This window comes from Granulicella sp. L60 (assembly GCF_009765825.1).
Classification (GTDB): domain Bacteria; phylum Acidobacteriota; class Terriglobia; order Terriglobales; family Acidobacteriaceae; genus Edaphobacter.
This window is the reverse complement of the sequence record NZ_LMUR01000011.1, coordinates 57,672-173,014: the sequence shown is the minus strand read 5'-3', so window position 1 is coordinate 173,014 and position 115,343 is coordinate 57,672. Positions and strand designations below refer to the sequence as shown.

At 57.1% G+C, this 115,343-nt stretch carries 81 protein-coding genes, 1 tRNA gene and 4 pseudogenes (2 of these 86 cut by a window edge); 38 read left to right on the top strand and 48 right to left on the bottom strand.

Annotated features, from left to right (window positions below):
- Both GSQ82_RS07005 and GSQ82_RS07000 read right to left on the bottom strand, forming a co-directional pair.
- A protein-coding gene (locus tag GSQ82_RS07005) for a cell wall metabolism sensor histidine kinase WalK (RefSeq protein WP_158791582.1) crosses the window boundary here: on the bottom strand, positions 1-220 show its start. Its footprint begins 1,151 nt before the window's first position; the window shows 220 of its 1,371 coding nt (coding positions 1-220); the start codon lies at positions 218-220; the stop codon falls past the left edge of the window.
- A gap of 15 nt (positions 221-235) precedes the next feature.
- A complete protein-coding gene (locus GSQ82_RS07000; RefSeq protein ID WP_158791581.1) occupies positions 236-940 on the bottom strand; it encodes a winged helix-turn-helix domain-containing protein in 705 nt (234 codons plus the stop codon).
- Positions 941-1,126: 186 nt separating this feature from the next.
- Here GSQ82_RS07000 and GSQ82_RS06995 point away from each other — a divergent pair, with 186 nt between their 5' ends.
- Together GSQ82_RS06995 and GSQ82_RS06990 are read left to right on the top strand one after the other, a co-directional pair.
- On the top strand, positions 1,127-1,513 hold the full coding sequence (locus GSQ82_RS06995; protein WP_158791580.1) for a response regulator: 387 nt from the start codon (positions 1,127-1,129) through the stop codon (positions 1,511-1,513).
- A 67-nt stretch (positions 1,514-1,580) separates the two neighbouring features.
- The gene (locus tag GSQ82_RS06990) at positions 1,581-3,377 is read left to right on the top strand and encodes an ATP-binding protein (protein WP_158791579.1); all 1,797 of its coding nucleotides are present in this window, start codon (positions 1,581-1,583) and stop codon (positions 3,375-3,377) included.
- 189 nt (positions 3,378-3,566) lie between these two features.
- On the opposite strand, the gene GSQ82_RS06985 is transcribed toward GSQ82_RS06990, so the two are convergent.
- Together GSQ82_RS06985 and hemW are read right to left on the bottom strand one after the other, a co-directional pair.
- Complete coding sequence (locus GSQ82_RS06985; protein ID WP_158791628.1) at positions 3,567-4,598, bottom strand: low specificity L-threonine aldolase; 1,032 nt, start codon at positions 4,596-4,598, stop codon at positions 3,567-3,569.
- Positions 4,599-4,659: 61 nt separating this feature from the next.
- Positions 4,660-5,901, bottom strand: a complete 1,242-nt coding sequence (hemW, locus tag GSQ82_RS06980) for a radical SAM family heme chaperone HemW (protein WP_158791578.1) — start codon at positions 5,899-5,901, stop codon at positions 4,660-4,662.
- A 100-nt stretch (positions 5,902-6,001) separates the two neighbouring features.
- Between hemW and GSQ82_RS06975 the strand changes: the two genes are divergently transcribed.
- Entirely contained in the window at positions 6,002-6,787 is a 786-nt protein-coding gene (locus GSQ82_RS06975; protein ID WP_158791577.1) for a thioredoxin family protein, read from the top strand.
- A gap of 74 nt (positions 6,788-6,861) precedes the next feature.
- Positions 6,862-8,883, top strand: coding sequence for an ABC transporter ATP-binding protein (locus GSQ82_RS06970; RefSeq protein WP_158791576.1), 2,022 nt, complete (start codon positions 6,862-6,864; stop codon positions 8,881-8,883).
- A gap of 519 nt (positions 8,884-9,402) precedes the next feature.
- Here the strand turns inward: GSQ82_RS06970 and GSQ82_RS06965 are convergent.
- On the bottom strand, positions 9,403-10,071 hold the full coding sequence (locus GSQ82_RS06965) for a YdeI/OmpD-associated family protein (protein ID WP_158791575.1): 669 nt from the start codon (positions 10,069-10,071) through the stop codon (positions 9,403-9,405).
- Here GSQ82_RS06965 and lpxB point away from each other — a divergent pair.
- Genes lpxB through GSQ82_RS06945 form a run of 4 tightly spaced genes read left to right on the top strand, consistent with a single transcriptional unit; the run spans position 9,976 to position 14,067 of the window.
- On the top strand, positions 9,976-11,346 hold the full coding sequence (lpxB, locus tag GSQ82_RS06960; protein ID WP_371417175.1) for a lipid-A-disaccharide synthase: 1,371 nt from the start codon (positions 9,976-9,978) through the stop codon (positions 11,344-11,346). The genes GSQ82_RS06965 and lpxB overlap by 96 nt on opposite strands.
- A gap of 45 nt (positions 11,347-11,391) precedes the next feature.
- Positions 11,392-13,380 (top strand): M1 family aminopeptidase, encoded by a 1,989-nt coding sequence (locus GSQ82_RS06955; protein ID WP_158791574.1) that lies wholly within the window; start codon positions 11,392-11,394, stop codon positions 13,378-13,380.
- 58 nt (positions 13,381-13,438) lie between these two features.
- Positions 13,439-13,684, top strand: coding sequence for a type II toxin-antitoxin system Phd/YefM family antitoxin (locus tag GSQ82_RS06950; protein ID WP_158791573.1), 246 nt, complete (start codon positions 13,439-13,441; stop codon positions 13,682-13,684).
- A complete protein-coding gene (locus tag GSQ82_RS06945; RefSeq protein WP_158791572.1) occupies positions 13,681-14,067 on the top strand; it encodes a type II toxin-antitoxin system VapC family toxin in 387 nt (128 codons plus the stop codon). Before GSQ82_RS06950 ends, GSQ82_RS06945 begins: the two co-directional genes overlap by 4 nt.
- 3 nt (positions 14,068-14,070) lie before the next feature.
- Here GSQ82_RS06945 and GSQ82_RS06940 read toward each other — a convergent pair whose 3' ends face one another.
- The 6 genes from GSQ82_RS06940 to GSQ82_RS06915 all read right to left on the bottom strand — a co-directional run bounded on the left by GSQ82_RS06940 (position 14,071) and on the right by GSQ82_RS06915 (position 21,335).
- A complete protein-coding gene (locus GSQ82_RS06940) occupies positions 14,071-15,315 on the bottom strand; it encodes an ABC transporter permease (protein WP_158791571.1) in 1,245 nt (414 codons plus the stop codon).
- Positions 15,316-15,320: 5 nt separating this feature from the next.
- Positions 15,321-16,577: an ABC transporter permease gene (locus GSQ82_RS06935; RefSeq protein ID WP_158791570.1), complete on the bottom strand. Its 1,257-nt coding sequence runs from the start codon at positions 16,575-16,577 to the stop codon at positions 15,321-15,323.
- A gap of 119 nt (positions 16,578-16,696) precedes the next feature.
- Positions 16,697-17,296: a 3-hydroxyacyl-CoA dehydrogenase NAD-binding domain-containing protein gene (locus GSQ82_RS06930; RefSeq protein ID WP_158791569.1), complete on the bottom strand. Its 600-nt coding sequence runs from the start codon at positions 17,294-17,296 to the stop codon at positions 16,697-16,699.
- The gene (locus tag GSQ82_RS06925) at positions 17,293-17,478 is read right to left on the bottom strand and encodes a hypothetical protein (protein ID WP_158791568.1); all 186 of its coding nucleotides are present in this window, start codon (positions 17,476-17,478) and stop codon (positions 17,293-17,295) included. Before GSQ82_RS06925 ends, GSQ82_RS06930 begins: the two co-directional genes overlap by 4 nt.
- Before the next feature lie 38 nt (positions 17,479-17,516).
- A complete protein-coding gene (gene malQ / locus GSQ82_RS06920; protein WP_158791567.1) occupies positions 17,517-19,112 on the bottom strand; it encodes a 4-alpha-glucanotransferase in 1,596 nt (531 codons plus the stop codon).
- A gap of 249 nt (positions 19,113-19,361) precedes the next feature.
- Positions 19,362-21,335 carry a peptidylprolyl isomerase gene (locus tag GSQ82_RS06915; protein ID WP_158791566.1) on the bottom strand — a complete coding sequence of 658 codons (1,974 nt, stop codon included), beginning with the start codon at positions 21,333-21,335 and terminating at the stop codon, positions 19,362-19,364.
- Positions 21,336-21,709: 374 nt separating this feature from the next.
- Here GSQ82_RS06915 and GSQ82_RS06910 point away from each other — a divergent pair, with 374 nt between their 5' ends.
- A complete protein-coding gene (locus tag GSQ82_RS06910; RefSeq protein ID WP_158791565.1) occupies positions 21,710-24,199 on the top strand; it encodes an ABC transporter permease in 2,490 nt (829 codons plus the stop codon).
- Between the two features lie 1,940 nt (positions 24,200-26,139).
- Here the strand turns inward: GSQ82_RS06910 and GSQ82_RS25625 are convergent.
- Positions 26,140-26,382 (bottom strand): annotated as a pseudogene (locus GSQ82_RS25625) (BON domain-containing protein); the annotation flags it as partial.
- A gap of 223 nt (positions 26,383-26,605) precedes the next feature.
- Between GSQ82_RS25625 and GSQ82_RS06900 the strand changes: the two are divergent.
- Positions 26,606-26,682, top strand: a tRNA-Met gene (locus tag GSQ82_RS06900).
- 86 nt (positions 26,683-26,768) lie between these two features.
- Here GSQ82_RS06900 and GSQ82_RS06895 read toward each other — a convergent pair.
- The 6 genes from GSQ82_RS06895 to GSQ82_RS06870 all read right to left on the bottom strand — a co-directional run bounded on the left by GSQ82_RS06895 (position 26,769) and on the right by GSQ82_RS06870 (position 33,992).
- On the bottom strand, positions 26,769-28,499 hold the full coding sequence (locus GSQ82_RS06895) for a site-specific integrase (RefSeq protein ID WP_158791563.1): 1,731 nt from the start codon (positions 28,497-28,499) through the stop codon (positions 26,769-26,771).
- A gap of 13 nt (positions 28,500-28,512) precedes the next feature.
- Positions 28,513-28,758: a helix-turn-helix domain-containing protein gene (locus GSQ82_RS25620; protein ID WP_158791562.1), complete on the bottom strand. Its 246-nt coding sequence runs from the start codon at positions 28,756-28,758 to the stop codon at positions 28,513-28,515.
- 208 nt (positions 28,759-28,966) lie between these two features.
- A complete protein-coding gene (locus GSQ82_RS06885) occupies positions 28,967-30,133 on the bottom strand; it encodes a Fic family protein (RefSeq protein ID WP_158791561.1) in 1,167 nt (388 codons plus the stop codon).
- A 159-nt stretch (positions 30,134-30,292) separates the two neighbouring features.
- Complete coding sequence (gene mobF / locus GSQ82_RS06880) at positions 30,293-32,614, bottom strand: MobF family relaxase (RefSeq protein ID WP_254061480.1); 2,322 nt, start codon at positions 32,612-32,614, stop codon at positions 30,293-30,295.
- Between the two features lie 12 nt (positions 32,615-32,626).
- Complete coding sequence (locus GSQ82_RS06875; RefSeq protein WP_158791559.1) at positions 32,627-33,310, bottom strand: hypothetical protein; 684 nt, start codon at positions 33,308-33,310, stop codon at positions 32,627-32,629.
- 118 nt (positions 33,311-33,428) lie between these two features.
- Positions 33,429-33,992 carry a TetR/AcrR family transcriptional regulator gene (locus GSQ82_RS06870; protein WP_158791558.1) on the bottom strand — a complete coding sequence of 188 codons (564 nt, stop codon included), beginning with the start codon at positions 33,990-33,992 and terminating at the stop codon, positions 33,429-33,431.
- A 108-nt stretch (positions 33,993-34,100) separates the two neighbouring features.
- On the opposite strand from GSQ82_RS06870, the gene GSQ82_RS06865 reads away from it, so the two are divergent.
- Positions 34,101-35,510: an amidase gene (locus tag GSQ82_RS06865; protein ID WP_158791557.1), complete on the top strand. Its 1,410-nt coding sequence runs from the start codon at positions 34,101-34,103 to the stop codon at positions 35,508-35,510.
- Positions 35,511-35,570: 60 nt separating this feature from the next.
- Here the strand turns inward: GSQ82_RS06865 and GSQ82_RS06860 are convergent.
- From GSQ82_RS06860 to GSQ82_RS25610, 3 genes and pseudogenes are all read right to left on the bottom strand, one after another.
- A pseudogene (locus GSQ82_RS06860) lies at positions 35,571-36,137 on the bottom strand (LysR substrate-binding domain-containing protein); the annotation flags it as partial.
- Positions 36,125-36,427: a LysR substrate-binding domain-containing protein gene (locus GSQ82_RS25615; protein WP_371417177.1), complete on the bottom strand. Its 303-nt coding sequence runs from the start codon at positions 36,425-36,427 to the stop codon at positions 36,125-36,127. The pseudogene GSQ82_RS06860 and the gene GSQ82_RS25615, both read right to left, overlap by 13 nt.
- 47 nt (positions 36,428-36,474) lie before the next feature.
- Positions 36,475-36,651: a LysR family transcriptional regulator gene (locus GSQ82_RS25610; RefSeq protein WP_158791554.1), complete on the bottom strand. Its 177-nt coding sequence runs from the start codon at positions 36,649-36,651 to the stop codon at positions 36,475-36,477.
- 307 nt (positions 36,652-36,958) lie between these two features.
- Between GSQ82_RS25610 and GSQ82_RS06850 the strand changes: the two genes are divergently transcribed.
- Both GSQ82_RS06850 and GSQ82_RS06845 read left to right on the top strand, forming a co-directional pair.
- Positions 36,959-37,291 carry an NAD(P)H-binding protein gene (locus GSQ82_RS06850; RefSeq protein WP_158791552.1) on the top strand — a complete coding sequence of 111 codons (333 nt, stop codon included), beginning with the start codon at positions 36,959-36,961 and terminating at the stop codon, positions 37,289-37,291.
- Positions 37,292-37,902: 611 nt separating this feature from the next.
- Positions 37,903-39,867 (top strand): S9 family peptidase, encoded by a 1,965-nt coding sequence (locus GSQ82_RS06845; RefSeq protein WP_158791550.1) that lies wholly within the window; start codon positions 37,903-37,905, stop codon positions 39,865-39,867.
- Positions 39,868-40,298: 431 nt separating this feature from the next.
- Here GSQ82_RS06845 and GSQ82_RS06840 read toward each other — a convergent pair whose 3' ends face one another.
- The 5 genes from GSQ82_RS06840 to GSQ82_RS06820 all read right to left on the bottom strand — a co-directional run bounded on the left by GSQ82_RS06840 (position 40,299) and on the right by GSQ82_RS06820 (position 53,260).
- On the bottom strand, positions 40,299-44,069 hold the full coding sequence (locus GSQ82_RS06840) for a carboxypeptidase-like regulatory domain-containing protein (RefSeq protein ID WP_158791548.1): 3,771 nt from the start codon (positions 44,067-44,069) through the stop codon (positions 40,299-40,301).
- A 325-nt stretch (positions 44,070-44,394) separates the two neighbouring features.
- Positions 44,395-47,415, bottom strand: coding sequence for a M14 family zinc carboxypeptidase (locus GSQ82_RS06835; protein ID WP_158791546.1), 3,021 nt, complete (start codon positions 47,413-47,415; stop codon positions 44,395-44,397).
- 112 nt (positions 47,416-47,527) lie between these two features.
- Entirely contained in the window at positions 47,528-49,552 is a 2,025-nt protein-coding gene (locus tag GSQ82_RS06830; RefSeq protein WP_158791544.1) for a prolyl oligopeptidase family serine peptidase, read from the bottom strand.
- A gap of 94 nt (positions 49,553-49,646) precedes the next feature.
- Entirely contained in the window at positions 49,647-52,262 is a 2,616-nt protein-coding gene (locus tag GSQ82_RS06825; protein WP_216847035.1) for a M14 metallopeptidase family protein, read from the bottom strand.
- Between the two features lie 542 nt (positions 52,263-52,804).
- The gene (locus GSQ82_RS06820) at positions 52,805-53,260 is read right to left on the bottom strand and encodes a RidA family protein (RefSeq protein WP_158791542.1); all 456 of its coding nucleotides are present in this window, start codon (positions 53,258-53,260) and stop codon (positions 52,805-52,807) included.
- Positions 53,261-53,480: 220 nt separating this feature from the next.
- On the opposite strand from GSQ82_RS06820, the gene GSQ82_RS06815 reads away from it, so the two are divergent.
- Both GSQ82_RS06815 and GSQ82_RS06810 read left to right on the top strand, forming a co-directional pair.
- Positions 53,481-54,281, top strand: a complete 801-nt coding sequence (locus GSQ82_RS06815; protein ID WP_158791540.1) for an SDR family oxidoreductase — start codon at positions 53,481-53,483, stop codon at positions 54,279-54,281.
- A 99-nt stretch (positions 54,282-54,380) separates the two neighbouring features.
- Positions 54,381-54,974, top strand: coding sequence for a TetR/AcrR family transcriptional regulator (locus GSQ82_RS06810; protein ID WP_158791538.1), 594 nt, complete (start codon positions 54,381-54,383; stop codon positions 54,972-54,974).
- On the opposite strand, the gene metH is transcribed toward GSQ82_RS06810, so the two are convergent.
- The 4 genes from metH to GSQ82_RS06790 form a co-directional block, all read right to left on the bottom strand.
- Positions 54,963-57,698 carry a methionine synthase gene (gene metH, locus GSQ82_RS06805; protein WP_158791536.1) on the bottom strand — a complete coding sequence of 912 codons (2,736 nt, stop codon included), beginning with the start codon at positions 57,696-57,698 and terminating at the stop codon, positions 54,963-54,965. The genes GSQ82_RS06810 and metH overlap by 12 nt on opposite strands.
- Entirely contained in the window at positions 57,695-58,798 is a 1,104-nt protein-coding gene (locus GSQ82_RS06800; RefSeq protein WP_158791534.1) for a homocysteine S-methyltransferase family protein, read from the bottom strand. The genes metH and GSQ82_RS06800 overlap by 4 nt, the downstream gene beginning before the upstream one ends.
- Positions 58,799-59,194: 396 nt before the next feature.
- Complete coding sequence (locus GSQ82_RS06795; protein ID WP_158791532.1) at positions 59,195-62,737, bottom strand: TonB-dependent receptor; 3,543 nt, start codon at positions 62,735-62,737, stop codon at positions 59,195-59,197.
- Between the two features lie 63 nt (positions 62,738-62,800).
- Entirely contained in the window at positions 62,801-65,209 is a 2,409-nt protein-coding gene (locus GSQ82_RS06790) for a multicopper oxidase domain-containing protein (RefSeq protein ID WP_158791530.1), read from the bottom strand.
- Between the two features lie 778 nt (positions 65,210-65,987).
- On the opposite strand from GSQ82_RS06790, the gene GSQ82_RS06785 reads away from it, so the two are divergent.
- From GSQ82_RS06785 to mobF (GSQ82_RS06745), 9 genes are all read left to right on the top strand, one after another.
- Positions 65,988-66,812, top strand: a complete 825-nt coding sequence (locus tag GSQ82_RS06785; RefSeq protein ID WP_158791528.1) for an alpha/beta fold hydrolase — start codon at positions 65,988-65,990, stop codon at positions 66,810-66,812.
- Between the two features lie 90 nt (positions 66,813-66,902).
- Positions 66,903-68,429 carry an ATP-binding protein gene (locus tag GSQ82_RS06780; RefSeq protein WP_158791526.1) on the top strand — a complete coding sequence of 509 codons (1,527 nt, stop codon included), beginning with the start codon at positions 66,903-66,905 and terminating at the stop codon, positions 68,427-68,429.
- 44 nt (positions 68,430-68,473) lie between these two features.
- Positions 68,474-68,905 (top strand): hypothetical protein, encoded by a 432-nt coding sequence (locus tag GSQ82_RS06775; protein ID WP_158791524.1) that lies wholly within the window; start codon positions 68,474-68,476, stop codon positions 68,903-68,905.
- 383 nt (positions 68,906-69,288) lie between these two features.
- Complete coding sequence (locus GSQ82_RS25605; RefSeq protein WP_158791522.1) at positions 69,289-69,693, top strand: DUF4118 domain-containing protein; 405 nt, start codon at positions 69,289-69,291, stop codon at positions 69,691-69,693.
- 168 nt (positions 69,694-69,861) lie between these two features.
- Positions 69,862-70,491 carry a hypothetical protein gene (locus GSQ82_RS06765; protein WP_158791520.1) on the top strand — a complete coding sequence of 210 codons (630 nt, stop codon included), beginning with the start codon at positions 69,862-69,864 and terminating at the stop codon, positions 70,489-70,491.
- A gap of 132 nt (positions 70,492-70,623) precedes the next feature.
- Complete coding sequence (locus GSQ82_RS06760; RefSeq protein WP_158791518.1) at positions 70,624-71,151, top strand: hypothetical protein; 528 nt, start codon at positions 70,624-70,626, stop codon at positions 71,149-71,151.
- A 64-nt stretch (positions 71,152-71,215) separates the two neighbouring features.
- The gene (locus tag GSQ82_RS06755) at positions 71,216-71,434 is read left to right on the top strand and encodes a helix-turn-helix domain-containing protein (protein WP_158791516.1); all 219 of its coding nucleotides are present in this window, start codon (positions 71,216-71,218) and stop codon (positions 71,432-71,434) included.
- Between the two features lie 236 nt (positions 71,435-71,670).
- Entirely contained in the window at positions 71,671-73,476 is a 1,806-nt protein-coding gene (locus GSQ82_RS06750; RefSeq protein WP_254061473.1) for a type IV secretion system DNA-binding domain-containing protein, read from the top strand.
- A gap of 2 nt (positions 73,477-73,478) precedes the next feature.
- The gene (gene mobF, locus GSQ82_RS06745) at positions 73,479-76,169 is read left to right on the top strand and encodes a MobF family relaxase (RefSeq protein ID WP_158791512.1); all 2,691 of its coding nucleotides are present in this window, start codon (positions 73,479-73,481) and stop codon (positions 76,167-76,169) included.
- Positions 76,170-76,262: 93 nt separating this feature from the next.
- On the opposite strand, the gene GSQ82_RS06740 is transcribed toward mobF (GSQ82_RS06745), so the two are convergent.
- From GSQ82_RS06740 to GSQ82_RS06705, 8 genes are all read right to left on the bottom strand, one after another.
- Positions 76,263-81,611, bottom strand: coding sequence for a hypothetical protein (locus GSQ82_RS06740; protein WP_158791510.1), 5,349 nt, complete (start codon positions 81,609-81,611; stop codon positions 76,263-76,265).
- Positions 81,612-81,763: 152 nt separating this feature from the next.
- Positions 81,764-82,135, bottom strand: coding sequence for a hypothetical protein (locus GSQ82_RS06735; RefSeq protein WP_158791508.1), 372 nt, complete (start codon positions 82,133-82,135; stop codon positions 81,764-81,766).
- Between the two features lie 160 nt (positions 82,136-82,295).
- A complete protein-coding gene (locus GSQ82_RS25600; protein WP_158791506.1) occupies positions 82,296-82,763 on the bottom strand; it encodes a very short patch repair endonuclease in 468 nt (155 codons plus the stop codon).
- Complete coding sequence (locus tag GSQ82_RS06725; RefSeq protein WP_158791504.1) at positions 82,763-84,331, bottom strand: DUF262 domain-containing protein; 1,569 nt, start codon at positions 84,329-84,331, stop codon at positions 82,763-82,765. Before GSQ82_RS06725 ends, GSQ82_RS25600 begins: the two co-directional genes overlap by 1 nt.
- 18 nt (positions 84,332-84,349) lie before the next feature.
- On the bottom strand, positions 84,350-85,591 hold the full coding sequence (locus GSQ82_RS06720; RefSeq protein ID WP_158791502.1) for a type II restriction endonuclease: 1,242 nt from the start codon (positions 85,589-85,591) through the stop codon (positions 84,350-84,352).
- 6 nt (positions 85,592-85,597) lie between these two features.
- A complete protein-coding gene (dcm, locus tag GSQ82_RS06715) occupies positions 85,598-86,899 on the bottom strand; it encodes a DNA (cytosine-5-)-methyltransferase (protein ID WP_174243048.1) in 1,302 nt (433 codons plus the stop codon).
- Positions 86,900-86,958: 59 nt separating this feature from the next.
- A complete protein-coding gene (locus GSQ82_RS06710) occupies positions 86,959-88,056 on the bottom strand; it encodes a hypothetical protein (RefSeq protein ID WP_158791500.1) in 1,098 nt (365 codons plus the stop codon).
- A gap of 77 nt (positions 88,057-88,133) precedes the next feature.
- The gene (locus tag GSQ82_RS06705) at positions 88,134-89,261 is read right to left on the bottom strand and encodes a restriction endonuclease (RefSeq protein ID WP_158791498.1); all 1,128 of its coding nucleotides are present in this window, start codon (positions 89,259-89,261) and stop codon (positions 88,134-88,136) included.
- A 558-nt stretch (positions 89,262-89,819) separates the two neighbouring features.
- Here GSQ82_RS06705 and GSQ82_RS06700 point away from each other — a divergent pair.
- The 5 genes and pseudogenes from GSQ82_RS06700 (at position 89,820) to GSQ82_RS06680 (ending at position 94,094) form a co-directional block, all read left to right on the top strand.
- A complete protein-coding gene (locus GSQ82_RS06700; RefSeq protein WP_158791496.1) occupies positions 89,820-90,806 on the top strand; it encodes an ArdC family protein in 987 nt (328 codons plus the stop codon).
- Positions 90,806-91,054, top strand: a pseudogene (locus GSQ82_RS06695) (hypothetical protein); the annotation flags it as partial. The gene GSQ82_RS06700 and the pseudogene GSQ82_RS06695, both read left to right, overlap by 1 nt.
- 165 nt (positions 91,055-91,219) lie before the next feature.
- On the top strand, positions 91,220-92,137 hold the full coding sequence (locus tag GSQ82_RS06690) for a tyrosine-type recombinase/integrase (protein ID WP_158791494.1): 918 nt from the start codon (positions 91,220-91,222) through the stop codon (positions 92,135-92,137).
- Positions 92,134-93,117: a tyrosine-type recombinase/integrase gene (locus GSQ82_RS06685; RefSeq protein WP_158791492.1), complete on the top strand. Its 984-nt coding sequence runs from the start codon at positions 92,134-92,136 to the stop codon at positions 93,115-93,117. The genes GSQ82_RS06690 and GSQ82_RS06685 overlap by 4 nt, the downstream gene beginning before the upstream one ends.
- Positions 93,114-94,094: a tyrosine-type recombinase/integrase gene (locus tag GSQ82_RS06680; RefSeq protein WP_158791490.1), complete on the top strand. Its 981-nt coding sequence runs from the start codon at positions 93,114-93,116 to the stop codon at positions 94,092-94,094. Before GSQ82_RS06685 ends, GSQ82_RS06680 begins: the two co-directional genes overlap by 4 nt.
- Before the next feature lie 108 nt (positions 94,095-94,202).
- Here the strand turns inward: GSQ82_RS06680 and GSQ82_RS06675 are convergent.
- Both GSQ82_RS06675 and GSQ82_RS06670 read right to left on the bottom strand, forming a co-directional pair.
- Positions 94,203-94,445, bottom strand: a pseudogene (locus tag GSQ82_RS06675) (hypothetical protein); the annotation flags it as partial.
- Positions 94,445-95,437, bottom strand: a complete 993-nt coding sequence (locus GSQ82_RS06670; protein WP_158791488.1) for an ArdC family protein — start codon at positions 95,435-95,437, stop codon at positions 94,445-94,447. The gene GSQ82_RS06670 and the pseudogene GSQ82_RS06675, both read right to left, overlap by 1 nt.
- A gap of 547 nt (positions 95,438-95,984) precedes the next feature.
- On the opposite strand from GSQ82_RS06670, the gene nikR reads away from it, so the two are divergent.
- Complete coding sequence (nikR, locus tag GSQ82_RS06665) at positions 95,985-96,443, top strand: nickel-responsive transcriptional regulator NikR (protein WP_158791486.1); 459 nt, start codon at positions 95,985-95,987, stop codon at positions 96,441-96,443.
- Positions 96,444-96,450: 7 nt separating this feature from the next.
- Here the strand turns inward: nikR and GSQ82_RS06660 are convergent, their stop codons facing one another.
- Positions 96,451-98,832 carry a carboxypeptidase-like regulatory domain-containing protein gene (locus tag GSQ82_RS06660; RefSeq protein ID WP_158791484.1) on the bottom strand — a complete coding sequence of 794 codons (2,382 nt, stop codon included), beginning with the start codon at positions 98,830-98,832 and terminating at the stop codon, positions 96,451-96,453.
- Between the two features lie 318 nt (positions 98,833-99,150).
- On the opposite strand from GSQ82_RS06660, the gene GSQ82_RS06655 reads away from it, so the two are divergent.
- The gene (locus GSQ82_RS06655) at positions 99,151-100,227 is read left to right on the top strand and encodes a HoxN/HupN/NixA family nickel/cobalt transporter (RefSeq protein ID WP_158791482.1); all 1,077 of its coding nucleotides are present in this window, start codon (positions 99,151-99,153) and stop codon (positions 100,225-100,227) included.
- A 153-nt stretch (positions 100,228-100,380) separates the two neighbouring features.
- Here GSQ82_RS06655 and GSQ82_RS06650 read toward each other — a convergent pair whose 3' ends face one another.
- From GSQ82_RS06650 to GSQ82_RS06640, 3 genes are all read right to left on the bottom strand, one after another.
- On the bottom strand, positions 100,381-101,307 hold the full coding sequence (locus GSQ82_RS06650) for a LysR substrate-binding domain-containing protein (protein ID WP_158791480.1): 927 nt from the start codon (positions 101,305-101,307) through the stop codon (positions 100,381-100,383).
- A gap of 10 nt (positions 101,308-101,317) precedes the next feature.
- Positions 101,318-102,517: a chloride channel protein gene (locus GSQ82_RS06645; protein WP_254061479.1), complete on the bottom strand. Its 1,200-nt coding sequence runs from the start codon at positions 102,515-102,517 to the stop codon at positions 101,318-101,320.
- Between the two features lie 119 nt (positions 102,518-102,636).
- A complete protein-coding gene (locus tag GSQ82_RS06640) occupies positions 102,637-104,061 on the bottom strand; it encodes an FAD/NAD(P)-binding protein (protein WP_158791476.1) in 1,425 nt (474 codons plus the stop codon).
- 173 nt (positions 104,062-104,234) lie between these two features.
- Between GSQ82_RS06640 and GSQ82_RS06635 the strand changes: the two genes are divergently transcribed.
- Complete coding sequence (locus GSQ82_RS06635) at positions 104,235-104,942, top strand: hypothetical protein (RefSeq protein ID WP_158791474.1); 708 nt, start codon at positions 104,235-104,237, stop codon at positions 104,940-104,942.
- Positions 104,943-105,144: 202 nt separating this feature from the next.
- Here GSQ82_RS06635 and GSQ82_RS06630 read toward each other — a convergent pair whose 3' ends face one another.
- The gene (locus GSQ82_RS06630) at positions 105,145-105,363 is read right to left on the bottom strand and encodes a hypothetical protein (RefSeq protein WP_158791472.1); all 219 of its coding nucleotides are present in this window, start codon (positions 105,361-105,363) and stop codon (positions 105,145-105,147) included.
- 157 nt (positions 105,364-105,520) lie between these two features.
- Between GSQ82_RS06630 and GSQ82_RS06625 the strand changes: the two genes are divergently transcribed.
- Positions 105,521-105,742 carry a helix-turn-helix domain-containing protein gene (locus GSQ82_RS06625; RefSeq protein WP_158791470.1) on the top strand — a complete coding sequence of 74 codons (222 nt, stop codon included), beginning with the start codon at positions 105,521-105,523 and terminating at the stop codon, positions 105,740-105,742.
- Between the two features lie 70 nt (positions 105,743-105,812).
- Here the strand turns inward: GSQ82_RS06625 and GSQ82_RS06620 are convergent, their stop codons facing one another.
- Positions 105,813-106,220, bottom strand: coding sequence for a helix-turn-helix domain-containing protein (locus GSQ82_RS06620; protein ID WP_158791468.1), 408 nt, complete (start codon positions 106,218-106,220; stop codon positions 105,813-105,815).
- Between the two features lie 178 nt (positions 106,221-106,398).
- Between GSQ82_RS06620 and GSQ82_RS06615 the strand changes: the two genes are divergently transcribed.
- Positions 106,399-106,761: a DoxX family protein gene (locus GSQ82_RS06615; RefSeq protein ID WP_158791466.1), complete on the top strand. Its 363-nt coding sequence runs from the start codon at positions 106,399-106,401 to the stop codon at positions 106,759-106,761.
- Between the two features lie 345 nt (positions 106,762-107,106).
- Positions 107,107-109,356 (top strand): P-loop NTPase fold protein, encoded by a 2,250-nt coding sequence (locus GSQ82_RS06610; RefSeq protein WP_158791464.1) that lies wholly within the window; start codon positions 107,107-107,109, stop codon positions 109,354-109,356.
- Between the two features lie 168 nt (positions 109,357-109,524).
- On the opposite strand, the gene GSQ82_RS06605 is transcribed toward GSQ82_RS06610, so the two are convergent.
- Both GSQ82_RS06605 and GSQ82_RS06600 read right to left on the bottom strand, forming a co-directional pair.
- Positions 109,525-110,793 (bottom strand): AAA family ATPase, encoded by a 1,269-nt coding sequence (locus tag GSQ82_RS06605; protein ID WP_158791462.1) that lies wholly within the window; start codon positions 110,791-110,793, stop codon positions 109,525-109,527.
- Positions 110,794-110,813: 20 nt separating this feature from the next.
- Positions 110,814-111,452, bottom strand: a complete 639-nt coding sequence (locus GSQ82_RS06600; protein WP_254061472.1) for an SOS response-associated peptidase — start codon at positions 111,450-111,452, stop codon at positions 110,814-110,816.
- Positions 111,453-111,600: 148 nt separating this feature from the next.
- On the opposite strand from GSQ82_RS06600, the gene GSQ82_RS06595 reads away from it, so the two are divergent.
- The 3 genes in view from GSQ82_RS06595 to GSQ82_RS06585 are tightly spaced (each overlapping or abutting the next) and all read left to right on the top strand, a layout consistent with a single transcriptional unit that may run on beyond the window.
- Entirely contained in the window at positions 111,601-112,374 is a 774-nt protein-coding gene (locus GSQ82_RS06595; protein WP_158791460.1) for an ATPase domain-containing protein, read from the top strand.
- Positions 112,338-113,861, top strand: coding sequence for a DNA polymerase Y family protein (locus GSQ82_RS06590; protein WP_158791459.1), 1,524 nt, complete (start codon positions 112,338-112,340; stop codon positions 113,859-113,861). The genes GSQ82_RS06595 and GSQ82_RS06590 overlap by 37 nt, the downstream gene beginning before the upstream one ends.
- On the top strand, positions 113,854-115,343 hold the beginning of the coding sequence (locus GSQ82_RS06585) for a DNA polymerase III subunit alpha (RefSeq protein ID WP_158791457.1). The gene runs 1,744 nt beyond the window's last position; 1,490 of the gene's 3,234 nt are visible here — the first part of the coding sequence; the start codon lies at positions 113,854-113,856; its stop codon lies beyond the right edge, outside the window. Before GSQ82_RS06590 ends, GSQ82_RS06585 begins: the two co-directional genes overlap by 8 nt.

The following is a 115,343-nucleotide window of genomic DNA, read 5'->3' as shown; positions in this document are numbered from 1 at the left end:
CGACCGAGCGCTCCGGGATGGCCGCGGTAGAGCTTTCAAGCAGCGCAATCCCATTCCGCACTGAGCGGGTAAACAGAAATGCGTTGATCGCCGCCCAACCCAGAACCAGCAGAACGCCGAGGATCCATCCACGCGGAGTAAACCAGACCCGCATCAGTGCGACGAACGCCAGCGCGATCGTCATCCTGAGGAAGAACGAAAAAAAGAGGCCACGCGTCACGGAGTACTCCTGCGCCTAGGCCGAAACGGTCTTCGGAATCTCGAAACGATAGCCTGCGCCACGCATCGTCTTCAGGTAGCGCGGAGTCTCAGCGTCAGCCTCGATCTTCTCGCGGATGCGCCGCACATAGACGTCCACCGATCGCGGTGTGACGAAACGTGCATCGCCCCAGACCGCGTCCAGAAGATGATCGCGGCTGAACACCCGTCCTGGGTGGCGGGCAAGATAATCCAGCAGCCGGAACTCCGTTGCGGTCGTCGTAACCAGCTCTCCGTTGACCCGAAGCTGCATCGCACTCGCGTCGATCTCGACGTTCTCGAACTTCAGCAGCGAAGGCGCGGTAGGGCGTTCGAAGCGGCGCAGCACCGCCTTGACCCGTGCCACCAGCTCGCGGGTAGCAAACGGCTTCGTAATGTAGTCGTCGGCCCCCATCTCTAGGCCCTGTACCCGGTCGTTCTCAGCCGCGCGCGCAGTCAGAAAGATGATAGGAACAACCGACAGCGTCGGGTTCTGCCGCAGGCGCCGGCACAGGTCGAGACCGTCTCCGCCAGGAACCATGATGTCCAGCAGAAAGAGTGCGGGCGGCTGCCGTTCGGCGTCGCTAAGTATTTGATTGATAGCAAGATAGGGTCGAACCGTAAAGCCTGCGCTCTCTAGGTGATACTGAACCAGGCGAGAGATATCCGCGTCGTCTTCCAATACAAAAATCGTCTGACTCAATTCGTGGACCTCGAACTTGCGCTTGACATAGTTAACGTCAGGTTAGCGCACTGTGATCAAAAGATTGCGAACGTACGATGAATCATAAAGCTCAGAACAAGTTAGCGCCACGCTCGTATATTCTAAAGTAACCCTGCCGATGACACCGGGCCCCAGGCAGGGACCAAGCTGCGGAAGAGAAACTGCGTGACCGACCCCAGGCAAGACAAATCGAATCTGGTCCTGTGCGTCGATGACGAGGTCGTCGGCCTGCACGTTCGCAAGCTCCTGCTGGAGCGTGCCGGCTATCGCGTCCTGACAGCGCCCAACGGCCCGGCAGGCCTCGAGATCTTCGCCTCCGAGCCGATAGAAGTCGTCGTACTCGACTACTCCATGCCGGGGATGCACGGCGGCGAGGTGGCCGTCAGAATGCGCCAGGTCAAGCCCCTCGTCCCCATCCTCCTGCTCTCAGCCTACGTCGGTCTGGCGCCCGAAGTAACCTCTCTCGTAGACCTGTATATGACCAAAGGCGAGGGAGCGCCGGTCCTGCTCGAGAAGCTGGAGATCCTGCTTCAGCCTGCAAACACACGGTGAGCGCCATACCTCGATCCAAAACAAGATCCGAAACAAGAGACAAGACAAGACGCGAGACAATCAGCCTGTGAATCTGAGCCAGTTCAACAACGTATTGCGCCAGGTCTTTCTTCTCCCCGTGATCGCCCTTCTGGTGGTCGCCGGAGCGCTCTACCTCCAGATTCGCGGCGCAAACGCCACCGTCAACCTCATCCAGGAATCAGACGCACGCATCTCGCAGGCCACCCTGATCTCCAAACTCGTCGCTGAAGAGGAGTCCGGCCTCAGGGGCTACGAAGCCACCACCGACAGCCGCTTCCTCCAGCCCTTTCTGGACGCTCAGTCCCACGCGGATATGGAGGTCCAACGCCTGAACGGCCTCGCCGGCGCTGACGCCGAAGAGAAGCGCTCCCTCATCGACCTCCGTAACGAACACCAGACCTGGCAGGATGCCTTCGCCCTTCCTCTGGTGTCCACCGTGCGTGCCGGCGGCCAGACCAGCGACGTCGATCTCAACATGCACGGCAAGGAACTGATGGACGAGGTACGGACCGACCTCAACGACATCATCCGCGACGCCGAGGCCAGCCGCACCCGCCGCATCGCGCTCTGGCATCGTCAGGTCCACACCATGCTCGTCTTCCTGCTCCTGCTCGCGCTGGGGATGGGTCTTCTCATCGGCCTCTTCACCCGCAGCCGCCTGCACGCCGTCTCAGACGCCTACCGCACCACCCTCGACCGGCTGGGCAGACGCGCCGAAGATCTCTTCCAATCCGAACAGCAGCTTCGCACCACACTCGACTCCATCGGCGACGGCGTCGTCACCTGCGACGCCGAAGGCCAAGTCCAGATCATGAATCCCATCGCCAGGGAGATGACAGGCTGGAGCCAGGAAGACGCCGCCGGACGCCCGCTCGAAGACATCTTCCACATCGTCGATGGCAAGACCCACGAGCCGATAGAGACCCCCGTCGCCAAAGTCAAACGGCTGAACCGGATCGTCCCCATGGCCAACCACACCGTCCTCATCCGAAGAGACGGAAGCGAACTCGACATTGCCGACAGCGGCGCGCCCATTCGCGACAAGAGAGGCGAGACCACCGGCATCGTACTCGTCTTCCGCGACATCACCATGGAGCGCAAGACCCAGGAGGCGCTCATCGCGAACGAGAAGCTCGCCGTCGCCGGCCGCCTCGCCGCCACCATCGCCCACGAGATTCACAATCCCCTCGACTCAGTCTCCAACCTCCTCTACCTCATGCGCAATGGAGCCACCGTCGAAGAGTCCGGCCGTTTCATGGATATGGCCGAGCAGGAGCTTGCGCGCGTCACCCAGATCAGCCGCGCCATGCTCGGCCTCTATCGCGAGTCCAAAGCCCCTGTAGACGTCGAACTGAAAGAGATACTCCATGAGATCCTTCTTCTAATGGAACGCAGGCTCAGCGACACCGGCGTAAACGTAGACACCTACATGACCGACGCCGTCCACGTAGCCGCCTTCCCCGCAGAGCTGCGGCAGGTCTTCACCAACCTCATCACCAACGCCGCAGAGGCAGCCGGCAAGGGCGGCGAGATCAAGATCAGCCTCTATCCCAACGCATCCGAGTTCGATGCCACCGGACACAAGATGCAGACCGGCGCGATGGTCCGGATCGCAGACAACGGCCCCGGCATCCCCGACGACGTGCAGCCTCACCTCTTCCAGCCCTTCTTCACCACCAAGGGCGAGCACGGCACCGGCCTCGGCCTGTGGGTCAGTCGCGGCATCATCAACAAACACGGCGGCACCATCACGCTTACCAGCGACACCAGCGCGGAGGGCCACGGCACCGTGGTCAGCGTATTCCTGGCCACGGACCCGAAGATCAACGCAGGCGGCGACTAAACAGTCTCCACCCGCGTTCTACCCTGCAGAATCGCTAGAGCCGTTTCGCTATTGCTATAGAGCGACGAATCAACTAATTTAGCCCAACTAATTTAGAAGGTCGTCATTCTGAGCGTAGCGAAGAACCCCCGTATTGTGTCTTTGCCCTTGCACTTGCTGTTGTTCTTGCTCTACACCAACAAGAAACGGTTACAGAGCCCTAAGCTGTTCGGAGATGATCGTAGCCGCCTGCTCGCACATCGCACGATCCACGTCATAGTGCGTCACAAATCGCACCGTCTTCGGACTGATGGCGCTCGCCAGCACGCCCCTCTGCTTCAACCCCGCAACGAAAGCCGGAGCATCGCCGCCCTCACGAAGAGTGAAGATAACAATATTGGTCTGCACCCCTTCAAGATCGATCTCAGCCACCTTAGGCTCCGCCGCCACCGCAGCCGCCAGCAGTCGCGCATTAGCATGATCGTCGCCAAGACGCTTCGGCATCTCATGCAGCGCAATCAACCCCGCAGCCGCCAGAATGCCCGCCTGACGCATCCCACCGCCCAAAGCCTTACGATGTATGCGCGCCTGCTCAATCGCCTTCTTACTTCCCACCAGCATCGAACCCACCGGCGCGCCAAGCCCCTTCGACAGACAGAACATCACCGTGTCGAAACCACTGGTCAACTTCTGCACGCTGATCCCAAGCGCAGTAGCCGCATTAAAAACACGAGCCCCATCCAGATGCACAGGCAGTCCAGCCTCGCGTGCTCCCGCCCAGATCTCTTCAAACACAGGCAGAGGCGTCACCGTACCGCCAGCCATGTTGTGCGTATTTTCCAGCGAGATCAGCGCAGTCTGCGCACGATAGTAGATCTTCGCTCCAATCGCCGGCTGAATATGTCCCCACGTCAGAATGCCCCGCTCCGCCGCAACCGTACGCGCCTGGCAACCGGAGAAGGCCGCCATCATCGCCATCTCCCAATCCAGCACATGCGAGCGCGCCTCACAAATTACCTCCCGGCCATGCTGCGTATGCAGACGAATAGCGATCTGATTGCCCATCGTCCCCGTAGGAACAAAGATCGCCGCCTCGCGTCCGAACACCTCCGCAGCATCCCGCTCCAGCTTATTGATCGTCGGGTCTTCACTGTAAACATCGTCGCCGACCTCGGCGGAAGCCATTGCCTCGCGCATGGCTGGTGTAGGACGGGTAACGGTGTCGCTGCGCAGATCGATCATCATGGTTCAGTTTTCTCCTGAGTTAAATCCCGACAAATGGTTAAAGTTATGGTTGAAGATTTTATGCAGCAGAGGGGATAAGCAATCGACTAAATACCTCATTCGACACCAGCCGGCCCCGCGTCGTCAGACGCATACGATCAGAGTAAAGCTCAAGCAGCCCCGCATCCTGAACTTCGAGCAGAGCAGGCATCGCCGCACGAAGCATCGCATCACCAAACTGATCCCGAACCCGATCGAGATCGACGCCCTCATTCAGCCGAAGGCCAAGAAAAAGCGACTCCTCAAACGCCGCCTCCGCTCCGATGTGATCGACATCCGAGCAAAAAGAAGAGGAAGAAGACACCCCCTGCGACGAATCAAACAATCGCAGCGGCCCTCCCTCCACAACAACACCAAGATATGTCTCCAGATCGTCCGTATTCGCAAAACGCGCAGCACCCTCCGCCGTCAACAACATCGAGTGCGCATCCACGCCAAAACCCAGGTAAGGCTGACGAGTCCAATACTTCAGGTTATGCCGCGAGCGATGTCCACTCCTCGCAAAGTTCGAGATCTCATACTGCCCCACCCCAGCATCATCAAGCGTCAAACAAGCCTGCTCATACCATCCCGCCGCATCGTCCTCCGACGGCACCGCCGCAGCCCCATAGCGCGTTCCCTGCTCCAACATCTCTCGCCCCAGTCGCGAGTCCTCATCCACCTCAAGCAAATAAACGCTCACATGCGGCACTTCGCTCGCAATAGCCTGATCCACCGAAAACTTCCAGCTCTCTTCCGTCTGGTGCGGCAGCCCGGCAATCAAGTCAAGATTGATCTCGCCAACCCCCGCCCTGCGAACACGCGCAATCTCTGCCTCGCACTGCTCCCGCGTATGCAGCCTGCCAACCGCAGCGCTCTCGCGATCCACAAACGACTGCACACCAAAGCTGATCCGGTTCATTCCCTGCCGCTGCAGCTCATCAAGCGTCTCATCCCCAAGCTGACCCGGAGCACACTCAAGCGTGATCTCCGCATCACGCGCCACATCAAACTCCCCGCGCAGCGCATCGAAGATCTGCCGGAACTGCGTCGCCGACAACAAGCTAGGCGTACCACCGCCGAAGTAAACCGTATCCACCGAACCGCCAAGCGATGCGGAAATCCTATCAGCACCAGCTCGCACCGCACGCATCTCCTCGCAGAGCCGATCGACATAACGCGGCATCCGTTCCGCACCGAACGCTCCCGAAGCGAAGTTGCAGAACGTACACTTCGCCTTGCAGAACGGAATCGAGATGTAGATGCCCACAGCATCGCTCATGCGGATCAATGCGCCTCATCCCTATTCTTTCACGAAGATTCTTCCCTTCGCGTGTAACCGATCACCCCAGGTTGTATCCAAATCAACAGAGGTTACTCTGATGTTCGCACTTCGCCCCCACGCCTCATCTCTTGCAGTCTTGGCAATGTGCGTCTCACTCTCGCCCGTAGCCGACGCCCAAACACCCACTCCTCAACGCACCCCCGTACTCGTGGAGCTCTTCACCTCCGAAGGCTGCTCCAGCTGCCCGCCAGCCGATGCCCTTCTGGGCAAGCTCGCCGCCCAGCCCATCGACGGCGCCGACATCATCGTCCTAGGCGAACACGTCGACTACTGGGACGGCGAGGGCTGGCACGACCGCTTCTCTTCCCCGCAGTTCACCCAGCGGCAGAAAGAGTACGGCCAGCGATTAAATATCGACTCCATCTACACACCCCAGATGGTCGTCGACGGCACCGACCAGTTCGTAGGCAACGACGCCTCCCATGCCCAAACCTCAATCCAGCACGCCCGCCAGACGCCCAAGCTCCATCTTGTACTCTCGCGTCCCACCGTCGCTGGCAGACGAGTCTCATCCTCGCTCTCATCCGCCAGCCCCATTCCATCGGACAAAATCCGCGGCGACCTCTACGTCGCCCTCGTCGATCCCACCGACACCACCGAGGTGCGCGGCGGCGAGAACGGCGGCCGCACCCTCCACCATGCAGGCGTAGTCCGCACCCTCCAGCGCGTCGGCAGCCTCAAGGATCTCTCCACCGGCAACCTCTCGTTCAACCTCAGCGCCCCGGCAAACGCAAACCTCTTCCAGATGCGCCTTGTCGCCTTCGTTCAACAGAGCGGACCAGGCGCAGTGCTCGGCGCAGTCGCTACAAACATCACCCCTTAGCCGCTAGCATCAATTCAACGCACCTTCAAACGGAGTCTTACGCCCGCCTGTAGCATCTAGAATATAGACAGCACATGGCAGACGATAAAAAACCGAAGCCCCCCGGGGAAGAGCCCGCGAAGAAACCTGCGCAGGACGACGAGGTCCTCGGCAAAGCCTACGACGGCCGTCTCATGCGCAGGCTCCTCACCTATCTGCGTCCGTATAAACTGCAAACCGCACTCTCCGCCCTCGCCATTCTCTTCAAAGCCGGAAGCGACGTCATGGGCCCTTACCTCGTCAAGGTCGCCGTCGACACCTACATGACCGACGACACCCCGCGCAAGTTCTCCTGGCTCGCCCGTCATCTCAGCCCGCGCCCCATGACCGGCATCACCCAGATCGGCCTCCTCTACCTCGGCGCGCTCCTCTTCACCTACGTGCTGGAGTTCCTGCAAACCTACATGATGCAGTGGACCGGCCAGAAGATCATGTTCGACCTGCGCAGCCAGATCTTCCGTCACCTGCAGCGCATGCAGCCTGCCTTCTTCGATCGCAACCCCGTCGGCAAACTCGTCACCCGCGTCACCTCAGACGTCGATGCCCTCAACGAGATGTTCACCTCCGGCGTCCTCGCCATCTTCGAAGACGTCTTCGTCCTCAGCTTCATCGTCATCATCATGCTGCGCATGAGCTGGCCCCTCGCCCTGCTCACCATCGCCGTCATCCCAATCATTCTCTACGTCACCAAGATCTTCCGCCGCCACGTCCGCGACAGCTATCGTCGCCAGCGCGGAGCCACCGCACGCATCAACACCTTCACGCAGGAGTACGTCTCCGGCATGTCCGTCGTCCAACTCTTCAACCGCGAAAAACGCGCCTTCGACGACTACTCCGCCGTGAATGCCGAGAACAAGCAGGCCTGGACCGACGCCATCTTCGCCTACGCCCTCTACTACCCCATCGTGGAGTTCCTCAGCTCCATCGCCATCGCACTCGTCATCTGGCGCGGTGGCTGGGCTGTCTTGCGCAACCAGCAACACGGCGCAGCGCTCCTTCACTCCTTCTTCGGCACCGTCACCCTCGGCGTCCTCATCGCCTTCATCCAGTACGCGCAGCGATTCTTCCGCCCCATTCAGGACCTCAGCGAAAAGTACAACATCCTGCAGGCAGCCATGGCAGCCAGCGAACGCGTCTTCCGCCTCCTCGACACCGAACCCGAGATCGTCTCCCCCGCTCATCCCATCCCCGGCGACGCCTCAGGCCGCGTCGAATTCCTCAATGTCTGGTTCACCTACCAGACCCTCGACGAAGCTCAGGCCGCACGCGTCGCCTCCGCCACCGACGACGAGCTGCGCGGCTACGCGGACATCGAATGGATCCTCAGCGGCGTAAGCTTCATCATCGACCCCGACGAGACCGCCGCCATCGTCGGCCACACCGGCGCCGGCAAAACCACCATCACCAGCCTCATGATGCGCTTCTACGACATCCAGCGCGGCAGCATCCTAGTCGATGGCGTCGACGTGCGTGAACAGAACATGACTGCACTCCGAAAGCGCTTCGGCGTCGTCCTTCAGGACCCCTTCTTATTCGCCGGCACCATCGCCGACAACATCCGCCTCGGCTCCAAGTGGATCACCGACGAACGCCTCGAGCGCGCAGCCGACGAGGTCAACGTCGGCGACTTCATCCGCACCCTCCCTTTGAAGTTTGCCGAACCCGTGCGCGAACGCGGAGCCACCCTCTCCACCGGACAGAAGCAGCTCATCAGCTTCGCCCGCGCCCTCGCCCACGATCCCGGCATCCTCATCCTCGACGAGGCCACCTCCTCGGTCGACACCGAGACCGAGCTCCGTGTCCGCCTCGCACTCACCCGCATGATCACCGGACGCACCTCCATCCTGATCGCGCATCGTCTCTCCACCATCCAGCGCGCCGACACCATCCTCGTCATGCACAAAGGCCAGCTACGCGAACGCGGCACCCACCAGCAACTGCTCAACCTCCGCGGCCTCTACTGGAAGCTCTACCAACTCCAGTACCGCGACCAGGAACTCGGCACTGGCGCAGACGCAGCCGCCTCCCTCCCCCTCGAACCCCTCACCGCCGACTAACCAGCCTGAAGAATCTGCCCCTCACGTTTCTGGGCTCTCAAAGTTCTCGCTTCGACATACCCAAGGCTCTCGCTCCTGGATATAGTGCAAAGGCTTTTGCGTCTGAGGTAACCCAGTTCTCTAGGCAATATCGACATATAGCCTGAGCGTAAGTGATGGATGGATAGAGAACGTGTCATCCTGAGCGTAATTGATGGATTAATAGAGAAATCGTCATCCTGAGCGAAGCCTCTCGCAGTTTCATCGCGAGAGGCGCAGTCGAAGGACCTGCCATTGACTCGACGTGCCAATACTCTCTCCTCATCTCGCACCACATCCAGACCACTTCCGCATCGTTCTATAGGTTGATACGACCTACCCCTCGGCCTGCTTCTGATGAGGTACCCCAAAGCTTTTGCTTCTGAGGTACCCCAAGGCTTTAGCCTCGGGCCTCCCCGCCCCCCGCCACGAAACGGGGCTTTAGCCCCTGGGGTATGCCTTCCTCTACTCTGCCAGCATCCAAAAAGCAATCAGACACACCTAGCCCTTCGCCACCCGCAACGCCTCCTCCACCATCTTCTCCACTCGCCGCTCCCGAGCCTCCGGGCTCTGGTAATAAAACACCCCCATCAGATGCCCGCGCCTCTGCGTCACCGTCATCGCCTCCCACCCCCGACGCGCCGCAGGCACCCTGCGAAACGCCGCCTCAATCACCGGCGGAGTCACCTTCTCCCCTTCCATCGTCAGCAGCAGTCGTTCCGCCATCTGCTCCACCCGCCGCTGTCGAGCCTCCTCCCCCTTCACCCCGTTCAGCCACTTACCCACCTCGCGCTGCAGCGAATCGCTCTGCTCCCCAAACCACCTCGCCAGCGCCTTCTCCCGCTTCAGCAGCCGTTCAAACTCGACCGGCAGCTCCGCCTCGCGCTCCTCCAGATCAGGCTCAATCGCAAAGTCCACCATCGCCCCCACCTTCGCTCCAGCCGCCTGCTGCATCTTCTTGTTCACCAGCACAAAGTACCCATCGCGCACCGCGTCAGGAAACAGCGAAGTCCGAAACACCTCGCCTCCAACCTCCACCTTCACCCGCAGCCGCACCTTCTGCTTCCACGCCTTTTGTATATCGAACGGCAGACGAGCGATCACCCACCCCAGCCCATTGCTCGCCGGCTCCAGCACTGCACGAAAACGCTTCACCGCACTCGCAGCCATGCACCAACCTCGAGAAAAATCTACACTAAGTCTATCGACGCCCGATCCAACCCGCGCATCTTTCTCTCCGCCGGCGAAGCCAGTGGAGACCACTACGGCGCCCAGATCATCACCGCCCTCCGCACCTCACTTCCCGGTACAGATTTCTTCGGCCTCGGCGGCCGCGAGATGGAAGCCGCCGGTCTCCAGCGCATCGTCCGCGCCGAAGACGTCGCCCACATGGGCATCACCGAAGTCGTCCGTCACATGCCCTACATCTACGGCCAGTACAGACACCTCGTCGCCTCCATCAAAGAGCGCCGCCCCGACATCGCCGTCCTCATCGACTTCCCCGACGTCAACTTCCGCCTCGCCCGCGAACTAAAAAAACTCGGCATCCCCGTCCTCTACTTCGTCAGCCCGCAGCTCTGGGCCTGGAAGCGCTCCCGCCTGCGCTGGGTGCAGCAGCGCGTCGACCGCATGATGGTCATCTTTCCCTTCGAAGAAGACTTCTACCGCGCCCGCGGCGTCAATGCAGCCTTCGTCGGCCATCCCCTCGCCGAACTTCCCAAACCAGCCATCACCCGCGAAAACTACGCCGCCCAAAATAATCTCGACCCCGCCAAACAATGGATCGCCCTCCTGCCCGGAAGCCGCCGCAAAGAGGTCGACGCCAATCTCCCCGTCCTCCTAGAGACCGCCTCCCGTCTCAACGCCGATCACAAATACGAGTTCCTCCTCGCCGTAGCCTCCACCCTGGACAACGACTGGATGCACTCCCAAACCACACGCAACAACGCACCTCCGTCGCCCAACCTCCACCTCGTCCCAGACGCCCGCGAAGCCCTCCACCACGCCCGCGCCGGCATCGTCGCCAGCGGCACCGCAACCGTCCAGGCCGCCGTCATCGGTAACCCCTTCGTCGTCGTCTACCGCGTCTCCCCGCTCACCTTCCACATGGCAAAACGCCTCATCGAATACCCCGCCGAAGTCCCTGCCCAGACCGACGCCGACGGCAATCTCCCCATCGCCATGGTCAACCTCATCGCCGGTCGCCGCATCGTCCCCGAACTCCTCCAAAGCCGTTTCACCGCCGAAAATATCCTCGCCGCCCTCGATCCTCTCCTCTCAGACACCCCCCAGCGCAGCCAGATGATCGCCGATCTCGCCGACGTCGGCCGCATCCTCCGCCCAACCGACGAATCCAGCTCCATCCGCCGGGTTTGCGATGCCGTCGAAGAGCTTTTGGCACAGAACCGTCAGCCTCGTGGCCCAAACTCCGCACGCAGCGTCTAATAGGTCGATAGCTGTACCATGATGGTCTGAGGAACTTTAGCCTGCATGCGCGCTCTATTTAATCTTCGAAACCCGGCAGCAAAGCTGCTCCCGATATACCTGCTCACCGCGGCCACCACGGCCATCTGGGCCGCCCCCGTCAGGCCGCAGATGCAGATTACCGCCTACGTCATCAGCGCCGACCTCGACCCCGCCGTCAACCGCCTCACCGCTACCGCCGACGTGACCTTCACCGCGCTCGAAGACCTCACCACCCCCACCTTCGAACTGAACAACGGCCTCCAGATCACCAAAGCCACCGACGCCAAAAACCAGCTGCTGGAGTCCGAGCGCCTCACCAACAACAGCACCGTCCGCTTCAACCTCGCCACACCGCTCGCAAAAGGCTCCAGCACCACCTGGCACTTCGAGTACTCCGGCGCGCTCAAAGGCTCCGACACCAGCCCCGTCGAAGGTATCAAGATGGCCGCCATCGAAGACCCCATCAGCATCCTGCTCTATCCCGGCCGCTGGTTCCCCATGACCGGCCTCTTCACCGACCGCTTCACCGCCGAGATCCGCGTCCGCGTCCCCTCCGACGAGCGCGTCATCGGCAGCGGAAGCGGCGTCGCCGCCCAGAAGAGCCTACCCGGCAACCGCACCGAGTACACCTTCAAGTGGGCCAAACCCGGCTTCCCCGGCACCATCATCGCCGGCAAGTTCATCGACCCCATCGTCGCCGGAAATATGCGCGTCTACGTCACCGAAAAACACAAAGAGTTCGCGCAGGACTTCGCCCGCACCGCCGAACGCGAGTACCTCTATATGTCAGGTACCTTCGGCCAGCCCGAATCCACCCACATGAACCTCGTCGAACTCCCCGACGACGCCGTCTCCGCCGCCTGGGCACCCGAGATCGCCGCCATCGCCGGAGGCCGTATCGCCGCCCGCAACGAGCAGCGCCTCCTCTCCAACACCATCGCCCACCAGTGGTGGGGCAGCCAGGTCTCGCCCGCCACCCTCAACGACGCCTGGATCACCAACGGCATGTCCCGCTACGCCGAGTTGATGTACCTCGAAGACTCCGCCGGCAAGAACGCCTTCCAGACCGCCGTCACCGACATCTCCGCCGGCGCGCTCGCCTACGACACCGAACCCCTCACCACCATCGGCCGCCTCGATCCCTTCTCCCCACAGTTCCAATCCATGACCCTCGAAAAGGGAGCCATGGTCTTCCACATGCTCCGCTGGGAGATGGGCGACGACGTCTTCGTCAAATTCCTGCGCGCCCTCCTCACCCAGTACGCTGACAAGTCCATCCGCAGCTCGAACGTCGAGACCCTCGCCCAAAGCGTCTCAACCCTCGAGCTCCAGGCCTTCTTCGCCCAGTGGCTCGACGGCACCGGCGCACCCGCCTTCGCAGACAAGTACACCGTCTTCCGCCTCGGCGACAATAAGGGCTTCCGCACCGTCGGCGCCATCACCCAGGACCTCGACCTCTTCCGCATGCCCGTCGAGCTCCGTATCGAGACCGACGGCAAGACCGAGATCCGCCGCGTCGACGTCTCCGGAACCGACTCCCAGTACTCCATCGAAACCTTCGGCCGCCCCCGCCGCATCAGCATCGACCCCGAAAACTGGCTGCTCAAAAGCACGCCCGACCTCGCCGTTCGCGTCGCCGTCCTGCGCGGCCAGCAGCTCGTCGCACAGGGAGACCTCACCGGCGCACTCATCGAATACCAGAAGGCCCTCGACTCCAACAAGAACAGCTCGCTCGCCTCCTACCGCATCGGCGAGATCTTCTTCATGCAGCGCAACTACCAGTCCGCCGCAAACTCCTTCCGCGACGCCCTCCGCGGCGACGGCGACCCCAAGTGGGTCGAAGTCTGGAGTCACATCGAGCTAGGTCGAATCTTCGACGTCACCGGTCAGCGCGACCGCGCCGTCAACGAGTACCGCCTCGCCGTCCAGACCAACGACAACACCCAGGGCGCCGTCAACGAAGCCCGCGCCCTCATGCAAAAACCCTACAAACGCGAGAACACCGAAAACTAAGTAGCATCTTGACTGGAGATAGACTAAACTAACTGAACTTAGTTCACTGAGTACTCCCATGAAAACGATCAACATCCACGAAGCCAAGACTCATCTATCGAAACTCGTCGAAGACGCCGCACAAGGTGAGTCCTTCATCATTGCCAAGGCAGGTAAACCGATGGTTAGGGTCATCGCCCTCGATACGCCCGTGGGTAAAAAAATACAGCGGCTGGACTTCATGAAGGGACAGTTTTCAGTGCCGGACGACTTTGACCGGATGTTCGAAGAAGAGGTCGAGCAACTGTTTTATGGCCAAAAATGAAGTTGCTTCTCGATACGCACCTTCTTGTATGGGCCATATCCACATCAAAGCGGCTCTCTCCAAAGACCCGCGCTCTTATCGAAGACCCAGACAATCAGCTATTTTTTAGTGCCGCCAGTATCTGGGAACTTGCCATCAAACAGGGATTGGGAAAAGAAAACTTCAGTATCGATGCCCGCATCATGCGTCGCGGACTACTCGACAATGGCTACTCCGAGCTGCCGATATCGAGCGATCACGCAGTAGCAATCGACACCTTACCGCCGATCCACAAAGACCCCTTCGACCGCCTTTTGATCGCTCAAGCCACAGTTGAAGGAATCACCCTGCTGACAGTCGATCCCATAGTGAGTCGCTACCCCGGCCCCATCCGCAAGGTCTAGCACCTACTCGTACCTCAGCGCCTCAATCGGGTCCATGTTCGCAGCTTTCATCGCCGGAATCATCCCGCTGATCGTCCCTACGATCACAAGAATCACCGTCGCCACCAGAACAGTATTCGCCGAGATCAGTAGCTGAATATCCCCATTCTCCGCATGCGAAGCCAGCGCACTGTAAAACGTGATGCGCCCAACCCCCTTCGCCACCGCATAGGCCAGCGCGATCCCGCCCACGCCCCCAACTCCCGAAATCACCAGCGCCTCCGCCAGAAACTGCAGCAGGATATGCCGCTTCCGCGCCCCCAGCGCCTTCTCCACGCCGATCTCCTTCGTCCTCTGCTGCACGCTCACCAGCATAATGTTCATCAGCCCGATGCCCGCGATCCCAAGCGTCAGCGCACCGATAAACAACAGAAGAACCTGCAGCCCAAGCGAGATAATGCGAAACTGCGCCAGCTGCTCCATAATGTTCGCAACAAACACCGCGCGCTGATCCGACGCCCGATATCCATGCGCCGCCGCCAGCGTCTTCCGCAGCGCGCTCTCCACCACCTTAGGCTCCCCCTTGTAGTCCATCCAGATGCCGTCGAGGTACTTCGTGTCCTTGATGTCGCTCATCGTCGTGAACGGCACATGCACCCCGCGGTTGATGTCGTTGTCCTCGCCACCCTCCTGCATCTTCGGCGCCAGCACCCCAACCACTTCGAAGCCCACGCCATTCAAACGAATCCTCTGCCCAATCGGATACTGTCCCGAGTACAGCTTCGTCTTCGCCTCCGATCCGATCACCACCACATGCGCGCGCGTCTGCAGATCCGCATCCGTCAGAAGCCTTCCCTCGCTCACCTCCATCTTCAAGATCGACTGCAGCTCCGGCGTCACCCCATCGACGTCCCACGTATAACTATGCAGATCGTTCTGCACCGGCACCGTCTTATCCACATTCGGCGACACGCGCAGAATCCCAGGCACCGTCTCCTGAATCCGCTCCACATCATCCATCGTCAGTCGCACCTGCACGCCCGCCTTCGAGCCACCCGCCTGCTCGCTCGTCCGCCCCGGAAACACCCCGATCATATTCGTACCAAACTGCGCGAAGATATTCTCGAACGCCTGCCCAAATCCCGCCCCATACGCCAGCAGAAGCACCACCGTCGCGATCCCCCACGCCATGCCGATCACCGTAATCGCCGTGCGCCGTCCATTGTGACGCATCGCCTCAATCGCCTGGCCGAAGATATCTCTCCACATGGTCTCTACTCCTTCCGCAACGCTTCTACAGGCTGCAGCATGGCGGCCTGCCGCGCCGGATAGATCCCCGCGACAATCCCGCAGAGCGTGAGCGTCACCAGTGCCATCGCCGCCGACCACGGCACCAGCCGCGGAGGATCGAAGCCCATATCGTTATTCCCCACCGCCGACCCCAGCGCAGCCATCAGCGCCGCCGCACCCGCAATCCCGATCAAACCGCTCAACCCCGTAAGCGTCAGGCCCTCAAGAAAAAACTGAAACAGGATGCTTCGATTCGTCGCCCCCAGCGCCTTGCGCAGACCGATCTCCCGTGTCCGCTCCGTCACCGTCACCAGCATGATGTTGATGATGCCCACCGCACCCAGCGCCAGCGTAACGATCCCCACCCCGCCCAGAAACACATCCATCGCCGTAAAGATCAGCCCCACCATCCGGTTCGACTTGATCGTGTCCCACTCTTCAAACGCCTCTTTGGCCGCCGGACTGAACCCATGCCGCTCCGCGATCACACGATGCACCTCAGCCTTCGCCGTCTCATTCAACTCCGGGATCGTAGGCTGGTACTGAATCAACGTAACCGCGTCCTGCGGAACATTCTCCCCCGTAATCGGAAACAACTCCATCATCGTCGACAGCGGAATATAGATCCTCTGGTTATCGCCGTCATTATTTCCATGACCGATCTTCGCCGCCACGCCGATCACCTGAAACCGATAGCCGTTCAACGTGACGTACGCACCCAGCGAAGGATGCCCCGGAAACAGCAACCCCTCCATCTTCTGACCAAGCACCACCACCTGCCGACGCTGCTCGACGTCAGCCTCGTCGAGAAAACGCCCCTGTACGATAGGCAGATTGCGGATCTCGGTATAGTTCTTCTCGACACCGTCCACCTGCCCACCCGCACTCGAAAACTCGCTGACCTGCTTGATATCGTTCCGGCTCAGCAGCGACGTCACATTGCGCACATGTCTCGCCTGCGTTCGAATCGCCGCGGCATCGCTGAGCGTCAGCTTATAAGGGCGCATCCCAATATGCTGCTCCGGCAGCACCGGAACATTCCCGCCCCACAACATAATCACGTCGGTCCCAAGATCAGCCAGCCCACGACGCTGCCCCGACCGAAACCCCTCGCCAAGCCCGATCAGCAGAAGCAGCGAAGCCACGCCCCACGCGATCCCGAACATCGTCAGAAACGATCGCAGCTTATTCGCGCCGATTGACTGGAATACCTGAGCGAAGATTGTATACAGAGCGCGCATGGCAGTAGTTGGACGAAACCTCTCCGCAGTGGTCTACGCAGAAAGCCACCCAACAGTTCCCTGCCCATCGTTTAATCGCTCAGTAATAAAACTTCCGCACCAAACAGAACCGCCGCAACCTACCCCAACACCCGAGCCGCATTCTTCACCAGCGCCGGCACATCCGGGTCAGCCTCCCGCCGCGCATCCAGCCCCAGCCTGCCCAGAAACCCCTCCATCGCAACCAGCGTCCCCTCCGCCGCAGCCACCGGATACAGCAGCCGCACCACCGGAGCCACCACCGCGCCCCCACGCAGCAACTCGCCCCGCACCGCCACGCATCGCTCCGGGCGATACACGCACGAAGCAAGATCCGTAATGCTCAGCGCATAGCTCGGCGTACACAGAATCGTCTTCGGCGGCGCCATGCGGTCCACCATGCTGAAGATCTCCAACTTCGACTCCAGCTCATCCGGCACAAAGTCCACCGCCACATCCGCCCCGCGCACCGCATCTTCCACCGTCAGCGCCAGATCGAGCCGCCCCGCAGCAACGCCTACACTCAGGTCCGCGTAATCTTCCTGCGCGCGCCGCAGATTCGCCGGCATCACGTCCTCGAGCACCACGTGAAAACCCGCCGCCGCACACGCCAGCGCAAAGCTGCGGCCAGCCACCCCAGCCCCAATCACCGCAATTGTAGATATGTTGAAAGACGGCTGAATGTCAGCCGCCCCACTCACTTCTTCGCCGCGACAGCCGAGATCACCGACTCATAGCTTGGCTCAGCCGCCTTGATATGGTCGGACACGCGCTGGCGCTCCTCCTCTGTCAGCGACGGCAGAACCGCAAGAATGCGGCGCAGCGTAACCGAGATGTCGTCAACGTAGTTCATGGTGCGGATAGCTTCGCCAGAGAGAGGCATTCGTAGTGCTCCTAAAGATTGAAAGTACTCCGTCTAGTCTAAACGGTTGTGCCCAGCTCTGCCCGGTGGGACGCCTCTTCCACAGGTTTGCCCGCGTCCTCACCCTCCTTCGGCTTCTGGTAGCCGTCGCGGTCAGTCATCTCCATCAGCGCCGCCAGCTGCGCCGCAAAGTCAGGATGCGCCGCATGCAGCCCGTAGCGCCACGTCCAGTTCCCCGCTCCAGCCGACGGCGTATTCATCCGCGCCTCGCTCCCCAAATGCAGTACATCCTGCATCGGAAACACGCACAGGTTCGCCACCGACCGCGCCGCACACCGAATCATCGTCCAGACAATATCCTCATCATGGTCAATCCGCTGCAGATACGTCTGAACGTTCCTGCGCTCCGCCTCGCTCACATCCTCACGCCACCAACCCAGCGTCGTATTGTTGTCATGCGTCCCCGTATATGCCACCGTGTTCGGCACAAATCGGTGAGGAAGATACAGGTGCGATCCTCGGTCGCTGAAACCAAACTGCAGTATCCGCATGCCCGGCATCTCGAAGTGCTCACGCAGCTCATCTACCTCCAGCGTAATCAACCCCAGATCCTCCGCCACAAACGGCAGCGTCCCGAAGACCTCCTTCAGCCGATCGAACAGCTCATGCCCCGGCGCCTTCACCCACTGCCCATTCATCGCCGTCTCCTCCGACGCCGGAATCGACCAGTAGGCCTCGAAGCCGCGGAAGTGGTCCAATCGAATCACGTCATACAGCGTCAGCGACCGCCGAATGCGCGCCACCCACCAGTCGAAGCCGCGTTCCTTCAACAATCCCCACTTGTACAGTGGATTACCCCACCGCTGGCCCGTCTCGGAAAAATAATCCGGAGGCACACCCGACACCCGCAGCGGCTTCAGATCCTCATCCAGCTCAAACATCTCCGGATGCGTCCACACGTCCGCGCTGTCATAGCTCACAAAGATCGCCACATCGCCCATGATGCGAACCTTGCGCTCTCCACAGAAACCGCGCAGCGCGCACCACTGCTCATTAAAGAAGAACTGCACCACCTGTTCGATGGCGAGCTCTCTTCCATACTTACTCAGCACCTCAGCCAGCGCATCGTCTCTGCGCCGAGCCTGAGCCTCCGGCCACTCGTGCCAGCTCGCATAGTCATACACGCGCCGCAGCACGCTGAACATCGCATAGTCCGGAAGCCACGACAAGTTGTAGTGGCAGAACTCCTGAAACTTTGCCCGCGCATCCTCCGGCGCACGATCGAGAAAGTTTGCAGCAGCCTCCTCAATCAACGGTATCTTCAGCCGATTCGCCGCCCCAAAGTCCGCAGGCCCATCGTGCCCCGGCAGCCCGGCGATCCGATCCCCCGCAATCCAGCCGTCCCGCACCAGGAACTCAAGGCTGATCAAAAGCGGATTGCCCGCAAACGCAGACAGCGCCGAGTAAGGCGAGCTTCCATACCCCGTAGGGTTCAACGGAAGCACCTGCCACATCCTCTGCTTCGCCGCTGCAAGAAAATCTACAAACTCATAAGCCGCCGGGCCGAAGTCCCCCACGCCGCCGTACGAGGGTAAAGAGGTGACGTGCAACAAAATCCCCGACAGCCGCTCCTGATTGCCCACTTCCCCACTCATCCGCTCTCCCTCATGCAACACGCGTAATCATGCACGTGCAACACCATGCACCTTGGATGCATAATACCCGCTCACCGCTACAGGGACTGCGTCCGTCGAGGTGTCACTTACGGTTCCCGAAGCAATCCCCTTGAAAGAACAAGACAAGAAAAACAAAAATGCCCCGGAGGATCGCATCCCCCAGGGCATCTTTGCTTACTTCGATTCAGCGAGCCTTCGGCCGTTTAGTTGACCAGCCAGTTGACCCAGTTAGTTCCCAAACGGCGAAGCACCCGGAGCAGCCGGTTTCTTCGAGTACCGCACAGCCCCGCCCTTCTCGTACTTCTGCGTCAGGTCGCCGATATACACCCGGAAGATCTCCTCGCGCTGTTCGCCCAGCAGCTTCTCCCGCGTCGCATTGAAGTTCTTCGCCATATCCTCCGCAGTCGGCTCCTGCTTATCCGTCACCGAAAGCACAACCCCAGCCCGGCCAACATTGATCGGCCCCGAGATCGCACCCTTCGCCAGCGAGAACGCAACCGAACCCGGTCCGCTCATCGCGCCCAGATCCGGCACCTGGCCATCCTTGCCCACCAGATCGCTCGACTTCAGCGGAACGTTCATCTCCGCCGCAGCCTTCTTCAGATCGTTCAGCACCTTGGCGCGGTCGTCCAGCTTGTTCAACTGCGCGCTCAACAAGCCCGGCAATTGCTGTTCGCGATAGTCCTCGAGAATGTGGCTCTTGTAGTCAGCAAAGTCAGGCGCATGCGCCGCCTTCACATCCTGCACCTGGAACACGGCAAATCCATCTCCGGTCGAAACCGAAGCCGGGTCCGCGCCCTTCACCACCGTGAACGCCTGGGTCAGCAGACCCGAAGCATCCGCCAGCCCGGGAATCACGCCGTCCTTACCAACATAGTCCGTCGTCACCGCGTGCAATCCCTTCGCAGCGGCTGCCTTGTCCAGACCGTTCTTCTTCGCATCCGACGCAAGCGTCGAAGCAAACGTCTGCTCCGCTGCGCCCACACGCTGCTGCTCCAGAACCGGCACAATCTCCGGCTTCACCTCAGCCACCGGACGCAGGTGCGCAGTCTTCTTATCCTCGACCTGCAGAATGTGGTATCCGAACTGCGTCTTGATCAGATCCGAGGTCTGTCCCGTCGGCAGCGTAAAGGCCGCCTTATCGAACTCAGGCACCGTCTTGCCGCGATCCAGCCAGCCCAGCTCGCCGCCCTGATCCTTGCTTCCCGGGTCATCCGAGTTCTTCTTTGCCAGATCCGCAAAGTCCCCGCCGCCTTTGATCTGCTTCAGAATATCCGCAGCCTTCGCCTTCGCCGCCGCATCCGTCTTCGCGTCCGAACCCGCCGGAACCGCGATCAGAATGTGCCGCACCTTCACCTGGTCCTTCACCTGGTACTGATCCTGATGCGCATTGTAGTAAGCCTGCACATCCGCATCCGAGATCTGTGGCTTGCCGCCCGGCAGATTCGACGCGTCAAACGCCACATACTCAATCTTCCGCGTCTCAGGAATCGCCGCCGCATAGCGCGTCGCATTCGTCTTGAAGAAGCCCTGCAGCTCCGCATCCGACGGATTGATCGTCTTCCGCAGATCGTCCGAAGAGATCACCGCATAGTCGAACTTCACCTTCGTCCCATCGACCATGTAAGCCTGACGCACTGCATTATCCGAGACCGAAACTCCGCCCGTGATCAGCGCCTGCAGGCGATTCAGCTCCATGTCGCTCTTCACCTGCGACTCGAAGTCCCCACGCGTCGTCTGAAAGGCGTTCTGCACGAAGTTCATATAAGCGTCGTCGCCGATATACGTCCCATTCGGAAACAGATACTGCGAGAACGGCCCCGTCTGCAGCTCGCGGCGAAGATCCTCATCGCTCACCTGCAGATTCATCCGGTCGGCCTCGTGCTTCAGAATCGCCCGCTGCACCAGAATCTGTCCCGCCCGCTGCGACATATACGGCAGCAGGAAGTCCGGCAGATGCTGCTGCTGCAACTGACGCGACGCAAGCTGATTCACCTCAGCCGCCTTGATCGGCGTGCTCTCGCTCACCCTACCCAGAATCCCCGGCTCGCGGACCGTTGCGAACACCGTCGAATCCCCGGTCGTCGCGTTGTCGAAGATTCCCGGAACCAGCGTAATCACCATCGTGACTACGGCAAATCCAATAATGACGGCGAAGATAATCTTCGTGTAGCGGTTGTCCTGCTGCAGAATACGAATCATGCTCGACTAAAACCTTCACTTCGCGCCTCACCGTTCCCCTCTTGGGAATAGTGGCGTGCCCGGGATTTTGCGTGACCATGCGGGGGCTTATCAACTCGCGCCACGCTGGTTGCAGGGCAAGCGACAAGTATAAATCAGCGCAGCCCGGAATTCACCTTTCGCCCTCCGACCCGCCAACCCCCTCGCCTTCCACCGTGTCCACCACCGGACATCTAACTCCGCATATGGACACCCCACCCCCATCCCCAACCACTCCCCCACCCCTAACTCTCTCAACCCAAACAAACTTCGCCCCCACCCCAATGGCACCCCACGTGCAACATCCCAGCCGAGTACCTTAAATCAGATTGCAGCAGCCAGCACGAGGACCCCGAATGCCCACGCCTCTCCGCGACCTCAAGATCGCCGTTCGTCATCTTTCGAAGTCCCCCGGATTCTCCGCCACCGCCATCCTCATGCTCGCCCTCGGCATCGGCGCCACCACTGCCATCTTCTCCATCGTCGAAGCCGTCCTCCTCCGACCCCTGCCATTCCCCGACCCCAGCCGCCTCGTCGTCCTCTCCGACATCCTCCCCGGAACCGACTTCGACGGCAGCGGCGAAGACGGCACCACCGCACCCGACATCGGCAACTACATCCGCGGCACCCACAGCTTCTCCAGCCTCGGCGGCGTCCAGAACACCAGCTACGAGCTCTCCGGCGTCGGCGACCCCGCCACCATCAGCGGCGCCCGGCTCACCGGCGGCGTCTTCCCCGCCCTCGCCGTCCAGCCTCTCCTCGGCCGCGTCTTCACCCAGCAGGAGGACGATCAGCACCAGCCCGTAGCCGTCCTCAGCTACGCTACCTGGCAGAGCCGCTTCCACGCCGACCCCAACATCCTCGGCAGAAAGATCATCCTCGATCGCAACCCCTACGTCGTCATCGGCGTCATGCCCCGCAACTTCGAGTACCCGCTCCTCCCCGGCCATCTCAACCGCAGCGAGCTCTGGGTCCCCATGAGCCTCAAGCCCGAAGAGATCGCCAGCGGCGTCGGCTCCTGGAACTACAACATGGTCGGCAGGCTCAAACCCGGCGTCACCCCCACCCAGGCCGTAGCCGACACCGACACCGTAGCCAAACAGATCATGCGCGGTTACCCCGCCTACATGGCTGGCCTCAACCTCCACACCATCGTCCGCCGTCTCGACGAGGACACCATCCAGCAGGCTCGTCCCCTCATCCGCACCCTCTTCCTCGCCGTCACCGTCGTCCTCCTCATCGCCTGCGCCAACCTCGCCGGCCTCCTCCTCGTCCGCTCCATCCGCCGCCGCCGCGAGATCGCCGTCCGCCTCGCCCTCGGCGCCACCGCCTCCGCCCTCCTCTGGCAGGCCATCCTCGAAAGCCTCGTCCTCAGCATAGCCGGAGGCGTCGTCGGCCTCCTCTTCGCCGCCGTCGCCATGCGCATCGGCGTCCGTCTCCTCCCCGAAACCCTCCCACGTATCAGCGAGATCAGCCTCAACGGGAAGGTCGTCGCCTTCGCCCTCGGCCTCGCCGTCATCACCGGCATCCTCTGCGGCCTCGCTCCCGCCTTCGCCGCCATCCGCACCAGCGTCAACGACACCCTCAAAGAAGGAGGCCGCACCGGCACCTCCGGCAGCGGTCACGCCCGCCTCCGCTCCGCTCTCGTCATCACAGAGATCGCCGTCGCCCTCGTCCTACTCGCCGCCTCCGGCCTGCTCCTCCGCAGCTTCGAAAAGATGCGCCAGGTCGATCTCGGCTACCGGCCCGACCACACCCTCGTCGCCAGCTACAGCCTCCCGCAGAAGCAATACGCCAACCAGACTGCGGTCGACGCCTTCAACCTCGAGCTGCGCCGTCGCCTCCAGGCCCTCCCCGGCGTCAAAAGCATCGGTCTCACCTCGTTCATGCCCGGCACAGACAACACCATCAACTCCGGATTCGTTCCAGAAGGCTACGTCCAGCCCAAAGACAAGACCTTCGATCTCGCCACCACCGTCCTTGTAGAAGGTGAATACTTCCGCGCCATGGGCATTCCCCTCATACAGGGACGCCTCTTCACCGAAGACGACAAAAAGGGCGCGCAGCTCGTCGTCATCGTCAATCAAGAGCTGGCCCGCCAGTCCTGGCCCGGTCAAAACCCCATTGGCAAGCGCCTCCGCATCGGCGGTCCAACGATGCAGACCCCATGGGCCATCGTCGTCGGCGAAGTAGCCAACGTTCAGGAAGGCTCACCCGATAAACCCATGAAGCAGCAGTTCTACGGCCCTGTCGCACAGCGGGGAGACATGGAAGGAACGCTCGCCGCCCCCAACGAAGTCAACGGCAACGCCGTCTACCTTGCACTCCGCACCTCCATGCCTCCCGAACAGATGGAAAACGCCCTCCGCGCCACCGTCCACGGCATCGACCCCCAGCTCCCGCTCTACCAGGTCCAGACGATGGAGCACGCCATCTCCGACACCGAAGCCCCCCGCCGCTTCAACACCGCCATCATCTCCGCCTTCGCCTTCATCGCCGTCCTGCTCGCCGTCCTCGGTATCTACAGCATCATCGCCTTCTCGGTCGCGCTCCGCGTGCAGGAGATGGCCATCCGCATGGCGCTCGGCTCGCAGCGCTCCGGCATCGTAGGAATCGTCATGCTCTCCGGCGCAAAGCTCGCCATCATCGGCTGCGTCATCGGGCTGGCCGGAGCCATGGCCGCCTCGCACCTGCTCAGCTCCTTCCTCTTCGGAGTCAGCGCCGTCGATCCCCTCGTCCTCACCCTCTCCGCAGTCGCCCTCCTGCTCCTCGCCCTCGCCGCCTCCCTGCTGCCAGCCCGCCGAGCCGCTTCCGTAGACCTCACCCAGGCCCTCCGCACCGACTAGAGCTGATCGAGAAGATAGAGAAGATCATGTCCTGCCGGACGAGCCGCCTGCTCGGCGCGAGGTCACTTCGTGACGTGTATACCTGTCACGCCCGCGCCTGCCGCACAAGTCCTCTCGTTGGTCGGAATCATCATATTGCCGACCAACTTCTCCAACACATGCACTCGCGCCTTTGTCTTATCCCTTTGTTTCGCCCTATCGTTTGTCCTTCTGCTTTGCCTTTTTGCTTTGTCCTTCTTGTTTGTCCTTTTTGCCTGTCCCTTTGTTTGTCATCCCGCAGGGATCTGCTGTTGCTCTTGCACTTGAGATAGAGCGAGGCTTCAGCCTCGCGTCTAAAACCCCACCCCCAAGCCCACTCCACTCTGCCGAAGGCCGGAGCGAAACGCGAAGCCGAAGCGACTAAATATTGCCTTTGCCGTTGCCTCTTCTCCCCAACGCCGCAAAACCCTGTCAAGCCCCCAAGCAACGAAAACCAGCGCCAATCGCGGAGATTCGCGTGACGTATTAGTTACCCTCAACCCGCTAGAATAGAACTAGAGACAAAAGAGAAAGGCCCGGCGCACAAGCCGGGCCTTATCTCCTTTAGAAACAAATTTTTACCCGTAACCCATCTCGAATGAATATTTTACAAGGAGCTAAATTTGCAAATATATGCAAATAAGCAACTTAGCAAGGGGTACCCCCCAGGGGGTGGGGTACCCATAGACCCGGGAGACAAACCACGCAGTAAAGCCAATACCTGGTGCCGATTAGGAGACGAATCTCACCATCGAACTACCACCTCTGGTCCACAAGAAAACGCCCGCTGACAGTGAAGTCCAACGGGCGTTCTGATCTCGCATCGGGAGCTAACTGCGAGAAGCTTAGTAGGCCGGAACGTAATAAGGAGGCGGAGGAGGAGGATAGCGGCGCATCATCTGCGGCTGCGAGCTTGGAGGAACACCCGCGCCAAGCCGGTTCAACTCAGCCTGCGACACCGTCGTAATATCCGTAGGCTGCGTCAGATGGAACGACACAATCGCCTCCGGCGGCAGCACCGCATCGCCCTTGCCACTAGCCGCGGAGACGCCCAGCCCAGCGACGCCGCCAACACCAGCACCAACCGCAGCGCCAACACCGCCGCCCGCAACAGCGCCGATCAAAGCGCCAACCGCGCCAAGGCCGACCGTGTTGCCAACCGTGTTCGCCGTCTTATCCGCACCCTGGTGCCACCAGAAGTCGGTGGCAATCGGATAATTTCTTCCGCCAAGCTGAAGCTGAGTAAGCTGCAGCTTCAACTCGCCCTTACCCTTGAAGTCGCCAGCCTTATGCGACTCGACCACCGTACCTTGAATCGCTGCACCACGAGGAATCGCAATCGAACCACCCGCAACGACATCGCTCAACACGACGCCGCTAAACACCGTTCCGACTGGCGTAGTCTTGCTGTCCAAACGCTCATTGATCCGCACCCGAACAGTAGCCCCAACCGGAACCACAACCGCTTCCCCACCCTTCTGCGCCACATAAGGCCGCGAAGGATAAGGCTGCTGCTGATAAGCAGGAGGATACTGACCCCCTTGCTGCTGTGGATACTGACCACCCGCCCCATAAGGCGGCGGATACTGTCCACCCTGCTGCTGCGGATACTGACCCTGCTGCGGGTATTGACCACCCTGCTGCTGAGGATACTGACCGTTCTGAGCACCACCATAGGGCGGAGGATACTGACCCGCCTGCTGAGCCGGTGCCCCATACGCCGGAGGATACTGGCCTGCAGAAGGAGCAGTAGCAGCAGAAGGATTCTGAGCCGCGCTCGTACCATCCGCATTGCTCTGGCCCGGCTGAGCCTGACCCTGTGGCGGCGCAATCGTCCCATCGGACTGAAGATTAGGATTCGTAGCTCCAGCATCACTCTGATCCTGACCGTTGCCAGCCGCCGCAGGAGCACCGATCACCAACTGATCGACCACCTTCTGCACCCCGGCCGTGGTCGAAACCAGCTTGTCGGCAAGATCCCGCGAAGCTTCATCCTTAACAGTCCCATTCAAAGTAACCGTACCGAAGACCGTCGTCGAAGTAATCGACTGATCCGCCAACTGCGGCGCTCCAGCCAGTGCCTTCAGGACGCTCGCCTCAATCTGAGCATCCGGGATCGCCGCAGGCTTGGCCTGCGCAAACCCGACCCCATCCGCCGACACCATACCCACACCCAAAAGTCCCACTAACGAAAGTCTCAAAAACAAATCTCTACGCTGCATACGTTCCTCCGCAACCTCCCGCGCGACACAACAGCGCCACGCAAACCTGGTACCCATAAAGACCCCATCTATCCAAAAAAGTTACGCTCCAACCCCACCAATCAGCCCCTCCAACCACCAGACTCCACCGATTGACCTTTACCTATCAGTAACTGTATATTCAAAGAGCGGGGTGGAGCAGCCCGGTAGCTCGTTGGGCTCATAACCCAAAGGTCGTAGGTTCAAATCCTACCCCCGCAACCAATCCTTTCAATCACTTACAAGGATCGGACTCTTGAGACAAACTCCCACAAACTCCCATAAACTCCCAATAAGAAAAATCGCTGATTTTAGGCGCTCGCTGCAACTGGCTTGAGCACCATTTCAACGACCTTCCCATTCGCTTCCCGCTTCGATGACGACATCGCCTGTCCATAGATATTCATGGTCGTCTGGATGGAGGCATGACGCATCAATTCCTGCTGCACTTTCATCGGAGCTCCGGTCTCGTCCAACCACGAACGGTACGTGTGGCGGAACGTGTGCCAACCGATCTCTCCGAGCTTCCCCGCCGAGACCTTGCGTGTGTCATGAATCAGAACACGCTTGCCGTTTGCTGTGGGTTGACCCTGCCAGCACCATACTCCCGGTGCCGCGCCGCACGTCGGACATGCGACCACACAGCATCCTGAAGGGCGAAGATGCCGCTTCTGGATCTCGGTCGGATGGTACGGTCGGTTTGTCATCGGATTCGCAAAGACCCACCCTTCTGCGGTGGGTACGGCCTGCTTGCTCCAGGCCAAGACGATCTTGGTCAGGGATGGATGCAGAGGAACATAGTCCTGGGAGTATTCGGTTTTGACGTCGTCGACCCGGCCGCTCACAAAGCTGCGCTGAACGAGGAGTTGATTCTTTTCAAAATCGAAATCGTCCCATTGAAGCGCCATTTCGCCAAACACCAGCCCTACGACTTGGCTATTGGCTTTGCGCTTCGAGTCTGTCATGGCTCTTCCGTAGACATTCATCGTCGTCTGAATAGAGGCGTGACGCATCAACTCCTGCTGCACCTTCATCGGAGCGCCGGTCTCATCGAGCCATGAACGATAGGTGTGGCGGAACGTATGCCAACCGATCCCTTCCGGCAGGCCGATGATGTCAGCGACCCTGCGAAGCTGGCGCTTCTTGAGGCTCTCTTGGTGATACGGCTTTCCAGTCTGCGGATTGGCGAAGACCCAATCCCCATCCTTGGAAAAGGTGCTGAAGCTCCGCCACCGAAGCAGCAGTTCTTCCAGACGTAGGTCGAGCGGAACATAGTCCTTCGAGTATTCCGTCTTCGCCGCATCGATCCGTCCACCGACAGAGCTGCGCTGAACCATGAAGGTGTGCGCTTCGAAGTCGAAGTCACCCCATTGCAGGCCCAGGATTTCGCTGATGCGAAGTCCTGTACACTGCGCCACCATCACCATCGTGCGGTACGGCTCCGCGAGATGCTTGAGCATCTCGAAGAACTGAGCCACTTCGAGGATCTGGGGCCGCTTCAGCCGCTTGCTTGCATTCTTGACGCGCACCAGCGCGACAGGGTTCTTGCCAATTTCAATGACTCCCCATCGCTCCGCACACTTCAAGACAAGGTGCATCAGGCTCCGTATATGAACCTTCGACTTTGGAGCAAGTGGCAGATCACGCAGCCACAGCTCCATCGCCATCGGTTTCATCTTGTTTATGGGTTGTTCGTTCCAGCGCGGTCGAATGTGTTTCCGAATGTTCGAGAGATGCGAACTCCGCGTGGAGTATCGCTCTGGCAACTCATGCTCGATATATTTATCGAGCAGAGCCCCGAACGTCGGCGCTTCCATTTCGGCGCGTGGAGCTTCCTCATTGAGCTGCATCAGAATTGCTTGCGTTGCCTTACGTGCTTCGGCCTCGGTCCGATACAGAGCTTGTTCCCCAAGGATCATGCTCCGTCGTACCCGCTTGCCTTCCGGGTTGGTCTCGTAATAACGAAACTCCCACACGTCAGAACCTCGCTCGCGCTTCCGTAGCCGCAGACTGCCATATTGAAACCGTGTCCGAACAAACATGGATTACCTCCTGTTAGTTGCGGGCACGAGTGGTACTTAAAGCGTACCGCTCGGCAGTGTCGGAGTCGAGTGTGGAAACGAAGCCATCATTCCGGCCTTCAAGGTCTGAACGGTGAAATCGCCAGAGCTTGCCGACACGGTACCCGATGACGCGACCGTGTCGGGCCAGACGTTGAAGGGTCTTAGGGTGAATGCGAAGGATAGCGGCGGCTTGATCGCTATCCAAGAACGGTTCCGTTGAAAACTTGAAATCGGACATGGCTCGTACGCCTCCTGAACACACGATCAAACTGTGCGTAAGATTTGTCCAGATGCCCACGAAGCCCTTTGGGAAGAGGTCTTTCGGACTCTGAGGCCTTTATTGTCGTTACAGTGTCTTCTAAGGAATTCTTGGGAACGCTTGGGACTCGATTCGCCTGTGGAAAACAAGCTAAAAATAGTTTAGAAGCAGTCCTGATCGTATCGAGCTAGGCATAGAAGCGATAGCTAGCTGATGGATACAACGCTGGAAACCAGCGCTCGACAACTGGCAGCGGGAATCCGAGTCGCAGACGCGCCACATGACTTGGGGAAACGAGCAGCCCCGCATCCAGCAGCTTCGATACGACCGTCCGCGCCATCCGCTCCTTGTATCCCGTAAGCGAGGGAGCCAGTCCGCGCTCAACCTCACCCGCAAGGAGAGCCTCACGCAGTAGTGGAAAGCTGCCCTTGGGAAGACGACCCGCGCGCGTCTCGTCTTCGACGTAGATTTCCATGCGACGAAGCAACTCAGAAGGCTGAAGGATCGTGCTCATATACGAAACCTGATCGTTCGAGACACGCAGAAAGAATTCGCAAAAGCTATCAAGAGCCGCCTGCGAAAGATTCCCACGACCATCCAGATCGCCACGACGCGAAGCATCCGCCGCCATCAGCAAGGATTTGTAATCGCCCACATTCCGCGCAAGACCCCGCGCCACAGACCAGAGGCTATTGCCAACGCCGAGGCGACGCAGCAGAGCGTGCGACATCAATCGCGCCACGCGACCGTTGCCGTCGTAAAAAGGATGTATCCAGAGGAAGCGATGATGTGCAGCCGCTACGGCGGTCACCTGTCGCACCTTGGATAAACTCTGTGGGCTGTAAACCTGCTCGAAACGCTTAAGAAACCCAGGGAGCGCGGCAGCCGGTGGCGGCAGGTGCAGACCGACAACGACTTCCCCGTCGCGTAGCGCCCCAGGCGTAAGCCGTATGCGGCGCTTTGTCTCGGGATCTTCGACCCATAGCAGCTCATCCGGCAGACGACGGCAGTACTCGCGATGCAGCCAGACGGCGTATGCCGATGAAGCCGGAAAGTCTTTCGGGTCGAGGCCGTCGTCGATTGCCTTCTGCACTTCGATGTGCGCGACCGCTTCGAGCTGCAAGGCTCTCTTGCGAGGTTCGGTCGAGTAGTCTTTATGCAATGCGCGGTCGATATCACGCGGATGCGTGTCGTGACCCTCGATGAGGTTTGAGTAGTAGCAGTTCATCGAACGAACCAGGTTGCCTACTGACTCAGTAACGATGGGATGAATCTGACCTGCGAGTGCATTGGAGCTGGAGATGAGGTCGAAAGCAATATCTTCCAGTACTCTACCTCCGTCCGATGGAAGCATGGGCTCCATCCAGGAAGGTGTCGGCATAGGCGCTTTGTTTGCCGATTTCATATCCATCACAAATTATACACCTGTAACAATTTAGACGGGACATCGCGGATTATATTGCCGGTATTAGTGCCGGTTGGCAGGAGCAAATTCAGCGCAGGAATTGAGGGGCTAAAACCCCAATCCTATCCCTTGCTCAAACCCCATATCGCGCGGAGGCTTAAGCGCTTCGATGACCTGCTTCGGGTTCATCCCCGCATTATGCTCAAGCGACTGCTTCGACTGTGAAATCTCGTTTGCAAGCTCTATTGCGGACGGACGTGCCATCGAGACACCCAACGATTGACCGAGGCGTTCTACATCTGAAGTGACGATTGCAATCCCCTCACGGCCACGCGACGCAGCGACGTAAAACAGCTCCTGCTTCATCACGTCAGCGGAGATGATGACCTGATCGACTGTCTTACCTTGGCTGCGATGTGCCGTGACGGCGTAACCATGCGTGAACTCGCGATAGTTCGTCGGCACGCTCCGCCCGTCTTCCAGATTGATAATCCCTCCCTCGACACTCCGCACGGTCGTTAGCTCACCGTTTGTTGCTCGGAACCCCGGCTCTTTGCGATTGCCCATCAGCAGCAGCTTATCCCCGGCAGCAATTTCAATCTCTGTGCGCTCATACACGGAGAACGATCTTGCCTGTGTGAGACTGACGGACTTATCTTCACCACGCTCGTTCATCGTGTGGATGCTGGAACCCGAAACGCCAGTGACAGTCAACGCCTCATGCTTCTCTATACCGTGTGAGGCACGATGAAACACCAGCACCTGATCGGGTTGATAATTGGAGATGTCCTTCTTCTGCGCTTCAGTCCACTGCAACGGAATATGTCGTTGTAGAGTTTCACCATCACCCAATACAGACCTCTGCTTCAGATCTTCGCGGATCGCCTGCGTGACGCGCCCAATCTCTTCATGTGTGGGCGCAACGACGAGCACCTTGCGACCAGGCTCTGCAGTCATCTCTCGATACACATAGGCCACTGCCTTCGCTCGCTCCGTGTAGGGCACCTCACGGAGGGCTCCCAAGTCTTGGAGCTTGGCAAAGCCTTGATCGGGCGATTGCCGGAAGGTTTCAATAGCCTCTCGATACTCAGGGTTCGATTGGCGCTGGATGCCGGTCAAGGAAACGCTTGTCATCCGCGACTCGCGCTCCAGGATTCGCAAAGCGTCAGAGGACTCCACGCTCTGTATCTGGCGCGTGTCCCCGGAGAACAGAATCCGCGCATCCTCGCGACGGGCCAGATCGAGCAGCCCTTCCATTTGCCGCCCTGAGACCATGCCTGCCTCGTCTACGATCAGCACACTTCCCCGAATGCTCTCCTGTGCAGTCTGGTCCTCAAGCAAACGAGAGATCGTCATCGACGATCCAAAGCCAACCTTCTGCAGTTCTTCGACGGCACTCCGCGTTGGAGCTACAGCCAAGACCTCATGCCCCGCCGCGTGCAAGCCGCGATCAATCTCCTGCAACGTAGCGGTCTTCCCGGTCCCTGCCGCACCGCGCAGATTGACTGCAAAATCTTGGGACGCAAGTATCGTCTCTACGGCGTGACGTTGTTCTAACCGGAGACTCGCCTTCGGCTCAAAGTGATCGTTGCCACCCAGAGCGGGGTAACGATGGATGCCATGATCGACGGCCGCCACCATGCTCCGCTCGCGTTCAAGACTTGTTTGGGTCGCTACATTGCCGCCGACCTGAAGGAGTTTGCTCTGAGCTACTTCAAACTCGTAGCTTCCGCGCAACTCCGCGAGATCGAGCTTGCCCCTGCCATGACGCAGGGCCTCCGTCATAAATTCGTGATCCTTGGAGACAGTCTTCCGCTCGAATAGGTGCTCTTCCGCATGCTGCAGAGATTGGACGGCTGGAGCTATTTCAGGAATGAATGTTTGACTACGCTCGATAGACCGCTCCCGAAGATCGAGCAGGTTTGCGTGCTCCTGCGAGGAGATACGGTCTACCTGCAGGCGATGAACCTCCGCTGAGCTGATCTCATGCAACTTGTCCGGGCGAGATTCCCGCACGAGCACCGCGACCTCGTTGTCCGTAGGTTGCCGCCCATGCTCCGCTGCGAACTGCCGTATTGACTCATCCCGTTGGTCGCTGCGCTGTGAGTACCTTTCCAGCACGTCTCTTGAAATGCCTTTGATCTCGAATCCGTTATCGACTCCCTTTGCGTTCCGCTGACTCTCTATCTCGTATCCCAGCCCGCGCACCTTCCGTGCCAGCTCATTCCGATAGACCTCAGTAATGTAGGCACGGCGCTCATACATTCCCGAGGCCTGGAGTGCCTTCCATCGGCCCTCCACTCCGTCATTACTCAGGTTCGCGGCGACCGCGTGCGTATGGAGTTGCGGATCAAGCTGACGGCTGCTGTCGTGTGTGTACGCCGCGACTACTAGATTTCCCGTCTGACGATCATTGTTCGCGCCATTCAGGCGTACCCGCTCCTAACCATGCTGGACGCCTGCAGCCTCGATCTCAGCGGCTCGCAGGACTTCCTGAGGTTTCGACTTAAGGAGGTCTTTTGGCATTTTGTTGTGGAGGTAGGAGTTCACGCTTCCAAACCAGAACGCTTTCTGCCAATCATCCTTATCTGCAAGGAGACTCAAGACCTTCTCCATAACTGGAAGAGGTCGCGCGCCATCCTTGAACTCCAACGCATAGATCGGGTAGAGGTCAGCTCCCTTATAGGGAACCGCGAAGATCAGTCCCGCCTTCTTCCAGCGATTCGGCTGGGAACTGGGATTGGTCTTGCTGAAGTGTGCGGCGATGGCGATATCGGCGGCCCTCGCAAATTCCTTGCTTTCGACGATGCCCTGAATGGCCTGGGCAAACATCCCGGCCTCAATGAGCCGGTTGGGGCTGAGGGGGACATCGGGGGTAAGGGCCTCGACGAGCGCCTTCCAGCGGTCTTCCTGTTTTGCGTCCAGGAGCATGTCGATCAGCTCGGATGCCTGCCGGAGGGTATCGAACCTGGCTTTAGTGCGTTGATCGTCATCCTTGCCGCTGGAGACAAACACGAGCGCGCGTGCCGCAATGTTCTTGAGACGGGGAGCGATCTCTTGCGCCTCGCCTTCCTGAACATCCCAATGCTGATACCGAGCCGGATTCTTGAGTGCAACAGAAGGCATGTAGGATCCTCCCATGCGATAAAGATTATCATAGTCTATCATAACCGATATCGCGAATGCTCTTCCTGCCGTATTAGATATGGTTGCGTAAACGGCGTTTCTCAGTACGAACCTGCCTTCATCTGGGAAGCAATCCTGCGGCGCGGTAGCTGTCGATCACGCTGTCATAGAGAGCTATATCTGCGCGGCTTCTTGCCATCAGTTGAGCACCCACGATTCCAGAGTAGATAGCACGTGCTCGCTTCTCGGCTTCCTTGGCGCTAACAACCTTAGCAGCAACCAATGTCTTTCTTAGCCACGCAACGTTGACGTCGGCGAAAGCTTGAACTTCCGGCTTCACTACGTCAGGCAGGTCGTCGAATTGCGCAGACATAAAGCTGCAAAGGCAGATGCGATTGTCGTTCTCCAGTGCCCAGCGAAAGGTCTCCGGATAGCGACGCAGTGCGTCCAGCGGTGTGGCGGAGTTCTGCAGCAGAGACTCAAGATAAGCCGCATCATCCTCCCAGTAGCGCTTCGCCAGCGCCGTAGCCAGTTCGGCTTTGCTGGGGAAGTAATAGTAGATACTTGCGGCTTTGATGCCGACCTGTTCAGCCAAATCACGGAAGTTCAATCCTGCATAACCGTGAGCTTGAGCAACAAGCTTCGCGGCAGCCAGAATGTCTTCACGAGCGTTTGCACTCATCACACGCCTCCGCCCACCATCGAAAAAACTCTCTCGATTTATGAATCTACCATGTGGCAGGTAGAATCTCAAGCATGTACCTGCCAAGTGGCAGGTAGAGGGCACACAATGAGCACCGAACTAATTTATTCCGACGCAACGAAGCTGGCCGAGCTGATCCGGACACGCGAGGTCTCCCCGGTCGAAGTCATGAAGGCACACCTCGATCGCATCGAGGTCGTCAACCCGAAGGTGAATGCGATCGTTACGATCGCCGAAGATGCCTTGAAATCCGCACGGGAAGCAGAGGCGGCGGTACACCGAGGAGACGAGTTAGGACCTTTGCACGGTGTGCCATTCACGGTAAAGGATTCGATCGACACAGCAAGGGTGCAGACCCAACGTGGAACGCCGATCTTCAAGGGACGGACGCCCGATACGGATGCGACCAGCGTTGCGCGCCTGAAGAAAGCAGGAGGCATTCTTCTTGCGAAGACCAATCTCCCTGAATTCTCCTACGGGATTGAAAGTGACAACCTACTCACGGGCCGGACGAACAACCCCTGGAATCTGGATCTGACGCCGGGCGGCTCAAGCGGTGGCGAGTCGGCAGCGATTGCAGCGGGCATGTCTCCGCTTGGCCTGGGTACCGACCTTGCGATCTCCCTGCGTGGTCCGGCAGCCCACACCGGCATTGTCTCGCTCAAGGCGACCCACGGACGCGTCCCAATGACGGGCATCTGGCCGCGTGAGCCACGCCGTTTCTGGCATGTGGGCCCGATGGCGCGAAGCATTCGCGATCTATCGTTGGCTTTTTCTCTGCTCGTTGGACCGGATGGACAAGACGGCTACTCCAGCAGCGCCATCCCATTCGATTACGGGATTGGCAGTTCCAACAAGGGTGCGCTTCGTGTGGGCTGGCTGGTGGAGCCCGGCTTTGGCTCCGTCGACCGCGAGGTTGCGGCGACGGTGGAAGCTGCCGCTGAGGCGCTCAAGCAATTCGGACACACCGTCGAGTCCGTGCGCGTACCTGCACTTGAACGCGATTTCGCGCTCGATGTGTTCAGCCGTCTGCATGTCCTCGAGATGAAGCCTGAATTCGTGAAGACGACGACCGGCCGCAGCGAGGATGAAATTGGCGACATGGGCAGGTTCATGCTCTCGCTGCCCGATACGCCGGCGGCGGACTACATCGATGCAGTGCAGGCAGCGGAGCGACTGAAGGATGGTTACGCCGAGTACTTCCAGAAGTACGACGTCTTGCTCACCCCGGTTCTGCCTACTCCTTCCTTCAAGCATGGCCAAAAGGAGTTACTGATAAACGGCCAAACGGTGGACATTATGAACATCATGTCCGCCACATCGCCGTTGAACGTGACCGGTCTGCCGAGCGTTTCAATACGATTCGGCACTAGCCACGATGGGATGCCCATCGGTGTCCAAATCGTCGGCAACTGGCAAGCCGAGTCCGCGATCCTCCACGTTGCGTCACTTCTGGAGCAGGTAAGCCCCGTACGCGATCTACATCCGAACCTGTAAATGCACCAATCACGAGCGAGCAGCCAGCAGGAGCGGACGAACCGCTCCTACTCGTTCGCTCTACTTTGAAGGGTTAGTAACGCGAATCGGCTTGCGTTGACCGGTTCGGAGTTGCGGATAGTTATGCTCCAAATCAGCAGGAATCGATCTTTCAACTGTTAGCTGTGAGGCTGGGGCCCAATTGCTCAAGGCCCAGACGTTGGAGAAAGAGTCAGGTCTGTGAAGTATTGCTTTGCGCGACCATGTTTTTACCCGTGGATCGCGGTCTGGGCCGATGTACTCAGCCAGAAAGTCGAGAAGCCCTTCTACTTTTGGCGTGAGTCGAGACGAACCGGAAAACAGCGCACACAATGTGATCGGTTCCGGCTTCCACAGCGGAAGAATCGGAACAAGCCTACTTCGGTTGTCCGGGTGCTTTGCCATCCACAGCGGCAGGACAGTGATGCCAAGACCGTCGAGAGCAAACGGCAGATTGATGCCGGGATCACTCGTCACGACGTGGAATGCAATGTTTGGACTGACCTCTTTCGATCCGCGGGACAGCTTCCAAGCTCCGGAGCCCGCGCACCGATGAGCGGCGAGTTCGTCGGGATTAGCAGGACTGCCTAATGCGTTCACGTATGCCGGACTCGCGAAGAGCCCCGTGCAGTCCCAGGATAGGACCGGACCCGCCGTACGGAGTCCTTTGGCGCCTTGAGTTTGAAGAACACGTCCACATCTTCACGGGGTTCCTGATCCCAGCCAAAAGAGTACGGCTCAATTTCCATTTTCAAAGACGGAAAGCGGGTGATGAATTCTTTAAGCAAGGGCGCGAGTATCTCGCGGGCCATAGTCAGCGGGCACGCGATCTTGATCGTGCCGCTTGGGTCAGAGCGGCGAACCTCTAGGAATTCCTCCCCATCCGTGAGCGTCCGCAACGCGCGTCTGCAGGCGAGAAGATACTCCCTGCCCGCGTCTGTCAAAATCAATCCTTTCGGACCCTATGCGCCAGAAGTACCCCAAGGTGCTTTTCAAGACGGGTGAGAGATCTGCTTACCGTCGACGCTGGTTGATGCAGCGTCTTCCCGGCAGCGCTCATTGTTCCCGCCTGCGCGGCGATCACAAAAGTCCGGACGTCATTTAAATCAATGTGGTGCGGCATGATGTGTTCCGGCAAGTCACTGATAATAACAGTGCTTCTTTCCTTGGGAAGTCTCAGGTGTCCAAATGTCCGCCAACGAAGGACACCAGATTCCTATTCGCGAACATGCTGCACTCATTGTCATTCATTCGTTGCTCTAGCGCAAAGCAGCTTTGCGTGTATCAGGGCTCCAGAAACTCCAGGTCTCGCATCTGTTCTATAGACGACATACGACGAGCTGCTTTCACCTGATCTCTAGTGAACGACTCGCGCGGAGAACTTAGAGGCAACAACCAGATGTAAACCATTGAGAAAGAGCGAAGAAGATATGAAAGTTTTGGTCACTGGTGCAACGGAAAATGTGGGCTCTTTGGTGGCCGGGGAGCTCTTGAAGCGCGGCGCAGAAGTCCGTGCGTTGATTCGTAAACCCGATGCCGATCATAAGCTGCCAGCAAGCGTTGAGGTGGCCAGCGGCGATTTGCTTGATCCCGTTTCCATAGAGGAAGCGATGAACGGAGTCGACAAGCTGTTCCTGATCAATGCAGTCGTTGCGGATGAGTTGACGCAGGCGCTGATCGCATACGGCATCGCAAAGCGTATCGGTGGTTGCGATGGCCAACAAGCTAGCTCGCACCGCGTGGGCCGTGCTCTCCTGCGGTAACGACTACAGGGCAACAGCTCAGCCAGTCTAGGCGCGAAAAAGACACCTACGGCTTGGAAGCGCTCCGCGCTCCCACTTTTACGCATCACGACGACGAAAGCTCTTCCACGAAGTCTGCATAGGAAAGCAAGGACGAAAGAACAGTCACAACGGCGTGTCCAAAGCCTGATCCTGATAATGGTCTCCAACGACCGCGGCGTTTATAAGGACCGACACGCGCGCATCTCATCATGGCCAGGAGAGACGTTCTCCAACCAAAGGCCGAATACATTTGCGCAGACTTGTCTTCTCGACCAACCTTACCCTTGCAGTCACGCGGCGGACCATACATTATCGAGACTTGCCCGAAAAGCGGGTCTGGTTTAGCAGATTTAGACCGGAAAGTATGACGACCAAGTGCTCTAGCCGGCAAAGGGCAAGTAACGCCAACTCTCATCAAAGGGTTAAGCTTGCCACCATAGCGCGGACAATAAATGCTAAATGAGACGCGGCAAGCCAAAAAGCAGTCTGGTAGACTGCCGAATATGCGATATCAGTGTTTGCGTCTTTTGGGACTTTCTCTCACGTTTTCCTGCGTCCTTTCCATGCCGGTTTTTGGTCAGAAACGGCCTATGGTTATCGATGATCTTGCGAAGCTAATGAACGTTGGTGGGCCTCAGGTTTCACCTGATGGAAAGTGGATCGCCTATACGACATCGCATGTAGATGTTGAGGAAGATAAGAACGTCTCCGAAGTCTGGATGGCGAGCTGGGATGGGTTGCAGGACGTGCAACTTACTTATGGAACGGAGGGAGCGGGATCTCCTCGTTGGAGTCCGGATGGCAAATGGCTCGCTTTCACGTCTTCTCGTCCGGGCAAAGCCAAAGGTTCTCAGGTATGGCTTCTCGACCGACGTGGTGGAGAGGCGCATCAACTGACTGAGGTTAAAGAAGATCTGGAGGACTACAGATGGTCGCCCGACTCAAAACAGTTGCTGCTGACTCTAAAAGCCAAAGATGAACTGGAACCAGAGAAGGGCGCAAAGCCCACACCGCCTAAGCCGATTGTTCTCGACCGCTACCACTTCAAGCAGGACATCCAGGGCTATCTGACTGATAAGCGCAGCAAGATATTTCTCTTTGATGTTTCGACGAAGAAACTGACACGGCTCACCAAAGAAGACAAATACGACGAGCGAGCGGCGGAGTGGTCCCCAGATGGAAGATTTGTCGCATTCGTGAGTGATCAGGAGGGGTCTGATCCCGATCGATCAAATAACTCTGACATTTTCGTGGTTGAGTCCAAGGGTGACTCCGTAATGCGCAAGCTGACGACTTTCAGCGGTCAGGATAGTGGCCCGCTGGCGTGGAGTCCTGATAGTACGAGGATCGCTTATCGACAGGGTATTGCTCCTCGATATTCCATCTATGACATGGAGCGGCCTGCGGTTGTAACTGCTGCTGGCGGTTCGCCCGAGGTTATTGCGGCAACCGCGGCCATGGGTACGGGTCCTGTGGTGTTTGCTGAGGACGGCAAATCGCTGCTTTCCACGATTGGTGAAGATCGCGTGGACTATGTTGCAGAGATTCCGTTGAAAGGTAATGGAATCAAGCGACTTACCGTTGAGAGTGGAGCTGCGGCAGCGCTCTCGACGGCCAATGGCCACGTGGCTTTTGTCTGGACGACGGATCAGAAGGCACCGGAGATCTATGTGCTGGATGGAAAGACCCCGCGCAAATTGACCTCGCATAATGACGCGTTGTTGGCACAGCTGGACTTAGTCCCGGCAGAGGATCTAACGGCGAAGACTTCGGATGGGAATGATGTGCATGGCATGTTGACGATGCCAGTGGGTTATAAGGCGGGGACGAAGGCACCGATGCTGCTTTGGATTCACGGTGGGCCGACGGCTCAGGATGAACACCGATTTGCGCCAGATCGGCAGTTGCTGACGGCTCACGGCTTTGCTGTGTTGCAGGTGAACTATCGCGGAAGCACGGGTCGTGGACACGATTACTCCTTTGCTATCAATGCGGATTGGGGTGATAAAGAGGTTATCGATCTTCTGGCGGCAGTGGATGGGGCGGTTGCTACGGGCAAGATCGACGCTGACCGGATGGGAGTTGGAGGTTGGAGCTATGGCGGCATTTTGACGGACTATACCATCGCTTCGACGACGCGTTTCAAGGCCGCTTCGAGCGGGGCCGGGACGGCTAATCTGCTTGGGATGTATGGGGTGGATCAGTATATCTTGCAGTATGACAACGAGTTAGAGCCACCGTGGAAGAACGTTGCGCCTTATCTCAAGCTGTCGTATCCGTTTCTGCATGCGGACAAGATCACGACTCCTACTCTCTTCATGGGTGGGGATAAGGACTTCAACGTGACGCTGGTTGGCGGCGAGCAGATGTACCAGGCGTTGAAGAGCGTCGGGACGCCCGCGGAGCTTGTGGTGTATCCCGGTCAGTTTCATGGGTTTACACGTCCGAGTTTCGTTCGGGATCGCTACGAGCGGTGGTTCGCATGGTATGACAAGTACCTGGGAATGCCAGTACCGGTGAAGCCTGCTGCTCCGACGGAGCATAAGGCGGAGTAGTTTTTGTACGTTTTTTTGAGCATGGAAGAGGGAGGCTGCGGCCTCCCTTTTCGTTGTTTTATTGGTGTTTTTAGAGGCGGGTGTGGGCGAAGCGTGTTTTTGGCGTGGTAGTTTGCTGGTGAGTTGTGGTGGATAGGGTGGTGAACGTGGTGCGGGAGCTGTCGGTTTTCAGGTGGTGAAGAGTACGCCATGTTTCGCAGGTTTATTTTTCGGGCCGATCGCTTTCGGGTTTGCCAGGTGAACCGCAACAGCAGATCCCTACGGGATGACAACAAGAGAACAGACAACCGCAATAGCAATGACAACGGCAATGGCAATGGCAGATTCCTGCGGATGAGAACGGTGAAGGCAATTCCCTGCTCTATCGGGTTAAAGAAGAAGGAGCGCGGGGCGATGTTCTGCTTGTCCGCGCTCTTTGTTGTTGGGTGAGGTTAGAAGTCGTAGCGCAGGGAGAACTGCATACGACGTACGGGGTTGAGCAGCATGCTGGAGACGCCCAAGGTTCCACCGGAGGTGAGCTGGCCGTTGAAGTTGCCGCCGCCAACATCGAAGCGCATGCTGTTGGTGACGTTGTAGACCTCCCAGGCGAACTTGATCTTGCCGTACTCTCCCAGTCCCCAGGTCTTGTTGAGGCCCGAGTCGAGATCGATGAAGCCGTCGCCGCGGAAGTTGTTGCGCTGACCGGTCTCGCCTGGGTAGGGCAGGCGGATCGGAGTGCCGTTGTTGACGCCGGAGTTGATGGTGGCGTTGGATGTGCCCGCAAAGAACTGCGGCTCTCCGTTCTGATCGAAGTGGCGTTTAATTTTGACGTTGCCGGTGACGACGCCGTAGCCCTCCTGCTGCCAGTCGGTGGTCCAACCGGGCTCGTTGACCGAGAAGGGCAGACCGCTGGTGGTGCGGAAGATTCCGGAGAGCTGCCAGCCGCCGATGAGGGCGTCGACGAAGTTGTTGGAGTTGCCCATGAAAGTTTGACCGTGGCCTACGGGAAGCTGATAGACCCAGTCGACGGTGAGGATGTGGGTGGTGTCGAAGTCGGAGACGCCACGGTTGAGGTAAGGCTTCCAGGTGTTGATGATGCTGCTGGCACCCTGGGCGACGGACGGCGGATTTCCGTTGAACTCGGTGCTGCGTTCGGTGTCGGAGCCGAAGTCGATAGAGCGCGAGTAGGTGTAGCTGATATCGGCCTGGAGGCCGTGGGTCATGGGATGGCGCAGGGTGAATTGACCGGCGTTGTAGTAGCTCATGCCGATGGTGGACTGGGCGTAGAGCGAGGCGAACTGATCCTGCCAGAAGCGGGATACGTGTCCGGCGGGACATCCATAGGAGCAGTAGAAGTCGATGTCAGCCAGGGCGGTGGTTGCTCCGAGGTTGGAGCGATAGGGCGCCCACTCGTTGCAGTAGATAGCCTGCGTCGCAGACTGGTTCGCAGTTGGACAGCTCTTTGTTGTGACGCCTGCCATGTAGGGGAAGACGTGCTCGAAGTACGGGATGGCCGCTACGTTGGCTGCGGAGTTACCGCCGTTCGCATCGACGGCAGCGGAGAGCTGAGCGGCTGCGGAGTAGTAGTCGCCGCTGCCCTGCGGATCGTTGAAGTCAACTGGCTCTGCAAGATCGAGACTCTGGAGGAGGTGACGGCCGAGACGACCGATGTAGGCGGTCTCAACGGTCCATCCCCCCTTGAGCTCACGCTGAACAGAGAGGTCCATGGACTCGGAGTACGGGGTCTTCTGCTTGTTGTCGAGTCCCCAGGTGATGGCGAAGCCGTCCTCCGGGCCGGCGGGAGCGGAGTACGGATAGACCTGGGTTGCTGCCGCGGATCCGTTGCTGAATGGCAGAGCGTTTCTTGAAGTAAAGCGAGGGGCGGTATCCGTAGTCGTGTTGCCGGCTGCGTTGGTTATCTGAGATGAGATACCGAAGGAGCCGTTCTGGGAGAAGATGTTGACCAGGCCCTGACCGTAGTGGTCGTAGTACATGCCGAAGCCGGCGCGGATGGAGGTTTTATTGTCGGGCGAGTAGGCAAGGGCGAAGCGGGGAGCGAAGTTGTCCTTCGCCTTGGGCCAGAAGCCGGGCCTGTTGTAGAAGGGACCGCTGGGAGCGAACTGGAGTTCGGGCTCGGAGATCGTGCCCTGAAGTGCGGCGGTTTCACGTCCGGTGAACCAGTCGTGGGTGTCGATGGTGGGCGAGACCTGCTGACCTTTAGTCTCCCATGGAGTTTGCAGGATAGTGTGGCGGATGCCGAAGGTGAGGGTGAGATTGGGCGTTGGACGCCAGGCGTCCTGCACGAACCACTCGTACTCGTTTGCCTTGAAGTGTCGTTCCAGTGGAGCACCGTCGGCGAGCAGGGTGCCAGTGGTGGCGCTGGTCACCTGGTAGTTGTAACTATTCGTGACCGAGGGAACGGTTCCGACGAGGTTGGCGTAGGCGATGAGATAGGAGTTGCTGAAGCCTCCATCGACGGGGTCGAGGCCGAGGGTGGAGGGATCGGGCGGGTTGCCACCAAGCCAGTAGGGATTGGTGGATCCGCTGTTGAAGGAGGTGTTGTTGGAGGTGCGATTCTGATGGATGAGACGCCAGTTGCCGCCGACTTCGATGGTGTGCTTGCCCTTGCTCCAGGTGAGATTGTCGATGATGTTGTTGACCGGGACACTGACGATGGTGTTTCGGGTTTCTGCGGTGGGAGTGTCGAGGAAGCGGAAGTCGACGTAGTCTCCGGAGCCGACACCCGTGTTGCCGGAGCCTTGCCGCACATAGCCGTAGCGGATGTCGTTGACGATGTTGGGAGAGACGGACCAGGTGTCTCCGAAGGACATGCCCTTGGTGTTATCGACGAGGACGGAGGAGGGGCCCTGGCCTGGGAACTGTTCTACGTTGCCGGTGAAGTCCTTCTGGAAGTTGCCGCGCGCGAAGATGCGGTGCTTCGAGGAGGGGATGTAGTCCAGACGGACAATGGAGGTGTTTAGGCGATTGGGATTGGGCGAAGCGAAGCTATAGGAGCCGGTGTTGAGGCCGTCACCTTCGCTGAAGCCGTTGGCCGCGGGGTAAGAGTTGAGGTAGGCGAGGGCGTTGGGGTTGACACCGGGGCCGGGCGCATAGGCGGGCGTGTTACAGACAGTACAGCCTTGATCGAGGATCGCGAGTTGAGCGGCGGAGATGGACTGATTCTCAGTACCACCGCTTGCGGTGTCTCCCGTGTATTGGACGATTCCCTGCTGATAGGTTGCGGTAGGAACGGTGCGGGTGACCTCGGCGCTCTCTGCGCGGCGGGTGCCTTCGTAGTTGGCGAAGAAGAAGAGCTTGTCCTTGAAGATGGGACCGCCGACGTCGGCACCGAAGATGTTGCGGATGAGCTTACCGGGACGGTTGGGCAGGCCGCTGTTGAGTTGACCGAGCTTGTTGAAGAAGTCGTTGGCGACGGTGATGGTGGGGCGGTTGTACTCGTACGCTGCGCCGTGGAACTTGTTGGTGCCGGATTTGGTGACGAGCGAGACCTGTGCGCCGGAGGAGCGGCCGGAGTCGGCGTTGGCGATGCCGGTGACGACGCGGAACTCTTCGACGGAGTCCTGGGTCATGCGGAGGACGCCGGTGAAGGCGAAGCCGTTGACCTGATCGTTGTCGTCGATGCCGTCGAGGGTGACGTTGCCCTGGTCGGAGCGGCCTCCGTTGACTGCGCCGCTGCGGCTGTCCTGAAGCTGAGGATTGGTCGGCTGGGGAAGGAAGAAGACGCCGGGCTGGAGCGAGAGCAGATCGGGGACGTTGCGGGTTTCGCTGGGGAGCGCCTGGATGGTGGCGTTGTTGGTGGAGTTGCCGAGGGAGGCGTCGGAGTTGTTGAGGGTCTGGGCCTCGGCAGTGACGTTGAGGACCTCGTTGCTGGCCTGCGGCGAGACGGTGAAGTTGACGGTGGCGGGCTGGTTGACGAGCAACTCTGCGATCTTGGACTGATCGCTGAAGCCGGAGGCGTTGACGGTGATGGTGTACTTGGCGGGGAGGAGCTGGAGGAGCTGGTACTCGCCGCTGGGCCTGGAGGTGTCGGTGTAGGTCTCTCCGGTGGCGGGATTGAGGAGGGTGATCTTGGCTCCTCCGACGGTTGCGCCGCTGGGGTCTTTGATGACGCCACGGAGTGAGGTGGTGGCGTTCTGGGCGAAGGCGATTGCCGTGCTCAGAGCCGTTAGCACGAATAGGGTGATTCCCAAATAGCGTCTCATCGAAACCTCCAGAAGTTAGTTCAGAAGAAAGAAGGATCTTGTGCGTTCCGCGAATCAGAAGTTCGTCAGGATGCAGGAATGCAGCGGCTGAGCGACGGGTGCGCCGGTCTTAATATTGATGTCTGATATCTCAGCGGGTAACTTTTTATATAGCAGATGAATTTGCAATGCAAGGATAAAAACGGTACAGAAAAGTAATTCCTGCGGCGGCTGGGTGAACGAGACTTCGTTTGTACAGACGCAGGTTCGGGCGGCCCGCCACAGCTAAAGTAGCTGCGGCAAAAGCGGGAGATAGCGAGAATTTATTCGGCCTTCGAAAAAATATCTATTCGGCTGCGGGCTTGTCTGCTGCCTGTTTGTCCGCTTCCGGTTTATTTGGAGATGTCGAGTCTGGCTGACGGCTCAGATGGTCAAAGTTCAAGATGGCGTTGAAGACCAGGTTGTAGCTGCCTATGGTTTCGCCACGATAGACGGGATTGTTGGCGAAGAGGAGGACGTTGCCGGAGCCGAGATGGGCGTCGACGACGATGGCGTGTTCGGCGATGGATGCACCCTTGTCGAGAAGACCAGAGAGGAGCAGATGCTTCTCGTCGTTGAAGCGAAGGATGACCTGAGGCTTGTAGGGCTCGGGGATGGCCTGCAGGTTGTTGCGGAGTTGGTCTTCGTTGAGGAACTTCGGCTCCCAGGGATGCTGCTTGGGGGGAATCTGGGGGTCGACGTTGGAGCGGCCCTGTGGGATGTCGGCGTCGTCGGGACCGCCGCGGCCGGTGGGCCGGTGAGCGTAGGGGTCCATGAGGATACGCATGCGATCGCGCGCGACGGTGTTGCTGATGTTGAAGACCATGCCGTTTGCGCTCATGACGGGAAGGTCGTTGGCGTATCCGTTTGCGATGGGGCTTGAGGGAGTGACGAAGACGCTGGCGAGAACGCTGCCGACGACGCGGGCGTCTGTGGCAGAGACTGCGGTGACACCGGGAGCGAGGCCGGTTTCGGTGGCGAACTGCGCGGTGTCTTCACAGGTGATGAGGAGGCCACCACTTTGAACGAAGGACTTCAGGTGATCGACGCCGTTGTAGCCGAGGCCGGGGCGGGTGTCGGCGGTTTGATCGAGCAGGCCGAGGTTGGGCGTGAGCTCGGACTTCTGCCAAGGCAATGGGTTGCCCCACATGGGAAGGCCGTCAACGATATCCTGCGTGGAGGTGTGGCCGACCGGGGCGAAGATGATGACGTCATACTTGCTGCGCAGGTCGGAGTCGGATGAGACGGTCTGGGTGTTGATGTAGCTGTAGGGTATGCCTGCTTTGTCGAAGGCGAGACGCCACCAGCCTTCTGTCTGGGTTGCGAGCCAGGTGTGCATGAAGGCGATGCGTGGAGCGTGAACGGTGTGCGCGGTGACGGAGGGCGCTGCGTCGAGGCGGACGGCGTTCAGTACGAACTTATGGAACGCGGTGTTGATGGTGGACTCGTCGGCCTGGGTGATGAGGAGAGAGCCTGAGGCGAAGTGAGTGCCGGCGGCGTCGAATGGTTTATCGGCTACGTCGATGTGTGCGCTCTTGAGTTGATAGAGGAGCGCGAGGAGTGAGGTCTGTCCGGTGTTTGCGATGGCATAGATGGAGCCGGAGCCGCTGGTGTGGCCCGCGGCGGCATCGAGGTCTGTGACCGGTGTCATCTTTGCGTGGAGGATTGCGCCGTCAGTGAGACGCGTCGCTTTGACGTTGAAGAGCTGACTGAACGACCAGCCGGTGTCGTCGTAGGGATGTTTCTGCGGATCGTCGGGAGCCCAGTATTGCTTGTCGAGAAGTGCGTCGGCGATGCGGGAGAAGGGTTGATCGAGACGGATGACGTAGCTGCCGGTGGGAAAGGTCTGGGTGGTGGCGGGATCTCCGCGCTTGGCTGGGGGGACGGGGCTTGTGACTACGTCGGAGAGCTGCTGGATTTCGACGTGCTGGAGCTTGAGGACTTTGAGCAGTTGTATCTGGCGATTCAGCTCTGCAGCGTCCGCGGGAAAGACGTAGGCGGATGGGCCTTCGAGGGTAGGTTTCTGAATCGAGCGCTTGCTCTTGGTGTAGTAGTTTTCGAGGAAGTGATGGGTGTTGTGAGAGAAGTAGGAGAGGGTGGTGAGGAGCGCGGTCTGCTCGTAGTTATTGTTGTCGCGCTGCGACCAGATGACGGTGGATGGTGGAGGATTCTGGCGGTACCAGGTGCGTGAGTACTCCTCGGGAGTTAATATGCGCTTTTCGGTGTCGGCTCCGCCGTTGCCGAATGTCTCGTAGAGGCGGCTGATTCCGTTGTGGAGACCGGCGAGGAACATGAGGTAGCCGGGGCTCCAGGTATCGAAGTCGCCGTGCGTGAAGGCACCTGGCATGCCGAGGGTCTGCATCTGCGCGACGTTGTTCCATCCGAGTTCGGCCCATTCATCGGCGAGGGTGGGATCGATCCAGGCGTTGTAGGGGCCATCTCCGACGGTGTTGTCGTACAGGAATGGAACGGACTCGTGGAGGTCGTGCAGGACCTGCGCGTGCCAGCCGAGGTAGGTGTTCAGGATGTTGTTGGTGAGGTTGAGGGTCATGCCCATGGCGTCGCGGTTGTTGTCGTGCGCGACGTAGTGGCCCCAGTAGGTGAGGCGCGGCCAATTCTCGCCGGGGTGCGCCTTATGCCATCTGTAGGTGTCGACCATGCGATCGCGTCCGTCGACTTCTACGACAGGCGTGATGAGAACGATCATGTGCGAGCGGATGTACTTGATGTAGGGCGAGTCGTCGACGGCGAGACGGTATGCGAGTTCCATGAGCGCTGTTGGAGCGCCGGTCTCTGTCGAGTGGATGGTGCCGGTGATGTAGTAGACGGGGTAGGACTGGTTGATGAGCGACTGCGCGGTGCTGTCGCTAAGGCCGATGGTGCGTGGGTCGGCGAGCTTGGCTAGACGCTCGTCGTTTTCTTTTTGCGTCTTCAGAAGAGACTCATCCGCGATGGCGACGGCGATCATCTCCCTGCCCTCTTCGCTGTGGCCGATGCTGACGACTTTGACGCGGGGAGATGATTTTTCTAATGACCGAAAGTACTTGTACACATCTTCGGCGTAGGGGAGCATGTTGGGTGCGCCGGAGACGTCGCCGAGCACGCTGGCGGGTGTGGGGACGTTCGGAGATGCGGGAAGGTAGCTGACGAGAGGTGAGCTGAAGTTGGGGCTGGTGGTGTACTTCTGAATGCTCTCGGTGTAGGACTTATCAATCGGTTGTTTCGCGTCTCTTGCGAAGTTCTCATTGAGCGCAGTCTGAGCCATGGCGCCACTACAGGCGACGAACAGAAGTGACAGGGAGGAGAGCTGAAGGATCGACGGTCTCATGAAACCTTTCGGTACACCTGGAGTAATAGTGAAACTGTGGAACGATGCGGCAAACCTGTCGCGCGGCCATTGCGTGCAAACGTGGAGCAGACTCGGTGTTGCTTATTGATGTCTAGGGCTTGTTAGGCTCTACTTTACCTGCGAATGCATCGCTGATGAAGTGGAGCATGTGATCGCGAGCGATGATTCCATGCCAAGGCTCGGTGCTGGGCATGCCGGAGAAGTTGCCACCGAGTGCGGCGTGGTCTTCACGCGGGAAGAGAATCATCTGGACGGGAACGCCCTCCTGCCGAAGAGCGCGGTACATCTCCTTCGATTGACCGTCGGGGTCCGTGGTGTCGGTCTGGCCCTGGAGGAGCAGGAACGGGGTCTTGGCGTGTTGGGCGTAAGCAAGCGGGCTCTGCCGCCATGCACTTTCGAAGTGACGCCATGGCTCGCCGGTGAACCAGCGATCGCCGTAGGAGTCTGACTCGGTTCCATATTCGCTGAACTGATCGATGACGGGCGCACCGCTAACGATGGCTTTGAATCGTGTGGTCTTGCCTTCTACGAATCCTGCCATCTCGCCGCCGTAGCTGTAGCCGATCAAGGCCATGCGGTCGCCATCGAGCGGCTCCGTGCGGAGCACTTCGTCGATGCCTGCCATGATGTCGAGATAATCGCCGTTGCCCATGTCGTCTTTGTTGGCGGCCTCGAAGGCGATTCCCTGCCCTGTGCTACCGCGCGGGTTTGTGACGAAGACGGCCCAGCCCTGGCCTACGAGAAGATTGGTGAGCGGCGAGTAGGTATCCACGAACTGTCCTGTGGGACCGCCGTGGACGTTGACTATAAGCGGCACATGGGCGGTTGTGGCCTGAGGCGGAAGATAGAGGAGGCCTTCGATGGTGAATCCGGCACGCTTCCACGAGACGTACTTTGAGGCGACTGCTTTCCAGTCGGATGGGGTCGTGTCCGGTTGGGTGAGACGCTTGCCGGGTTGATCGAGTGCGATGGTCATGTAGACGGCGGGAGCTGAGGTGCTTGCGCTTCCCGTGTAGACCCACGCCTTCTCCTGCTTGTCCTGGCGGAAGTTGGAGATGACGGGTAGGCCGAAGTCGAGGAGCTTGGTCTTTGCGGTTTCAAGATCGACCTGCGCGATGGTTCGCTTCATGCCGCGGGTGGCACCGATGAGAGCGGTGCGGTCGCTGTTGTCAACGATAAGCGTGTCGTTCTGCAGGGTGATGTCGGTGGCGTTCTCGGTCAGGTTGTGCAGCTTCGCGCCGGTGATGTCAAAGGTGAAGAGATCGGTGCATCCCTCTGGTGCATCTTTCTTGCACTGTGCGAATAGGGCGATCCGGTCGCTGTGGTGCAGCCATACTGCTCGTCGGGTGGTCTCTGGAAGTCCGTCGATTCGCTTCTGCTCGGAGGGATTGCTTGCCGTCACGATCCAGCCGGTGGTGCTTGGACCGAGGTCGCGCAGGCGTGTGTGCGTCAACACGAGGAGCTTGTCGGACTGAGGAGCCCAGGCGACGGCGTCGATATCGGTGAGCGTTGGAACCTCGGTTGGCTTCCAGGTCTTGGTGTCGAGAAGATAGAGATGATGTTTTAGGTCCTGATGCTCGACCCAGACGACGTCTTTCTTGTCTTTGTTGTCGCGTGTGCGGGCGGCGGGCTCGGGGTCTGCTGCGATGACAGCGACCGTAGAGCCGTCGGGTGAGATGGAGAAGGAGACGACATCGACTGCGGCTGCTGGATCGCCGGTGGCAGGAACTCGCTCGAGTTTGGTTTGGACGGCTTCGCCGCCATCGAGGGGGAGCCGGCTGAGGGTCGACTTGCCGCTATTGCGGGAGAGAAACAGGATGGCGCTGTTGTCGGGGAGATACTCGGGTAAGCGCTCGCCCATGGATTCGCCCTGGCTGAAGGTGAGTTGACGGTAGGGCGTGCCGTCTGTGTGGAGCAGCCAGAGGTGAGTTTTGCCGCCCTGTGCGGTGCTGTCCTGCATGACGGCGACGACGCTTTTGAGATCGGGCGAGAGTTGGGGAGTTGAGATGCTGGTCAGGTTGCGAAGATCGTCGTTCGATGGAAAGTGTTGCTCTGCAACGAGTGGCGCGGCCGAGACGGCCAATAGAATAACTGCGCCATAGAGACTGCTTCTCATGCCCAACTCCTTGTTCCCTTGCGAAGTGTTCGTGTATCTCGATGAACCGCTGCTATTGTTCGTGAGCAGCGACAGGCATAGTGATGTGAGCGTGCTATGGAGTCTTCGTCAGCGTCTCGGTTGCTGGAGATGCGACGATGGTGTTGTTTTCGGTCGAGTGAGCTGAGGGCGGGACGGCAGGTTGATCCAAAGGCATCGGTGGATCTTTGTAGACGTATAAGGCGTTGAACAGATAGCGATACGTGCCGTGGGCCTGGGCGCGCTGCTGGGGCTTGAAGCCGTAGAGCAGGATGCGTCCGCTGCCAAAGGAGAGCTGTAGTGCGGCGTCTTTGTCGTGGAGAACTTCGCTGTGCTGAATCATTCCACTCTCCAGTGGATCGGCCTCCTTGGCGTACTTCGCCAGAACGGCTCCTTTGAAGCCGGGGAGAGTTTCGAACGCGGGTCCTCGCTCGAACATGACGACGGGTGATGCGGGAACACCATAGTTGACGGGCATGTCGGGCTGCTGCATCTCTACGCGAAGCAAGGAGCCGGCGCAGAAGAACTTCTCACTCGGAACGCCTTGTAGAACGTTGCGAACAGGAAGAGACATGAGTGGAATCAGGCTGGCTGCAGTGCGGTTGAAGGCGATGAGTGTGCCTCCGGCACGTACGAACTCGCGAAGATTGTTGAGGCCGTCACGCTCGATGCCGCCTGCATACTGTCCGGGCACCGATCCTGTCTGGAAGCCCTCCATCAACTGTTCGGAGCTCATATCAGGAAGGATGATGACATCGTATCGGCTGTTAAGACCTGCTGAGCGCATATCGGCGTTGTAGATGCTCTTGGGCTCGTAGTTGTAGTTTTCGAGGATCCAGCGCGTCCATCCTTCGTCGATGGACGGATCCCACGGACGATAGAGGCCGACTCGCGCTTTTTTGATTGGGACGACATGGGTGGGTACTGATGGGATCGATACGGCACCGATGGAGAACTTGGTGGCGAGGTCACTGACGACGGAGCGGCTGACTCCGCTGACGATGAACGCGCCCTTCTCTGTTCCTTCCGCAGTGTTCAATGCGTCGGAGGCCATCGCAACGGTTCCGCCCTGGGCGAGCACGGCGTTGACGAGCTGGAACGAAGCGTTCGGTTTGTGGCTTACGGCGAAGACCGATCCGGCGCCTGCAACGTGAGCATCGGGAAGGGTGATGCGATCGACCTTGGACATCAGGGCGCGCTGGTCCTGCGGGAGAGGATCGAGAAGCGTGTCTACGGACACACCCATCTGCAGTGGGAGGGTCCATCCGGTGATGTCGTAGGGCAAGTGCGCTCCGGGGGCGGTCGATCCTGTAGCAGCGACTGGGTAGACCTGGCGTTCGAAGAGTTCCTTCGCCATGGCGGCGTAGGGCTGATCCATCGGGATGACCCACGATCCGGCGGGATAGTCGATGCCGTTGGCGTGGAATCCAGGCTTCGACTGGTAGACGTCGAGGCCGTTGTCGATCATCTTCTGGGCTAAGAGGCCAGCCTCGGGAACATCGGCCTGGCTATCGCTGATGACGTACGCGAAGGGAGGCTCGGTGCGGTGGATGCTGTCGCGTGCGGACTGATACCGATTGAAGAGGAGGGTCTCGCGGTTCTTGGCCGCCAGATCAAGCACGGACATGGAGCCGCCGACCATGTAGTCGACTGCGTCGTGCAAGCGCCACCACCCGCCGTCCCAGGGCGTGGTGTACATGCTGAGTGCGCGCAGATCCTGGTACTCCTTGGGGAACTCGTCGACGGTGTAGAAGCGGGGCGTCGCGTACTTATAGAGCGCCGTTTCAGTGAAGAACGAGATCTCTCCGCGGAAGACGCCCGCCCAGTCGGTGAAGCCTGCGTACCAGTTATCGAAGCGGGTTTCGGAGATGGCTCCCGGCATGTGGTGCTGGTCAAGATAAGCCGCCATGTTGGTGCCGATGGTGTTGAGCCAGCTACGCACATAGGGGCTGATGTTGCTTGAGATCGGATCCGCGAAAGGGGGAATCCAGATGCGTGCCGGGAAGGGAGCGGTTTGGTGCTGGCAGTAGAAGATGACGGGGCTGTACTCCAGCTCGGTCTGGGTGACGACCTTCTCTTCCTTCATGTTCATCATGAAGCCGTCGCGATTGTTGTCGTGGCCTACGTAGTCCTGATAGAGCCAGGGCATGGGGGCGACCTCGTACTTGGTGCCCACATTTTGCCTGTACCATGACACGACCATGTCCTGCCCGTCGGGGTTCAGGGTGGGCCAGAGCACGAGGATGACGTTGTTCAGGATGGCGTCGATCTCAGGATCGTTCTTCGCGGAGAGAAGCTTGTAAGCCAGTGCGATGGAGTGCTGTCCGCCTGCGACTTCTGACGAGTGCAGTCCGCCGTCGATGTGGACGATGACCTTTGAGTCTCTTGCAAGCTGATGCGCCTGTTCGTCGTTCAGATCTTTCGCTGTGGCGAGTCGCCGGGCGGTGTTTTTATATTCGTCGAGCCTTGCCAGATTTTCCGGCGAAGAGATGACGCCGACCTCGATGTCGCGTCCCTCGGAGCTCTTGCCCACGGTGAACATCTTCATTCGATCGGAGCTTGCGGCAAGTGCGTGAAAATACTTGACTGCATCTTCGTAGTTGGCGAGGTAGAAGTCCTCGCCAGGGGTGTGTCCAAGCACCGATGCCGGAGTGGGCACCTGCGCAAAGATGGGAACTGCAAAGAGGGGCAAACAGCTAAAAAAGATACACCAGTGCCGGATATGTCCTAACAAGCTTATGACTTCCTTTCGACGTGTTCGAAGACTTGAGTGCAGCTATGGAAGAGAGATGCAGTTCGAAAGCGTTGTCAAAATCAAAGCATTTGGAGCAAGCGGAGAGACGTCAGATGAAGGTGTATCGGGAGATACAGTGCGGCTTCGCCACAAGACTGAGAGGATTTGTCGAAGTCAATTGTTTACGCTTGTTGAATGTTAGGAGAATTGTTCTAACGATAGTTTAGATGGAGAGATTTGAAAATAGAGAATCATCGGCGATAAGCAATGTTAGCGCAATAATCATCGGTGATTAGATCTAATTACCGATGAATAGCCGGCAATGACGGCCAATAAGAATTCGTCGTCGACGCTGAGAGCTCCGTACGTACGATGTACGTTGCGCAACCGATCGGTTCGCGCCTTATCTGGCGTGTTCCAAGTTTTGACGCGAGATTGTTTTCTGTCGTGGCCGAACGCAGGTCGATCGATGTTAGGACTTGCAACTCAGGCGTTCCCGCTTATCGCTTCAGTTCGAAGATGCTGTCGATCTCGACCGGAATACCCATCGGCAAAGTGTGTACCCCGAGTGCACTGCGCGCCGGGAGTTTGTCTTCCCCGAACAATGAGAGCAAGAGATCACTGGCGCCGTTAGCTACCTGAGGATGTTGAGTGAATGACTGCTCTGCTCGCACGTATACCGTCAATCGAAGGCACCGATCGATATTGTCCAAGCCATGTGTCTGATGGATGCAAGCTAGAATCATGAGCATGGTGAGCCGCGCAGCACGTTGCGCCTCTTCCAGGGAAACGTCCTTCCCGACGAGGCCGACGATCGGCTTGCCGTCTTCAAACGGCCCGAGCCCGGAGACGTAGAGCTGGTTTCCTGAGACCGCAACTGTTTTATAGGAGCCGAGTGGGGCGATTGGTACAGGCAGCTCCAAGCCAAGCTGCGCCAGACGATCAGAGACTTTCATACATTTCCTTTTAATGAAGTGCCACTATCGAAAGGTTACTACGTTGTCTGAGTGTGTGATCTCCGAGAGCAAGTCGTAGCAGCGGCAGAAGTGTGCCGGTTAGCTCAATGACACATAAGGGATCAAGATATATTTTTCTGTCTTGCTGAATCTTTAGACCAACCGGTCTACTCTAAGGTAGTGTGAGACACGAGATGTCTCAAAATCTAGGAGGTTCAACATGTCAGCACAATCGTCCAAAGGCACTGCTCTTATCACCGGCGCATCAACAGGAATTGGGGCCGTCTACGCCGAGCGCTTCGCCAAGCGTGGCTACGATCTCGTCCTGGTTGCGCGCAGCCAGGAAAAACTCTCTGAAGTCGCTGAACAACTCAAACACACGGGCCGAAAGGTTGAGGTCCTACAGGCCGACCTGACCTCGCCGGTGGGTGTACAGCGTGTCGCCGAGCGTCTTAGCAGCGACCCCAATATCACAGCCCTGATCAATAACGCCGGCGTCGGTTCGGCCGGAAAGCTGCTTGGCTCAAAGATCGATGACCTGGAGTCTATGATCTACCTGAACGTCACGGCCTTGACGCGCCTGTCTCTGGCGGCGCTGCCTGGTTTTGTGGCTCGCAACAATGGTTTGCTCATCAACATCTCCTCCATCGCGGCACTCGCGCCCGAGTTGCTGAATGGAACGTATAGCGGTACCAAGGCTTACGTCGTCAACTTTACCCAGGCTCTCAAGAGCGAACTAGAAGGAAAGAATGTCACCGTTCAGGCGGTACTTCCAGGAGCGATCGCTACACCCTTCTGGGATAAGGCTGGCGTACCCATCCAGCATCTCCCACAGGAGATTGTGATGACTGCGGAGAATCTGGTGGATGCTTCCCTGGCTGGACTTGATCAGGGAGAGGTCATCACGATCCCATCGCTGCCTGAGATCGGAGACTGGGAGAAGGTTGAAGCCGCACGCAAGGCTCTCGGGCCTAACCTCTCCCGGAAGATCCCGGCGAGCCGATACAACGTCGCCATATAAGGCGAAAGCGAAGAACGATCGTTGTGTTGCGTGGCCTTCGGAGACCAAATCCGGCGGCCACGCAATCGTTCGTAGAATGAAGATAGTGAAGGCATCTATATGACTGAAACGTCAACGCGCGAACGATTGATCGAGGTGGGCGTCCGGCTCATGCATAAGCATGGATACACCGCCACGGGATTGAAGGAGATTTTGGACTTGGCAGGCGTTCCGAAGGGCTCCTTCTATCACCACTTTGGCAGTAAGGAAGAGTTTGCAGCCGCTGCGCTCAACAGATACTTCATGCGCGAAGGCGAGCACTGCGATGCTGTGCTCAACGACAGCAGGATCGCTCCGCTCAAACGTCTGCATCGATACTTCAATGATCTGATAAAGATGTACGGTCAGAAAGGGGACGTTCCGGGATGTATGATCGGCCGCTTTAGTCTGGAAGTGCCGGAGCTGACTTTGATGATGCAGGAGCATCTCAGTGCATCGTTCAAAGGCTGGCAACATGGGATTGCTACCGCTCTTCGCGATGCCATTAAGCAGAAGAGCCTTCCGGCAAACACCGACCCAGAGGAACTTGCAGCATTCCTGTTGAATAGCTGGCAAGGTGCGCTAGTGCGCTCGCAAGCCGACAAAAGCGATGCTCCGTTACACAACTTTATTCACTACGCCTTCAGCTCACTTCTCAAAGACTCATCTCGTTGACTCGGCTGGGTCGTAGTTCAGGTTTTGGCCGAGCCACCGCTCGACCTCTACCAAACTCATCCCTTTGCGCTCGTGATAGTCGGCAACCTGGTCGCGGCCGATCTTGCCGAGGCTGAAATATCGGGAGTTCGGATGGGCGAAGTAGAGTCCGCTGACGCTTGATCCGGGCCACATTGCAAATGACTCGGTGATCAGCATCCCCGTCTTCGCCTGCACATCCAGTAGATGCCAGAGAGGACCTTTCTCCGTGTGGTCCGGGCAAGCCGGATAACCAGCAGCTGGTCTGATCCCGCGATACTTTTCCTGGATGAGATCCGCAGGGCTCAAGCCTTCTTCCCGACCGTAACCCCATTCATCCCGTACTCGCTTGTGCAGACATTCAGCAAAAGCCTCGGCTAGACGATCGGCGACGGCCTCCGCCATGATCGCGTTGTAGTCGTCGTTCTCTACTCTGAAGCGGTCGCACAGCTCCTTAAGTCCGATCCCGCTGGTAACCGCGAAACCACCGATGTAATCCTGTAGTCCCGTCTCTTTTGGCGCAATAAAATCGGCAAGTGAGCGGCACGGCTCGCTGCCCTCTCGATTTGCCTGCTGGCGGAGAAAGTGGAATCGCTCAAGCACCTCTTTGCGTGTGTCGTCCGTGTACAGTTCTACGTCGTCACCTACGGCGTTGGCGGGAAAGAAGCCGTATACGCCGCGTGCCGTAATCAGACTCTTCTCGATGATGAGGTCTAGAAGAGCATTGGCTTCGGTGAAGATCTGGCGCGCCTGCGCACCTTGCTCCGCGTGGTCGAGGATGCGCGGGTAGATGCCCTTCATCCCCCAGGTGTGAAAGAACGGCGACCAGTCGATGAACTCGCGCAGGGTCGCAAGCGGAAAGTTGTCCAACACGCGAACGCCGGTGAACTCAGGTACGGGCAGGTCTTCAGCGCGCCATTCGATTGGGGTACGCCGCGTGCGAGCGGTAGCAATGGGTACGAGCGTCTGTTTCGGCGCGGAGTGAGCCTTGCGGATCGCCTCGAAGTTGGCACGGTGCTCCACCACGAACGCTTCCCTGCCGTCTTCACTGAGGAGGCTGGTTGTCACCGGCACGGCGCGGCTGGCATCGAGTACATGGACCACCGGTTCGCTGTAGTGCGGTGCGATCTTTACGGCCGTATGGGCGCGGCTCGTAGTGGCTCCGCCAATAAGGAGAGGCAGCTTGAAACCTTGGCGCTCCATCTCGCGAGCTACATGCACCATCTCATCGAGAGAGGGCGTGATGAGTCCGCTGAGACCGATGATATCGACCTTTTCTGCGCGAGCTCGTTCGAGGATCTTTTCGCTGGAGACCATCACCCCCATGTCGATGACCTCGTAGTTATTGCAGGCGAGAACGACACCGACGATATTTTTACCGATGTCGTGAACGTCACCCTTGACCGTCGCGAGCAAGATCTTTCCCTGTGCCTTAACGACCTGGCCAGACGCCTCCATCGCCGCCTTTTCGGCTTCCATAAAGGGTGTCAAATGCGCGACAGCCTTCTTCATGACGCGGGCAGACTTGACGACCTGGGGTAGAAACATCTTGCCTGCTCCGAAGAGATCGCCCACCACACCCATGCCGTCCATCAGTGGACCTTCGATGACCAGCAGAGGGCGGCCCAGCTTGACGCGAGCTTCTTCGGCATCGATCTCGATATAGGCGTCAATTCCCTTAACCAGTGCGTGAGAGAGACGCTCCTCGACCGTGCCGTTGCGCCACTCTTCGGCCTTCTTTTCATTGACTGCCTTGCCAACGCCCTTCAGCGTTTCGCCATAGTCCACCAGGCGCTCTGTCGCGTCGGGACGGCGGTTCAGCAGGACGTCCTCGACAAGCTCCTTCAGCTCAGCCTCAATCTCCTCGTAGACCTCGAGCATCCCAGCGTTCACGATGCCCATGTCCATGCCTGCCGCGATAGCATGATACAAAAACGCGGAGTGCATGGCCTCGCGTACTTTGTTATTGCCCCGAAAGCTGAAAGATATGTTCGAGACGCCGCCGCTCACCTTCGCGTGCGGCAGGTTAGCTTTGATCCAGCGCGTGGCGTTGATGAAGTCAACCGCGTAGTTGTTGTGCTCCTCCATGCCTGTGGCAACGGTGAGGATATTCGGGTCGAAGATGATGTCTTCAGGCGGAAAGCCAAGCTCATCGACGAGGATCCGGTAGGCTCGCTCGCAGATGCGGATTTTCTCTTCGTATGTGGCGGCCTGGCCCTGTTCATCGAAGGCCATGACGACAACGGCTGCACCGTACTTCAGCACTGTAGCGGCGTTCTGGCGGAACTTGTCTTCGCCTTCTTTTAAAGAGATCGAGTTGACGATTCCCTTGCCCTGAAGGCATTTGAGTCCTGCCTCGATGACCTCCCACTTGGAGGAGTCCACCATGAAAGGAACCTTAGCAACTTCGGGCTCGCTCGCCAGTAGCTGCAGGTAGCGGGTCATCGCCGCGACGCCGTCGATCATGCCTTCGTCCATGCAGATGTCGAGAACGTTCGCGCCGTTCTCAACCTGCTGCCGAGCGACGCTTACCGCTTCTTCGTATTTGCCTTCCTTAACTAACTTCGCGAATTTAGGCGAACCTGCCACATTGGTCCGCTCGCCGATCATGATGTAGACGCCGGACTGTTGGGTAAAGGGCTGCGATCCTGATAGGCGGAGCGGCTTTGTCTCTGGTGTCAGATTTGCTCTTTCGTTCTCACTCACGCGGCGGCCTCGATCTGGCGGGTCCAGTTTCGAGGAGCCTTGCCCTCAAGCGCTTTGGCGATCGCTGCAATATGTTCGGGCGTGTTGCCGCAGCAGCCGCCGGCGATGTTGATGAGTCCTCCGCGCGCAAAGTCGCCGAGATAGCGGGCCATGTCCGCAGGCCCCAGATCGAACCCCGTCTCCGAGAGCGGATTGGGCAGACCTGCATTGGGATAGCAAGAGATTGCCACGTTGGCTTTCTCCGAGAGCTCCTCTAGGAAGGGATACATCAGGTCGGGACCGAGAGAGCAGTTGAGGCCCACTGACAGCGGCTTCACATGTTGCACAGCATTCCAAAACGCCTCAGTGGTCTGAGCGGAGATCAACGTCTCGCCGCCCCGTCCAACCGCTGCCGAGATCATGACTGGCAGTTCTTTGCCGTCCTGATCGAACACCTCGCGGATGGCGACAAGAGCGGCCTTGGCGTTCAGCGAGTCGAAGATCGTTTCGACCAGAAGCAGATCTGAGCCACCCGCGATGAGGGCGCGAACCTGCTGTGCATAGGCAGTCTTCACCTGATCGAAGGTGACTACGCGGAAACCTGCATCGTCGGCATCGGGCGAGTTCGAGAGTGACACGGTCAGCGGCCCAATCGCCCCGGCGACGAAACGCTGACGTCCTGTTGCGCTTCCCACACGATCTGCCCACTCGCGACACTGCTGCGCCGACTTCTCATTGATCTCCCAGGCCAGATCACTGAGCATCGGGTCATCGATGATCTTCTGGTAAAACTCTGGATCCTTCCGGCCACCGTGTTCGCGAGGATCATCTACGAAAAATTCACTCTGCGTAATGCTGGTTGCGCCAAAGGTGTTGGTTTCGATGATGTCCGCGCCAGCGTCCAGAAACCGGCGATGGATGTCGCAGATCATATCCGGCTGGGTCAGGGAGAAGAGGTCACCATTGTTCAGCATGTCCTTCGTCGAATCCTTGAAGCGATCCCCGCGGATGTCAGCTTCTTTCATGCCGTAGGTGCGGATCGTCGTACCCATCGCTCCGTCGATGATGGCAATACGGGTCTCGAGAATTTTTCGAAGAGGATGCTGGTTTGAAGTAGTCATTTTTCCCCTGGCTGTCTTATGCATCGCAATGCGGGCAATAACAGGGATACCCTCCGCAGTGGTCTCTCAACCACATCATGGCGCGGGTAGGCCTGCAGAAAAAGTTCGCATGAAACCGATGGCGCACGGGAGGAACTGCCCCATGGGTTCATCTGTACGCCCTGCCTTATGTCTTGTACATTCAGCCGTGGCACGCTGTTCCTATTATAGCTAGACCACGAAGTTATCGTCTTCGAGCAGGCGGCCCAGGCTTCAAAAGCTATGCAGGATTGAAAGAGCGCAGCCGTAAGCGCCAAGACGAGCCTATTGGCTTGTTATCGCCAATCGACTCGTCTGGGGTTCGTTAGTGACTCAATATTTCTTGTCCAGAAGAGATGCCGCCTATGGTCTCAAGACTCAGAAGTTCAATTTGAGTGCAGCTTGCAGGATGCGTGGAGATGCCGCGCTGATGGCCTGGCCAAACGTGTTACTGCCGATGTCGCCGTCGACCGAGCTTGGCCCGTCGAACTGCGTGTGGTTGAAGACATTGAAGGCCTCGACGCGGAAGAGAAGATTTTTCGACTCTGTGAGCGAGAGCTTTTTGGCGACCGCGGTGTCGAAGTTATCTGCGCCCGGACCATAGAAGAAACGGCGCTTTGCAGTGCCGGGAGTACCGAGAGCATTCATCGTGAAGGCGCTGGCGTCGAAGTAGTTGTTTCCGTTGGTACGGGGATTGTGATTCAGATGAAGTGGACCGCCGCTAAAGTCGGGCTCGTCAATGCTGCTGTTGTTGATGCCGTTGGGATTGGTTCCGATGAGGGAGTTGTCGCCGTTGTTGACCATGGTGACAGGAAAGCCACTGGCGATGTGGGTGATTCCTGATACAGACCACCCCGTGGTGAGGCGGCTGGGCTTGAAGAACTGATCGAAGGGAAGCTGGTACTCGTAGCTAACGACAAAGTTATGTTTCACGTCGAAGGCAGAGAGTCCATAGCTGAGCGCGGGGTTGAAGGGGTTCACCTCTTCGCCGATGTTCGAAGACTGGTCCATTGACTTGCCGTAGGTATAAGCGGCAGAAAACTGGAGACGGCCGCTGGTGTGGCGGGCGCTGAGTTGGAGGGAGTTGTAGTTTGCGTGCCCGATGTTCGACTGCATAGCGTTGCTGCCAAAGTTGGAGCCGAGGGGACCACGGGTTCCGTTGATCTGACCTCCACCGATTGGAAAATAGACGGTATCTTCGCCGCCGGGACCACACGTCAGGGTTCCGGGCATAACCTCGCTGGGCTGGCTGAGGCTGAGACAGAGAGCGGGATTGCCGGCGTTCGGTTCAATGAGGATGCGCTGACGATGACTTTCGTTGCCGACATAGGTTGCGGTGAAGACAGTATTGGGGCCTGCCTGACGTTCGACAGAGAGCATCCACTCTTCGGTGTATGCGGTGCGGTTATGGATGTCGTAGCCGGGAATGCCTTCGATCGGCTCGTACATACCCCAATCGATGTTTGCATCGGGATTGTTGCGCGAAGAGTTGAGTGGCGCAAAGGTGTACGGGAAGGGTTGGCCGTTGTTACCGCCGTCAGCAGCATTGATAAACGGCGTTGCGAAGAGTGGAGATTGCGGGCTCGTATACGTTGTGCCGTAGGGTGCGTTGGCGGCGAGCACACTAATAGAAAGAGCATCGATTGCGGTGTAGAAGATGCCGAAGCTGGAGCGAATGCTTGTGGTGCCGGGATCGCCCAGGACCTTTGCGAGGAGACCGGAGTCGGCGTGCGGCGACCAGGCTAGACCAACGCGCGGGGCGAAGCCTCGGTCGTCGATGGGCGAAAGGGTGTTAGGAATGCCGGGGTCGCCGGGATAGAGGATACCCGGAGGCGCTCCGGGGAAGACGATGGACTGTGCGCCCGGAACGAAAGTAGAGATCTGGTTGTACTTCTCCGACCAGGGTGCGATGCGGTCCCAACGAAGACCGTAGTTGAGTGTGAGGTTAGAGAGCGCACGCCAGCTGTCCTGTGCGAAGAGGCCAGCGTACTTGTTGCGGGCGTAGAAAGGATTGAGCTGGCTCTGGTTGTACTGACTGGGAACGCCGATGAGGAAGTCGGCAAAGTCGACACCGGTTTCAGCGCCGTTGAAGTTAAAGCTTCCATTGAACTGGGCGATGGGATTGGCGTTGATCTGGTCGGCGTGAAAGGCTCCGCCGAACTTCAGGACGTGGCTGCCGATGACTTTAGAGAAGGTATCGGTGACTTGATAGGTGTTATTAGTCTGGATGAGCTGATTAGCCGCAGCACCAGTTGAGAAGCCGTTGAAGTTGAGATTTTCGACGCTCTGGCCTTTGGGATCGAGCGGAACGATGCTGGCGGAACCGTCAGCATTGGCAAAACCCTGGGAGACGAGACTGACGCCCTTGCCGCCTACAGGCTGGCCGAGGTTGTTGACGTCGCGCATATAGCTAAAGTGAAGCTCATTGACCGTGGTCGCATTGAAGCTCTTGGTATCGCTAAGGGCGAGGAGCTGGGATCGGCCGGTAGAAAGCGCATTGAAGCCAGGTACGCTCGCTCCGCTCTGTGCTACAGGATAAGGATTGTTGAGGTTGAAGTCGTCGATGAAGTAGTAGGCGGAGAGCAGTCCTGCTCGCGTGTTTCCATCGACGCGGAGACCAGCTTTATCGTCGCGCAGAATCTGGTTGAACGAGGAGGTGGCAAAGCCGTTGGCAGTGTTTGGAGCGGGGATGTACTGAAGCATTCGTTGCGCTGGTGTCGACCACGCGGCCTGCGGAATGACAGCATTTGGGAAGACACACTGTGCAGAGGTGGTGCATCCTGCCACATAGTAGGGTTCGCCGGAGACGACGGTGTAGCCAAGTTTCTGCGAGAGGAGATTTGCGAAGTAAGGACCGCTGACGGAGTTAGTGAGGCTGCTTGCCTGATCGCTGAGGTTGCCGGTGCGGTCGGCGGCAGTCGGTACGCTGATGTTGCCGGTGTCGATGCCCTGAGTCTGGCGTGTGCCTTGATAGTCGGCGAAGAAGAAGATCTTATCTTTGCGTATCGGTCCGCCGACTGTGCCTCCGAATTGGTTCTGACGGAAGGCGCCGCGCGTCGGCGAAAAGTAGTTGCGGGCATCGAGTGCGGTGTTACGGAGAAAGTCGAAGGCGCTACCGTGAAAGCTGTTGGTACCTGACTTCGTGATGACGCTGATCTGTCCGCCGCTGAACTCCCCATACTCCGCGTCGAAGTTGCTTGTGAGAATGCGAAACTCTTCGATGGAATCGAGGTTAGGAATGATGGCGGTGCCAGCGTTGACGCCCTCTTCCGCATCACTGCCATTGACGAGGAAGAAGTTGGAGAACTCTCGCTGGCCGTTGACCGAGAGATTGCCTGGGTTGAGATCGCCGGATGGATTGAGCACGGTCGCGCCTACGTCCTGCACGGTGGTTGCGGTGATCGCTGTTGCGGGTGCTACGCCAGCCTGAAGCGAGAGGAGATCGGTGTAGCTGCGGCCATCGAGCGGCACGGCAGTGATCTGTCTTCCGCTGATGACCTGGCCAAGCTGGGTGCTGGTCGTTTCAACGTGAATCGTATCGTCACTCACACTGACGGCCTGTTCGACGCTCCCTATCTCGAGAGCAGCATCCAGACGGAGCGCTGCGTTAGTGTCAAGCGTGACATCTTTAATCTCATACCCGCGGAAGCCTGTTGCGCGAACTGCAAGGCTATAGTGGCCGACCGGAAGAACGGGCAGGATGTAATAGCCGCTCGAGTCGGTGTGAGTATGGTGCGAGATACCAGTCTCGGTTTGCGTAACACTGACGTCTGCGTTACGAATGATTCTTCCGGATGGATCTTTCACAACTCCCGATATACTTCCGCCGACGGAGGCCAATGCGATTGCGGAAGATGACACAACAACAAGGCAGATGGCTCTAAAGCTTGTGCGAACGAGGGTATTGACTAGGCTCTGCATGTTTCTTCGATCCCTTTTCTAATTTCTGTTGATCTGTGGTTGTGCGCGTGCTCGACGAGGCCGCTATTGAATTGTGATAGGAACGTTGACCGTGGTCTGTATCTGCGATGAACCTGTGCCGGAGCTCCCTGTAACCACGACGGTGTAGCTTCCCTTCGGGGTGCCAGGGTTGGATGTTGCAGCTGTGCCGCTGCATCCCACCGAAAAATACAGAATGCTGAAAGAGAGAAGAGCGAGCAGCATATTTCGATAGCGCTTGCGAGCGGGAAAGAAGAACAGAAGAAGACCCGCAAGACTTATGCTGCCGCCTGCACCCAGCCAACCAGGACGATCCATCTTTCGAATCGAAGCAGAGTGAGGCGGTGTGGTGTTGATCCTCAGTACGGCTTGTCCAGTTCCGGTCATGGAGCCAGGGTCGATGAAGCAAGCTGACTCAACCATCGACGCGGGCATGGTGCAGGCAAGGTTGATAACTGTTGTATATCCGTCGGCTACGTTGACGGTGACGTTGGCAAGCGCGGCAGCTCCGACGGCAGCAGTGGCTCCGGATGAAGCCAGAGCGAAGCTAGAAATAGTGATCGGAAGTGCTGAAGAGATTGATTCTGCGTAAGTGGAATCGCCTTGATAGAAGGCGGTCAGGTTACTGTTTCCAGCGGTGCCAGTGACGGGAGTCGTTAGGACGGCGTGTCCACTCACAAGCGCGACTGGATCGCCAACGTTGATGCCGTTCAGTTCAAATTGAACGGTGCCGGCGGGCGTAAAACTACCTGTCACCGCATCGACGACGTTCGCCGTGAGAGTAACGTTGGCGTTCGGTGTGATATTGCTTGCAGATACGGTTGCGGTGATCGCGGAGGCGGCACCTGCCGGTAATACCTCGATCGCTCCCATCATGCCTGCGTCTTCATGCTGCAGGATATGGCAGTGATAGACGAAGGTGCCTACGATGTTGGGATCGCGAAAGTCCATCCGCACCGTGATGCTCGGATAAGCACCCTGCCCCGTCCAGTAGGGGATATCGTAGGTATCGCGAATCGCCGGATCGTCTACCGGCACTCCATTCACCGCCATTACCTGAAAGTGGATTTGGTGAATATGGAAGATGTGATCCTCCATGGCTTGATTCTGAATCACCCAATCCTCGACGGTACCAGAGTGCACGATGATGTTTGGAGCTTGTCCCATCGTGTACGCGGCAGGAGTCATCCCCTGTTGTGTAATGAAGAACGTCGTCGGACTGTTTGGATCGGTAGGATCTTGAAGCTGCTCGGAGAAATAAAGATTGCGCTGCGCGACAGGCGTGGTCTGAGGCAACGATGAAAACCGTCGCACCTTCGCCTTCACGATCGCTGCCGGGCTGGACGCACTGACCGCCTGCAGGATCGGCAGTATAGGTGCGGAGGTGCTGGCGACAACATTCGCAATCGGCCGCGTTGGATCGTAGTCGCCGTCGGGGCCGGTGTTGACGTAGTTCGTCATTAACTGTGCGCTCTGTCCGAGCGCGGGAGTCGTGACGACAAACTCCGCGCGGCTGCCCGGAGGTAGAAGCACAGAGCTCTCCTGAATCGATCCGCTCGTAATCGGCACGCCGTCGATCGCAACGACAGTAAGCTGCTGCGCTGTGCCGGCCACGACGTATTGCAGATTGAAGATCGTGTCTGCCGCTGAGTTCAGAACGCGCCAGAGCTGCTGCTGGCCAGGTGCAACCGGCAGAATCGCAGGGGTATAAGAGGGAAAGCTGACGGGAACATTATCGAGCGAGATATCCCAGGCAGGAACGTTCGTATCGTTTTGTTCGGAGAGTGGAACGAGGAGATCCCGCAGAACCAGTGTCTGCTCAGGCAGACCGACCAATGACGTGTTGGCCTGCTGGATTCCTTCAACAATGATCGCGCCAGTCGCTCCGCCCTGCACCTGGCCTTCGCTGAAGCCATGCGGGTGAGGGTGATACCAATAGAGACCGGACGGCTCATTCGTCGGAATCTGTACGGAATAATCGAACTCCTGCCCCGGCTGCACCAGCGTATTGACGACCTCGTCGGAGTGGCAGACAGGGCTTACGTTCAGTCCGTGGAAGTGGAGATTGCTCACCGAAGCAGACATAGCTCCACCGTCGCAGGGCGAACTGCTGCTACTGTCATGCAGCGTCACCTGCATGCCCGCAGACACGCCTTTGGACGAGGCGCCCGCCATGGGTGCCATATTCGGCATGACCTCGGGAACGACTGGAGCCAGTCCTGCAGGCAGCTGGTTGTAAAAGTGAATCAGGAGCGTATCGCCCGGATTGACCCGCAGCGTGGGTGAGATGAGACCATCGCTCGTCACGTAGCAGTATCGCTGCCGCCCAGCGGAGTCAACGTCTGTCTGAAGGTTGAGAGTGACTTCGAGAATACCGTTCTGACTGAAAAGGTTGGCAGGAGCCGCTACGGTCGAACCGTCTGAGAGGTCAGGACATGTCGCGACAGCGGACAAAGCGAGCGGTCCAACCGCCAGTTTTTGGATGTCTTGCGCTGATATTGCCCCACGCCCCATGCGACTCTGGCCATAAGCTGCCTCCCCGGAGACATAGGCTAAGACAACAACCAAGAGCAGCACAAAACAGCTCAATCGATGAGAAAATGCTCTCTTCACAGTAGCGAACGTGGCATTTTTCCCACAAAAATATATCTGAGACACAGAAGCTCTCCAAAAAGTCAATCCAAAAATAGACTGCACATCTATATGGGACCTAAACGGTCCTTATTGATATGAGACTAATTTAGTCGTCTATCGAAGGCAAGCCATTTGACATTCTTTTTACTTCCATGCAATAAGCCACCCGGCCGACGACTATTCCAGTCCGGCGACTATGACGAGTTGCTGCCGCGGCGTATGGGCCAATCACCTCGCAGATCTTTTACGTGGGTTATGCCGCGCACCGCCGTTGACGAATACACAATGGTGATGCGTCGGGAGAGTGCAATAGGATTTGGGTGTAAAGCAAACTGAATTAGTGTGGCGGCACCCGTTCATTACGGGAGCGGGTCAATTGACTACTCCAGGCCGAGTCACTCATCGAACAACAAAAAGGTTATTCCCGTCACTTCCGCTACGCGCGTTTCCGAGGACTGAACCGAAGATCGGATCCTAAGCCACGTTCCATCAGTCCCTGTTATCGTCAACTCACCCGGCGTTCACTATAGCGACGGTAGAGAATTATGTATCCGGCTATTAACGAACAAGAGCACACAACCCGACAGGAGAATGACTCATGAGCAGCATCACAGTGAAAGACGGTACAGAGATCTACTACAAGGATTGGGGAACAGGTCAGCCGATCGTGTTCCACCACGGCTGGCCGCTCAGCGCGGACGATTGGGACAGCCAGATGCTTTTCTTCCGACTGCGCGGATACCGCGTCATCGCGCATGACCGTCGTGGCCATGGCCGGTCGACCCAGACCGATCTCGGCAACGACATGGACACCTATGCGGCCGACAGCGCCGCCCTGGTAGAGCATCTCGATCTGAAAGACGCGATCCACGTCGGCCACTCGACCGGCGGCGGCGAAGTGGCACGCTATGTCGCCCAGTACGGAGGCGGCGGTCGCGTCGCCAAGGCAGTCCTGATCAGCGCCATCACTCCGGTCATGATTAAGTCAGCGTCAAATCCGGGTGGCCTGCCCATCGAGTTCTTCGATGGCTTTCGCGCCGGCATGGCTAACCGCGCTCAGTTCTACCGCGATGTCCCCGAGGGCCCCTTTTACGGTTTCAATCGCCCCGGCGCGAAGGTTTCGCAAGGGGTGATCGATAACTGGTGGCGCCAGGGAATGATGGGTGGCACCAAGGCCCAATATGACTGCATCAAAGCTTTGTCGGAGACCGACCTCACCGAAGACCTCAAAAAGATCACTGTTCCGGTGTTGGTAATGCATAGCGAGGACGACCAGATCGTGCCGTTCGCCGACTCAGGCCCGCTGGCCGCCAAACTCTTGAAGAACGGCACGTTGAAGGTCTACAAAGGTCTGCCGCATGGGATGCCGACCACGCATGCAGACCAGATCAATGCCGATCTTCTCGAATTCATAAAGTCGTAAACGCAAATTGCTCGGCGAGTCAGAGGTACTCTTTCCCCTTTGGTTCGCCGAGTACCTAGCTACCATTAGATTGCAATGAGAAGGAGGCATATGGCCAGTCAAATCGAAGACTCGAGTGACGAAACTTCGAGCGCGTCTGAAGATCTCCCCGGGTCGGCAATCCCTGCGAGCAATCTGCTGAGCGCGGTTGCGCCAACGAATCCTACGTCAATACCCGATATCATTGCAGCGCTTCGCAGCATTGACGCGCTTCACGGGCTCGCCGACCACGAATATCACTGGCTCGCCTCGCACGGTCGTGAGCGAGTCGCAGAGAACCGGGTCATCGTCTTCCGACAAGGCGAGCCTGCTCACCATCTCAACATCATCCTCAAAGGAGAAATCTACGTCCACCGCCGCAATTCAGGCTCAATCAGCCTGTTCATCGGCCGCACGGGTCAGATCACCGGGAAGCTCCCGTTCTCCCGGATGACGTCCTGGGGCGCAGAGGGTTCCAGCTCAGGTTCCCTCTGGATACTCGATTTCCACGAGGACGAATTCCCCGCTATGCTTCTCGCGATACCTTCACTGGCTCAGCTTTGTGTGTCAATCTTGCTCGATCGAGTGCGAGACTTCAGCCGCGCCGATCTACAGGCGGAAAAGCTCATAGCCTTGGGTAAGCTGGCCGCTAACCTCTCCCACGAACTGAACAATCCCGCGGCTGCGGCCCAGCGAGCTGCATTCAGCTTGTCATCGAAGATCGACCGGATCAAGGAGTTGTGTAGCTTGGGCCGTCTCTTCCGCTCCGACGAAGAGCTGGCAAGTTATATCGAGTGGACCGCGAGATCCTTAGAGGCAATCAAGAAAGAAGTTCCCGCAGGCACGGATGCTGAAGGCTCCTTGTTGGACAACGACCGTGAGGACGAGTTCATCGACTGGCTGGAGAAGCATCAGGTTACCGCCGCCTGGTCCGTGGCGCCAGCACTCGCAGAAGCGAAGATGCGGATCGACCAGCTCGATGAGTTGGCCTCTTTGATCAGTCCTGCAAGCCTGCCAGCCGCTCTTACAAGCTTCGCAACTTCGCTGGACAGCCGCAGCATGGTCGCTGCGATCTCTGATTCATCAGGGCGAATCTTCAGCATCATAAGCGCGATCAAGGACTACTCCTATATGGACCAGGCTCCAATTCAGGAGATTGACCTGGTTCAATCGGTGGAGAACACTCTGGCACTCCTTCATCCGCGAATGCATGACATGGTGGTCTTACGAGATTACGATTCGTCTCTGACGACGATTACCGCCTACGGTGCAGAACTTAGTCAAGTATGGACAGCTCTGATAGAAAACGCCATCGACGCCACGAAGGGCCGGGGCACTCTAAAAGTAAGTTCCAGGCTGAAGGGAGAGATGGCCTTCGTCGAGATTTGGGATGACGGTACGGAAATCGATCCTGTACTTTCCTCACGCATCTTTGAGCCATTCTTCACAACCAAACCTCTCGGGCAAGGTCTTGGCCTCGGTCTGGATACAGCCCGACGAATCGTAAGTAAGCACTTCGGATCAATCTCGATGCAATCGGCTCCGCAGGCTACCTGCTTTCAGGTCCAGCTTCCGCTTGATCGGCCACAAATCTACTAACGTTTCGCACTTCTTATGAAGCTCAAGACTGACAAGGAGACAATATGAAAGTTACAGATACAGCAATCCGACAGGCGGACCTGATTGTCAGACTGTATGAACTCCGGAGAGAACCCGTGATGCGTTCCGCACGAAGTTACGTGGGCGGAAAGTTCTCACCTCGCTCTTTGGAAGATTTTCTTATCGTGATGGCTGCAGCCGATCAACAGACAGCTTATGTTCTGCAAGTTTACGGATACTGGGATATGGTCGCCACCATGGTTCTTCACGGAGCCCTCGAGGAAGATCTCGTCTATGATGCCTGTCCCGAAATGTACTTCCAGTTCGCCAAGATACGCCGTTATATCGAAGACTTCCGGCAAAGAAACAGCCTTCCCGAGCTATTCCAGAACCTTCAGAAGCTAACAGACGGCTCCGAAAAAGGCCGAGCCCGCCTTGACAGTATGGAACGGTATCTCAGTCTCAGTGAGGAATGAGGCTTCTGAGAAGCAGTGCCGTAAGCACAACAGATCGGGACAATGACCTACGATCCTCTGGACCAAGGTTCTCTAATGATCGATTCACCTGGGCATGAATTTCTTCGTGAGATTTTGGATTCCTGCTCTCTTGCATGAAATGGTAGAGCACCCACAAAAAGAAAACTATCCCCAGGCCTATGACAAGCGATAACACCGCAATCCCAGTAGACATCGTCACCACCTGAACCACCACCTTTCGAGCCAAAGTGATTACACTTCAAAATCGAATTAGGAGGTCGAAAAAAGTCCATATAAAAGTCATATGAGAGCCGCTGCATCGACTCAGCTACGCGCTGGAAAGGTGTGTAACGTGGATGATCTTCCACTAAACTGAGATCAGTATGCCGCAGTCCATCATGATCTTCAGTAGTATCCAATCATTCCTTTCTAAAAGCGTGATGAGACGTACCCTGGCATCGAGCATCTGCCTTGCTCTTCTTGTGCTCCTGCTGGCCCCTCTCGAGGGCAGGGTCAATACAACAACCATCGGATTCGCCCTGCTGCTTGGTGTACTTTTTACAGCCATTCACATGGGGAGCAGACCGGCCCTCGCGGCATCCGTTGTCGCAATGCTCGGTTATAATTTCTTTTTTCTTCCTCCGATTCTGACGCTGACGATCACGGACCCGCAGAATTGGGTATGTGGATGCCTGAGACAACTCAAAATGCGGCGTTGCAATTTGGAGATTTTGGCCCCCCCCGCGGCAAAGCCGGTTGCATTGGGACCGTTTCCACTGTTGTCTTGACTTAAAGTAACGATCAAAACGGGCCTGAATCGGCCTCCAACTGGAGCTCCGTAAGCTTTTTTCCGCCGCGAATGGACTCCTGAATTACGCTCTCTGCAATTCCGGCCACTTACCGTTGACCTTTTTGTCGGAGCGACGCCGGAGGATATCCGCCAAGTATTCCGCAGGATGAATTCATATACGGTGCCTCTAAACCCGCAAGAAAAGCGACACGCTACACATCAAGGCGAACTCAAGTGGTTCATAGTCGAGATGACTGAGCGATATGCGGATGCGCTGAAACAGCTCGGGGTATTCAAAGAAAAGCAATTGAGCCGGATGGCAGACGCATCGCTGCTTTCAGACATCTTTTACACATTCCTGGCAGGCATTAGGAGTGCTTCGGACACGAGTCTAGATAAGTTTTATACCGATCACGAAGCCGCGTTTCCAGAGGCGAAACAATTTGCGACCAGACTCACCGATGCGATGAATCTCATCGTGGGCTGGCCTGAGATTCGCGAATCATCGCTGATGAAGTCATACAATTTCTACAGTCTCCTTCTAGCGGTTACTCACGCCCAAAACCCACTAGCTTCTCTGGACACTGACTATCCTCGGCTAGCTCGTCTTCAGATAGACCGTGGCTTTGCTTTGCCCAACCTGACCGCGTTGTCTTCAGCTCTTGATGAACCGGCAGCTTTTCCTGCGTTCGCTCACTATGTGGCTGCCTGTGCCAAGGCGACTAATCGGATTGAACAGCGTCGTATACGCTTCACATGGTTATCAAAAGCCCTGGAACCCGCTCTGCTTCCTTGATCTGCCACGTCAACAATGAATCGCTGCAAGAATCTACTTAAGCTTCGATCGACCTTCGTCGCAAGACTTGAGCGACTTGAGCGGAGACTTTCTGTTACACAAGTACTTCCTCCGCACGAGCGCGACCCCATTGTGGCTTTTGTCACGATTGAAACCTTGAACGCTTGGGCGCAGTTCTCAAAAGCTTTCTATCTTTCTTGCGTCATAAATGCGAAGACGGAAAGTCGAATAACTATCTCCGTTGCGCCTTCGGGCATGTCGACCAACGATGCTATCAGAAAAGCGATTGTGAGATTCAATAGATATGCAACGCCGAACAGCGCCGGTGAATGGTCTCGGCGGGATGAACCACCTTGGCATGACCCTAACGTGCTTCTGGAAGTGTGTCGAATTACGAACTGTTCACAGTACGGACAGATGCAGGCGGCCTTTTCTATGGGACAGCGTGTCTTCGTTGACCTTCCAGTTTTCAGAAACTTCTACGGCCACCGGAATCGTCTGAGTGCTGAAGCCGCGCAAAGGATCGGTTCCCTCTATCTCTTGTCCACCGCTCTCCGCACCTCTGAGATGCTTCTAAAATCAAAGCCAGCCGCTTCGGTCTCCGTTTTGTTGGAGTGGATAGCAGAGCTGAAAGTCACATCTGAATTTATCTGTGGATGAAGCCTCAGAGCAATTTTGAAATTCAATACCGCTGGGACCGGTTGGGCCTTGGGTATTGACTCTCATGGACGCCGTATACAGCACCCCAAACTGCTTCGAACCTCTATGGCATCCTGCCGATGCCGCAACCTACCTCGGAATCCATGAAAAGACCGTCATCAAAATGGCTCGGCTCTCACAGCTTCCCGCCCTCCGTCTCGGCAAACACTGGCGGTTCCGCGCCGTCGACTTGACCGCATGGGCCGCGCAGCAAGTAAAATCAAGCTGCCAGCCCGTCGAGTGATGGAGATCAAATGTCCACCACTCGTTACCAAGAAGGATCGATCGAACGTGTACCACGCGCCAAAGGCCACCTTGATGTTTGGGTATACCGCTGGCGTGAGTTGCAGGCAGACGGAAGCCGAGTCCAGCGCAAAAAGACCATCGGAGATGTAGAACAATTCCCCACGAAGGCCGCTGTAAAACGGGAGGTTGAGAACCTTCGCTCCGAAATCAATGCGCGGCAGGATAGGGTTCGCGATGAGCCCGCTGCAACGCTACTATCTCTCCTGCTATTTCGAAACGGGCTTCCTCGGCACGATGCACCAGAGCAGCGAGTATCAGCTTGTGACGGTAGCCGACCGCCAGCATCACGTCCGGCCTGTTACCGAGGCCGATGTGCAGCCAGGTTCCACGCCACAGCCGATCGGCAAGCCGATTCCACTTGCACTCTCCCCGGCTGCTCGTGCCGCAGGGGTTGTTTTTCTATATCGGGGAGCGAAGGTCGGTTACATGAATCAGCCCCTTCACGACTACCTGCGGCGCTTCGTTTACGACGGAGATACATTCGCGGCCATCTTCCGTCTTCCCCTCTTATCAGGGCTTGTCGCCTTTTTTTTCCAGCTCCCGTTCGCCGTCCGTAGAGATATTCAACGGCTCAAAGAGATGAAGTACGGGCGGCTCTTGAAAGGGCCGGTCTTGGTCTCTCCGAACGGCTTCAATAAAGCCGTCCGAGGCGATGGCGTCGGGTTCAAAACCACCGAGTCGAAACACCTCATGCGTATCCCGCAACGCGCCGAAGGACAGCACATCGAGATCATGGGCGATACTGGCGCGGGCAAGTCGAGACTGGTTATGCAGCTCCTCGTACAGATTAAGGAACGCGGCCATTCTGCCATCGTGTATGACCCTGCCTGCGAGTTCGTGCAGCGATTCTATGACCCCAGTCGCGGCGACATCATTTTGAATCCTCTCGATGCACGCTGCCCCTATTGGGGGCCATCGGAGGAGTTGCGCCGCCGCGCCGAAGCCAGGGCCATTGCCGCGTCCTTGTACCAACCGACAACGGACAAGAAAGGCGAATTTTTCACTGAGACCCCGCAGAAAATCTTCGCCCATCTGCTGACCTTCGGCCCATCGCCGCAGGAGTTGGTGGAGTGGATGGCGAACCCCGACGAGATCGACCGCCGCGTCCAGAACACGGAGATGGCGATGATGATTGCGAAGGGAGCGCAGCAGCAGCGCAACGGCGTCCTGGCCTCACTCGGTTTGATCGCCGATAGCCTGCGAATGCTTCCGCGGAAAGAGAAGGCCGCGAGTCATTGGACTGCGACCGAATGGGCGGAAGAACGCAAAGGATGGATCTTCCTTACATCGAAGCCAAGCGAACGCGAGGCCCTGCGTCCGCTTCACAGCCTATGGATCGACCTGCTCGTATTGCGTCTCTTGAACGAGCCGAAAGAGAGCCAGCATCCCGTCTGGTTCGTGCTGGACGAGCTGGCAAGTCTGCAACGTCTCCCGCAACTTCATACCGCGATCACCGAAAACAGAAAGGCGAAAAACCCTCTTATCCTTGGCTTCCAAGGCAAGGCACAGCTTGAGATGATTTACGGTCATCTCGCTGAGGTCATGCTGTCACAGCCAGCCACCAAGATATTCCTGAAAATCACGGAGCCCAAGGCCGCCGAGTGGGTGTCAAACGCCATTGGCAAGGTTGAGATCGAGCGGCTGCGGGAGACGCACTCCACTGGGCTGCGGGCGGGCAATAATTTCAGCATCGAGCGCCAGGTCGAACCCTTGGTACTGGACTCGGAAATCTCCGGACTCCCTGACAGGCACGCTTTCTTAAAGCTGGGAAACATGGTCGCCAGATTCTCATTTGCTTATCACGACATCCCGGCCACCCAGCCCGCGTTCGTGCCGTGTCCGCTGGACGACGATGACCTTACCTTCGACCCAAAAACCCTCACGAAGAAGTCGCCGAAGTCGGCTGGCATATCGGCAACCACCGTTCACGGCGATAGCGAAGACGAGCCGGTCGAGACAGGATTCTCGTTGGGAGATTAACTATGTTGACGATCTCCAAACCGCTCTCCGCATCGCAGGCGCAGACATACCACGCCAGGGAGTTCACGTCTGCCGAACAGAACTATTGGAAGCAAGACGACCGGACTTTGGGCGAGTGGCATGGCAAGCTGGCTAAAAAATTTGACCTCGCAGGTGCCGTGAGCGAGGAACACTTTGCGCGGCTCGCGGACGGCCAACACCCTCATACCGCCGAGCAGCTTGTGCGTCATCGCGTCGTCCAGGAGTACGAAGGCGCGGACGGGAAGACAGTCGCGCCGGTAGAACATCGTGCCGGTTGGGACGCCACATTCTCCGCGCCCAAGTCGGTTTCACTCACCGCACTCGTCGGTGGGGATGACCGGGTGAGGGACGCACACCGGGAAGCGGTGAACGTCGCTTTGAGCGAGTTGGAGAGGTACACGCAAGCCCGCATCGGCGGCAACCACGCCGCCGAAACCACCGGCGAGTTCATCGCCGCGAAGTTCGAGCATGACACCGCGCGCCCCGTGGACGGCTACGCCGCGCCGCAACTCCACACCCACGCCGTCATCTTCAATGTCGCCGTGCGTGAGAACGGACAGACGCGGGCCTTGCAGGAGCGCGGCCTGTTCGAGTCACAGCAGTTTGCCACTGCCGTATATCAATCGGAACTGACCTATCGCCTCCGCAATCTCGGCTACGAAATTGAACCGGGACGTAGTGGCGCACCGGAGATCAAAGGCTACTCACAGGAGTACCTTGACGCCTCCAGCCCGCGCAGCCAGCAGATACGCGAGCATCTGGAAAAGACCGGCTATCAGGGACCGGAGGCGGCGCAGATCGCCGCGCACTCTACCCGTGACCGCAAGGAGATTCATTCGCCCGCTGAGGTACTGGCCGCTCATCGGCAGATCGCCGCCGAGTTCGGTAACCAGGCCGACAAAGTTGTAACGGACGCACGGAGGCGTAGCCAGGAATATGCGCCCGAGCATGACCGGGAGAGTTCGCAACAGGTGGCGCGGCAGGCTGTCACCTATGCCCGCGACCGCAGCTTTGAGCGCGAGGCCGTCACCGACGAACGCGAGCTTTACCGCGATGCCTTGCGACGCGGTATGAGTGAAACAACGTACTCGGAAGTGCGCGCTAGGTTCGAGGAGCGTGTCGCAGCCGGGGAGTTCCAGCTTGTACCCGGACAGAAGCACGACTCAGGCCGGAGCTTCACGACCGCCGAAACGATCCGCGCCGAGAAAGAAATCCTGCGCCGGATGCAACAGGGGCAGGGGCGCGCCGAGCAGATCATGCCTATACAAGCTGCCGTCGCCCATACCGAAAAGCTGCAGCATCTCAATGCCGGACAGCGGTCTGCCGCCGAGGAGATTCTGACCTCTCGCGATGTCGTGCAAGGGCTGGAGGGACGGGCAGGTGTCGGGAAAACAACCCTTTTGAAATCGGTGCGTGAAGCAGCCGAAAAACGCGGCTATCTCGTCGAAGGCTTCGCCCCGACCTCCCGCGCCGCGAACCAGCTCCGTGACGCCGGTATCTCTGCCGACACCCTACAGGGCTTCCTCGTCCGTCGCGGCCAGCCCGACCCCGACCGTCATCTCTACATGCTCGATGAATCCAGTCTCGCCAGCACCAAACAGGTGCGTGACTTCCTCGCCAAACTCGAATCCAGCGACCGCGTGTTGTTCATCGGGGACACCCGCCAGCATCAGGGCGTCGAAGCGGGCAAACCCTTCGAGCAGTTGGTCAATGCCGGGATGAAGACCACCCAGCTTGACCAGATCGTGCGTCAACGAGCAGCCCCGGAGCTGCTGAAAGCGGTCGAGCATCTGTCGCGCGGCGAAGTCGCAGAGGGTGTCACCCTGTTAGAACAACAGGGGCGCGTTACGGAGATTGCCGATGCGCAGCAGCGTACCGCGGCGATTGCACGAAGCTACTCTGCCAATCCGGACAACACCATCGTCGTCTCTCCCGATAACGCCTCGCGTCGTCAGATCAATCAGGTCGTGCGTTCCGAATTGCAAGCCCTTGGCACGGTCGCCTCGGAGGACCACGTGATGCGCATACTCGCTCCCCGTTCTGATATGACGGGAGCCGACCGCACCTGGGCCGCTCGCTATGCCGTGGATGACGTACTCTACTATCCGCGCGGCAGTCAGGACATCGGTATTGAAAAACAAAGCTATACAAAGGTCATAGCTACCCACCCCAAAGACAATCTGCTGACCGTTCAGAAAGGAGACGGAACAATGGCCACTTACAATCCTGCACGCTTATACGGCGTGACCGTCTACCGCGAGTGGGAACGGGAGTTTGCCGTTGGCGACCGTTTGAGCTTTACCGCGCCGTCCAAAGAGTTAGGCGTTGCCAACCGCGACCTCGGCACCGTGCAACGCATCGACAAAGACGGCCAACTCTCCGTAAAGATGGACAACGGCAAAGCGGTTAGCTTCGATGCTAACCAGATGCGGCACTTCGATCACGGCTACGCCGTGACTAGCCACAGTTCGCAAGGACTCACCGCGGAGCGCGTCTTGGTGAACATTGATAGCCATGTTCACTCAGATCTCATCAATACACGCTTTGCTTATGTCGCAGTATCGAGGGCTTCTATGGACGCTCAGATTTACACGAATGACGCGGCCACTCTCACACGTAACCTGAGCCATGATGTCAGCAAGACTTCAGCGCTCGATTTGGGCATGAATTAAGGGCTCCGCTGTTGTCGGACTTGAATACATGCCATGATCAGAGCGGCACTACCACTTGGAGCCGGAGATAGGTGCAGGTCGGCTCTTCTGTCTCTACTCCAGGGCAATCTTTGATTGCAGATCAATGGCCTGTGGCAAGAGCTGCGCAGTTAGGTAGGATACAATTCTCCGAAACGCATCGCTTGCGGATCCCGGATTCCGGACCAGAACACGATGGCTTTTCCAAGCCTGCTGCACAACGACGAGTAACGCCTCATCTAGTTCGGTCTTGCGCCGGTTCCGCTTGTCGATTTCGGGCAGGACTCCCGCCAACCTTGCAAGGCCGAAAGCAAACATATCCGCTGCCGCGACCGAACCTATGAACCTGGCAAAAGGCGCACTGAAATCAGCGTCCTTGAGCCATCTGTCACACCACTCTTCCAGCTCTGGGCGAAGGATGGCCAAGGCTCCCGCTAGTTCAGCGGCAGCGGCTCGGGAGGGATGGCCGCTAATCCCAAGAAGATCGCGATACAGTTGCTCCAGGTAATAACGGAGCCCAACTTTGTCGTAGTCCCATCGCGGGGATGTCGAGGCAAACTTTATCAAAGCTCGCCACCGATCCGCCAATTCGGTGTCCGACGAGCATAGGCCCGGCGCGTATCTCAGGAAAGCCTGCAGAAAATCGGAAATCCAGTAGTGGGCACCTGCGCCGAGAGACATGATGGGCTCTGCGACTGTTTGCAGAGCGTCAGCTCTTGGCAGGGTGGCATAGTAGATAGCCGCCACCGGCATCATCCAATCGTCGAATTGATACTGATTCTGAAATTCTGCAGTATCGGCCTGCGGCGAGTTCGGAAGAACACTCAGTTCCAGATCCAAGAGAAGCTGAAAATACTTTCTAAGCTGTGGAGCATCGTCTGAACGAAGGCCTTCGAACAGGCAAAGGAAACCAAAGCCATGACACAGTACCTCGGTATCCATGTAGGTTTCGTGTCGGTGCAGCCGCTCTCGATTGCCGATCATAGAGGAGTTTGCAGCCAATAGCCCAACCCGCTGCTCATGCCATTCCCAGTTCGGAGTACCGACTAGGGTCTTTCTGGCGAAACGATTGTTCAAGCTGAGCAAAAACTCAGCGGTATATTCCCGAGACTTGAAATAGCCGCGGAGGAATCTTCTTGTCATAAGGTCTTGATATCGTTGAAGCCCACGTACGTCGTTTCGATGACTCAATGCGGATGCGGGCCCTCGAACGACTGCCCAGAGAAACAGAGAGGTGGAAAGCTCATAGAAGCGAATCTCGCTGATCGAGCGATAAGCATACGCCTTTCGCAGGATCTTTTCTGTCGTTTCATAGCGATAACCGAATACACTCCGCAACAGGACCCGCCAGAGCTCTGGAGTTCCTTTCTTTTCTTTGATGAGGTGTAAAGCGGCCTCGCCTAAAAAGAGATCAGCGTCATCCGTGACCGAGTTCGGAGAATCAAAATCATCTGAGATCACTTCTTCTGCAGCGGCTTGCAGCAAATTGGTGATGCAGAAGGATTCGATGTCGGGATGATGGGCCATAAAGTCACCGGTTGCAGTTATCAATAACGCAATCCCCGCCGCAACGGCATCTGGCCGGTAGATCTCAAAGGTACCGTCTCGCATCTCGGAACCCATGATCTTTTGCAACTGTGCGTAAGTGGCAAGTGCTTCGTCGGGAGAGATGTGCTCCCCTTGGTCGATTGCTTTCCTTGCCCGTCCGATCAGACCGAACGCTGTGAGACTTAGTTCGGGACGTTTCCTCTCACTATCGAGACGTTGTTGTAGCGCCTTGCTCAATACCAATTCCACTTCCACCTGGCCATTACCCAGATTGCGGGTAACGTAGTTGCTCTTCGTAAACTGAGCAAACAGGTACTCTGTTGTGGACGGCCAAGACCCGTCTTCTCCCTTGAATTCTTCGGCCTCTTTTTCCCAAGCTTCGCGGAATCTCTCGATGTGAGGAGCTAGGGTAGGGTGGAATATCAGGCACCTGCGGGCGACTTCCATCAGACTGTAGCGGCGATGCGGCATTTCGTACCACGCACGAACTTCATCGCTTATCTTCTTACCGTAACGCCCCCAGGTGATCCCAAACATGAAGGACCAGCTTGTGTTCATAACGGCTGATCGTTGCGTCATGAAGAGATCCACATTTGAAAAAAGAGGCAGCAGTGGCCCTTCAAATAAAACAAGGCTATATAGACCAATTTCTACGAGCAGACCGAGAATGGCGGCAGACTTCGATTCCGTAAGGAGCTGATGCAGTTCCTTTGAGATGTCCTCTTTCTTGTCGAGGCGCTCATAAAACCATTTTTCTATTGCCATCAGAGCACTTTCAACGACGACGGAACGGTCACTCATGTAACTGTGCCAGTTGTACACGTTGCCGTCTCCGATGAACTCTTTTTCGAATCCATTGAACAGAATTCTGTAGGCTGGTTTGTCCGAAGTCCTAGAAAAGGCCTGATAACCCTGCAACCACCTGTCCGTAGCGAAGTCTACTAAGCGAATAATTGTCTTAAGAGCGAAAGTCGGAGAGGTTCTGAGGAAAATCAACCATGGGCCGGTGAAATACATCGCCGGCAGATGGTTGTGCCAGAAGGCGAAGCCACCCTCATCGAGTCTGAGCGAACTATTGTAGTCATCTTCGTCTTGTGGTTCCTCGATGCAAACAGCCAGGACAACTTCTTGCGCAATCGCAGGCCTAGAGCGCATGAGAGGTTGTAATGCATCGGTCTTAAGAACCGCGTCTCGAAAGTGTTCGTCCACGCGACGCTTCGGTCCATCAGGCCAAGGTTTGCGCCTCCGTCCGAACATACGTCTTGAGAGCCCCGTCGAATAGACGAGCTTGGTGGTTTTTTGTTCTGCTTCGATGACGGGCTTCCGCTCTGCAAAGATCAAAGCAAGGTTGTCGATTTCGTCTGGTAGTTCCTGAGCCGCACGCAGTAAAGACTCGAAGACGACTTGGGAGACTCCGTGGCCGTAAGAGTATCGTCCGTCCTCCGTTGCATTTTTGTTTGCTTGCTTGCCCAGACTCAGGGCAATTCGTGAAACCAGCGTACGGCGACCGAAGCCTGGCGGTACCGTGCGGAGATAAAACGCACACAGCTCACCAGCCTCTTCGACGCAATACCGCGCAACCTCTTCATGTTTCAGCGACAGAGCTTGCAACAATCCGTCCCAATAGGCGGAAATCGGAAAGCGCATCAGAATTGAGACAGCATCACCGAACTCGTCTCCAAAGTCCTTATTGGAAGGCAACTCAATCGTACCAACAACTAGAATTCGCTTCAGCAATCGCTTGAGCCGGGCTCCTTCGTTGGCGATCAATGAAGGCCATACTCTTGTCAGCAGTTCAAGTGAGTTGGTAGCGAGCAGGAGGCTATCGGAGAACACGTCTGCCGCAATCTGGTTGTCACTGTCACCTGAACCAAACGCTCCGAACTCCTTTTCCCATTCCGAAAGGCCTTCATTCTGTTCAAGGAGCGACTGCGAATAGAGTCGAATGGCTCGCATCCATCGCGGGCTTTTAACGTATTCCAGTATCTTTGTCGGGCGGTCAGATCCGTGTCCTTTTAGGGAGTGATAGCGTGCCCAATCGCCCACTACCTCGTGGCTGAAGCGGACTCCATGCGAATTGGTGGTGGCCAGAGATCTTACTTTAGAATCTGCAAGCACGCCTTTGACTTCGAAGGGGATTCTGGCCATCGGAATCACCGGGCCGTATAGTGCGTCTTGCTCGCCGAGCAGTTGTATTAGGCCTGCCCGCTGATACTGCAAAGAATCTGTTCCTGACCAGGATGTCCAGATCCAATCAATGATTTCGGTTTCTCCGATCCACCCTTTGGTCGGAGCTGTCGATTGGACCGCGGTGACTTTCAGAACTTGGTCGAGCGTCGCAAGATTGGTCAGAACTCGTCGCAGCTCAGGCCGTACTAAAAGCGCAAGGGCAGCGGAGTCTAGAGCGACCGCTGCGAAGACGTTTTCGAATGGAGCTCCAGTAAATAGCAACTCTTGGACTCCCTGCGTATTCCATGAAGACACTTCCAAGCGAATTCGCGCCCAATGCGATGGTTGGGTTGTAAGCAGCACTCTATATTCGATATTGGGAGCGATCGTTAGAGCAGTCGCTATCTCAGATACACGTTGCAACGCCAACGGAGAGAATTGTTCGGCGGCATCCAAGATGAGCAAAACCGGTTTCGTGGAGTGTGCGATCAGCGCCGGAAGGTGCTCTTCTATCCCTAATGACGCCGCGACAAGGTTCTGATTCGGTTTGTCGATTTCGTCTTGAGACAGCCAGATGAGATTCACATCCTCAAGCCGAGGTGTCACATAAGACTTCAGCAGAGACGACTTTCCGGTTCCAGAATCCCCAACGATAGCTAAGACGTGTCCAGCTTTAGCATTCGCAAGCAGCTCAACATCGGCTTCCGAGAAGGAGACTGAAGTGTCGGCTCCCGCGACAGAATGAACGGATTCGCAGTTTGACCGTGAGTTTAGATTCGTGCCTTGCCAAGACGCCCTGAAGTTTGGGTGGTCCTTCAGTTGATATTTACTTCGCAGATCGTTGAGCAGTTCTGCAACAGTGATCGTTCCGCCTGACATCCGAAGTTTCGAAGCGATACTCAGGAGGTCCTTCCAAAGATCTTTGCCGATGGCGGGTTTCTCGAATTTGAGGAGTGATGTACATTCTTTCGCGGCAGTGACATCAATTGATCCGCTCAAGTGACGTACGCGCAGCCTTTTTAGCAATCGAGCAACGTCGATGTCAGGGGATTGTTTCTGTGTCGCACCGAGGCTCTTGAAAATCTTGCGTTCTATGCCAGAAGAGCTGCCGGTAGACGTGAGCTGATCGGCGAGATGCTGTGGATCGCCGTCGATAATGCGGCGCTCGATATCCTCCCACGCAATCGAAGGGGCATCGGCGAGATGACCAACCGCAAGCGCCATAAAATCACGTTGCGGATCAAAGGGGCCTCCTTTAAACCATTGTGCCCAAGAGTCGGCTACAAATTCGCTCTTGAATCCACCTTTTGTCAGATAAGCGGCACTCTTCACCGAGACTGAACAGTAGAGGGGGCCAGCATCGTTTCGAAGTTCGAGGAGCTGATCGTCCAGAACCCACCCGCTCGCTGCGACCTGGAAACTCAATCGCTGAATTTGAGCCCCTTTGATGTTCAATGGTTCAGCACCATCCAACATCCTTATTAAGAACTGGCCGGCAACCTTGTCTTCAAAACCGAATCCATAGCCGCCCGTGGATTTGATCTTCGCGAGCTTCTTTGCAGCGCTTTTCGCTGGCTTCTTGGCGGCAATAGACTTCGACGGCGAAGCGTTAACTAAAGAGCGCTTAGCAGCGCCTGTTTTTGGGCGAACACTACTCTTCGTTCTACTCTTCGGTTGAGGCGGTTTCTTGGGAGGAGTTTTATCCATATCGTTCTCATCGGCTAGGCAAATCAATTATCTCGGAGAATCCTCGTCGGTTGCCATATATCATGGAACTCGCTTGGCCTAGAAAATATCCGGGTAGCGTGCGGTGAGATGGGACGGCACTAGACAAGCGATACGAACGCTATGCTCACGCATCACGCCCTAGACGCCTTCAGCTTTTCCTCAAAATCGATCTGGTCCCAGAAAGTCATCATCTTGAACCCCTGAGATTCTGCTTCCTTGACGAGTACATTGAACTGCTTGGCGGCATCGTCCATGCCCTCAAAGTCCTGATCGAACAAGATGTTCGGCTCACCCTGCGGACCGGCGAATTTGCCATTCTCAACTCCATTACCCGCGCCTTCGAGTTCCAACACTTGGAATACGGCAGCGGTTGAGTTGAAATCAGCGGATGTAAGCACAATCGAGCGATACAACGCGCCAGGAGTGGCCGGATCGCCCTTCCAAAGGGTCGCAAGCCCACGATTGAAGATGTATCTCGAATATGCCTTCCGCTCGTCTGCCATGTCATTCCTCTCTGATACCCAGCAATGGTAATGCCTATGCATCAGCATAGATAAATAACTCATGCCGCCACGTTCTAACTATCGAGTCGTTGGATCATCAATAGAACCGCGCGCCGTAATTTGCACGCGTTCGCTCGTGCTTTTCAACACAACGATCTGTTCAGCATCCGACAAAATCACGATGTTCGCATTGTGAGTCACCATGATGATCTGTCGGCGTTCCTTTGCTTAGTGCCGAAGCAAGTATGCCACGAAGCACTTCGTTAGAGCGCGACTGACATTCCCAGATCACAAGAACCTTCCAGCCAGCCACTTTCAACGAAGTAATGTTGCGAGTATCCCGTTCCGTGGTACCTTGACGCTTTTTTGCCCAAAATTCTGACCTCGTCTTAGGAACCACGCTGCCCCACCTGCAGTCGTGACAGTGCCAGAAGCAACCATGAACAAAAATCACGGTTCGGTGTTTCGCCAAGACGATATCTGGCTTTCCGGGCAGGTCTTTCCGATGAAGTCGAAACCTAAATCCCATTGAGTGAAGCGCCGATCGCACCCGCATTTCGGGCTTGGTATTGGCACCCTTGATTGCCGCCATATTTCGGCTGCGCTGCTCCTGGGTATGAATATCCATTAGTGTTTGATGGATTGATTGCAGTAAGGGTGAGCGAGCTGGCAGTTGCTTTCGGTGCCTTTGCCCCCATCCCGAACCGGCGTTATGTGGTCGTATGAAACGGATTTTTGCGGATCGAGATAACCACCGCAAATTGGGCAATGTAACGCGGCTGCCAAAGCTTCGCGGATAAGGACGGCGCTGCGTGTTTCCGGTGTGAATTTGCTGGATTTCGTCTGTTCCTCGCCAACAAATATTTTCCCTTCAAGGCCTGCACTGTTTACCAGACCTTGCTCCGTGATCGTATTGCCTGCATTGATCGAATCAATCATTGAAGTTAACAGACTGGCGATCATGTCGTTTCGGCCCGCACTTCGAGTGTTCTGAATGATGGCGGCGATTAGACGCTTATGCTGAAGCAGGGCAACTTCGAGATCTTTCCTAACCTTGGTGAACTTCGGAAAGAAGCTTGGATCATTGTTGACCAGCTTTCGCGCAAATAGTGTCGATATCCCCATAAACAGCGAGGTAAAGTGTGTCCCCGTGGGGCCATAGAAATATACTGCTGGATGCAATCCCAAGCTGCCTTTGTCGTCTCCAGTAATTCGTTCAGCGAGGCGCAGTGCTTTGTCCAGGACGCTGATAGTCTCATCGCCTGTTTCGTCTTCGTCCTGATCCTCAACTCTTTCTGGTTCCCCCAATTGGTTGCGACTTGCAACCATAACGAAATCGACGAGCAATTTTAGTGCGGAACGAACGCCAGCCCCTCCACCTAGAGGAAGGTCGAGCGTTTTAACAGGGGATGTAAGGTCTGGTTCAAATAAAACTTCATATAACTTGCTGGCTTTTGCTTCGATCTGCTTCCTTTTGTCGTCACTAAAGGCCGACCAATATTTATGCCCCATGCCAGCCCGAATAATCGATCTTGCGGCTATAGCGGCGGGCCGTTTGCGATTGCGGATGAGCAGTATTTCGATCTCATCTAAGGGCGTTCCTTTCGTATTGATCTTGAGAAATGAGGCCTGAGCGCGTTCCGCATTGCCTGTGACCCACTGAATGGGAATCGTAGTAGTCCGGACACTAGCCACACGCCGCCGGTCTGCTGGTGGCAAATCCTGCTGGATACCTTCCTTTTTTATCCAATCATTGTAGGAACCGATGGACTTCTCTACCAGCCGTCGCGTTTCCTTGGCTGCCTTAAGCTGGTTTTCGTTTATGTTGAAACCGAAGAATGCCTGCGAGGTTGCTTTATCGCCGTAATCATCTTCAATCCAGGCTCGCAGTACGCTGAGGCGATGCCCCCCATCGATTACGAAGATGGAGCCCTGAGCCTGCCAGAGGATGACCGAAGGAATCAGGTCCTCATCAACGAAAGACTGAATCAAAAGCACCGTTTGTTCGGGTGTCCAGTGGTTTGTTTCTCGCTGAAAATCCGGCTTGCGAAGGAGCGGGAGAAGGCCGTCAGGTCGCAGATCACGAGTGCCGATACTATCGACCTTTTTCGTCGGCATTTCAGGAGCATCCTCGAGAATTGCGAAATCGGCACGAGGGATCATTGCATCCAAATTTACGAGTTTACGGCCAGCCATCTATCTCTCCTCATATGTTCATTGGCCTAAGCCGATTGTTGCCCCGGCAACTTCCCGTTCTCTAACCATAGCCGTAAACCCTGCCAGGGTAAGCAGTGATCTCTGTTGGGCTGGCGTGAATGTTTCATGGAGGCCACGTGGAATCACGAGCTGCAAATTATGTTCCTGCATCTGATCTGTCTGATGACTGCTAATAGCCGCTTCGAGTGTCAGCAGATGCTTATGGTCAATGCGTTTCGCCTCAGCCAAAACCTGTCTCCAGCGGTCCTTGCAGGTAGTTTTCGCACCCAGCATTGTCAACAGCGCGGCGTTGTAATTGGCGTCTTTGTATTCTCTGGAGCCAGGAAAAAGGAAGTCAGGTTTAGCTTTTCCTTCCGTCGCCACCCCTCGTTCATATCGAAGATTGTTCGAGTTGAAAATCACCTCTAAGTGGTTTTCCAGAGCATGACCGGAGCGACTTTTACGGCGATTCTGGACAGCCAAGGAGAAAGCCAGGAAACCATCGACATCATCGGCGAAACCCTTTTGCAGGCGATCACCCAGGAGATGTTTTTCCATAGTGCGGAAAAGAATCTCCTCGCGTTCCATCCATCCGAGTAGTGCAGCGTCGGGGTCAGCGACCGGATCGAGTCCTGGTACTGTCTCACGCGCGTAAGCCGAAAATAGATTGGTCGTTGGGAGCTTACCGCCAAATTTTTCCAGCATCGTATCAAGATAATTTTCAGCAACAACGGGATTGTCCGGCTCGATACCTAGCTGCTCAAGAATGAACTCTGAGGCAAACTGGATCCGGTCCTGCTCGGTCTCCAACTCCTCACGCACGGAAAAGCCCTTATGTTCGAGCTGAACGCTGAATAGCCATTGCACCTGGCTTGCGATCGTCGAGCCGCCCTGAGCGATCACAACCAGCAGCGAATTATCAGGTCGCTTGGCAACGAGCAGTAGATCGCCTTCGGCTGCAAGTCTCGATACTTCGTTGGTCGGAAAATAGGCACGGTGCTCCGTGCGAGTGGGGTGTTTGGCACGAGCGTCGTACCAGGTAAGACTCCCCTTTTCCACGACAGGTTCCCCATCGCTGTCACTCAGGTAGATGAACAACGCTTCGTATCTATGCTTGCCAGTAGCCTCACCAAATAACCGCATGAGGGGTTGAGCGCCGTTTAGTTCGTGCTGATGGCTGCGGCTGGGATCGGCCTCAACCGCGCTCAGCGTTTTCATCCCCACGCCGGTAAAAAACTCAGAAAGATAACCAGCCTTCATAAGCTCCTAGCTCGCAACACCAAACAGCGGTAACTCCAGTATTCCGGTTTGTTCGTATCGCTGCAGGATACGGATATGAGGGGCCATGAGTCGAGCGACTTCCACGATCACCGGTACGACAACGCTGTTTCCGAATTGCTTATAAGCCTGAGTGTCAGAAACCGGGATTATGAATTTACTTTCTCTCGGACCGTCGAAACCCATAAGGCGAGCACACTCTCTGGGGGTAAGTCGGCGGGGGCGTTTCTTGCCGCCACGACTCACCAGAATCTCGGAACCGTCCTTGTAATAACGAGCGCTGAGTGTTCTGGTGACCATGTCGGGGGTGACAAGACCGAAGCCGAAGCCGTTGCCGGCTGCTTTGTGTTTCGCAGCATACCCCTGGAGATACGCCCATAGCTTTTCCGTCAGAATGTATTTGGAATGCACCTTCGCCAGTGGGTCGGTCGTAAAAGGTGGCTCCGCTTCTTCGGAACCATCTTCGGGATGAAGAATGGAGGCCAGCACAGGCCCCTGAGTCGGCAGTTGCAGGTCATCGAAGCTAAAGCCTGTCGCTTCTCGAAATCCTACTATCAGGATGCGCTCGCGGTGCTGTGGCGTGAAGGCACGGCCATCGATCACCCTGGCCTGAATGTGATAGCCCAACTCGCGCTGCAAGGTTTCCTTGATGACCCGGAATGTGTTGCCGCCATCGTGACTGACCAGGTTTTTCACGTTCTCAAGCAGGAATGCTTTGGGCCTCTTTTCGGCGATAATGCGGGCAACATCGAAGAACAAGGTCCCCTGCGTCGTGCACTCAAATCCGTGTGGCCGCCCAAGGGCATTTTTCTTACTCACTCCCGCGATTGAGAAGGGCTGGCAGGGGAAACCCGCTAGGAGCACATCATGGTCAGGAATATCCGCTGCATCGTATGGCACGATGTCTCCGACAATTTCATGCTCATCATTCGGAAAGTTTGCGCGATATGTCTTCTTGGACCATTCGTTCCATTCGCTCGTGAAGATGCAACGGCCACCTGCACTTTCAAATCCTTTGCGCATACCGCCGATACCGGCAAACAAATCTATAAATGTGAAGCTGGCGGCAGCGTCACTACGGCTACGCGCAGGGAGCATCTCCCGTAAAGCGGCCTGGACGTATGCCGGGCAATCGGTTTCGCGCCGTTCCCAGCGACCGACGGTCTTGGGGGTTACTGAAAGACGTTCTCCAATCTCCCGTTGCGTCATAAGCTGGCGCACCTGAGCTAAAACTGCGAGGGAGTCGGTAGGCTGGTTCGATACTGATTCACTGGGCATCTCAAGGGACATTTTGTCCTATCTGAATCCCAAAGTCCAGGAATCTTTCTTTTTACTGAATTTAGCGGGATTTACTGGGGCGGCCAGCTCAGCTTATGGCTGCGAAGCTCATCATCCGTCACATGGCCCTGAAGTTGCTCTGTGATCGCCAAAGCAAACTGCCTCGAAAGGTCCGGATCGTCGAGCAAGCCGATCCTGAAGAGAGACACGGCATCGAAGAACACAAACGGAAGAGTATTACTGCCAGTTAAGCTCGTGTCGGACGGAGCTGAATAGGCTTTCTTTTGAGACAGTTGCAGAAATTCATTGCGATCAAAGTTCTTTCCGCAAAAGAGCACATGCTTTCTGGCCTCCAGATTGTTGAAGAGGAAAGTCACTGAAACACCCTTGTTCCAGTAGGGCTTGACCATGATCGTGTGAAAGCAGCGGAAGCCGGCTTCGGCCAGATCCAGGAGCATCCCGACACTTCCGACATTGATTCCGAAGCTCAGGGGGTATTTGCCGGATCCACTCGGAAACTTATGCTTGACTTCAAATACAGAAAACAAACGGCTCTGTGCATCCCAAAACACTCTGTCAATGTCCCAGACGCCTCGATCAAAATAGGGTTGAATCGCAAAATTCTTAAAGATGCGTGGAAGTACAACGTCAGTGCCTAATCTATCGCCGTAGGCACCTACCAACTGGCCCCAGAATCCCTGTTTTTGGCGTGTGGGGTCCTTGATAGCCTCCGCTATGGGGATAAAAACAGGGTTCCGGTTCAGTGCCTTAACGAGGTTTCCATATGAACCATCAAGAGCCACATCTTCCACATATTTACCCGGATGCGTCACAAAATCTCGTGCAGCCTCGTCATATCGGACAAGTTTTACGATGAAGCGCTTTGTCAACTGCGACAGATAAGCCCTGAGAAGATCAGGCTCGCATCCCTGATCGAGAACAAGCACATACCGCTTTTGAGATTTGCTGCTCCCTGCGAGCACCGAAGTCACGTTTAGCCGTACTAAACGCTCCTCATCCTGCACGGTTTTTTCCAGGATTTGGTCAACGTGATTCTCCGCCACCAGGCCTTCCAGAAGCTGGTGTTTGTCGTAGAAGAGAATGTCCTGCTGAGTCGCCCGCTCGTTGATGTCGATCGAACTCAGTTCGCCAAATGGAGTAGGAAGCATATCAAAGAGTAAAACATCCAGTTACTGCGCCACTATCGACGTGAACGATCTTACGCCAGCCAATTCACGTTGCTTGGTCATTCAGGCTTCAACCCCGGCAAGTCTCGCTCTACAATGGAGACGCTTTCGCCAGTGTTTTTGCGAAACTCGTAGGACGTACCTAACGGCACCTTCATCGCCCTTTGCTGTTCAATCTCTACATGGTGCGTCAGATGGATCGAAACACGTTCCACAGGGAACTTCTTTCCAAGTAACTCCAGCGTCGCGCCCGGAAATTCAAGATCGACCCAGCAAGGGAGCGGAAGACATCGTTCGGTAGCATTCGAGATACCTCGTGCAATGACGTTGAAGAGCGAGATTCGCTTCTCCCCGCTGCTGATCCATACCGCTTTGAAGTCAATTTCCATCGTGGCGTTGCTAAATGCCTGGACTGGAATCGCTGGAACAAACTTGACCTCGCGAAACATGGGATAACGCAGACGAAACGTCCTCACTTCTTCTCGCCAAGCCACTTTCTCTGCTTCATCAAGTGTCCAAAGACGGATGTCATGCAGCTTTGCCTTCGCCTCCGCGCCTGATTGGAAGCCATTCCGCGCGACCATGATTGCCGTCGCGGCGTTGAGATCTTTCTTTACGCTGACAAACGCCTCGACTTCCGTAATGCTGACGGGCCGCTTCTCATACTTGCACTGGACGATCCCAAGCATTTGGTGCGGCCCGGTTCGAGTGCGGATAGTTACGTCAATCTGTCGTTCTGTGCCCGAAGTGTCGGTGAGCTTTTCCGACCACTTCACCTCGGCATCTCGGCAGAGTGCGATGTGAATGCGCGCGACGAGCTTTTCAAAACGCTTCCACTCCGGGTCTCCAATCTTGTTGAACTTCTCATCGGTCCAGAGATCGGGCTTCATGCCAAAGCCGATATCGTCTCGCTGGAAACCACGTCGTACAGCTTCGTTGTAGAGGGAAGCGAAGCGACTGCCAGGTTCGGGGTCTTCCTTCGGGTTTACCGGAGCGACGCCTTTGTCCGTCACCTGAACCGAGTCGTTCAACGCTTGCGCTAGCTGGAGAAAGAGTTCTTCATCGCTGAGCTTGTCAGCATGTTTGAAGGCGTGATCCAGACTGTACACGCGAATGAAGGTCGTGCCGCCCAATCGCGACAAATATAGAGCGCACTCGACGTACTCCGAAGGAGGGAGCTTGGCCATCCATTCCTTGAGAACCGGCTCAGACGGTCGTGACTCTAGAAAAGCCTTCAATCGTTCCAGTGCTGTTTCTGCTGTTTCGCTCATTAGGCCATTATCTCGCTCGGCAGCATAGTCGGAAGTTCGGCACATTGCCCAGCCAGTCGAATCGCTTCGCCTGCCTCTTGTCGCATCTTGCGTAGACGCGCCGAGAAGGGTGAACCCCGCTTCCACAAAAACCTTATAGGGCCGGGAGGATGTCTCCTCCCGGGCTCCAGCCGCATAGCGTCTTCCGCCACCCTCCTCAGCGGGGAGGTCCACCCTCCCCTCAACGCCCCCCCCGGGTAGAACAGGCAAAAGCTGCTAAGGGGAGCTTCGCCCCTCGCGCCTGCAAGCCACTCCCCAATCTTCCGCGCTTCGCTTGTGCAGACCTCCGCTGCGCTTCGCCCTCCGCTTTGCTCCGGGTGGGGATACCCCTCGGCTTGCACTTGCTACCCCCCACCTTCGCCAGGAGGCGTTCGGCATGTACATGCCGCGTTTCAACGCGGACGTGCAACAGCAACCGCAAGGGAGAAGCAAGCGATGAAGAAGCCAAGCACCAGCAGCAGACCGAATATCTACCAGACCGTTACCGACCGCATTCTTTCCAGCCTCAAGGCTGGCGTCATTCCGTGGGAAAAGCCATGGCAGACCCCGCACTTTACCGGAGGCCCATTCCCGCGCAACTTCCGTACCGGGAAGCCCTATCGCGGCATCAACGTATTTTTGCTTTGGTCCAGCCCCTATCACTCTCCCTTCTGGCTCACCTTCAAACAGGCGCAAGAGCTAAAAGGCACCGTCCGCAAGGGAGAGAAAGGGACGCAGATTGTCTTTTACAAGCAGCTACGCGACCGCAAGAAAGAGGATGAAAGCACCCGCGAAGCGGACGACCGTGCCCCCTTCGTTCTCTGCTATTACACCGTCTTTAACGTGAAGCAGTGCGACGGCCTCACGCTTCCGCAGATCATCGAGCAGCCCACCACCGCCCCGGAGATCGACGCGGACGAGACTTGCGAAGCCATCGTTACCGGATGGGAGAACGGCCCCGCCCTTCATCTGACCAGTGCGACCGAATCCCGCGCTTACTACCGGCCAATCACCGACTCCGTCCACATGCCCGTCCGCTCCCGCTTCGTGGATGCGCCCCACTACTACAGCACCCTGTTTCACGAGCTAGTCCACAGCACCGGCCACGAAAGTCGCCTGAATCGCACCTTTGGCGACCGCTTCGGAGATGACCTCTACAGCAAGGAAGAACTGGTAGCCGAGATGGGCGCAGCCTTCCTTTGCGCCATCGCGGAGATTGCCAACGAACACACCGACCGTAACACCACCGCCTATATACAGAACTGGATTTCCAAGCTGGAAGAGGATAACCGCCTCATTGTCCATGCCGCCGCCAACGCTCAAAGAGCCGTTGATTCCATCCTCGGCACCACGTTTGCGGAAGAGACAGAGGAAGACGCCGCCAACGTCGCCGTGTTGCAGCCGCCCGTCTACGTTGCAGAAGAACTTGCGGAGGTGGCGTAATGCAGACCATCCTCGACATTCTCAAACTGGCCGGAGGATTTCGGCCCACCCTCTACCTCAAGATCGAGAACCCGCCTTACATGGCGCTCGTCATCGAGGCCACGCCGGAACCCGGCCCGATGGGACTACCCGCTCTCTCCGTCGCGCACTACGGAGAACAAAACGGCGACCTCATGCGCGACCCGGAGATGTGTTTCGAGTTGTGCCTACCTTTCGGCAGCAAGGCATATCTTGACCCCTTCTATTGGTTATGTTGAGCTCAACATAACCAATACTGTGTGAAGCGCCGGATTATGTGAAGCGGAGTCTCACCACATGGCTCAGGCGCAGTGTTCACGCGGCTCTTGTATTTGCATTGCTCAACATAGTTCGGGACTCTTCTCGTACCGACATCCGGTCGGCACGAGGAGACTATGGACCAGTTATCGAAGAAGGGGCTATCGCTTTCAGAGTGCGTGGCCAGCTATGACCTGTACGCGCGGGAGGTACGGTGTCTCGCAGCATCGACACGTGAGATTCAACGCCGCATCCTGCGGCGACTTTGCAGCTTTTGCTTTGGCGATGGACCGATTGCATGGGATGCCATTTGCTTCACCGACATCGTTCGATTTCTTACAGCCGAGTTCGAGCGTTATCCCAACCGGGGCACGCAACGCGCTTCGCTGACGAGCATGCGCACGATTCTGCGGTATCTCGCAGAGAACAACATGGTGCCGAAGGGATGGGACGAAGCTCTTCCCAGGACTGCGACGAAGCGTCACGCGCATCTTCCGCGACAGCTTTCGAGAGAGCAGATACGTGCTCTTTTCAAGGCATCACAGGGCGACAGGTGGATAGCGCGCCGAGATCGTGCGTTGCTGTTGCTGTTACTGCGGCTCGGTCTGCGCTGCGAAGAAGTTGCTCATCTCAAGTGGCAGGATATCGACTGGCAAGCAGGCTCTATAAGGATATGCAGCCAGAAGAGCCGACGCGAGCGGATACTTCCGCTGCCGGAAGATGTGGGCAAGGCGCTTGTCGCCTACCTTCGAACCTTCTCCAGTGTCCCGCTCTGGATTTTTGATTCCAGTCGTTCAACCTTCCCTGATGAGATGAGACGCCTGCATATCAAGACGATCTCGAAGTACCTCTTCAAGCGAGCGGGTGTCGTTGGTGGCTCTGCGCACTCACTCCGCCATACCATCGCCACCACCATGGTGAACCATGGAGCGTCCTTTAAGGACGTATCAGACCTGCTTGGCCATCGCCGCCTTTCGACGACGTTGATCTACGCCAAGCTCGATATGAAGGCACTCGCTCAGGTTGCCCTACCGTGGCCGGGAGGTGAGCGATGACCTTCGAAGCCCTGTCCCAGCACCTCGACGCATTCCTCGCGCTGAAGCGGGCTCGCGCCAGGCGTAGCCCTTATTTTGAAGGCGACCAGCGTAGACGCCTCCGATATGAAGAGGCGCTGCTCCGCAGCTTTCTTGAACGATGGCGACAGCACGGATGCCCCTGGCCGATTCGCGCAGAGTTTGCGATGGATTGGGTGATGGACGGCTCCATGCTGAACCGACCCTATCGCGATGAACATCGTCTGCTTGCCATACGTGCGTTCCTGCTACAGGTTCGTACTTTCGAAGAGCAGACGGGCATTCCCCAGAGCCAGTTCCGGAGGCGTTACAAGCGGCGTGCGTCCTACATCTTCTCTGACCGGGAGATTCAGCAGCTTATGGAAGCAGCCGCGCGGAACCGGCTCCGGTTCCGTGCGGCGACGGTCAGCACACTCATTGGCCTGCTAGCCAGCACAGGTATTCGCATCGGGGAGGCTCTGCGCCTGACGATCGCCGATGTGAGGCTCGATGCGAAGCCTTCACATCTGTATATCCATGAGACGAAGTTCGGCAAGTCGCGCAACGTCGTGCTCCACACCTCGACCGTGGAGCACCTGCGGCACTATATCGACGAGCGAGCAACAGCGTTGCGGGGCCGCAGCACTGAACCATTCTTCACCAACACGATTTGCCGACCACTGATCTATAACCCGCTCCGGTACACCTTTCGTCAGTTGCTGAAGCAGGTTGGCATTGCTCCGCCCGCGAACCAACGTAGGCCCACACTGCACTGCTTCAGGCATACCTTCGCGGTGAAGCGATTGACACTCTGGCAGCACGAGGGTACGGACATCCGGACGCAGCTTCCATGGCTCTCCGTCTACCTCGGCCACCAAGGACCGGAGAGCACCTATTGGTATCTGAGCGCTACGCCGGATCTTCTTCGGGATGCCGGTGCATTGTTTGATCCAGAACAGATGCCTGAAGGAGGTCGCCGATGATGCTTGCTGGCCCTCTTCTCCAGCAGTATTTCACCAACTACCTCATCGCTCAGCGACGGCTCAGCCCGCAGACTCTCGCAAGCTATCGCGATACATTCCGTCTGCTGTTGCAGTTCGTACAGTCGGAACTGAAGATCGAGCCTGCGCAACTCGCCATCGAACAGCTTGATGCCGAGATCATTCTGCGCTTTCTGGATAACCTGGAGCTCCAGCGCAAGAACTCTGTTGTATCCCGCAACCTGCGACTCACAGCCATACGCTCGTTCTTCCGCATGGTGGCTCTGCATCACCCAGAGTGCGTTGGAACAGCCACCCGCGTGCTCGCCATTCCGATGAAGCGAACAGATACGCGGCTTCTGGAGTATGTCTCCCGCACAGAGATGGACGCCATCCTCAACAGCATCGATCGCAAGCATTGGTGCGGACGGCGCGACTATGCCTTGCTGCTGACCATGTACAACTCCGGCGCACGCGTCTCTGAACTGTGTGCTCTACGCATAGATCAGATCGGCAGCGGCAAGAACAGCTACGTCCATCTGCACGGCAAGGGCCGCAAGGAACGTGCTATCCCACTGTGGCCTTCCACCGCACGTATCTTACGAGACTGGCTTCGAGAGAACACCGGCAGCATGGCCTTTCCGGGAGTTCGCGGCGAACCGCTCAGCCGCTTCGCAGTTCGTCTTCTGCTGCAGAAGGCCGTTGCCACCGCGTCATCCAGCTGTTCCAGCCTGCGGAAGAAGCGCATCTCTCCTCACACGATCAGACATGGAACCGCTATGGCGTTGCTCGATGCAGGAGTAGACATCTCCGTCATCGCGCTCTGGCTCGGACACGAGAGCATCGAGACCACCAACGGCTATCTGCACACAAGCATTGCGCTAAAGGAAAAGGCCCTCGCCAAGGTCACACCATCGGGCTCTGCATTCAAGCGTTTCAAGCCTGATGACAGGCTCCTGGCCTTCCTCGCTTCTCTCTAACTATGTGCAGTCGGAACGACGATCTCCCGCGCCCCGACTGCATTCCTCCATCTCACTTCACATAATCCGGCGCTTCACACAGTATTGGTTATGTTGAGCTCAACATAAGTAGTACCAAGGGTCTAAGTGCGCTCCCCCGGCAAGGCCAAGCTCGAAACACATCTCCGGGTCGCGCATGAGATCGCCGTTTTGTTCGCCGTAGTGCGCTACAGAGATTGCGGGGAGTCCCATCGGGCCGGACTCGTCCATCGCCTCGATGACAAGCTCCATGTAAGGCGCGTTTTCGATCTTGAGGTACAGGCCGGGGTACCACCCACCGGCCCTTTTGAGAATTGAAAGGATGGTCTGCATTACGCCACCTCCGCAAGTTCTTCCGTTGCGCCGCTGGTGATAGGCGTCTGCAAGGTAACGAGGTTGGCGGCGTCCTCTTCTGTCTCTTCCGCAAACGTGCTGCCGAGGATGGAGTCCACGGCTCTTTGAGCGTTCGCGGCGGCATGGACAATCAGTCGGTTATCTTCTTCCAGTTTGGAAATCCAGCTTTGGATGTAGGCGGTGGTGTTGCGGTCGGTGTGGTCGTTGGCAATCTCCGCGATGACACACAGAAAGGCTGCGCCCATCTCGGCTACCAGTTCTTCCTTGCTGTAGAGGTCATCTCCGAAGCGAGCGCCAAAGGTACGGTTGAGGCGGCTTTCGTGGCCGGTGCTGTGGACTAACTCGTGAAACAGGGTGCTGTAGTAGTGGGGTGCATCCACGAAGCGAGAACGGGCGGGCATGTGGACGGAATCGGTGCTTGGCCGGTAGTAAGCGCGGTACTCTGTCTCACCCGTCAGATGAAGGGCGGGGCGGTTCTCCCATCCGGTAACGATGGCTTCGCAGGTTTCGTCCGCGTCGATCTCCGGGGCCGTCGTGGGCTGCTCGATGATCTGCGGAAGGGTGAGGCCATCGCACTGCTCCACGTTGAAGACGGTGTAATAGCAAAGAACGAAGGGGGCGCGGTCGTCCGCTTCGCGGGTACGTTCGTCCTGCTTCTTGCGGTCGCGTAGCTGTTTATAGAAAACAATCTGCGTCCCTTTCTCTCCCTTGCGGACGGTGCCTTTTAGCTCCTGCGCCTGTTTGAAGGTGAGCCAGAAGGGAGAGTTATAGGGGCAGGACCAAAGTAAAAATACGTTGATACCCCGATAGGGTCTGCCGGTGCGGAAGTTGCGCGGGAACGGGCCTCCGGTGAAGTGCGGAGTCTGCCACGGCTTCTCCCACGGAATGACGCCAGCCTTGAGGCTGGAAAGAATGCGGTCGGTAACGGTCTGGTAGATGCTGAGCTTGGCGATGGTTGCTGTCTTCTTCATGCTGCTTCCCCTTGTGGTTGCTTTTGCTTTTCATGCCGTGCGCGGCATGTACCTACATGCCGAACGCCTCCTGGCGAAGGCGGGGCGGCAAAGCGCAAGGGGAGGGGTATCTCCCACCCGGAGCAAAGCGGAGGGCGAGCGTAGCGAAGGTCTGCACAAGCGAAGCGCGGAAGACTGTTGGGAAACCCCTTGCGCTGCGCCAGGGCGGAGCCCTCAGCCAAGGTTTGGTTTCCTTATGCGTGCGCGTTAGCGCACATGATCTTCAGGAGGGGCGTTGCGGGGAGGGAATGGCCCCGCTGAGGTGGGTGGCGGAAGACGCGATGCGGCTGGAGACAGGTGAGGAGGAACTCCTCCCTCGCATCCGCCGGAAACTGTAGCTCATCGACTTCGAGGACAGAAGTACCTGAACTACGCTTATGGTCTCTTTGATGGAAGAGGATAGTCGATCTAACAAGACCAGACCAGCAACCACTTGATTTGGCAATGGGAGTGCTGCCAAGCGCGCGAAATAACACGTCCAATTACAATCGTGCTACGGAGAACCCGCATGTCCCAACTCAGCCGTACCGGCGTATCGCTCGAAGAAGATCTTCTTAAGGAATTTGACCGGCTTATCGCCAAACGCGGCTACCAAAACCGAAGCGAAGCCATCCGAGACCTGATCCGCGAAGCGCTCCTGGCCGAAAGTGTCGACTCCAATAAGGCAGTTGTTGGCACGTTAACTCTGGTCTATGACCATCACATTCCTGGTCTTTCCGAACGGTTGACCGCGGCACAACACGACGCTGGAGCGATGGTGCTTGCGGCAACACACGTTCATCTGGATCATCATTATTGCCTTGAGGTGATCATCATGAAGGGACGCAGCAAGGATATTCAGACCATGGCGGATCGTATTCGAGCTCTGCGCGGCGTCGAGTTAGGGAAGCTGGTCTTGACGAACTCCGGCAAGGAGCTGAAGGGCGGTGTGCATCGACAGTCTCACACCCACCCACACTCAACTTGAGGAGCGACTACTTCAAAGAGTTGAAGCGCCATGAGATTGAACCACCGATCCACGAGACCATCCGTATACCGACGGCCCGTTCGACCGTCCCGCAATCGAAGTCGTTGGGCAACCCGCTCGGCCCTGTTCCCGCTGCGCAATATGGGAGACTGGTGGCACTAGTCGCTACGCTCCAGTTAGGATCGAAGGTTTCTGTGGTCTGGCCCGTATAACCTCTGGCGATCAGGCCGTCCACACCTAATTCCAGTCGCCCTTCCAGAAAGGGGCGGACTACGGCAATCCGGGTTTCGCCGACTGGAATTGCCTCATATTGCGTCGGGTGGTCGGCGTTTCCTATATCCAGAAACTTGTGGCCGACATATTCGTACTCGGCGCGACCATGCAGTCCGAACGGCAGCTTGTCCAGCGTAGTCAGGGCATCGAAGATGGTGCGCGGTGCCTCCGGGGTGACTGTACCCGGAACTCCGTTGAAGGTCTGCAAACGTGCGTCAGCTTTTGAGAAAATCGCCTGGACGGTTCCGAAACTGAACTGATGCCTTACGTTGGCCGTGAGGAACTTGATCGTGCTCGGGCCGAGATCGTCGGCGGAGCCGTTATCCGGGTCAATCTTCGCAAGGGTCGCTGTCGTGGTCGTGCGGCCCACGGTCAGACGCGCCTCTGTACCGGAGAACAGCTTTTCCAGCACAAATTGTTCGGAGTGAGATCGCTCCAGCGGATTGGCGAAGGCGGCCGCTCCCGTGCCCCCGGCAGAGGGAGCGACGTTGATACGCGGGTCCTCAGTGAAGAATGCCTGGCCCAGACTTATGGAAGCTGAAGGAAGCCAGCGTGTTGCTCCTGCGCCCGGATTCCAGGTGACCGTCTCCTTTGGATTCTCGAAGGTTCTCCACTCGTTGAACGAGTAAGTGGGCTTCATCTTGTCTACGTTGACGAGTTGGACATTGTCGTTCCGCAATCCGGCGTAGAACTGAACATGGCTTCCCAGGTTGCCGTGAACTGCGAAATACGGGGCAAATTCTCGAATCGTCACGTTGTTGGAGAGTACCTTGACGAACGATCCGTAGACGTAGGGCTGGTCGGATAGATAGTGGTCCAGATTGTCATTCTTGATGTCGTCCTCGTTGTAAAGGACGCCCGCCATCATCTGTAACCATGGAGCGAACGTATGATTTTCACGCGCCTCGGCTCCTTCCACGGTACGGAACTCGCTCTGCCGTATCAAGCCTTCGCCGAAATCAGAAAACAATGCTAGATTGTACGTCCGGAAGAATCCTGAGAAGGCGACTTCATCGTTATGAGTGGCCTTCCACTGGTCATTCGCAGCCAAGATAAAGGTATGGGTCTGATCCATCTGACGGCGGTCGACGGTATCGACCACTTGCACGCCAAACCCGATGGGCACCAGATTCCCCTCGTGCGATACGCCATAGTAGCCATCCGTGAATAGCGTAATCTCATGCTTGCCGGGGTCGAAGACGCGCAGTGCGTTCCACTTGAACTGTTTGCGATGTTCAAGCGTGAGCATCAGCCCATTTCCGTAGTTTGCCTCCAAAGCCAACCATTCCTTTTTCGCCGGATCGGAGGGCGAGAGGCCCACCGTGAGATCGACATCGCGATAGTCGCCGGTGACGGTGACGAATCGGTTAAACTGCGGGCGGAGCCCATACGTGGCCGCAAGGTTCAACGCGTGATTGCCTTCGAGCACGTTGTATGCGCCGCCATCGGTCTCCACGCTACCAAGTGCGCCGGAGACGTAGATGTTCGGGTCCGCGTAGCCATTACCGTGCGCGTTCGCGGACAAATTGTTTGATACGAGGTATCCGCCGACTGCGATGTACTGCGCAATCGGCTCCCCGTGATCACCGGCAACACCGGGGGCAAAGTATTGGGGGGCTTTGATGCCTCCCGAGGCTGTTTCGATTGGCAAGCCCGGGATCGAGATGGGCGCGCCGGGCCGTCCGGGATTGGCATCCAGCAGCTCTTCGCGCACCAACACTTTTTGCGAAGGATCGGGAGATGCTATGTCAATGTCGCTGACGCTTGCGTTGACGACGATCTCCTGATTAAGCGCGGAGACGTTCTGCAATCGCAAAACGACATTTGGCGTAGAGCTGTTGAGCTGCATGTTGCGGGTAACAGGTGCAAAGCCCTCCGACTCCACGCGAATAGTGTAGATGCCATTTGCCGGCAACTGAAGCGAAAAGCTTCCGTCTTTGGCCGTGATCACACTCAACCGTGCTCCCGCGGTAGAGTCCGCCTCGACATGCGCGGCGGCAACGGGCAGCCCGGCTGGATCAAGAACGGAACCGCAGATCTGGAGAGTGTTCGTTTGAGCCACTGCTACGTTACCCGCCATGGTGCCACAGAGTAGAGCTATTGTTCTCCAAAACATGAAATCACCTTTCGCTAGTCACTTGCGTTCAAGACGCAGAGCCGCGATGACCGGGTGACCTTCCCCGATCCATTTAGGCGCTGGCGTCGGCCAATCTGTATTACGTCTTTTGGAATCGTGTTACGCGCGGACGATAACAGAGCCTTGATGGCCTGTCACCAGCGATAACGACGGCATCCACAGAGCGTCCCTGCACGCTTACCGACAAAATTGTCAACAACTAGGATATTATGCCACAAGGGGTATCACGCTTTTCAAAAAGGTAATACGAACCATGCTCCACGTAAATTATGACCCTGTGCCAAGGTTAAGGAACTGATGCCGTTATCACTGCGTACTTTGCTTAGCGACGAGCCGGGAAACACAAAAGGCAAGGTCATTGCGATCTATAGTTTTCTGCTGGTCTTCAACCTGGCAGCATGGCTATGGGCATTCGTCGCGTTCCATCAATATCCGGTGCTGTTGGGTACCGCTTTTCTTGCCTACAGCTTCGGCCTTCGTCACGCCGTGGATGCGGATCACATCGCTGCCATCGATAACGTCACGCGCAAGTTGATGCAGGAAGGTAAGCGACCCGTTGCGGTGGGCTTCATGTTCTCTCTTGGGCACTCCACCATTGTCGTCGTTGGGTCGATCGCAATTGCTGCCACCGCGCTCGCACTGCAGCACCGCATTGAAGGCTTCAGGAACATGGGCGCTCTGATCGGTACTTCGGTATCCGCTCTCTTCCTATTCGGTATCGCTATTCTCAACCTGATCGTTCTTCAGTCCATTTTCAGAGTGTTTACGCAAGTGCGGCGTGGAGAGCCATACAACGCGGAAGATTTCGACCTCTTGCTAGGCAATCGGGGCTTCCTGGGCCGTCTCTTCCGTCCGGCCTTCAACTTAATCCGGCACAGTTGGCATATGTACCCGTTGGGATTGCTGTTCGGTCTCGGATTCGATACTGCCACCGAAATCGGCCTGCTCGGCATCTCCGCCGCAGAGGCTTCCAAGGGACTGTCCCTCTGGGCAATTTTGGTATTTCCGGCTCTCTTCGCCGCTGGCATGTCACTCATCGATACCACCGACAACATCCTAATGTTGGGCGCGTATGGATGGGCTTTTGTGAAACCCATTCGCAAGCTCTATTACAACCTCACCATCACTTTCGTCTCGGTTGTGGTTGCTTTCGCAGTCGGAGGGATCGAGGCACTCGGTCTTCTGGCAGAACAGTTCCATCTCACAGGAAGGATCTGGAACTTGGTGACCATTCTCAACGCGCATTTCGGTCTGCTGGGCTATTGGATCGTGGCCCTTTTCATGGTGAGTTGGCTCGTATCAATCGCCGTTTACAAATGGCGAGGCTTTGACAATCTTGAACTGGGTTCCGACGCAGTTGGTTCGAGTGAGTAACGTTCCAAGCTCCATGCTTCAGACCGGCTATCCGTTCTTGAAGCCAGAAGGATCTAATCGGCCCAGAGTTACGGCAGCCGGACCGGAGCAAGTTCGTTGATGAATGTCGCACGCGAAAGCACCACGGCGGTGGTGCCATGATCCTTACTTGCGTTAACGTAGGCGCGCGGCACGCTGAGGAGCAAGATCGAGCGCTTGGCTATGCAGAAAGTCACGGAATGCGCCGACGTTACCTGCGGGTTCCGGTCCGGCAGGATAAGCCAAAGAGAAGCGGCGGGATAGCTTAAGTCCCTGAACGCGTGAGAGCTTTACTGTTCCCAGCGCGAGTTGGTTGCGCACAGCCCAACGCGAAACGAATGTAACGCCGAGTCCCGCCTCGACTGCATTGAGCAAGCCTTCGGTCGAGTCCAATTCCATACTTATCATCAATTCCTTCACTTTGAGCCCCGCAGCGATCAGCGCCTGCTCCACCACACGCCGAGAGCCGGAACCAAATTCTCGCATCAGCATCGGCTGCTTCTTGAGTTCTTCAAGAGAGATTTCATGGTTCGCCCATTCATGGGCGGCTGCGACCACCAGGACCATGTGGTCTTCCATGAACGGCTCGATGCGGACATCCTTACGGTGCTCCGGGCCCTCAATGAGAGCAAGCTGAATCTGCCCGGCGACCAGAGCCTCCAGCATCGCATCTGTGTTGCCACTGCGGGCCTTAAGCTGCACCTTCGGATTTCTTTTCAGGAATCGCGCAATCAGCATGGGCAACAGGTATTGGCTGATAGTCTGGGACGCCCCGAGTGAGAGCTCTCCGGCCTGTTGGCCGTAAGCTCCTGCGACTGCTGTAACGGCTTCCTCTCCTAGATTCTTCATCCTCTCCGCAAATGGGAGCAGCGCGTGGCCACCGGGCGTTAGAGCAATGTGGCCTCCGCCACGATCGAACAGCGGTATACCAAGCTCCTCTTCCAGAGCCTTGATCTGCTGGGTGACTGCTGGCTGTGTGAGCAGGAGTTCTTCGGCAGCTCGGCTGAAGTTAAGATGCTGAGCGACACTACGAAAGACTCGAATGCGGAAATTTTCGATCATGGGAAGATTCCTACTTGACGACGGGATGCACAGCGGATTCCGCCATGAACGGTATTGTTTCATCTGTGGGGTTAGGCGTGGCGATCGCATACAGAGAGTCAGACGAGAGCCTGCATGCGACGCTCCAGGATAGTAGGTTTCCGATCAGCAAAAGAGGCAGAAGGTGCCACTGACCAGTGAGTTCAGCCGCCATAAACGCAGACATCCAGGGCGCATGGGTTACCGCGGACAGGAAGACGCTCAAGCCGACCACGGCGAATAGAAGAGGATGTGAGAGGTGCAGAATTCCACCGAAAATGAGGCCAGCCGCTGCGCCTGCAAAAAGTGTTGGCGTAAATACTCCGCCGATGGTTCCCGTCCCGACACAGCATGTTGTCGCTACGAGCCGGATGACCAGCAAAGATCCAACCGTCCACATAACGGGAGCAGACGTGAAGATCTCAAGCAGAGCCATATCGCCATTGCCCCATACTTCAGGTCGTAGAAGACTGAGGATTCCAACGACGCAGCCGGCCCAGATGAGGGCGAATGGCAGGTGACTGGCAGAGCGAAGGCTCCGGAGCATTCGCTGATAGAGAGGTCCACCCAGTCCCAGAAGAATTGCAAGTGGAATGGCCCACAAATACTCAGGCGAAAGAGTGAACCGCTCGTTCACCGGGAACAGCGGGCCGCCTCCCAGGAAGAGCCGGCTTGCCAGCCATCCCGCGCAGGATGCTAACGCAAGCCGTGGCATTTCCTCCCATAGCCCCTCCCCGAGAACGATCTCCATCGCAAAGAACACGCCGGCAATGGGAGCCTGGTACGCGGCTGCGATGGCGGCAGCCGCGCCGTAGGCTACCTGCCGTGACAATGGAATGGTAGGGATCGGGGAATACTCTCCGATCCAGGAGGTAACTGCAGCCGCGAACTGGATCATTGACCCCTCACGCCCGATCGCAGCGCCTGTCGCCACGGAAAAGGCAGACGAGATCGTCCGCCAGAAGGTTGGAGAGAATGCTATTCGTCCGTTCTCGAAGCGAACTGCCTCAACGTATTCTTCGAAGTGCTTCGCAGAGCGTGACCACCAGCGAGCACCCCAGATTACGCTTGTTGCACAAACAGCACCAAGTATAGGTGTAAGCACGCGCCGAACCGGTGTAAGGGATAAAGCAGCCTCGGGCAACAACCCGGCATGTCGAACAAAGACCCATTGAAGAGCTCGGAAGAACATCCTTACAGCCACACAGGCCGTGCCGCTTACAGTGCCGAGGACAACCGCCCATAAGCCAGCAACAAGGGCAGTCATCCCACGTGAGACCGATGCCTGGGGTCGATGCAAGAGAGCGGTAGTCATGCCAGGACGGCCCCCATGCGCGGTTCCGCTTGTCTTCGAAGGACATCTGAAGTTGCAAGCCGATCAAGGGCGCTCACTTCTCTCACGCGTTCACTCAGCAGCTCAGCCAGCTGAACAGCCTGTTGTCGAATCTCGGGGACGGCGATTGACTCCAAGAGTGAGCCAAGCCGACCCGGTCCCAGATTGAACATGCGCTCGGATACATTCCCACAGGCATCGATCATTGCTCCGTTGCCTGCGCACAGAAAACCTCCTCCTAGCGGTCCTGGGGAGATCAGCCCCTGCTTGAAAAGACGGTCCAGAAGAGGCGAGCCGACCCGGCGGTAATTCATGCTCGGCCCTGTGCAGTTGATCACGCGAGCTGCGGTGAAGCTCTCCGTGCCTGCATGCGTCCTAATAACAACGCTCGCGCCGATGTCGATGGCGTCGATGGCGGCCAGATGCCCTTCGCGGAGAACAAGCGTTCCGGCTTTCAGTTCGGCGTCGATGGTGTCTGCAATAGACGGGGCCATGCGATGGCGCACCACGTCCCAGCGTCGCTGTAGATGGCGGCGAAATCTCTTTTGCTCACGGAGAGGCAACGCGAGCCAGAGTTCATTCGTGGTGGAACGCAGACTATCGATGACCGCTCTCCAGTCGGCGCCATTCCGGATCGCAGCGTGAACGGTACGGAGGTAAGCGACACAGGTGGCGGGTGTGGCTGCGGGAATGGCGCTCTCATCGAGCGACTCATAGTCGGCGTGGCGATTGGGAAAGACACCGTGACGAGAGATCGCGGTAATGATGCCGCGATGGCCCAGTTCACGTAGTCGGAGCACAACATCGACCCCGGTGAGGCCAGTGCCGATCAAAGCAACAGGCGCATCGGGATTAAGGTTCCCATAGGTTTCTGGCGCCCATGCGTTATGCCAGTACGCGCCTGTCTCTATTGCTTCTTCACTGATGCCCGGCAATGCTGCCGGCTCGAAGTTTCCGGTCGCCAGCACGACAACGTCGGCAGAGACTTCCCGTCCGGTATCCAGCCTCAGAATCGCGCCGGTCTTGTTCGCACGATAACCCACCACAGACGCAAGCACCTGGTTCAGATCGACGCCTTCCGCTAGAGAGTGAATGTAGCGACCAAAGACCGCGCGCGGAGCAAAGGTCGTAGGCTGCGCTTCTGCATCGTGATTTAGCCGTAGCCAGTTCAGGAAGTGCTCCGGCTCATCGGGTAGTGCGCTGATCTTGCCGGCCGGAACATTGAGCAGATGCCGCAGGCTAGGAGTTGAATACGCGAGCCCGAGACCGAGCTTGGGTCGAGGGTCGATGACGATCACCCGCGCGTCTGCATTCTGTCGAAGGAGATGGTAAGCAGTCAGAGTTCCGCTGACCCCGCCGCCGATGATTGCAATTGTCCCGGTTACTGCATCCCGTGTCTTCATGATTCGAATTTAGGCCGGTGCAGCAAGCATTGGAATTCGCAAATTCTTATGCCATATAAGCTCGCTCGAAGATACGACGCATGCTGTCGGACGCTTATACCGCATCACGATTACTTCTTGGACGCGAGCCTCCTGCAGGATCGACACTTGATTTCGAAAAGGGGAACACGAACATGAAAAATCTAATTACACTCCGTCTCTCTCTTGCCGTCCTCGGTTTCACGATAGTGCTGGCTCCCATCGCAGCAAAGGCTGAAATTCACTCCGGCTCGAAAGAGATCGTAGTGATGGAACCGCGTGACCTACCCGAACAAGCGCAACTTCCGGGTAATTCCTTCTTCCTGCACTCCGACGATGCGGGAAGCACCTATCTCTACATCGAGCAACAGCAGGGCGCACGGCTGACGGTCTTTGATGTGACCGATCCGGCTCGCATCCGCACAGTTGCCAGCGTCCCCCTCACCGTTCCCGGAGCGTTCGATTTTGTCCGTCCGCTGGATGGGCGGGCTGAACTGATTCGTTTCCGGGATGGCAAAGGCGTTGCTGTATTGGATATGCACAAAGCCCACAAACCGACCTTGCGCATGGTGGAGACACTAGCGAATCTTGGAATGACGCAGCCATTGGGAGAAAGCGGCTTTCTCGCTGTGAACGAACCCTATGAGTACGTTCGCGCGATTCCACGCGACTTTGCGGTGATTGACACCTCTACACCATCCGACCCAAAGCTGCTCGCCACGGTGAAGCAGGTAAAGCATCAGCTGATGAATGATGACACCGGCACAACATTCCTTCTTGGGACCGATGGTCTTACAGTTGTGCGACGCCTCAGCATTGAGACGGACTACAAGGTGCATCAGATGCAGATGCAAGGCAACTAGAAGGAATATCACATTCCAAACCGAATGGAAGATGTAAGGCCGCACTGCATGATGAGCAGTTGCGGCCTTTTCATTGGCGCATATTGCTTATCCGCTCGCCCGCTGGGTGAAATTTTGGTCCTCATGGCGGAGGATGCACGCAGGCGGCCGCAGTAAGGAGGACGCATCCTTCCTGCTGACGGGGTCTGAGGTTTAGGAATCTTTAGCGAGAAAGGGTGGGACTGGTGAAGTCCTTGAGCACCTGTGGTTGTCCGCCATCGTCTCGCATGCACTTGGCTTCGATGGAGATATCATTCTTTAAACAGACGTTAAAAGTCGTGCCGTCCGTGAATTCCATTTGAATCTCGGGACCATACGTTCCCTCTTCAAACAGAGTGCAGAGGCGAATGACTTTGCCGACGAGTTCTTTGCATTCGATCATAGGCTGAGACCTTATGAACACTACTTTAATGCAACGCCCATATGTGGAAACATTGAAAATCTGTCAAATACGGCTCCGATACGCCATTGTGAACGAACTGAGAATATCACACTCATAGTGTGTAGACTCATAGTGGTCAAACGCCAAGCATGGGAGAGTGCCTAAAGCTTCCATCAAGCTCATCTTCGGGAATGCATTACGAGCCCTGCGAGAGGACCGTGGATATTCCCAAGAGGAGTTGGCGGAGCGAGCTGGCCTGCATCGCAATTACGTCGGTAGCGTCGAGCGAGGCGAGCGGAACGTCGCCTTGGAGAACATCGTCAAGCTGGCGAAAGCGCTTTCGGTTCGTACGAAGGATTTGTTCGAGTCGCTTCCGTAGGGCGAAGGCTACCTCTTTACACCTATAGCGCCCTATGGAGGTTCCTAAACCAGCAAGTGCGCTCATCGGTTCATCTCGCCCGCTTATCGAAACCTTCTCTCGCTTGCTTGATGGAAATCCAGTTGCTGCCAATCCACTGAACGAGATTCCACATCGGCTCTATAAGACTGAGCCCTAGATCAGTCAGTTCATATTCCACTCTCGGCGGCACCTCGGGGAACACCTCGCGAGAGATCAAACCATCTCGCTCCAATTGACGTAGCGTGGTGGTGAGCATCCGCTGAGAGATCCCTTCCACCAACTTCTGAAGTTCAGAGAATCGGGCCCGGTGCTTCGGGGCCTTGGCGAGCGTTACGACGAGCAGGACACTCCATTTATCTCCGACCCTCGATAAGAAATCACGAAGCGGCTTGGTGTCCTCGTTCTTGCACATCAACACCATCGGCTCGCTAGCGCTGCTTTTGCTGCCATTTTTCATAGGTTACCTCTGGCTCAGTCAGTGATTCGAATGTGCCTTCTTCCTTTTTAGCAGCTCTCATTCAATGATGTAGGTATCGGTTAGTAACCGATGAAAGCCGTGGTCGAAAGATATGCGCATTAGTCTCGATATCCCACCTTCGCGCTGAGAGTCACTCGATCCGACGAAAGGACACAAGATGGAAAAGGCAGTCATGATTGGTTGGGTTCTAAGCACGCTTGGTGCGGTCCCGTTGTTCCTAGGAGGCGTGATCAATTTCCTGAAGCTTCCTATGGCGGTCAAGAATACGGAACACGTCGGATTTCCCCTAACTGTCGTCCGTACATTTGGACTGACCAAAGTATCGATTGCGATACTGAGCCTCGTTCCAGCAACCGCTCTTATAGGGGTCATTTTGGCGACTGGGTGGATGGGCGGAGCAATTGCAGCGCATGTCCGAGTGAAAGAGAGATACTTCATCCAAATCATCATTCCTATCGCGATTTGGGTTGGGTTTGGCCTTCGCCATCAGACGGAGATGCATAGTCTCCTGGGCTTCTAATAGTGAACGCCCAAAGGAATTCTTCGGAATTCATCAACGACACAAATTACACTCTCGATATCCCGGAAGCCTACGGTTTATTTATGGCGCTAGACCGCCGGTGCACTCAAAGAGCGCATCGGCGAACTAGCGTCACTCTAGGAGCATTCTTTGCGAACGTTTGTCTCAGAAGTTGGCTATATGTGGTGCATTTGTTTGCTGCGACTCGTTTGAGTGGGCGAGTGTCGTGACAGCCTCGAGCTGGCCCGCTGAGATGGAGAGCGGAAAACGCGAAGCCGCTAAAGCCAGGGATCCTTCCGATGAGAGCCCAACGACGGGCTAAGAGCGTATCGTTAGAATCAAGTCATGGGATATTGGGAGAAGCTGCTTTCAAAAGTTCTTAAGCAGGATGTAACTCCTGTGGCCGACGCTACGCCCGCACCAACTGCGCACGAAGAACCTAAACAATCTACCGGGCCTTATCGAACTGACGCTCCAATAACTGATCCCCGGTTAGACGTGTTTGATCGCGGGCCTTTTGCGCATCGGATTGCAGACACCATCGGCGAACGGAACGACCCAAGCAGTCTCGTGGTTGGAATCTATGGACCTTGGGGAGACGGAAAGACCACTGTTCTCAACTTTATTCGCGGCAGGCTCAAGCATTATCCGTCGATCATCTGCATATCGTTCAACCCTTGGCGGATGGAAGGCGAACAGGCTTTATTGCAGGGATTTTTCGCTACGCTGGCGGAGGTTCTTGACAAGGAACTGACAACCTCCTCGGAAAAGCTGGGAGACGTACTGAAGAAGTATGGTGCGCTCCTCAAGGTAGCTCCCGGAGGATGGGGAGATGCCGCGGTCAGTGCGGGCACGGCATTGTCTGCTGTCTCATTGGACAAACTGCGAGATCGAATCAGCGGGATGTTACGAGATGCGGACAAACGTGTGGTCATTATCATGGACGACATTGACCGTCTCGACCGTGCGGAGATTCAAGCTATCTTCCGGCTCGTAAAATTGACAGGTGACTTTGAAAATACTGCGTATGTTCTAGCCTTCGACGAACAAATGGTGGCAAGTGCCATCGGCGAGAAGTACGCCTCGTCGTCCGGTCAGTCCTACGAAGCCGGTATCAACTTTCTCGAAAAGATTGTCCAAGTACCGCTGCATCTACCGCCGCCGTCCCCGGATGCTCTGCGACAGTATTGCTTTGAGCTGGTGGATGAAGCTCTCCGTGAGTCCGCCACGGAGATGAGCCAGAAGCAGGTCGATGAGTTCGTGCGCCATTTCATCGACGGAATCCAGATCAGGCTAAAGACGCCTCGAATGGCGAAGCGATATGCGAACGCACTCCATTTTGCTCTGACCATTTTGAAAGGAGAAACCTATACACCGGACCTGTTGCTTGTGGAAGGTCTGCGGATGTTTTATCCGAAGCTCTACAATGCCATCCGTCATGATTCAGAGCCGGTATTGCGGACTCACTCTGCCGATAAGGCTAATGCCAATGCCGGGAAATTTATCGAGGCCCATACCGAGGGGTTGACCGCTTCAGAAAGACGCGCAGCGGCCAACTTGGTTGAAGCATTGTTTCCCCGCATGGGCTCGACGATCATTGGCAGCGATTGGGAGACCGAGTTCGCCCACGATCAGCGGATCGCATCGAGTTATTACTTTCCGCGCTACTTCACCTACGGGGTCAGCAGCTCCGACGTACCCGATGTCGCCCTGAAGTCTTTCATTGCTGCATTGCCGCAGGTGAGCGCGGATGAATCAGCCAAAGTGTTTCGCGGTCTCATCAATGATCGAAACGCGGGCACTGTCCTCTACAAGCTCCGGTCTCAGGAGGGTCAGATGCCTGCGGAGTCCGCTGCACGGCTGATCGAGGTCTTAGCACGAAACGGAAGCTGTTTTCCATCGCCCGATAGCTTGGTCTTCTTCATGCAGCCTCAGATGGAAGCGGTGATCTGCATCAGCCACCTCATGCAGCGAATTCCAACGGAAGAACGTGCGTCTATTGCCATAAAAGCGATGGCGGATGCTGAAACGTTAGATTTCGCTTGCGACTGCGCACGCTGGTTGGGCGCAGGAGATGGGACGCGCGAGCCAGTCCTCACCGACGAGGAAGAAAAACAAATGCAAGCCGCCCTTGGAACACGGATCGGCGCGTATCTCACGGCGCTACCTAAGGCGGTCTGGATACTCGAACCCAAGAATGCCGGGACCTACTTGAGTTGGTGGGAACGAGTAAGCGGACCAGGCCCGGTGCGCGCGTATACGTCTCGGCAAGTCAAGGAAGACCCCGCCAGCATTTTTGAACTGATGAAGTCTTACCTGCCGACGGGATGGGGGATGACCACTGGGTTGCCGATAGAGTCCTCATTTGATCGCGATACCTACAACTCCGTTTCCAGAGTGATTGATCCAGCGGCGATTGCGGCTGCGCTTCAGTTGCTGTACAAAGAGGAGCTTGCAGCTCCCAACTATCGCCTGCCACTAAGAGAACCAAGGGAACGGCGCCTAGCCCATCAATTCATGTTCGTCTACAACAAGGTGCTTGCGGAGCAAGCCCAGAGCATAGAACCGGACAATGCAGAAGAATCGGAGTCATAGAGTCGAACCACTATCCTTGGCGAAGCCTGTTTTACTTGTTCGCGTATCTGAGAACGCACTATTTGTCAGGGCCTACGTTCCGGGCAAAACTGCGAGTAGTCTCTAGCAATCAGTTTACTGGCAACACCGGGGCTACATTTCTGCCCTCGCACGGATGACACCTCATTCTCAGATATCCCAAATTTTCCCATCGAACAATTCCTCCTGAATGCGAGGAGGATTTCTTTGAACGAGAGGATGATTCGCCAGCGATTGGCGGATATACCGGACAGCATCGTAGGCTTCGATGATGAGCTTACGTTGATTCTTGAAGTGCTGCTGATCGAAGGCATCCTCATCAACTTTGTGTGCTGGCTGTTGCCGCATTTTACGAACCTTTCGGAAGGCAGCAAAGATTTTCTCAACGGGCTCAGGATCGGTGGGCCGGAAGTATCGTCGCATCCACGCTTCGAGGAGTGCGATGGTCCCGCGCGAACTTACCACTACCTTTCCGTCCGGTCGCTCATCTTCATCTTCGAGTGGGATTGAGGCAGCCGAGAAAAAGCGCTTGTTGAGATTGTCGGACATCATCTTATCGAGGAGAAGAACGAACCGATTGAATTCAGCCACGGTTGGTCGCAAGAGAAATGCGAATTCACGAGGTCTCTCTTCCGAATAGGTATGCCTGAACATGGGAGGCATATTCATCCGTTCCGTCATTTCGTTAATGATTGTCAATTCCGCAATGAACGCGTCGAAGATTGGAATCCGCGTGCCCCATTCGCCCAAGATGGTAGTCCGGAAGTAGTCGGGATGCAGCTGATATGTGGCAGAAAATTCCTTGGCACGCCAAATTTGCTGATGTTCAGGACTCAGCCCGGAGAGATACCGCAGATATACCGCGACCGCTCGATTCATCTCATTGTCATAGGCAAAGCCAAATGACGAGAGGATGATTTGGTCGCGCTCCTCCATTGCGCTGGACTCGTAGAAGGCATCTCGCACGGAGATGTTTCCGTGGATCGAGTCGGTTTCATAGATATATCGAGGGTCGTTACGGTAATGTTCGAGCACCGAAAGATCGAAGGATCGGTATTCCAACTGCCCTTCTCCCAGCGTCAGGGCTTTGGTGTATGGCCGATCCTCGTATTTCTTGAGTTCAGGTAGTTTGGCAAGTGTCTCGGGCTTCGGGTAGAGGCAGAAGTGCTCGCTAAACTCAAGCGCCTTTAGTCCAGCTATTTGCGCAATGGTGTCGGGGATGTTGAATGGCTTGATATGTGTATTCCCAGTCAGCGTCACATCGGCTTGTCCCGAAGATACGAGTTCTTCGATCAATGCCTTTGCTGCATCGTCCGACAGCCGGTATTCTTCCTTGAGCTTATAAACCGGATATCCGTTGAAATCGTGAGATTCCAAGTAAAACTTTGTGACTGAATCCAGAACCTTCGTGCGGTCCAAATCCACTCCTTCATTGACTATCAAAAAAGCTTACTTGCTTGTTGGTGATGTCCGACGTTGCAACCATTATCGCGCGCATCTCGTCCGCAGGCAGGATGCGGAGAAGATGGAGAGGCGGCCTGTCGGTGGACTCCAGATATTCTGGCATAATCTCGCGGCTCCAAAAAAATCGTCATGCGATCGTGAATGGGAGCCATAAGTTCATTCGGCTCGCCAGTGATAACGGCGAATGTGCGCTCCCACTGCTCGGTCTTCGTATTCCTCCAGAGCTTCCAGACGCCAGCCATGCCGAAGGGTTCCCGTCCCGTGAGAGTGAATTCATATTTCGGTTTCTTCTGGCCCTTCGGCATCTCCTTCCACTCGAAGATCGCGTCCGCAGGAACGATGACGCGGCCTTTGAGGAAAGCATCCTTCCAGAACTTTGAGGTCTCGATACCTTCGGATCGCGCATTGAAGAGAAGACGGTCGGGCAGCTTAAATCCCCAGCGCATGAGTTCGAGCTGGCGTTCACCGTCCTGATTGATGGAGACGACGGGCTGTATGGAACCAGGCGCAATGTCGTCATCTGGGCCGAGGTCGACTTCATCCAGACCGGCAGTTAACTCGAAGGCGGCAGCGATGCGCTGCTTGTCGGATTTCCGGCGATAACGGCCACACATGACCTAAGTGTAAGTCGGCAAAGGTTAAAACTTACAAGAAACAAAGTGATTGACTGCAATCACTTAGCGGATTCTGCACAAGAAGCGGGTCAAATGTCGGTTGACAGCCACCGGTATAGTTGGGCGAACATAAGGCGAATACGATTTAATGTCCGCCTCCGCCGCAATCCGCCTTCAGGTCGAAACTGCTCTCGCCAAACGGGTGCCCGCCGCCCTCACCCTGAAGATAAAACAGGCCCCGGAGCTGTTTTCGACCGGCATTGGGGAGATCGATGCCGTCCTCGGCGGCGGCATTCCACGCGGAAGCATCACCGAGATTGCAGGCGCAGCGTCGACGGGCAAGACATCTTTTGCGCTTTCATCCATCGCTGCCATCACACAGTCCGGGGCGGCCTGTGCGTGGGTCGATGTAAGCGACGCGCTCTCGCCGGAGTCCGCAGCGGCGGCGCACATCGTTATGAAGCGGCTGCTTTGGCTACGTATGTCGTCGGATCGCAAAAAACCTGCTGCAGATATGCCGGGGTCGCGTCTAGAGCAGGCATTAACGGCAACCGATATGTTGCTTCAGGCCGGGGGATTTGCGGCCATCGTATTGGATATGAGCGATGTGCGTCCACAAGATGCGACGCGCATTCCGTTGCAACACTGGTATCGCTTTCGGCTGGCCGCCGAGCAGGCCCGCACGGCACTTGTGCTGCTCACGCAAACTCCATGCGCCAATAGCTGCGCTGCGCTTGCTCTGCGTTCGGAACCCGCCAGCGTTCGCCCCTTCAGCAGCAATGGCGAGACGGCTTTATTCGAGGGACAACGATACAGGCTGGTCCGCGAAAGGGACCGCAATGAAAGTTCTGCATTGCATCGTAAGAAGCTTTCCACGCGGGCTGAATGGAACTCTGGAACACCGTGGTCGAGGGTACGGTGATGTATGCCGTTCTGCATCCTCCGAACTTTGCCGCACAGGTAGCCGCGCAACAGCGTCCCGAGCTGCGAAAACGCGCTTTTGCACTCGTTGATGGCGAGCCACCCACAGAGGTTGTGGTCGCGGCCAACAAAGCAGCACGTTCCGGTGGAATCGAGGCCGGGATGTCGAGGCTACAGGCCGAGACAGTCCCCGGAGTTATCATTCTTCGCCGCGTGCAAAAAGATGAACTCACTGCAGAGGCAATTCTTCACACTATCGCGTGCATGTTCTCGCCACGCGTTGAGTGTGTCGAGAGCGATGCTGGAACCTATGCGCTCGATATACGCGGCATGAATGGCTTGTTTGGAGATGAGACGCAGCTTGCGAACAAGCTGCGGCGGCGCATCATGACGGCTGGGTTTCTGGCGAACGTAGCCGTCGCAGAGAACTTCGACGCTGCTGTTTGCCTTGCTCGCGGGAGAACAGGCGTTTCGGTGATCCCTTCAGGACAAGAAGCCAACGCATTGCGGGATCTTCCGCTCCATGTGCTGAACCTTTCAGAGGATCACGCGGAGACTTTCAAGGCTTGGGGCATACGCACCTGTGGGCAGTTCGCCGCACTTGCCGAAATTGATGTGATCTCTCGTCTAGGACCCGGCGGCAGGCAGTTACACGCGCTGGCTCGCGGCGAATGGCCGCATCTGATGTTTCCGATGGAGCCGAGCTTTGAGGACACTCTGGTGGAACGCACGGAGTTGGACTTTCCCGTCGAAGCGCTTGAGTCACTGTTGTTTCTGCTCCGTTGTATGACAGATGTGCTCCTGGAGCGTGTGAAGACAAAGGCGCGTGCTATCGCATCCTTACGAATCGTCCTTAAGCTTGATGGGGGCAAGCGGCACGAGCGCGTAGTCCGGCCCGCGTTGCCTCTCCAGGACACGCCCACGTTACTCAAGCTGTTGCAACTTGATTTAGAAACTCATCGGCCTGGCGGTGCGACTGTCGGGTTGGAACTGTATGCGCAGTCAGCCACGCCGTATCGAGCACAACATGGTCTCTTTCTGCCCCAGGCACCGGAACCGGGCAGGCTGGAGGTGCTGCTGGCGCGTCTAAGGAAACTCCTGGGCGATGAGCGTGTCGGCTCTGTGGAGTTGAAGGATGACCACAGACCTAATGCCTTTCGCATCGTTCCATTCGCACCTGCTCCGCCGAAAAAGACGGACCAGCCTTCGTTTTCTGTCGCAACATCTCTGCGTGTCTGCCGTCCACCCCAAGCTGTCAGCGTGATCCTCGTCGCCAATACTCCAGCGCGTGTCTTTTGGGACAACCAGAGATATGCGGTGCGTGAGATTGCAGGGCCGTGGCGCGTGAGCGGTCAATGGTGGTCGGAAGCCAACTGGTGCCGCGAAGAATGGGATGTACGGCTGGAGACGCAGGATACCGAGCGGGTCTGCCGCATCGCCTATGACCCGCGTTCGCGCTGCTGGTACTTGCAGGGGACGTATGACTGAATACGTTGAGCTGCACGCTCGTTCGGCCTTTTCGTTTCTCGAAGGCGCATCGCTACCCGAAGCATTGATGCAGAGAGCCGCCGAACTGGAGATGCCGGCAATGGCGCTTCTGGATCGCAATGGTGTCTACGGTGCGCCGCGCTTTCACATGGAGGGAAAGAAGTACGGTGTCCGGGCGCATATCGGTGCGGAGGTCGCTGTGAGTGATCTGGGCGAACGGTTACGGCCTGCCGCGTACCTACCGCAGCAGCATCCTATCGAGCCTGTGCGCCTGCCTTTGCTGGCAGAGTCACGCATCGGCTATCAGAACCTCTGCCGCCTCATCACTCGCTACAAACTTCGTGAACAGAAGAAAGCCGAAGGTGCAGCCCTCACTACTGAATTCGAAGAGTTCCACGATGGACTGGTATGTCTGACAGGTGGCAGCGAAGGACCGTTAGCTGCTGCACTCGCGCATGGTGGATATGACGCAGCGCAAAAAAGTATTGAACGATTGGTAAACATCTTCGGTGCGAAAAATGTGTATGTCGAGGTACAGCGTCACTTCGACCGCGAAGAGGAGCATCGGAATCGAGCAGCGATCCGTATTGCGCGGTCGTTGAATCTACCCGTGCTTGCCACAGGGGGCGTGAACTACGCGACGGAATCCGAACGCGAGATTCTTGACGTCTTCACCTGCATCCGCAATAAGACAACACTCGATAAGGCCGGACGATTGTTGAGTACAAACACGGAGCGTTACCTGCGCTCCGCCAACGAGATGCGTCGGCTCTTTTATGACCAGCCGGATGCGATCTCGAACACGCAGGAATTATCCTCGCGTTTGCAATTCAAGATGACCAACCTCGGTTATGAGTTTCCTGGATATCCCGTACCGGACGGAGAAACGATGGACTCATTTCTGAGGAAGCGTGTTGAGGAAGGCATAGGGAAACGTTACGGACCAAAAAACAATCCGACTCTCTTCGCCAAAGCTCAAAAGCAGGCAGAGTTTGAGTTGCGAACCATTGAGCAATTGGGACTTGCCGGATACTTTCTCATCGTATGGGATGTCGTGAACTTCTGTAAGAGCAACGGCATCATGATTCAGGGCCGCGGGTCCGCCGCCAGCAGTGTCGTTTGCTATGCTCTCGAAATTACAATCGTGGACTCCGTTGGACTCGATCTGCTCTTTGAACGGTTTCTCTCGCTCGAACGCGGAGAGTGGCCGGATATTGATCTGGACCTGCCCAGCGAAGCGAATCGCGAACGCGCCATTCAGTATGTGTACCAGCGTTATGGCGAATTAGGTTGCGCCATGATGGCAAATGTGACCACCTTTCGCAGTCGTTCCGCTTTCCGCGAAGTGGGCAAGGTCTTCGGTCTCGACAGAAAGACAGCGGCGCGGCCTGCAGGAATGGCCAGCGCCTGGGAGTGGAAGGCCCCCACGGACACGATGGAGAACGCTGCCAAAGACGCAGGCTTTAACATGCGGAATAGTTT

Excerpts from the sequence above, each read along its gene's own strand:
- GSQ82_RS06985 (WP_158791628.1), bottom strand. The coding sequence starts at position 4,598 with ATGATCGATCTGCGCAGCGACACCGTTACCCGTCCTACACCAGCCATG.
- hemW (WP_158791578.1), bottom strand. The coding sequence starts at position 5,901 with ATGAGCGATGCTGTGGGCATCTACATCTCGATTCCGTTCTGCAAGGCG.
- GSQ82_RS06975 (WP_158791577.1), top strand. The coding sequence starts at position 6,002 with ATGTTCGCACTTCGCCCCCACGCCTCATCTCTTGCAGTCTTGGCAATG.
- GSQ82_RS06970 (WP_158791576.1), top strand. The coding sequence starts at position 6,862 with ATGGCAGACGATAAAAAACCGAAGCCCCCCGGGGAAGAGCCCGCGAAG.
- GSQ82_RS06965 (WP_158791575.1), bottom strand. The coding sequence starts at position 10,071 with ATGGCTGCGAGTGCGGTGAAGCGTTTTCGTGCAGTGCTGGAGCCGGCG.
- GSQ82_RS06955 (WP_158791574.1), top strand. The coding sequence starts at position 11,392 with ATGCGCGCTCTATTTAATCTTCGAAACCCGGCAGCAAAGCTGCTCCCG.
- GSQ82_RS06950 (WP_158791573.1), top strand. The coding sequence starts at position 13,439 with ATGAAAACGATCAACATCCACGAAGCCAAGACTCATCTATCGAAACTC.
- GSQ82_RS06945 (WP_158791572.1), top strand. The coding sequence starts at position 13,681 with ATGAAGTTGCTTCTCGATACGCACCTTCTTGTATGGGCCATATCCACA.
- GSQ82_RS06940 (WP_158791571.1), bottom strand. The coding sequence starts at position 15,315 with ATGTGGAGAGATATCTTCGGCCAGGCGATTGAGGCGATGCGTCACAAT.
- GSQ82_RS06935 (WP_158791570.1), bottom strand. The coding sequence starts at position 16,577 with ATGCGCGCTCTGTATACAATCTTCGCTCAGGTATTCCAGTCAATCGGC.
- GSQ82_RS06925 (WP_158791568.1), bottom strand. The coding sequence starts at position 17,478 with ATGCCTCTCTCTGGCGAAGCTATCCGCACCATGAACTACGTTGACGAC.
- malQ (WP_158791567.1), bottom strand. The coding sequence starts at position 19,112 with ATGAGTGGGGAAGTGGGCAATCAGGAGCGGCTGTCGGGGATTTTGTTG.
- GSQ82_RS06915 (WP_158791566.1), bottom strand. The coding sequence starts at position 21,335 with ATGATTCGTATTCTGCAGCAGGACAACCGCTACACGAAGATTATCTTC.
- GSQ82_RS06910 (WP_158791565.1), top strand. The coding sequence starts at position 21,710 with ATGCCCACGCCTCTCCGCGACCTCAAGATCGCCGTTCGTCATCTTTCG.
- GSQ82_RS06895 (WP_158791563.1), bottom strand. The coding sequence starts at position 28,499 with ATGTTTGTTCGGACACGGTTTCAATATGGCAGTCTGCGGCTACGGAAG.
- GSQ82_RS25620 (WP_158791562.1), bottom strand. The coding sequence starts at position 28,758 with ATGTCCGATTTCAAGTTTTCAACGGAACCGTTCTTGGATAGCGATCAA.
- GSQ82_RS06885 (WP_158791561.1), bottom strand. The coding sequence starts at position 30,133 with ATGCTTCCATCGGACGGAGGTAGAGTACTGGAAGATATTGCTTTCGAC.
- GSQ82_RS06875 (WP_158791559.1), bottom strand. The coding sequence starts at position 33,310 with ATGCCTTCTGTTGCACTCAAGAATCCGGCTCGGTATCAGCATTGGGAT.
- GSQ82_RS06870 (WP_158791558.1), bottom strand. The coding sequence starts at position 33,992 with ATGAGTGCAAACGCTCGTGAAGACATTCTGGCTGCCGCGAAGCTTGTT.
- GSQ82_RS06865 (WP_158791557.1), top strand. The coding sequence starts at position 34,101 with ATGAGCACCGAACTAATTTATTCCGACGCAACGAAGCTGGCCGAGCTG.
- GSQ82_RS25610 (WP_158791554.1), bottom strand. The coding sequence starts at position 36,651 with ATGCCGCACCACATTGATTTAAATGACGTCCGGACTTTTGTGATCGCC.
- GSQ82_RS06850 (WP_158791552.1), top strand. The coding sequence starts at position 36,959 with ATGAAAGTTTTGGTCACTGGTGCAACGGAAAATGTGGGCTCTTTGGTG.
- GSQ82_RS06845 (WP_158791550.1), top strand. The coding sequence starts at position 37,903 with ATGGTTATCGATGATCTTGCGAAGCTAATGAACGTTGGTGGGCCTCAG.
- GSQ82_RS06840 (WP_158791548.1), bottom strand. The coding sequence starts at position 44,069 with ATGAGACGCTATTTGGGAATCACCCTATTCGTGCTAACGGCTCTGAGC.
- GSQ82_RS06835 (WP_158791546.1), bottom strand. The coding sequence starts at position 47,415 with ATGAGACCGTCGATCCTTCAGCTCTCCTCCCTGTCACTTCTGTTCGTC.
- GSQ82_RS06830 (WP_158791544.1), bottom strand. The coding sequence starts at position 49,552 with ATGAGAAGCAGTCTCTATGGCGCAGTTATTCTATTGGCCGTCTCGGCC.
- GSQ82_RS06820 (WP_158791542.1), bottom strand. The coding sequence starts at position 53,260 with ATGAAAGTCTCTGATCGTCTGGCGCAGCTTGGCTTGGAGCTGCCTGTA.
- GSQ82_RS06815 (WP_158791540.1), top strand. The coding sequence starts at position 53,481 with ATGTCAGCACAATCGTCCAAAGGCACTGCTCTTATCACCGGCGCATCA.
- GSQ82_RS06810 (WP_158791538.1), top strand. The coding sequence starts at position 54,381 with ATGACTGAAACGTCAACGCGCGAACGATTGATCGAGGTGGGCGTCCGG.
- GSQ82_RS06800 (WP_158791534.1), bottom strand. The coding sequence starts at position 58,798 with ATGACTACTTCAAACCAGCATCCTCTTCGAAAAATTCTCGAGACCCGT.
- GSQ82_RS06795 (WP_158791532.1), bottom strand. The coding sequence starts at position 62,737 with ATGCAGAGCCTAGTCAATACCCTCGTTCGCACAAGCTTTAGAGCCATC.
- GSQ82_RS06785 (WP_158791528.1), top strand. The coding sequence starts at position 65,988 with ATGAGCAGCATCACAGTGAAAGACGGTACAGAGATCTACTACAAGGAT.
- GSQ82_RS06780 (WP_158791526.1), top strand. The coding sequence starts at position 66,903 with ATGGCCAGTCAAATCGAAGACTCGAGTGACGAAACTTCGAGCGCGTCT.
- GSQ82_RS06775 (WP_158791524.1), top strand. The coding sequence starts at position 68,474 with ATGAAAGTTACAGATACAGCAATCCGACAGGCGGACCTGATTGTCAGA.
- GSQ82_RS25605 (WP_158791522.1), top strand. The coding sequence starts at position 69,289 with ATGCCGCAGTCCATCATGATCTTCAGTAGTATCCAATCATTCCTTTCT.
- GSQ82_RS06765 (WP_158791520.1), top strand. The coding sequence starts at position 69,862 with ATGAATTCATATACGGTGCCTCTAAACCCGCAAGAAAAGCGACACGCT.
- GSQ82_RS06755 (WP_158791516.1), top strand. The coding sequence starts at position 71,216 with ATGGACGCCGTATACAGCACCCCAAACTGCTTCGAACCTCTATGGCAT.
- GSQ82_RS06750 (WP_254061473.1), top strand. The coding sequence starts at position 71,671 with ATGAGCCCGCTGCAACGCTACTATCTCTCCTGCTATTTCGAAACGGGC.
- mobF (WP_158791512.1), top strand. The coding sequence starts at position 73,479 with ATGTTGACGATCTCCAAACCGCTCTCCGCATCGCAGGCGCAGACATAC.
- GSQ82_RS06740 (WP_158791510.1), bottom strand. The coding sequence starts at position 81,611 with ATGGATAAAACTCCTCCCAAGAAACCGCCTCAACCGAAGAGTAGAACG.
- GSQ82_RS06735 (WP_158791508.1), bottom strand. The coding sequence starts at position 82,135 with ATGGCAGACGAGCGGAAGGCATATTCGAGATACATCTTCAATCGTGGG.
- GSQ82_RS25600 (WP_158791506.1), bottom strand. The coding sequence starts at position 82,763 with ATGGATATTCATACCCAGGAGCAGCGCAGCCGAAATATGGCGGCAATC.
- GSQ82_RS06725 (WP_158791504.1), bottom strand. The coding sequence starts at position 84,331 with ATGGCTGGCCGTAAACTCGTAAATTTGGATGCAATGATCCCTCGTGCC.
- GSQ82_RS06720 (WP_158791502.1), bottom strand. The coding sequence starts at position 85,591 with ATGAAGGCTGGTTATCTTTCTGAGTTTTTTACCGGCGTGGGGATGAAA.
- dcm (WP_174243048.1), bottom strand. The coding sequence starts at position 86,899 with ATGTCCCTTGAGATGCCCAGTGAATCAGTATCGAACCAGCCTACCGAC.
- GSQ82_RS06710 (WP_158791500.1), bottom strand. The coding sequence starts at position 88,056 with ATGCTTCCTACTCCATTTGGCGAACTGAGTTCGATCGACATCAACGAG.
- GSQ82_RS06705 (WP_158791498.1), bottom strand. The coding sequence starts at position 89,261 with ATGGCCAAGCTCCCTCCTTCGGAGTACGTCGAGTGCGCTCTATATTTG.
- GSQ82_RS06700 (WP_158791496.1), top strand. The coding sequence starts at position 89,820 with ATGAAGAAGCCAAGCACCAGCAGCAGACCGAATATCTACCAGACCGTT.
- GSQ82_RS06690 (WP_158791494.1), top strand. The coding sequence starts at position 91,220 with ATGGACCAGTTATCGAAGAAGGGGCTATCGCTTTCAGAGTGCGTGGCC.
- GSQ82_RS06685 (WP_158791492.1), top strand. The coding sequence starts at position 92,134 with ATGACCTTCGAAGCCCTGTCCCAGCACCTCGACGCATTCCTCGCGCTG.
- GSQ82_RS06680 (WP_158791490.1), top strand. The coding sequence starts at position 93,114 with ATGATGCTTGCTGGCCCTCTTCTCCAGCAGTATTTCACCAACTACCTC.
- GSQ82_RS06670 (WP_158791488.1), bottom strand. The coding sequence starts at position 95,437 with ATGAAGAAGACAGCAACCATCGCCAAGCTCAGCATCTACCAGACCGTT.
- nikR (WP_158791486.1), top strand. The coding sequence starts at position 95,985 with ATGTCCCAACTCAGCCGTACCGGCGTATCGCTCGAAGAAGATCTTCTT.
- GSQ82_RS06660 (WP_158791484.1), bottom strand. The coding sequence starts at position 98,832 with ATGTTTTGGAGAACAATAGCTCTACTCTGTGGCACCATGGCGGGTAAC.
- GSQ82_RS06655 (WP_158791482.1), top strand. The coding sequence starts at position 99,151 with ATGCCGTTATCACTGCGTACTTTGCTTAGCGACGAGCCGGGAAACACA.
- GSQ82_RS06650 (WP_158791480.1), bottom strand. The coding sequence starts at position 101,307 with ATGATCGAAAATTTCCGCATTCGAGTCTTTCGTAGTGTCGCTCAGCAT.
- GSQ82_RS06645 (WP_254061479.1), bottom strand. The coding sequence starts at position 102,517 with ATGTTCTTCCGAGCTCTTCAATGGGTCTTTGTTCGACATGCCGGGTTG.
- GSQ82_RS06640 (WP_158791476.1), bottom strand. The coding sequence starts at position 104,061 with ATGAAGACACGGGATGCAGTAACCGGGACAATTGCAATCATCGGCGGC.
- GSQ82_RS06635 (WP_158791474.1), top strand. The coding sequence starts at position 104,235 with ATGAAAAATCTAATTACACTCCGTCTCTCTCTTGCCGTCCTCGGTTTC.
- GSQ82_RS06630 (WP_158791472.1), bottom strand. The coding sequence starts at position 105,363 with ATGATCGAATGCAAAGAACTCGTCGGCAAAGTCATTCGCCTCTGCACT.
- GSQ82_RS06620 (WP_158791468.1), bottom strand. The coding sequence starts at position 106,220 with ATGAAAAATGGCAGCAAAAGCAGCGCTAGCGAGCCGATGGTGTTGATG.
- GSQ82_RS06615 (WP_158791466.1), top strand. The coding sequence starts at position 106,399 with ATGGAAAAGGCAGTCATGATTGGTTGGGTTCTAAGCACGCTTGGTGCG.
- GSQ82_RS06610 (WP_158791464.1), top strand. The coding sequence starts at position 107,107 with ATGGGATATTGGGAGAAGCTGCTTTCAAAAGTTCTTAAGCAGGATGTA.
- GSQ82_RS06600 (WP_254061472.1), bottom strand. The coding sequence starts at position 111,452 with ATGTGTGGCCGTTATCGCCGGAAATCCGACAAGCAGCGCATCGCTGCC.
- GSQ82_RS06595 (WP_158791460.1), top strand. The coding sequence starts at position 111,601 with ATGTCCGCCTCCGCCGCAATCCGCCTTCAGGTCGAAACTGCTCTCGCC.
- GSQ82_RS06590 (WP_158791459.1), top strand. The coding sequence starts at position 112,338 with ATGGAACTCTGGAACACCGTGGTCGAGGGTACGGTGATGTATGCCGTT.